Origin of the sequence: Agrobacterium sp. SOY23, assembly GCF_027212525.1 — a bacterium.
GTDB classification, from domain to species: Bacteria; Pseudomonadota; Alphaproteobacteria; order Rhizobiales; family Rhizobiaceae; genus Agrobacterium; species Agrobacterium tumefaciens_I.
The window spans coordinates 114,817-227,233 of sequence record NZ_JAPWDT010000001.1; the positions used below are offsets into that span (position 1 = coordinate 114,817).

Below are 112,417 nucleotides of genomic sequence, written 5' to 3' on the forward strand. Positions count from 1 at the left end.
ACGACATGGAATGTTCCATGGCAAGCACGGCGCCGCCGGCATGTTGAAGGCAGGCGCTGCCGGTCAGGCGCGACGCAGGCGCATGGCGGTGCGGCCGCGGCCGTCGATCAGTTCCAGCGTGCCGCGACGCGGCTCCAGCCGGAAGGAGCGTGCGCCTTCCAGCGCCTCGATGAATTGCCGTTCCTGGCGCATGATATCGGGCGCGCAGGCCATCTGGGTGGAAATCATCCGGCCGAAATCGACCCGGTTGCGGCTGATCTTCACCTCGCCGCCAATGCCGTTGCAGCCGGCATTGCCGGAAACGCGGCCCTCGCGGGAAATTTCGAGCGTTGCCTGCCGGCGACCGCGAACCCGCTCGCCGCGGATATCCTGCACCAGCCAGCGTCCGTCGATGCCGGCTTCCGGCTCCGGCCGGCCGGGACCAGCGCCGACGCGCTCCAGCACGAGGTCGGTATCGTCGCGGCCGCCGGTCAGGACGGAATAACGGCGGGTCGTGGTGAAGAGCAGCTGTTCGCGGTCGCGGATTTCGGCGCTCAGCGCATAGGAGCGGCGGCCGCGAATGTCGCGGTCGTCATAACGCAGCACGAAGGGCACCGGCACCTGGCCGCGCGGGCGAATGGTGGTTTCGGCGATCGTCTGCGATGGCGCATCCGCCAGCGAAACGTCGATCAGCCGCACGGTGACGGTTGCGCCCGGCGGTAGCGCAATGCGTTCACGATAGGAAACGCTGCCACGCAGGCTCGCCGGCGCGGCCGCCGCACCGCCCGCCGCAAACAGCGGGGCAAGCGCGAGGAGACCGGCGAAACTGCGGCGCGAAAGAAGAGGCTGGTTGTCGGTCATGGTGTCTGCTCCGTGCTGGTTCCGGTTGAATTTTCAACGGATGATAGAAAACGGCACTGAACGGGCGATGAACCGATGGAGTGGGGATGGATACCAGACAGGTGGCTTCATTGATGACAGAGCCTTCTACACACTCGGCGTCATCCTCGGCACAGGGCCGAGGATGACGGAGCAGAGGTTTTCTATCAACGCTGGACCACCGCCAGGGGCGGTGGTTTTTCATTCTCGTTGGTTCAGCTGCGGAAACTGTCCCGCAGCGCTTCGAACTTCGCCAGTTGCCCGGCCAGCAGTTCCTTGTTCTCGTTGCGGCGGACGAAGATCTTGAACATGGCGCCGCCGGCGGCATTCATGAACCAGACGGAGCAGGAGCGGCGGCCATGGAAACCGCGGTCGACGAAGGTGATGCCGGCGCAATTGTCCTTCTTGATGTGACCGCCGATGGGGCTGTCGCCATGGATGTTGAACCAGCCGTGGCTTTCCGTGCCTTCCGGCAGGTGGCCGGGGACTTCGAACACGATATCGCCGGTCTGCACGATCATCAGGACTTCGCCCCAGCCGCGCATCTCGTTCCAGATCGCGTCGAAGCGGTCGTCGGAGGCGGAGACCGCTGCACCTTCGGGCAGGATCGCCAGAATTTCGGCCGGCGTCACCTCGGCCTTGGCGGCGATGGCCTCCACGATACCGTCAGGTTTTTCGGCAAGGGCTGCGGCGGCGCGGGCCTGCCTGTCGTCGTCGGTCTTCTGGGCTGCAATGCTCATCGGGTGGGCCTCAGGCGGCAATCGAACGGCGTTCGCCATTCTTGTCTTCATGAATGATGACGTCGAAACCTTCGAAATGCGGGCCGGAGAGATATTCTACCTTGCCACGGTTCTCGCCGGCCTTGGCATGGGCGGCGCGGAACTGTTCGGATTTCGTCCAGGCAAGGAAATCGTCCTTGGTGGCCCAGACGGTGTGCGAGGCATAAAGCGTGTGATCGTCCGCCTTCGGGCCCTTCAGCATGTGGAATTCGATATAGCCCGGCAATTCGCTGAGATGCGATTTGCGCTCGCGCCAGATGGATTCGAAGGTTTCTTCATAACCCGGCACGACGCGAAAGCGGTTCATTGCGATAAACATGAAAGTCTTCCTTTAAGTTTCCAGTTTCAGTCAGGATATCGACCCCGGACGGGGTTGGAAAGGGGTTCACGGCAAAGCGAACAAAAATACTCCACTTATCGATTGCGCGGTTTATAAACATGTGTAAATAACTCAAGATTAGTGGCGCGGGCGAACCTGCGCCGGGTCGTGTTTCAGGATAACGCCATGTTCAACTCCCGCCTTCGTCCCCTCGTTTTCGCCGCCCTCGTGCCCGCCGCAATCGCCTTTGCCGCGCCGGCCGCCATGGCTTCCGACAAGGGTAATCCAGAGGCGAAACGCATCGTTGCGGTGGGCGGAACGGTGACGGAAATCCTTTATGCGCTGGGTGCGCAAGACCGTATCGTGGCGCGTGACAGCACCAGCAGCTACCCGGCTGATGCGCTCGCCAAGCCTGATATCGGTTACATGCGGGCGCTCTCTTCCGAAGGCATCCTGTCGCAGAAGCCCGATCTCATTCTTTCCGAAGACGGCTCCGGCCCGGCGGATGTCATCGCCATTCTGAAGGCGAGCGCGGTGCCTTTCGTCACCGTCGATACGCCGCCGAGCGGTGATGCCATTCCGAAGAAAATCGAGGATGTCGGCACGGCTGTCGGTCTTTCCGACAAGGCCAGGGCGTTGGCTGCGGAAACCAAAGCCGGGCTCGACGCGCTTGCCAAGGATGTCGCCGCGGTGCCGGAAAAGGGCAAAAAGCGGGTGCTCTTCGTGCTCTCCAGTGCCGGTGGTCGCGTGATGGCGGCGGGCAAGGATACCGAGGCGGCGGCGATCATCGAAATGGCCGGCGGCATCAATGCGGCCGAGGAGATCAACGGTTACAAGCCGCTGACGGATGAGGCGGTCATCGCCGCAGCACCCGATGTGGTGCTGACCATGGCGCGCGGCGACCATGCCGCCAAGGCGGCCGAGATTTTTGCGCTGCCGGCCTTCCAGTCCACACCGGCCGCTGCCAGCAAGGCCCTCATCAGCATGGACGGGCTTTATCTCATCGGTTTCGGCCCGCGCACGCCGGCCGCCGGCCGCGAGCTGGCGCACAAGCTGTACCCTGATGTGGTGAAGCCGTGAGCCTTGCCGTCTTGAGTTCCACCGGGGGCGGGGTTGCGGGCGACAGGTCCCGTCAGGGGGCCGTCACCCTTGCCGTGCTCGTCGGCATCCTGCTGTTTGCCTGTGGCGTATCGCTGGTCAGCGGTCCCACGGGCGTCGGCATATCCGAACTCTTTACCTATCTCACCGGTGGTGCGGATCAGCTCGATGCGCGCGACAGGGTCATTCTCGAAGCCGTGCGTCTGCCGCGCACGGCGCTCGGCATGTTGATCGGCGCGGGGCTTGGCGTCTCGGGCGCGATGATGCAGGGCCTGTTCCGCAATCCACTGGCCGATCCGGGCATTGTGGGCGTCACCTCGGGTGCGGCACTGTTTGCGGTGGCGGCCATTTCGCTGGGGGAAGGCGCGCTTGCCACGGTTGCCGTGTTTTTCGGCCCGCATTTCCTGCCGCTGATGGCATTTTTCGGCGGGCTGCTGAACGTCTGGGTGCTTTACCTGATCGCCACCAAGGACGGTGCGACCTCCACCACCACGCTCATTCTGGCGGGCATCGCAGTGGCCGCCATCAGCGGCGCGCTGACCGGGCTGATGATCTTCGTGGCGGATGACCGGGCGCTGCGCGACATCACCTTCTGGTCGCTCGGTTCGCTGGGCGGGGCAACGCCGGCCAAGGTGCTCGCCACCCTGCCATTCATCATCATCGTGCTTGCCATCATTCCCTTTGTCGCCCGTGGGCTCGACGCACTGATCCTGGGGGATGCGGCTGCCTTTCACATGGGCATTCCGGTACAGCGGCTGAAGCGGGTCGTCATTCTGGCGGTCGCCGCCGCCTGCGGGGCAAGCGTGGCCGCGGCCGGTTCCATCGGTTTTGTCGGCATCGTCGTGCCGCATCTTTTGCGCCTCGCCATCGGCCCGTCGCACCGCTTCCTGCTGCCGGCCTCGGCGCTTGGCGGTGCAGCGCTTCTGCTTCTTGCCGACTGTTTCGCCCGAACGGTGGCGGCGCCGGCGGAATTGCCGATCGGCGTCGTCACGGCGCTCATCGGCGCGCCCGTCTTCCTGTTCCTGCTGCTTGGCCGTGGCGGATTTTCCATGCGGAACATGCCATGATCCGGGCTGAAAACCTTACCCTCATCCGCTCCGGCCGCCGCCTGCTCGATGCCGTCAACGTCGATCTGAAGCCGGGCCGGGTCAATGTCATCATCGGCCCGAACGGTGCCGGTAAATCCACGCTGATGAAGGTTCTCTCGGGCGAGATGCGCGCCGAGGAGGGTTCGGTGACCTATAATAATGTCGCCCTGCCGCAATTCACGCCGGTGCAGCTTGCCCGCCTGCGTGCCGTGCTGCCGCAGAATACCCAGCTTGCCTTTCCTTTCACCGCGCTGGAGATCGTACGCATGGGGGCGGTGGCGCAGGGCTCGCGCGCGCCAGAGGAACAGGCCCGCCGGGCGCTTGCCCGGGCCGGGCTGCGGGGCTTCGAGCAGCGGTCCTACAATATGCTGTCCGGCGGCGAGCAGCAGCGGGTGCAGTTTGCCCGGGCGCTGGCGCAGGTGCCGAACCCGGTGGAAAATGGCGAGGCGCGGGCTCTCTTCCTCGATGAACCGACGGCCAGCCTCGATATAGGCCATCAGATCTCCGTGCTGGAAACGGCGCGCGATTTTGCGAGCGGTGGCGGGTTGGTGCTCGCCATCCTGCACGATCTCAACCTGGCAGCGGAATTTGCGGATCAACTTATCGTCATGCATGGCGGCCGGGTGACGGCAAGCGGCCCTTCGCTGGAAACGATCAGCGACGAAACGATCGCCCGGGTTTATGGCATTGGCGGCGTCGTCGGTCGGCTGCCGGCGCGGCATATCCCCTATGTGCTGCCGCAATCGCGGCACCGTTAGCAGAGCCCGTCTTCAGCTTTCCGGCCGTGTGGCGATGAAGAGCGCAGAACCGAGCATGACGGCGGCAACGATTGCCGCCCGCAGCGGCGGCGGCTCGCTCAGAAACCAGAAGGCGGCATAACTCACCGTCATGGCCGAAAGCGCCGCGATTTTGGCATTGCGGGCGATTGCGCCGCGCTCGCGCCAGCGGTGAAGCGAGGGCCCGAATCTCGGATGGGCGAGAAGCCATGCCTCGAGCTTCGGTGAGGAGCGGGAAAAACACCAGAGCGCCAGAAGCAGGAAGGGCGTGGTGGGCAAAACGGGAAGAAACGCGCCGACAATGCCGGTCGCGACCATCAGCCAGCCAAGACAGAGGTATAAAAGGCGCATGCCTAAGCCGGTATCATGAGTTCAGCACTCAGGATAGAGCGGCGGCGCCAAATCGATGTGGTCCTGTTGCCGCAGGTCCGGCCGCACCGGAAAAATCGAGGGTTTTTGCCATCACATTTGCCGTGATCGGGCCGTTACGCTTTGCCGCCGGGTGCCTTTAGGGTTGAAAGCGCGGCGCACTGTCTTTATCCCCTTGGGCCGCGATGCCCGGAGCATAACCGGGCCGTCAACAGGAAGAAGAAGGAAACACCATGGCCAAGCTGATCCACTCGATGGTCCGGGTGCTGGACGAAAAGCGTTCGGTGGAATTTTACAAACAGGCTTTCGGGCTTGAGGTTGCGGAACGCGCCGAGTTCGAGAATTTCACGCTGATCTATCTCAGCAATGCCGAGGGCGATTTCGAGCTGGAACTGACCGTCAACCGCGGTCGCGAAGTACCCTATGCGCTGGGCGACGGTTATGGCCATCTCGCCGTCAGTGTTGCCGATGTGGAAAGCGAACATCAGCGTTTCATCGAGATCGGGCTTTCTCCCGGCAAGATCATCGAAGCCGATTATAAGGGCCAGCCTTTCGCAAAATACTTTTTCATCTGCGATCCGGATGGTTACAAGATCGAAGTGCTGCAGCGCGGCAACCGGTTCAAATAATCTCTGATGGAGGCGGGCATGGCAGAGGCAGGCGTCAAACTCGAAGACAGCTGGAAGCACGTTCTCTCAGGCGAATTCGCCAGCCCCTATATGCTCAAGCTGAAAGAGTTCCTGCTTGCCGAAAAGACCGCCGGCAAGCGCATCTTTCCGAAGGGCGCGGAATATTTCCGCGCTCTCGATCTGACACCTCTCGATGAGGTCAAGGTCGTCATTCTGGGCCAGGATCCCTATCATGGGCTTGGCCAGGCGCATGGGCTCTGCTTTTCGGTGCAGCCCGGCGTGCGCATTCCGCCCTCGCTCGTTAATATCTACAAGGAACTGCAGGCCGATCTCGGGATTCGCCCGGTCAGTCACGGTTTTCTGGAAAGCTGGGCGAAACAGGGCGTGCTGCTGCTCAACAGCGTGCTGACGGTGGAAGAGTCCCGCGCTGCCTCGCATCAGGGGCAGGGCTGGGAAAAATTCACCGACGCCGTCATCCGCGCCGTCAACGACGAGTGCGACCACGTCGTCTTCCTGCTCTGGGGTTCCTATGCCCAGAAGAAGGCGGCCTTCGTGGATCAACGCAAGCACCTCGTGCTGCGCTCGCCGCACCCTTCACCGCTCTCGGCCCATAACGGCTTTTTCGGCAATGGCCATTTCTCCAAGGCCAATGCCTTTCTCGTTTCCCATGGCCGCCAGCCTATCGATTGGCAATTGCCGGAAACGGCGGGAAGCGACAAAAACCTTCTCTAGATACTCATAAATACCTTTGCGCTTTGCAGTTGTCAGGATTAAAGATAACCGGACTGCAAAGTGAAGGATTATGCCCGTGTCTCTCCTGTCTGCCGAAACCTCCGTCTCGCTGCCCGATCCGCTGTCGGTCGTCGATGCTTTTCAGGAGCATTTTTCCGAGCATATGGAGATGGAGCGCGAAGGTGCTACGGTGCGGTTCACGACGGAATATGGCCATGGCAGCTTCAGTGCTGAGGGTGGCCGTTTTGCCGCGCGGGTCAACTGCGTTTCCGAACATATATTGACCTCGGTCAAGGCCATGGTGGCCGAGCATATTGCCGAGTTTTCCGGCGCGACGGGGCTGGATTTCCGCTGGAGCGGCCATGGCGCGGAGCAGCGCGAGCTGCCCAATCTTTTCCGCGGCAAGGTCGCCCGCGCCTATAACCTCACGCCCCATATGCGCCGGCTGGTGGTATCGGTCGAAAGCGGTATCGAAAGGCTGCTGACCGGCGGCATGCATGTGCGTCTGCTCCTGGTGCCGGATCAGGCCCGCGTGCCGGTCTGGCCCTATCTCGCACCCACCGGCGCGATCATCTGGCCGGCGGGTGATGACCTTCTGATGCGGCGCGTTTACACCATCCGTTCCGGCGACATGGGCCGGGGCGAGGTGGATATCGATTTCGTCATGCATGAGGGCGACCATATGCCCGGCGCCACCTTCGGTGCGACGGCGAAGCCGGGTGATGTTCTCGGCATCATCGGCCCCAGCGGCACCTGCCCGGAAGCGGACCGTTATGTCTTCGCCGGCGACGAGACGGCGTTGCCGGTGATGCTGCGCATGGCCGCCGAAATGCCGGCAGGCAAGAAGCTCAGCGTTTATGCCGAAATCGACGACGAGGCCGAGCGGCAGGAGATCGTCTCGGCGGCGGATGTGGAATGGACATGGCTTTATCGCCGCGGCAAGCCCGCCGGCACCTCCGGCCTTATCGAAAAGGCGCTGCGCGATCATTCGTGGAATGTGGATCACGAGGGCCTGCATGTCTTCGTCGCCTGCGAAAAATCCGAGGCGAGGGCGGCGAAATCCTTCCTGACCGACGAGATTGCCTTTCCGAAAGCATCGTTGCGCGCCGTCGGTTACTGGACCATGGGTGCTGCCGACGATTGAGGTGGCCTCGCCGAGCTGATTGAACAGTGATCTTTATCGTTCACGATTCAAGAACAATCCGTTCCTGTTGCCCGGTCTATTCGCAACGTGCCCCTTGCCCCATCTTTACGCCATGAACAGGGCAGGCCCCAATGGGAGGCCCGCCAGGCAAAAGGGGTTTATCATGCTCAACCAGATCAAGGGCCTGCACCACGTCACGTCGATGGCGGCGAGTGCGCGCCAGAACAACAGCTTTTTCACAGACACACTCGGCCTGCGCCGGGTGAAGAAGACGGTGAATTTCGACGCGCCGGATGTCTATCACCTTTATTATGGCGATGAAGTCGGCACACCCGGCTCCGTCATGACCTATTTCCCGTTCCCGCATATCGCCCGCGGCCGCCCCGGCACCGGCGAGGTGGGCACGACGCTGTTTTCCGTTCCGGAAGGATCGCTCGGCTACTGGCAGGATCGTCTTTCCAGGGCCGGTGTCGATGGCCTGAAGTCGGACGAAGCTTTTGGCAACAGGCGCCTGCATTTTGCCGGCCCTGATGGCGACGGTTTCGCGCTGGTCGAGGTCAGGGACGACAACCGTGCGCAATGGACCGGTAATGGCGTCGGTGCGGATCAGGCGATCCATGGTTTCCAGGGTGCTTCGCTGCGGCTTCGCGACGAAGGCGCAACCGCCGAACTCTTGAAATTCATGGGTTACCAGGAAGTGGACCGTCAGGACGGCGTGCTGCGTCTCGGTATGCCTGGCGGTAACGGCGCGGATGTCATCGATATCGAAACCATGCCGAACATCTCCGGCGCGAAACTGGGTGCCGGTTCCGTGCACCACATCGCTTTTGCGGTCGAAAACCGTGAAAAGCAGCTGGAAGTGCGCAAGGCGCTGATGGATACGGGTTACCAGGTGACGCCGGTCATTGACCGCGATTATTTCTGGGCGATCTATTTCCGCACCCCCGGCGGCGTGCTGTTCGAGGTGGCCACCAACGAGCCCGGTTTCGACCGCGACGAGGACACGGCCCATCTCGGCGAGGCCCTGAAGCTGCCGACCCAGCACGCGCATCTGCGCTCCGTGCTGGAGGAGCATCTGGAACCGCTTGAGGATGAGAAAAAGGCTTAATTGTTCGGCCCCCGGCCGCTCGTTTCTTCTCCCCGCCGGGAGAAGGTGGCCCGAAGGGTCGGATGAGGGGGCTCGCTCTCCGAACATCTCGACCCTTGCCCCCTCATCCCGCTGCCGCGACCTTCTCCCCCTCAGGGAGAAGAAACGAGCGGCGCTTACTCCACATGAGATTGCTCCGCCTGGCTGAAAAAGCCGTGCAGAAGCCGCTGAACCTCTTCCCTCCAGAAAGGATACCCCCATGACCAAGGATAGCTATTTCCACAAATCCCGCGCCGGCGCTGCGGGCGCACCGCTTTTTGTTCTGCTGCACGGCACCGGCGGCGATGAGAACCAGTTCTTCGATTTCGGCGCCCGCCTTCTGCCACAGGCCACGATTGTCTCGCCGGTCGGCGATGTCTCCGAACATGGCGCGGCGCGGTTCTTCCGGCGCACGGGTGAGGGCGTTTACGACATGGCCGATCTTGAGCGGGCAACCGTCAAGATGGCCGATTTCATCAAGGCGAACCGGGAGCATTATCAGGCCGGGCCCGTCATCGGCCTCGGCTTTTCCAATGGTGCGAATATTCTCGCCAATGTGCTGATCGAGCAGCCGGAACTTTTTGATGCGGCGGTGCTGATGCATCCGCTCATCCCGTTTACGCCGAAGATTTCCCCGGCGAAACCCACGCGCCGTGTGCTCATCACGGCGGGCGAGCGCGATCCGATCTGCCCGGTACCTTTGACCAATGCGCTGGAAGCAAGCCTGAAGGAGCAGGGCGGCACGGTGGAAACCGTGTGGCATCCGGGCGGGCATGAAATCCGTTCCGGCGAGATCGATGCGGTCAGGGGTTTTCTGGCGGCTTACGGGGAGTAGCTTTCTGCCCGGCCTTATTCCTCGCCGTCATGCCGGACTTGATCCGGCATCCAGCCATGGCGCGTCTGCGCCGTGGCGGAGTCTCTTGCGATCAAGGACATGATCGTGCTGGACCCCGGATCAAGTCCGGGGTGGCGGTGAGGGTAGGTGATCCGCCTTTTCACGTCGCATCCAGACAAAATGATCCTGCTGCCGCCGCCTCAGCGATACCCGCATTGCTGCAACTGGGCCTCGTAACGCAGCGCCATGTTGGCGGAGCGGCGGGCGGCCTTCTGGACGGCGGAATTGTTGCGCCAGCTGCCCTTCGCATAACCGCCATGGCCGGAATAATAAGCGAGGTAGAGATTATAGGGGTCGTTCAGTGCGATGCCGTTTTCGCGCCGGCTCTTGGCATGGTACCAGCCGACGAAATGGATGGCATCGGTGAAATCGGTGCGGCTTGCCGACCAGCGGCCGGTTTCGCGCTTGTAGACCTCCCAGGTGCCATCAAGCGCCTGTGCATAACCATAAGCCGTCGACTGCCGTGTCCATGGAATGAAGCCCAAAAGCTTGGTGCGTGGCGGGCGAGCATAGGGCCGGAAGGCGGATTCGGTGTAGATCGTCGCCATCATGACGGGCACGGGCACGCCGAATTCGCGCTCGGCGGCTTTCGCGTCGCGCCGCCAGTTATTGAAGATGCCGTTCCGCTGCTCGAAGATCGCACAGGCATTGGTCACCTGCGACGGTGCGGTGGCGCAGCCGGCGAGAACGAGCATCAGGAAAACAACGGCAGATACGCCACGCATAACGGAACCCTTTCGTTCCGCTATTCTTAAATTGCTAACCATTAACGTCGGGTTTTAAGACAAGGTTAATTCAAATGCCGCCGATCGGGCGGGTGTTAACCCCATGAAAATTCCTGTGTCCGGGATGGGGCGAAACCGCCTCTCGAGCGCCTTTTTCAAGATGCATTCATCCCCGCGCGTCCACGGTTCCGCTGGCCCGGCTATATTGGCGCCATCCCGGTCATCGAGCGTGCGCGCGGCGCAAAATGGGCGGGGTAGGCGGCCGAAACCGGGGAGTTTCCCGATGTCACGGTTGAGGCGGCCGGCATATGTCCACCCTTCAAACAGGAACCGGTTTGGCGGGTGCGTCATGGGCTGAAATGTTGGAGCCGGGGCCGCATCGTCTGCAAAACCTCGCAATACCATCCGATACCCCCGCAGCGATGCGGCCCCTTTATCCTTTCCAGCGTGGCCCCGGAATCCGTGGCGACGGTACTCGCGCATATTCGAAAAAAAGCATCCGCTGTTCAAAAATGAAAACCGATAAAATTGTAGCAATCGGCTTAAAGCGGCTGAAAACAGTGCTGTGCCATTGTGGGATCACAGACAGGGAGCGGCCTTTGAAAGAGGCGCCCTTGAAACGAAATCGAGACCGGCACAAGCCGGCGGATCACAAACGGGGTATGAAATGCTGAAGAAGATTATTGCTGCCGCCATCTGCGGAATTGCCATTGCTTCCATGTCCACCCATGCTGATGCGGCCGGTGCTGCCGGTTTTGCCCGTGGATTTGCCGCCGTCGAAAAATCCGCCGTCGCCGCGATCGGCATTTCCGCACCTGGCGGTTTTGATGGCTGCGTGCTTGCCGCCGGCCAGTGTGTCTCCACCATTGCCGCGCCGCTGACGGCCGAGCGCCGTGACGAACTGCTGCGCGTCAACCGTGATGTGAACGCCACCATGGGTGCGCTCGATGATTATGTCTCCGGTTTTGCGACCGATCTTCCGGCAACGCCTTCCGTGAGCCTCGGGGATTGTGGCGATTGCGCCGCGATCAAGCGCACGGCCCTTGCCGGTGCCGGCTGGTCTTCCAACGCGCTGCGGCTTGCCTTTGCACTGAAGGATGACGGATCGCTCGAAAAAGTGCTGATCGTCACCACCGACAAGGGCGATATCGTCCTTGGCAATGCCGTCTTTTCTCCGGCCAGCCGCGAAACCGCGCTCTGACCTTTCTGCTTGAACATCGGAAGGACTTTTCTATCCGATGCTCCACTCTTTCATGCCTGCCAGACTGCGCCGGTTTTCCTGACCCTGTGGGTTCAGGAAGCCGGCGATTTTTTTCGTTCCGCCACGGCAATGCCGGCAAGCGCCATGAAGAGTGCTGCGATTTGATAGGTGTGCAGGGTTTCGCTGAGCACGAAGACCGAAAGCAGCGTGCCGAAGACCGGCACGAGGTTGATGAAGAGGCCGGCGCGGTTGGCGCCGATCTGCTCCACGCCCTTGATGTAGAGGATCTGCGCGATGAGGGAGGCAAAGATACCGGCATAGACCACCAGCACCCAGCCTTTCTGATCCGGCCAGACGACGCTGTTGCGCGACATTTCCCAGAAGACCAGCGGTACCGAGGTGAGAAGGGCGAAAAAGGCGGGGATCGCCATCAGCGTGCGCCAGTCGACCGCGGGTTTCCAGCGCAGAATGACGGTGTAGATGGCATAGACCAGCACGGCGAGCAGCATGATGGCATCGCCCACATTCATTTCCAGCTGCAGCAGCGAGACCGGATCGCCATGCGAGGCGAGCAGCGCCACACCGGCGATGGTGAGGCAGAAACCGGCGATCTGGCCGAACAGCACGCGGGTGCGGAACAGGATGAAGTTCAGGACGAAGATGACCATGGGAATGCCGGCCTGGATGACGGCGGCATTGATGGCCGAGGTGTGCTGCAGCGCCGTGTAAAGAAACACGTTGAAGGCCGTATAACCGACACTGCCGAGCACGAGGAAATAGGGCAGGCGCTGTTTCACCACCGGCCAGTCGCGGATAAGCTGCGGAACGGAAATGGCGAAGATGATGGCGACGGCGAAAACCCAGCGCAGGAAGGTGAAGGCCATGGGGCTGATGTGGCCGACGGCGAGCTTGCCGGCAACGGTGTTGCCGCCCCAGCAGAGTGTGGCGATGATGAGGGCGATATAGGCTTTCGAAGGCACGCTGATGTTTCGCTTCTTCACGGGGGCGGGAAAACGGAGAGGGGTGAGCGGCGGCCTTGCGCCCGCGCTTGGCCCCCACGGGGCGAGATAATGCGGGAAATCCGCGCCTTGTCACGGAAAAAGCAAAATTCTCCATAAGAAACAGGGTCGCTTTCCGTAAAACAACACAGTATACATTCGCGGGTTTGGGTTTCCCATCGGGTTATCGGGCGCGTAAGCGCCATGAGCAGGAAAGCAAGAAATGACGAATGTTGTGGTGGTCGGCTCGCAGTGGGGCGACGAAGGCAAAGGCAAGATTGTCGACTGGCTGTCCGAGCGGGCAGATGTCGTCGTGCGGTATCAGGGCGGCCATAATGCCGGCCATACGCTTGTCATCGATGGCATCAGCTACAAGCTTTCGCTTCTGCCGTCTGGCGTCGTGCGTCCCGGCAAGCTCGCCGTCATCGGCAATGGCGTCGTGGTCGATCCGCATGCGCTGATCGCCGAAATCGGCCGTCTGGAAGCGCAGGGCGTGAAGGTTACCCCGGAAAACCTGCGCATCGCCGACAATGCCACCCTCATTCTTTCGCTGCACCGTGAACTGGACGGCATGCGCGAAGACGCCGCCTCCAACAGCGGCACCAAGATCGGCACCACCCGCCGCGGCATCGGCCCGGCTTACGAAGACAAGGTTGGCCGCCGCGCCATCCGCGTCATGGATCTGGCCGACATGGAAGCGCTTTCCGCCAAGGTTGACCGTATCCTCACCCATCATAATGCGCTTCGCCGCGGTTTCGGCGCGGCCGAAGTTGCGCATGAAACGATCATGGAAGAGTTGTCGTCGGTTGCCGAGCGCATCCTGCCCTTCAGCGAAACCGTCTGGCTGCTGCTCGACAAGAAGCGTCGCGCCGGCGCGCGTATCCTGTTTGAAGGCGCTCAGGGCTCGCTGCTCGATATCGACCACGGCACCTACCCTTACGTGACCTCGTCCAACACGGTTGCCGGCCAGGCCGCTGCCGGTTCGGGCATGGGTCCGGGTTCGCTGGGTTACATTCTCGGCATCACCAAGGCTTACACCACCCGCGTTGGCGAAGGCCCGTTCCCGACGGAACTCAATGACGAGATCGGCCAGTTCCTGGGCGAAAAGGGTCATGAATTCGGCACCGTCACCGGCCGCAAGCGCCGCTGCGGCTGGTTCGATGCGGCACTGGTGCGCCAGTCGGTCGCCACCAACGGTATTACGGGCATCGCGCTCACCAAGCTCGACGTGCTGGACGGTCTCGACGAGCTGAAAATCTGCGTCGGCTACAAGCTTGACGGGCAGGAAATCGACCATCTTCCGGCAAGCCAGGGCGCGCAGGCGCGCGTCGAGCCGATCTACATCACGCTGGAAGGCTGGAAGGAATCTACCGTCGGTGCCCGAAAATGGGCGGATTTGCCTGCTCAGGCAATCAAATATGTCCGTCAGGTCGAGGAATTGATCGGGGCGCCTGTTGCGCTTCTGTCGACAAGTCCGGAGCGTGACGACACCATACTTGTGACTGATCCGTTTGAGGATTAATGTCCTCGGCGATCTAGATTCATAAACCATATCGGGCCGGTACGTCGCCGGTCACGACGAGAAAGTGCTTATGGCGGATTTTGTAGCAGTCATTCGCAAGGCCGTGGATGGCTTGGCGAACAATACTCCCGAAAACCGGGCGAAGGTTTACGACAAGGCGCGCAGTGCGGTTGTGCGCCAACTCGAGAATATGAAGCCACGTCCGCCGGAAGAATTGTTGCGCCGGCAGATCGCCAAGCTGGACGCCGCCATCGCCGAGGTGGACAGCGAATATGCCGAGGCGCTTCCCGCGCTTGAGGATGATGATGTTCTCTCGCCGGCGGCCGAAGAGGCGGCGGCATCCCATGACCATGAGGATGCCGTCGATGAAGCGGCGGCCCATCCCGCCGAAGCCGAGCCCGAACAGCTTGCCCATCGTGAAGAGGTTCAGCACGAGCCGGTTTATGAAGAACCCGCATCGGCCGAGACACAGCCGGAGCCGGCTGACGAAGAACCCGCCCATCACGACGAGCCCCGCCATGATGCCCACGCTTCCGAAGAGGATCGGCATTATGGGGAGCGCGAGCCGGAAGAGCTTTATGACACGCCGGAGCCGGTTCATGCCGCACCGGCCCATGTTTCTGCATCCGATGAGGATGCCGGCACCTATTTCACCCGCACGGATGAAGAGCCGGCCCACGAGCCGCAGGAAGATCGCGTAGAGCCTGAAGCGGCGCTCGGCCCTGCCGATGATTCCGTTCCTTCCCATTGGGCGCAGCCGGTGGACGAGGACGATTGGCGCAAGCTCGAGGAAGCGCAGGACGAGGATGTGCGCCCGGCCGACGCCGACTATGAGGATATTCGCAACGAGACCGGCGAACGCCCGGTCGTTGCCGGTTATGCCGCGCATCATTATCAGGAGCCGGACGTCGGTTTCGAGCCGGAAAGGCACGAGACGGACAACCGTTTCGGCCCTGCCGCCGTGGAACACGCGCCGGCCTTTGGCGGCCGGCACGATTTTGACGAGCACCATCAGGTAGAAGAGCCAGCCCCGAAAAAGGCGGCTGTTGTCGAGGATTTCTCGTCCTATTTCCAGGATGCGGATATTGCCATTCCCGCCAAGGATGCGCCGGCGCTGCCGCGTGCGGATAACGATTCCTTCGGCGAGCAGGCGGGTGCCAAGGACAATAAGGAACGCACGCCCTGGGACGATCTGGACGAGCTGATCGGTTATGACGGCGCTTCCTCGTCCAACCGGCCGGTTTCGGATGAAACGCCGGGCATTGGTGCCGCGGCGGCGACGCCCGCCTATATGGTCAAGAAGAAGCCGCGCCGTAACTATGCCTCGGTCGTGCTCGCCCTTGCCGGCGTGGCGTTGCTCGCGGGCGGCGGTTATGCCGTGTGGATGAACCGCGACGCGCTGAACGATATGGTCGGCGGTCTGGTCAGTTCCGCGCAGAATGGCGGCAATGGCCAGACGCCCCCGGTAGATACGGCGCAGACGCAGCCATCGACCCCGCCGGCAACCCAGCAGCCGCCGGCCACTACCGGCCAGCAGCAGCCGGCCACGCCCAACAATCACCAGACCCAGTCGCATGGCGATGACGGTTCCGTCACCGGCACCAAGTTTACCCAGCGGCTTATGGCCGACGGCACCGAGCGTGACGAGGGACCTGCCGCCGGCGCGAACGGCCAGCCCGTGACGGCTGAAGGCCAGTCTGTCTATGAGCAGAATGTCGCGCCGCCGCCTGCGGGTGAAGCTCCGGCCAATAATGCGGGCGCACCGGCTGGAACGCCCCCCGCCGGCACGCCGCCGGCACAGCAGCCTGCCGTCGCCGCCGGCGACCGCATGTTCCTTTACGAGGAAGTGCTGGGCCAGACGGTTCCGACCGCCATTCAGGGCAGCGTGTCCTGGTCGCTGCAGCAGGAAAATGACGCGGAAGGCAAACCTTCGCCCACCGTGCAGGGTCAGATCACCGTTCCCGGCCGTGGCCTCAGCGCGCTCATCACCTTCAAGCGCAACACCGATCCGTCGCTGCCGGCGAGCCATCTGATCGAGATCGTCTTCTCGGTTTCGCCCGGTTTCGAAGGCGGCGCTATCGACAGCGTCCAGCGCATCGCGATGAAGAGCACCGAGCAGGATCGCGGCAACGCGCTGATCGCGGTTCCCGCCAAGATCACCGACGATTTCCACATGATCGCGCTCAACGACTTCCCGGATGCGATGAAGACCAATCTGGAGCTTCTGAAGAGCCGCAACTGGATCGACATTCCGGTGTCCTACCGCAACGGCCGGCGCGCGCTCTTGACCCTGCAAAAGGGCAATGACGGCATCGCCGCCTTCGACAAGGCGCTCAGCGAATGGGCGGCGGCAACGCCGGCGACCGGGCAGTGATGATTTAAGGGCGGCTCAGGGCCGCCCTTTTGTTATAAGGCAACGGGCGACGTGCTTATGGAATGGCTGCGGCGGTGTCTTTGCTTTGTCGGGTGATGGGTTTTGGGGAAGTTGGTGAGTGTGGCTCACCCCCCCCTCTGCCCTGCCGGGCATCTCCCCCACAGGTGGGGAGATCGACTCGCGGCAAGGTTTCGCCTTTCTTGACAGTCGAGATAGCGCAACGCGGGCGCGTCTTGCCAATCTCCCTCCTTGTGGGGGAGATGCCCGGCAGGGCAGAGGGGGGGTAAGCCGCATACTCCGAAGCGCGGATATTCTCCCTACCGCTTTTCCTCCAGCACAATCGCGGGTCTCAGAGGCAGACCATTTCCCATCGCCCGCCTTTTACAAACAAAAAATCCCCGGCCGAAGGCCGAGGATGATTCATGGTCAGCGCATTGGCGTCAAGAGCGCGCTGCCTTACGCATCCACCACGCGCAAGGCGCGCGCAGCTTCGAGCGCTTCCTTCTGCACCGCTTCCTGCACCTTCTCGAAGGCGCGGACTTCGATCTGGCGCACGCGTTCGCGGCTGATGTCGAACTCGGAAGAAAGCTCTTCCAGCGTCACCGGGTCTTCGGCAAGTCGGCGGGCCTCGAAGATTCGGCGCTCGCGGTCGTTCAGCACGCCCATGGCCTTGGCCAGCATGCGGCGGCGGGTTTCCAGCTCGTCCTGCTCGATCAGCACGTCTTCCTGGCTGTCATGGTCGTCCACCAGCCAGTCCTGCCATTGGCCGGACTCGCCTTCGGACGCCTTGATCGGCGCATTCAGCGAGGCGTCGCCGTGCAGGCGGCGGTTCATCGAGATGACTTCTTCTTCCGACACCTGCAGCTTGGTGGCGATTTCCTTGACGTGTTCCGGCTTCAGATCGCCGTCATCGATCGCCTGGATACGGCCTTTCAGCCGGCGCAGGTTGAAGAACAGGCGCTTCTGGTTGGCGGTCGTGCCCATCTTCACCAGCGACCAGGAACGCAGGATATATTCCTGGATCGAGGCCTTGATCCACCACATGGCGTAGGTGGCCAGGCGGAAACCGCGTTCCGGATCGAACTTCTTCACCGCCTGCATCAGGCCGACATTGCCTTCGGACACGACTTCGCCGATCGGCAGGCCGTAACCGCGGTAACCCATGGCGATCTTCGCCACGAGGCGCAGATGGCTGGTGACGAGTTTATGGGCAGCGTCGCGGTCGCCATGCTCGGCATAACGTTTGCCAAGCATGTATTCTTCCTGCGGCTCCAGCATCGGAAATTTGCGGATTTCGTCGAGATATCTATTGAGACCGGCTTCGCCGGCAGTAATCGTAGGCAAACTATTGCGGGCCATAAAGCACCCCCTTAATCTATGGTCTGGAACGGCACCCTTCCGGATCGATGATCGCTCGTCCAAGGCGCGCCGTAAGCTGCGGGTCGTTACCGACCCCGCACGAACCCATGTGACAGATATGTATGCGCCCGCCGCGTTTCAAGCGAACGCTGCGTTCACACATGCGTTATGTTCCAGTGACACCTTCGCTCACCTGTTTAACTTTCGAACGGTAGATTCGTTCCGAAAATCCGGCAAGCCCGGAGCGCACCATCAGCTCATACATCACCCGCCGGCGCATGGGATTATGCAGGCGCACGACAGTGGAACCGAGGAATTGCGTTTCCCCGTGGCCAAGCGCCTGCAAATCGGGATCGGCGGCGATCGCAGCCGCATAGGCGGCGTGAAATTCCCGGCGGCAGACATAGGTCTTGTATTTCGTCATGCCGAAGCAGACGAGGCTGTGGCCATGGGTGCGCAGGAAATCGGCGACGCCGACCGTGACCTCCGGCCAGGCGGGGTTGAAAGTATCATCGAAGACGATGATGCCGTGCGGCGCAATCACTTCCATCGCCAGTTTTGCATCCGCCAGCACATGGTGCAGGTGGTGGCCGCCATCGATGCTGAAGAAGCGCGCCGGGCCGATGCGCGAGGTAATGTCGGTGGGGGCAAGCCGGGTGCTGTCACCCTTGATGATGAGGTCCTCATCCATCGCAAAACCCAGCCGCCGGCCGTTTTCCATCAGCCGCTCATATTGGTCGAGGCTGCCATCCGCCGGCGGGTCGAGGTCAAAAAGGTCGACACCCAGCACCTTCTCGTGCCCCTGCGCGAATTTGCGCAGCAGGAAATAGGAGCGGCCGTAATAAACGCCGATTTCCGCCATGCCGCCTTCGAGGCCGTCTCTGGCCTGCGCCTGCAGCAGCGCCTTGAAGACAAGCGCATCCGGCGGGTCGATATAACCTTCGACGCTGCGCAACTGCTGAAATATGAACCGGCGGTCTTCGATATTCATGCGCGATGGATCCCGTCGTCATGCCAGTGACGATCTTCAATTTCCTGCGCGCCGAGGAGGTGAGACGATTGAAGCGAAATTGGGGCGGTCTATAAAAAGGACCGACTGCGGAATATCGTCATCCGCTAATCTTTTTTTATTATCCGGGGCTTCCGGCACAATGCACGGCGCAGTTTTTTGACCGCGCCATGCGGTTTTTCAGCCACGCAATGCCGTGATAAGTGATTCCATGTCATCCGGCAGGTCGGTTTCGAACTCCATCACCTCGCCGGTGCGCGGATGTTCGAAGGCGAGAAGATAGGCATGCAGCGCCTGGCGCGGAAAACCGCGAACGGTGCTCTTGGCCGGTTCTTCCAGAAGGTTCGCCTTGGTGCGGAAGGCCGCGCCATATTCGGGATCGCCGATCAGCGGATGGCCGATATGGGCCATGTGTACGCGGATCTGGTGGGTGCGGCCGGTTTCCAGCCGGCATTCCACCATGGAGGCGAGGCAGGTCGCATCCGGCCGTTCGTGATAACGCTCCATCACCTCGTAATGGGTGATCGCCTCGCGGGCATCGTCGGAATCCTCATGCTTGACCGCGCGTTTGGTGCGGTCGGCGCTGCGGCCGAGTGCGGCGTCGATGGTGCCGCGCAGGGTGCGCGGGCGGCCCCAGACGACGGCCTTGTAGGCCCGCTCCAGCGGGCCGGTGCGGCCATGATCGGCAAATTGCGCGGCGAGATGGCGGTGGGCATTGTCGTTCTTCGCAACGACCATGACGCCGGAGGTTTCCTTGTCCAGCCGGTGCACGATGCCCGGACGCTTGACGCCGCCAATGCCGGACAGGCTGTCGCCGCAATGATGGATGAGGGCGTTGACCAGAGTTCCCGTCCAGTTGCCGGCGCCCGGATGCACGACGAGACCGGCGGGCTTGACGAGCACGATCAGGTCTTCGTCCTCATACTCCACGTCGAGCGGAATATCCTCGCCCTGTGGAACGGGGTCTTCCGGCTCCGGCATGACGATCTCGATGCGGTCCTTCGGATGCACCTTCTTTTTCGGCTCCGTCACCGGATTGCCGTTGATGGAGACAGCGCCCTGCTCGATCAGCGCCTTCAGGCGGCTGCGGGAAAAGTCGCCGCCCACTTCGCCGGCCAGCCAGGAATCGAGGCGGCCTTCGGCGTGTTCCCCGGCAATCAGGACTTTCCTTGCGTCTCCGCCTTGTTTAAAGGGGTCGTTCATTCTTATTTTTCCGATCCATCAGCATTTCAGGGAACCCGATGACGCAGATCGAGCAAGACGAACAGGAAGACAAGCCGCTTGATCCGGCCATGGAAAAAGTTCGCCGCAAGATGATCCGTTTGCAGATCGTGTCGGGCTCCGTGATGTTTATCAGCCTTATGGCCGTCTTCGGTGCGGTTGTCTACAAGGCGATGGGGCCGTCGAAGGCGGTTCAGACGCAGAACGAAGCGCCGAACCTCGCCGTTCCCACCGGCAACGGGCCGGTTGCCGTCACCGCCAGCCTGCCGCAGGGCTTCGTGATCGACAATGTCAGCTATTCCGGCGGCGACATGCTGTTTTACGGCCGGTTGGCCAACGGCACCCGCAAGGCGCTGGTCTTCAACGTTTCCAACGGCCGATTCCTGGCCGATGTGACGGTCGATGGCCAGTGAGGGCAATGACCCACTGGATGGGCGGGCGCTGATCCCGGTCGAGGATCCCGCCGATCCGCGCATCGCCGCCTTTCGCGACATTCGCGAGCGCGACCTGACCGGCCGGCAGGGCCGCTTCATTGCCGAAGGCACGGTGGTGCTGCGCATGCTGGCCGCGGCCCATAAAGCGGGCGGGGCCTTTGCGGCGGAAAGCATCCTTATCCTGCGTAACCGGCTTTCCGGCGTGGCGGATATCCTTACTGATTTTCCGGCCGATGTTCCCGTTTATGTGGCCGAAGCGCCGGTGCTGGACGGCATTGTCGGTTTTCACCTGCATCGCGGCATTCTGGCACTCGGCCGCCGGGTGCGCGATGATGGGCTGGAGCAGATGACGGGCGCGCTTCCCGCGTCTTCTCTGGTGCTTGTGGGCTGCGGCATTTCCAACCACGATAATCTCGGCGCGATGTTCCGCAATGCGGCGGCCTTTTATGCCGATGCGGTGTTTCTGGACGAGACCTGCTGCGATCCGCTCTATCGCAAGGCGCTGCGAGTTTCCGTCGGCTCGGTGCTGTCGGTTCCCTATCATCGCGGCGGGGGAGCGGTGGACATGCTGGAGCGGCTTTCCGAGGCCGGATTTGCGATCTGGAGCCTTTCGCCGAATGGTGAGACCGAAATCCGCGCTATTCCCCGCTCCGAGCGGATGGCGCTGGTGATCGGGACGGAAGGCGAGGGGTTGCCGCAATCGGTGCTGTCGCGGTTTCATACGGCGCGGATTGCGCAGTCGCCGCAGCTCGATAGCTTGAATGCGGGCACGGCTTCGGGGCTGGCGCTTTATCAGATGGCGGGGGCGATTGGGCGGGTGTGATCGTGCGGCTTCAGGGGATGGGATTTACAGCAAGCGTCGGTGTATGCCGCTTCACCCCCTCTGTCCTGCCGGACATCTCCCCCTCAAGGGGGGAGATCGACTCGTGGTTAGCGCTCGACCATCTCAACCTTCGCGAATGAGGCGGTGATCGCGCCTCTTGCCGATCTCCCCCCTTGAGGGGGAGATGCCCGGCAGGGCAGAGGGGGGTAAGCCCCACCCACTGGAATTAGCGTTTCCGTTTCTCCATCACCACCTTGGCCCGCTTCGCAAGGCTCTCCCGCCCTGACGAACCGGAGGCCTTGGCCAGCAACCCCGGAATGGGCGACGTCTCACCCTCTCTCGCGGCTGTCAGCGCGATCATTTCGGCGGCGATCCTTGCGATTTCGCGGCGGATCGGTTCGTCATTACCGGTGCCGCGCACATTCAGCAGGCGTTCGGTGAGCGCCGTTCCCTGATTGCGGATATCCTCGATTTCCTGCTCCAGCCCTTCCGGTGCCGGCGCCGCTGGCTCCACTAGCGGCGGGGCGGGCGTCTCTTCTGCGGATACCGCCTCTGCCGCTTCTTCCGCAACGACGGGGGCGGTTTCGAGTGCAACTACGGGCGCCGGGGCTGCTGCGGGTTGCGGCGGGCCAACCGCTTTCTCCACTGGCACGGCCGGGTTCGGCAGGCGAATGATCATGTCGTTGCTGCGGCCGCCGGTTGCGGCAAGCTGTTCCTTCAGCCGGGCGACGTCCTGGTTGCGCAGCGTCAACATCGTGTCGAGATCGGCATTTTTCGCCATCAGCGTGGCGAGCTGTTCCTCGAGCCGGGTGACTTTGCGGCTTTCGCGCGCAACCGCCGTCATCGCTTCCTTGTTGCGGGCGGCGACATCCTGCAATTCGCGGGTCGCGGTCTCGCCTTCCTTGCGGAAACGCGTGGCGCTCTGCTTGGCCTGCTCGGCCTCCAGGTCGCGGGTGGCGGCGGTGATTTTCGAATCATCCAGCTCGCGCGTCAGGTTGGTGAGGCGGGCGGTGAGATCGGACATCTGGCTGGCGCGCTCGTTGGCGGCCTGTTCCTGCTGCAGAAGGTTTGCCGAAATCGTGCCGGCGCGTTCTTCGCTGGCATCGAGGGCGGCGCGCAATTCGCCGATCTCCAGCGTCAGCTCCTCGATCTTCAGGGAAAAGCCGCGGTTCTGCTCGCCGAGGCGATAGGCATCGCTGGAGGCGGCTTCGTTGGCGAGGCGCAGCGAGGTGTTTTTTTCCCGCTCCGTATCCAGTTCCTGGCGGACCTTGGCGTTTTCGGCGGCGTAAAGCGCGCGGGCCATGTCCTTCTGGGCGCGCACTTCCTGCGGGCTGATGGGCATCGTCGCGCGCAGGCGGTTTTCCGTATAAGCGACGACGCGGCGGTGGATCGCGGGTGCGATCAACAGGGCCAGCAGGGTTGCGGTGAGAAAACCCAATCCGAAGAGAATGGCATATTCGATCACGCGGGACAGTCTCCGGAACTCAGATACGCGCGCATTCGGAAAGAGGGGCGCGAAAACACGTTACGCTATTATTGCAACCATGGGGAGGGGTCTCCCGGCAATTACGGAGGCGGTGTCGGTGCCCCTGTTTCTTCTCCCCGAGGGGGAGAAGTCCGCTGTAGCGGGATGAGGGGGCGAGTGTCCCGAAATCCGGAGAGGGTGCCCCCTCATCCGACCCTTCGGGCCACCTTCTCCCCGGCGGGGAGAAGAAACAAGCCGCGACCGTCTTGCCTTATCAGAAGGGGTTCCAGGTCGGCTGCTGGGTGAGCTTCAGATAACCGACATTGATGCCGAGGCGCGCGCCGATGCCGGTGCGGATGGGGGCGAGCGTGACGTCGCTGCTTTTCAGATAGGTCATGCCCACACCGGCGACGATGAAGGCGGAGCCGCTGACGCCGCCATAACGGCGATAAAGCGCGTCGACGGAAGGCAGGTTGTAGACCAGCATCATGGCGCGGGTGCCCTGGCCGCCATAATCGAGGCCGAGGGAGGGGCCCTGCCAGAAGACGGGGTGCTGGCCGGCATTCTTGGTATAAAGCGTGCCTTCGCCATAGGTGAGGCCGGCAACAAAGGCGCCGGAGCCTTCCTGGCCGAGAATATAACCGTTCGGAAGACCGTATTGCTGGAAGGCGCGCTCCACCACTTTGGCAAGGCCGCCGGTGGTTTCACCGAAGAATCCGTGGCCTGCATCCACGACTTCCTGGAAAGAATATTGATCGCTGTTCTGGGCCGCGGCCGGTGCGACCCACATCAGGAGGCTCGCAAGGAGCGCGATGATCTTTCCCAGTCCGAGGCGTGCAATGGTGCGGGTTTTCGTAAGGCGCATCGTCATGTCCGTCCGTCTGTTCGTTAGCGCATCAACCCCGAAAATCCGAATCGGTTTTCGCAAGGGCCGCCGCGCAGAGTCAAAGTTCTACAGCATGTTTCGTGCATCCTGACGGATACACGGGGCTCCAGTGTGGCCTGTTAAGGCATTTGGCATTTTGAAACCATCCTATTAACAATCGGTTTACCAAATATGGTGTCATTATGGCTTAACAATTTCCACACCGTCCGCGCCTCCCTTGCGCAGGAGAGAATTTTATGACGAGCAAACTCAATATCACGCTGTCCGGTCCCGATCTGGCGGCTCTTCTGTGCAGCCGTGTGTGCCATGACGTTATTTCTCCTGTCGGCGCCATCAATAACGGCCTCGAACTGCTGGACGAGGGCGGCACGGATGACGATGCGCTCGATCTCATCCGCACGTCCGCCCTTAACGCGTCCGTGCGGCTTAAGTTCGCCCGCCTTGCTTTCGGCGCTTCCGGCTCGGCCGGCGCATCGATCGACACCGGCGAGGCCGAAAAGGCTGCCCAGGATTTCGCCGCCGCCGAAAAGAAGGCGGAAGTGAGCTGGAACGGCCCGCGCGCCATCGTTGCGAAGAATCGTGTCAAACTTCTGCTCAACCTCTTCCTCGTCGCTTATGGCGCCATCCCGCGTGGCGGCAATGTGGATGTGCTCCTGGAAAATCCCGACGGTGACGCCAGGTTCGAAATCACCGTCAAGGGCCGGATGATGCGCGTGCCGGCCAAGTTCGTGGAAATTTACGAAGGCCGGCTGGAAGAGGCGGTCGACGCCCATTCCGTGCAGCCCTATTATACGCTGCTTCTGGCCGAAGAGGCCAATATGGCGGTGGAATACAAGGTGCATGAAGACCGCATCGTCTTTACCGCAAAGACGGTTGCCGAGTGACGGTGCAATTACCGATGTGAATTTGTGAAAGGCCGGGACCGCGTCTGCTGACGCGCCGGCCTTTTTTTCGTTTTTGGGAGCCTGTTCATGACCCGTCTGACCACCGCTCGCCTTGTCCTGCGGCCACACGCCATTGCCGATGAAGCGCTTTATTGCGCATTCTGGAGCGCCGATGTTCCGCGGATCGACGGGGTCAGGTCGATTGCCCCGCTGGATCCGGAACTGGCCTTCGCCCGCATGCTGCGTTTCATCGGTCATTGGTCCGTTTTCGGCTTCGGCCCCTTTGTGGTGGAAGAGCTTGCCACGGGGCGCATCGTCGGCGAGGTGGGCTTTGCCCATATGCGCCGCGGCAACGGGCCCGATTTCGACGGCGTGCCCGAGGCGATGTGGAAAATCGACGGGCAACTGGCGGGCAAGGGCGTCGCGACCGAAGCGGTGGCGGCGGCAACCGGCTGGCTCGACGATAGCGGCATTTCGCGGCGGATCGTTTGCATGATTGATCCGCTGAACACCCCGTCGCTCGCCATCGCCGCCCGATTCGGCTTCCGGCCCTTTCGCGAGGCGATATTTCGGGACAATCCCGTGCGGCTTTTCGAACGGGTGACGGGGGTCTAGGGCGCTTCTGCCTTGTCCATCGAGACCTCAAACAGGTTTCGGCACCTCCTGAAACCTGTTTGAGGTCTCGGTGGGCGGTAGCTTCAGCCAAGGGTTGGTTCTCAACAACTCCTGGAGCTTTTCATGCGCAATCTTCTTCTGGCGGCAATTGTCATTTTTTTCACCGCTCAGGCCGCGATGGCAGGAAGCGCCATTGGCTTTAAACGGATCGAGCTGCCGGATGGGGCCGGTGCGCGGGCGCTTGCCGTATCATTGTGGTATCCGGCCGCGCCCTCGGGCAAAAGCGCGATCGTGGGAGAAAATGCAGCCTTTTACGGTCTCGAGGTTCAACCGGATGCTGCCCTTCTGGCCGGTTCCCGTCCCCTTGTGCTGCTGTCGCACGGTTTTGGCGGAAGCTGGCGCAACCTGAACTGGATGGCCGGCGAACTTGTGCGGGAAGGTTACGTCGTGGCCGCGCCGGATCATGGCGGCGAATCCTTCACCGAAGAGAACGCGACCGAGATCGTTCCCCTATGGGAGCGGCCGCGCGATATCAGCAGGACGCTGACCGCGCTGCTCGATGACGAGCGATTCGCCGGCAGGATCGATGCGGCACGCGTCGCCGTGATCGGCCATTCCCTCGGCGGCTGGACCGCGATGGAACTGGCGGGCGCGCGGTATAGCGCCGAACTTGCCCTGAAGGATTGCAAGGCCGAGACGCTGCCCCCGCAATGCAAGGCGCCGCGGCTGTTGGGCAAGGTCGGCATCGTCGGCGACGGCAGGGCCGATCCGCGCCTTTCGGCGGATTTGCGGGATATTCGCATCCGCGCGGTTGTCTCGCTCGATCTTGGGCCGGCTGCCGGTTTTCTGCCGGAGACGCTGCGGGGTGTGGAAGTGCCGGTTCTGGTGCTGGCCGCCGGCGTGGAGAGGAAAGAGATTGCCGCCATCAAGGCCGATTCCGACTATATCGCCCGGAATTTGCCGAAGGCGACGACTGCTTATCGGGAAATACCGGATGCCAGCCATTTCAGCTTCATGCAGATCTGCAAACCGAACGGCGAAAAAATCGTCGAGGCGCTTTCGCCGGGCGAAGGTTTCGTCTGCCGGGATGGCGGTGGCAGGGATCGCGCGGCCATCCACGCGCAGATCGCCGAGGCAATCCTCGGCTTTCTGAAAGTGGAATTGCATTAAGATGGATAGGTCGGGATGCTTTGGGGGTCGTGGAGGTTCCGAAGCATCCCGATTTTCAAACCGTCTTGACCGGATGGTAACGATAAACGAGGTCTTCGGGGTCGGAGCGTGGCGCCGATCCGTCAAGCGTGCCACCGATTCGCTCGGCGACGGCCACCGATTTGCGGTTCTGCGGGGAGACGTAGCTGACCAGTGTCGGCAGGTTCAGGGTCGCAAAAGCCCAGTCGCGCATTGCCACCGCCGCTTCCGCGGCATAACCGCGCCCTTCATGGCCGTCATAAAGCAGCCAGCCCAGCTCCTTTTCGGGAAAGAGCGGGCCGTGATTGATGCCGATCTGACCGATACATTCGCCCGTCTCGCCAAGCTCGATCATCAATGCGCCATGGCCGAAGAAGTGCCAGTTGGCCAGATCGTGGCAGAACACGCCCCAGGTGGAGGGCAGGTCATAGGGGCCGCCGACGCCGGTGGAGCGCGGCGAGGCCATGAAATCCCGATAGGCCGGAAAGTCCGCCATGGTCAGCGGGCGCAATGTCAGGCGGCGGGTCTTGAGGGTTGGGATGGCGTGGTTCATGTACCGTCGTCCTTTTGCGCTGCGTGGCCAGGCTCTTTTCCTCCCTCATTCCTGTGACAGGCACAGGAATGAGGGAGAAAATCGCAACAAAAAACCCGCCGTTTCCAGCGGGTCTTTTAAAAACTGTCCTGTTCCGGAATGGATCAGGCGGTTTCGAGGAATTCCGTGGCGCCATCCGGCTCGCGCAGAACATAGCCGCGGCCCCAGACGGTTTCGATGTAGTTTGCGCCGCCGGCTGCATTTGCGAGCTTCTTGCGCAGCTTGCAGATGAAGACGTCGATGATCTTCAGTTCCGGCTCGTCCATGCCGCCATAAAGGTGGTTCAGGAACATTTCCTTGGTCAGCGTCGTGCCCTTGCGCAGCGAAAGCAGCTCAAGCATCTGATATTCCTTGCCGGTCAGGTGAACGCGCTGGCCACCCACTTCAACCGTCTTGGCATCGAGATTGACGATCAGCTCGCCGGTGGCGATGACCGATTGCGCATGGCCCTTGGAACGGCGGACGATTGCGTGAATGCGGGCAACAAGCTCGTCCTTGTGGAACGGCTTCGTCATGTAATCGTCGGCACCAAAGCCCAAGCCCCGAACCTTGTCCTCGATGCCGGCCATGCCGGACAGGATGAGGATCGGCGTCTTGACCTTGGAGAGGCGAAGCGTTCTCAGCACCTCGTAACCCGACATGTCGGGCAGGTTGAGGTCGAGAAGAATAATGTCGTAATCATAGAGCTTGCCGAGGTCCACGCCTTCCTCACCGAGGTCGGTCGTGTAGACGTTAAAGCTCTCCGACTTGAGCATCAGTTCAATGCTCTGCGCTGTCGCGCTGTCGTCTTCAATAAGTAGAACCCGCATAATTATCCCCTTTGCCGCCCGCGAACCGGTAAATCATTGCCTCGCGCGATGCGGATCCAGACGTTGCCTGATTTGCAGGCTGCCACCAAATGGTTAACAAATTCTAATTGCCTTTGGCAAGGTGTATCGAATTTATTAAGCAAAGTAGGCATTTCGCTGTTTTTGCACGTGAATCCACCATCGCCAAAATTGAAGCTTAACGTGAGGATTTCCCGCTAAGTGATTCAATCGACTCTTACATCGTCTGGCCCGTTTTTTTGGACCTGGCATTTACCGACCCTTAAATGATCGTCGTTATCATTAACGATGCCCGTAAACGAAAGGTTAACGACGGCGGTTTTTTATTAACGTCGGGTAACTTTTAGGAATCATTCCGGCACAAGGGGTTAACCCGGCCGGTTGAACGGGCGGGTTAAACGGGCCGATCAGGGGGGCATAGTGCCTTTTTGATCCGGGTCTCGCTATCCATGGAGTATTGCGTATGAAGTCGCGTGACAGCCTGGTTCGCCTGAAGGAATTTCAGGTCAACGAAAAACGCCGGCAGCTTAACCAGCTGCAGCAGATGATGTCCGAGTTTGAACGGATGGCAAAGGAACTGGTGCATCAGATATCGCTGGAAGAAAGCAAGTCGGGTATTACCGATCCGACCCATTTCGCCTATCCGACCTTCGCCAAGGCCGCGCGCCAGCGGGCGGATAATCTTCAGGTTTCCATCCGGGAACTGAAGGCCCAGCAGGAAGCGGCGGAAGCGTCGCTGGAAGAGGTGCAGGCCGAATATGAAAAGGCCGCGGCACTGGAAAACCGCGACGGAGCGATCCGCGCCCGCGCCTGACGACCGGCGCAAGACCTGACGAATTTCGTCCTCATTGACGGCTGCCGGTGGATCAGGAGGCGGCTTTCAATGACGGGACGCCTTGCATTTTTTCGAAAGGCCGCTCCGCAAGGGCGGCCTTTCTGCTTTGCTGCACTGCCGGTGTTTCCCGACGGGATCGCCACCCCGATTTCGATTGTCCGGGGGCGGGGAAAGGCGTAATTTACGGGGGTTCCGACCGTGAGCCGGAGGCTTTACGCGCACGCGCCCCGTGCGGGGTGCGGGCGGCAATGCAGGGAGGAAAAAATGGCCCGCCAATATATCGATTGCCGTGAATTCCCCAGTGACAGCAGATGCACCGTCGCCATCTCCGCCGATTCTCCGGAGGAGCTTATGGAAGCGGCCGTGCAGCACGCCGTTGCGGTGCATGGCGCGAAGGATACGCTCGAATTCCGTGAAGAAGTGCGCCGGAGCATGCATGCTGGGACGCCGCCGTTGAAGGTGGCGTGACGGGAGGATCGACGCCCATTTATGAATGACGCGATATTTGGAACGGTCGTGAGGGATCGGGCGTGTGCCGCTTGTTTCTTCTCCCCGCCGGGGAGAAGGTCGCGGCAGCGGGATGAAGGGGCGAGATGTTCGGCCCCTCATCCGACCCTTCGGGCCACCTTCTCCCCGGCGGGGGAGAAGAAACGGGCGGTGATCCCAGCGATTATCTCGCTATCGGGATCACACTGGTTTTCTCACGTTTCGGCCTAAATCTGCTTACCCCTGGATAACATCTGCCCAGTCGGCATGGCGCAGCGTCTGGGCCTTGAAGAAGGGGCAGAGCGGAATGATCTTCCAGCCGCCCTTGCGGGCTTCATCGACGGCATGTGCGGCGAGCGCCTGGCCGACGCCCTTGCCGCGCAACGCATCGGGCACGCCGGTATGGTCGATGATGATGAGGGAAGGGGAGGTGCGCGAATAGGTCATCTCCGCCTTGTGGCCGTCGATGGTTGCCGAATATTCGCCGTGCGATCCGTTTTCGGTTGTCTTGATATCCATGATGCATGCCTCTCTGCGTGTTCGTTTGCGCCACTGTAACGGCTTGCATCCGAATTGAAACAGCGGGATGGCGAACGCAGTGGACACAAACCGGCGACAATCGCCGACTGTATTGGGCATGTTCTGCGGAAGGAAATCCGAAATCAAACCGAAAGCCCCGTCGGTGATACGGCGGGGCGTTCTGGGAATTCGGTTTGGGCGCGTTGCCGCGCCGGCGCACTGGTTTAGTGGCGATATTGCTGGATGCGCGTGGTGCGCAGGCCGGCGAGGCCATGATCGGCGATCGAGGACTGCCAGGACAGGAATTCTTCAACGGTAAGCGTATAACGCTCGCAGGCTTCCTCGAGGCTCAGTAGTCCTCCGCGTACCGCGGCAACCACCTCCGCCTTTCTGCGAATGACCCAGCGACGGGTATTGGCAGGCGGAAGATCCGCAATCGTCAGAGGGCTGCCATCGGGGCCGATGACATATTTAACTCGTGGGCGTATCATTTCGGTCATTGGACACTCTATACAAACTCAAGACCATATGACGGGAACTCTAGCCCGGTACCTTTAAAAATTGCCTAAGCAGGTCGTGACAATTTATTAAGAATTTGAACGGTTTCGCCTGATTTGTTCGAGTCGCCTTATTTTGCCGGGAAAAAATTTTTCCAAAAATCGCAATTTTTCTCGCTCATCGGTTGTTCGGATCAGAGCGCCGCAAGCGAAAGGCATGTTTTTCCGTTGCCCTGTATCAATTCCACGGTTCCCTCATGCGCCAACCGCAGACGGTCGCCGGCATCGAGGGAAAGAAGGGCCGTTGCCGACTGCATGGTGCCGGCGGTGGATGCGTTGCCGGCGATGCTGAAATTTACCGCCGCGCCGTTGACGGCGAGTGCCGCCCGGTGGCCGGAGGAGGAGGCCACGGCCAGCGACAGCATGGCAAGATAAAGGCCCTTGGCCGGAACGACGAGTTCCCGCCCGCCGCCACTCACCACATCGCCAAGCGCAAAGCCGCCCTCGGCGATGGAGAGCACGGAAAAACCCGCCGCCGAGCCGTTGGCGGGTTTCGTCGTGCCCGCCGGCAGGCCGGCGACGGCAACGGGGCGGTTGGGCATCGAGACCCGGCCATCGCCGCTGCATGAAAGCGCCGTATGCCAGGTGGCGCCATCCGTGCTCGTCTTGATCGAAAAACCGTCGCTGCCGGCAAGGCCCATTTCCGCCCGGCCGCTCCAGCCGGACTGGAACAGCAGCGAGGCGGTATCGGTTTTGCCCGCCTTGTTGACCGTCATGCGGTGGCTGCCGTCTTCCGGCCCATGGGTGAAGAGGCTGGCGGGGGAGGCGAGCGCCATGCGGTTGGCGGCGTCTGCCTCCGTGCCGATGCCCAGCCTTTCCAGCCGGCCGCTGGCCGGCAGCGGCAAGTCGCGCCAGTTTCCGTCCTGCAGGACCCGGTATCTGCTTTCGGCCGCGAACCATGCCGTCCAGCCGGGCTGCGGCGTGATCGAAAGCCATGCGCCATCCTGCCGGAAGGCAAGTTTGCCACCCTTGCCAGCCCAGTCGCCGGTGGTGTCGGCGGAGAGAAGGAAGCAGTCTCCTTCCGCTGCATCTTCGGGCGGTGTCGCGACGGTGGCCCTGACGACGAGCTGCACGATCGCGTCCAGCCTTTGCAGGGCTTCGTTGTGGGTGACGTGTTTCTGGGCCTGCGAGGGCAGGATGTAGGGAAGCCGAAGTCTTGCCGTCTGTTCCGTCATGATGTGCCTTCCGCGCGGTTGTGTTCGTTTGCGGGGCATTGTGATGCGGCGGGGTGGGGTGGGGATGAGCGGGGATGGGATTATTTTTGTGGCGGCGGTGGATGGGGGTGTTTTTCGGGCTTCAGAGTATGCTGCGTCACCCCCCTCTGTCCTGCCGGACATCTCCCCCTCAAGGGGGGAGATCGACTTGCGGCTATGCCTCGGTCATCTCAACGCTTGAGAATGAAGCGGGGGAGTGCGACTTCCCGATCTCCCCCCTTGAGGGGGAGATGCCCGGCAGGGCAGAGGGGGGGTGAGCCGCATATGCAAAGCTCATCAACGCAAAAATCCGATGCCACACGCAGCAAGAACCACAGGAGACGGCAAGCGGGTATTACCCCGCGTGTTCCACCGCCATCGCCCCTTCGGCAATGAAATCCGGATTGGCCAGCGCATCCTCGCCCTCGCCCCTCACCGCATAGGCAAGCAGCCGCCCTTCGCTATCGAGCGTCCGGCCGCCTGCGGCACGCAGCACGGCGTCGCCGGCGGCCGTGTCCCACATCATGGTGCGGCTGAAGCGGGGGTAGATGTCGGCGGCGCCCTCCGCCAGCATGCAGAATTTCAGCGAGGAACCGACGGAGATGCAGTCCTTCAGCCCGTGTTCGGCCACGAAGGCTTCCGTTTTCGCCGTGCAGTGCGAACGGCTGATCAGCGCCACCGGGGAGGCGCCGCGCCGGCGGGCGCGGATGGGGTGGCGCGACAGGATCGCGCCGTCGCCTGATATTGCGAGTTTTTCGGCGGCGTTGTCTTCACCCGTCCATGCCTGGCCGCGGCAGGGGGCATAGACCACGCCGGCCACCGGAACGCCGTTGCGGATAAGCGCGATGTTGACGGTGAAATCGTCCTTGCCGGAAATGAACTCCTTGGTGCCGTCAAGCGGATCGACCAGAAAGAACTCCGCCCCGGTTTCCGGCAGGATGCCGTTCGACACGGCTTCTTCGGCAACCACGGGGATTTCCGGGAAGTGGGCGGCCAGCGCCGCAAGGATGATCGTCTCGGCACGCTGATCGGCTTCGGTCACCGGCGAGCAGTCATCCTTATAAGACACATGCGGGCCGGCGCGGTGAACCGCCATGATCGCCTGCCCGGCGTCCAGCGCCGCTTTCGTCAATATGTCGATCATCTCTTTGCCACAGCCATCCGGCGACGGGGCCATCCCGTAAGGGGATTTTGCCATTTCGATCTTCGCTACTCCTTTGCCCGCTGCCCGTCAAATAACGGGCTTGCGTAATGCTAAAATAAGCATCCGGCCGTCATTTTTTCAGCACTTCCTGCCAAAATCATGGCCCTTTTGACCGGGAAAGTGGCAGTCCATGTGGAAATTCCAAATTTTGTGCAGGATCGCCCGTTTTTGACTTCACATTTTTAACGAACACGATATGCATTTTGAGGGTGGGGGTCTGCCTGAAGGTTTCCCCTATAATTAACATAACGAGGTGTGACCCATTCGAGGTCGTGCCCGGGGGAAAGACATGGAGTATTTTATCCAGCAGCTCATCAACGGGCTGACTCTTGGATCGATCTACGGCCTCATCGCTATCGGCTATACGATGGTTTACGGCATCATCGGCATGATCAACTTCGCCCATGGCGATATTTTCATGCTTGGCGGCTTCGCCGCGCTGATCGTTTTCCTGATCGTGACATCCTTTGTTGCCGGCATTCCGGTGGCGCTTCTTCTGCTTTTGATGATGGTCGTCGCCATGTTGATGACCGGGTTATGGAACTGGGTGATCGAGCGTGTCGCCTACCGCCCGCTCAGAGGTTCCTTCCGTCTCGCACCGCTGATCACTGCCATCGGCATGTCGATCGTGCTGTCCAACTTCATCCAGGTCACCCAGGGTCCGCGCAACAAGCCGATCCCGTCCATGGTGACGGAAAGCTACCATTTCGGCACCGTCACCGTTTCGCTGAAGCAGCTGATCATCATGGTCGTCACCTCAGTGCTGCTCTTTGCCTTCTGGTATATCGTCAACAAGACTCCGCTTGGACGTGCCCAGCGCGCCACCGAACAGGACCGCAAGATGGCGGCGCTTCTTGGCGTGGATGTCGACAAGACGATCTCCATCACCTTCATCATGGGTGCTGCGCTCGCCTCCGTCGCAGGTACGATGTATCTGATGTATTACGGCGTCACCACGTTCAATGACGGCTTCATCCCGGGGGTCAAGGCCTTCACCGCAGCCGTTCTGGGCGGCATCGGCTCGCTGCCGGGCGCCGTGCTGGGTGGCTTGCTGATCGGCCTCATCGAGTCCCTCTGGTCCGCCTATTTCTCCATTGCCTATAAGGATGTTGCAGCGTTCGGCATCCTGGCATTCGTGCTGATTTTCAAGCCGACCGGTATTCTCGGTCGTCCGGAAGTCGAGAAGGTGTGACATCATGGCCAATATCGTTTCCGAAAACACTTCTTCCGGCCCGAGCCTGATGGCGACGGCCGTGAAGGAGGGCCTGATTGCAGGCCTCATCTCGTTCGGCATGTTCGTTCTTTATGTCGGCATCGTCACCTATCAGGATATCAACAACCAGTTGATCTGGGGTACCCGCTGGGGTCTGCTGGCGGTTTTCGTCGGCATTGCCGCCGTCGGGCGCTTCCTCGTGGTCGGTTTCATCAAGCCGTCGCTCGATCGTCGCAAGCTTGCCAAGGCCAAGAGCGGCGTGCTGGAGATTTCCGAAGAGAAAGGCTTTTTTCACAAGCACTTTCTGAAGCTGGCACTGGTTCTTCTGCTGCTTTATCCGGTCATCGCCGTGCAGCTTTTCGGTGTCCAGGGTTCGCTGAAAATGGTCGATAACTTTGGCGTCCAGATCCTGATCTATGTGATGCTGGCCTGGGGTCTCAATATCGTCGTTGGCCTGGCCGGCCTGCTCGATCTTGGTTACGTGGCCTTTTATGCGGTGGGCGCCTATTCCTATGCGCTGCTATCAAGCCATTTCGGCCTGTCCTTCTGGGTGCTTCTGCCGGTCGCCGGCATTCTCGCCGGCTTCTGGGGCATCATCCTCGGTTTCCCGGTCCTTCGTCTTCGTGGCGACTATCTGGCGATCGTCACGCTTGCCTTCGGTGAGATCATCCGTCTTGTCATTGTGAACTGGACGGAAGTGACCAAGGGCACTTTCGGCATTTCAAGCATCGCCAAGGCGTCTGTCTTCGGTATCTGGTCCTTCGATGCCAAAGCACCCAATTACTTCATCAAGGTCTTCAGTCTTCCGCCGTCTTCGGCTTATTATAAAATCTTCCTGTTCTACGTGATCCTCTTTCTGTGTTTGCTAACGGCCTATGTTACGATCAGGCTGCGCCGCATGCCGATCGGTAGGGCTTGGGAAGCATTGCGCGAGGACGAGATCGCCTGCCGTTCGCTCGGCATCGACACCGTCATCACCAAGCTCAGTGCCTTTGCGACGGGGGCGATGCTCGGTGGTTTTGCCGGCTCCTTCTTTGCCGCCCGCCAGGGTTTCGTATCGCCGGAAAGCTTTACGTTTGTGGAATCCGCCGTCATTCTCGCCATCGTCGTTCTCGGTGGCATGGGTTCGCTCACGGGTATCGCCATTGCGGCGCTGGTCATGGTCGGTGGCACCGAAGCGCTGCGTGAAATGGAATTCCTGAAGCATGTCTTCGGGCCCGATTTCACGCCGGAACTCTACCGTATGCTGCTCTTCGGTCTCGGTATGGTCATCGTCATGCTGTTCAAGCCGCGCGGCTTCGTCGGCTCGCGTGAACCCACGGCCTTCCTCAAGGAGCGCAAGGCCGTCTCCGGCAGCTTTACCAAGGAAGGTCACGGTTGATGGCTTCCGGAACGACAACAATGACAAATGACACGATCCTCAAGGTCGAACATCTTTCGATGCGCTTCGGCGGCCTGATGGCCATCAACGACTTCTCCTTCGAGGCGAAGCGCGGCGAGATCACGGCGCTCATCGGCCCCAACGGTGCGGGAAAGACCACGGTCTTCAACTGCATCACCGGTTTTTACAAGCCGACCATGGGCATGATCACCATGCGCCAGCAAAATGGCGAGGCGCATCTTCTCGAGCGCCTGCCGGATTTCGAAATCACCAAGAAGGCCAAGGTCGCGCGTACCTTCCAGAACATTCGCCTGTTTTCGGGTCTCACGGTTCTGGAAAACCTGCTGGTGGCCCAGCACAATGTGCTGATGAAGGCCTCCGGTTATACGATCCTCGGCCTTCTCGGCCTGCCCGCTTACCGGCGGGCGGTGGATGCCTCGATCGAAAAGGCCAAATATTGGCTGGAAAAGGCCGATCTGACCGACCGCGCAGACGATCCGGCCGGCGATCTGCCCTATGGCGCGCAGCGCCGTCTGGAAATCGCCCGCGCCATGTGCACGGGGCCGGAGCTTCTGTGCCTCGATGAACCGGCTGCCGGTCTCAATCCGAAGGAATCGCTGGCGCTCAACACGCTGCTGCGCGGCATCCGTGACGAGGGCACGTCGCTGCTTCTCATCGAGCATGACATGTCGGTGGTGATGCAGATTTCCGACCATGTGGTGGTTCTGGAATATGGTCAGAAGATTTCCGACGGTTCGCCGGACCATGTGAAGAACGACCCGAAGGTCATCGCCGCCTATCTGGGTGTCGAGGATGATGAAGTGGAAGACGTGATTGCGGAAGAACTCGACGGAGGAGCGGCCTGATGCCCGGTGAACCGCTTCTGAAAGTCCAGGGTGTCGAAACCTATTATGGTAATATCCGGGCTCTGGCCGGTGTCGATGTCGAAGTCAACAAGGGTGAGATCGTCAGCCTGATCGGTGCCAATGGCGCCGGCAAGTCGACGCTGATGATGACCATCTGCGGCAGCCCGCAGGCGCGTGCCGGCCAGGTGATCTTCGACGGCGAGGACATTACCCACCTGCCGACCCATCTGATCGCCCGCAAGCGCATTGCCCAGTCGCCCGAAGGTCGCCGGATTTTCCCGCGCATGACGGTGCTGGAAAACCTGCAGATGGGCGCCAATCTCGACAATCTCAAACATTTCAAGGAAGACGTCGAGAAGATCTTCGTGATGTTCCCGCGCCTGAAGGAGCGCCAGAGCCAGCGCGGCGGCACGCTTTCCGGCGGCGAGCAGCAGATGCTCTCTATCGGCCGCGCGCTGATGGCACGGCCGAAACTGCTGCTGCTCGACGAGCCGTCGCTTGGTCTTGCGCCGCTGATCGTCAAAGGCATCTTCGAGGCGATCAAGAAACTGAACCAGGAAGAAGGCCTGACCGTCTTCCTCGTGGAGCAGAACGCATTCGCCGCTTTGAAGCTTTCCGACCGCGCTTATGTGATGGTCAACGGCAAGGTGACGATGAGCGGTTCGGGCAGGGAACTGCTCGCCGATCCGCAGGTGCGCGCCGCCTATCTGGAAGGCGGAAGGCACTGAAGATTTTACTTGCGCCGGACGTTTTGCGGCGCAAGATTGCGAACGGCGTCCTGCCGCGGCCCCGGTGCCGGGCGGCGGGACGTAAACAATAAAATGCCCGGCGGGAAAACGGCGGGACGACAGACAAGGCAGGGCCAGGGTGTTCAAGCCCGGCACTGATGGGGAAAGAGATGCAGGGCCTTTTTTTCGAAACCGATAACGGCGTGCGTTATGTTCTGCGCGCGATGGTTGTTCTTCTGGGTTTCTGGACGGCATGGCGCACGGGCAGGTCCGTGGCCGATGGCTGGGGTGGTTATACGCGGGTGGTAATCTACACGCTCGCACTGGGGCTCGTTTTGCGGTTTCTGCATCACGCGCTCTTCAACGGGCCGTTCATCAACGGCTTCTATTACGTGTTTGACGTCGTTCTTCTTCTGGTCTTTTCCAGCATCGGTTTCCGCATGCGCCGGACGAGCCAGATGGTCAATAACTACTATTGGCTTTACGATCGCACGTCGGCATTTTCCTATAAAAAGAAAAATTGACAGCCGGTCTTTTCCGGGGTCACTAATACTCGGCAGAGTGGAACGTTTCCTGTTCGGTTAAGGTGGGTACCGAACAGGTCCTCGCAATCAACCCATCCAAAGGAACTGGGAGTAAAGTAATGAAGAAGTCTCTTCTTTCCGCTGTCGCGCTGACCGCCATGGTCGCGTTTGGCGGTTCGGCCTGGGCCGATGTCGTGATCGCTGTAGGCGCACCGCTGACCGGCCCGAACGCTGCTTTCGGCGCTCAGATCCAGAAGGGTGCCGAACAGGCTGCGAAAGACATCAACGCCGCCGGCGGCATCAATGGCGAGCAGATCAAGATCGTGCTGGGCGACGACGTATCCGACCCCAAGCAGGGCATTTCGGTTGCCAACAAATTCGTTGCTGACGGCGTGAAATTCGTTGTCGGCCACTTCAACTCCGGCGTTTCCATTCCGGCCTCTGAAGTTTACGCCGAAAACGGCATTCTTGAAATCACGCCTGCTGCAACCAACCCGGTCTTCACCGAGCGTGGCCTGTGGAACACCTTCCGCACCTGCGGCCGCGACGACCAGCAGGGTGGCATTGCCGGCAAATATCTGGCCGACCACTTCAAGGACGCCAAGATCGCCATCATTCACGACAAGACCCCCTATGGTCAGGGCCTTGCCGACGAAACCAAGAAGGCCGCCAACGCGGCTGGCGTGACCGAAGCCATGTATGAAGGCGTAAACGTCGGCGACAAGGACTTCTCCGCGCTGATCTCTAAGATGAAGGAAGCCGGCGTTTCCATCATCTACTGGGGTGGCCTGCACACCGAAGCCGGCCTGATCATCCGTCAGGCAGCTGACCAGGGCCTGAAGGCCAAGCTCGTTTCGGGTGACGGCATCGTCTCGAACGAACTCGCCTCCATCGCCGGCGACGCCGTCGAAGGCACGCTCAACACCTTCGGTCCCGATCCGACGCTGCGCCCGGAAAACAAGGAACTCGTAGAGAAGTTCAAGGCCGCCGGCTTCAACCCGGAAGCTTACACGCTCTACTCCTACGCCGCGATGCAGGCGATTGCAGGCGCTGCAAAGGCCGCCGGTTCCGCAGAGCCGGAAAAGGTTGCCGAAGCCCTGAAGAAAGGCACCTTCCCGACCGCGCTCGGCGATATCTCCTTCGACGAGAAGGGTGACCCGAAGCTTCCTGGTTACGTCATGTACGAATGGAAGAAGGGTCCGGACGGCAAGTTCACCTACATCCAGCAGGGCAGCTAAGCTTTTCTGCAATAAACGACCGAAGCCCGGCAGCGATGCCGGGCTTTTTGTTTTGTGATCCCAGCTTGCCACACTGGAGACAACAAGGCGGGAAACAAAAGCCTCTCCGGGAAACTGCAATGAGGGGTGGCAATGACGATAAAGCGGGCCTTGTTTCTGCTCCTTGTTGTTGCCGGGCTGGCGGCGGCAATCCTCGGCCTGCATTTCTTCAGCAAATCCCGGACGGTGCAATCATTCGGAAGCATCATCGCGCGGGTTGAAACAGCCAAGCCGGTGGTGGCGCTGACCTTCGATGACGGGCCTTCGGCGCGCTACACGCAGAGTGTTCTGGCGATCCTCAGGGAGCGCGGGGTAAAAGCGACTTTTTTCCTGACGGGCAAGGAGACCGAAGAAAACCTGCCGCAAGCACGTATGATCGTGGGCGATGGACACCAGGTCGGTAACTACAGCTATACGCATTCCAATATGATGTTCATGGGGTCGGCGCGGATCACGGAGGAGATCGAGCGCACCGATGCGGCTATCCGGACTGCGGGCTATGAGGGCGAAATCATGTTTCGCCCGCCTTATGGCAAGAAGCTGCTCACCTTGCCCTGGTATCTTTCACATCATGACCGGAAGACCATCATGTGGGATGTCGAGCCGGAATCGTTTCCCGATGTCGCTGAGGATACGGCAGCCTTTGCAAAGCACGTCATCGAGCAAACGAAAAACGGCTCAATCATCATCATGCATGTCATGTATCGAAGCCGCGAGGTATCCCGGCAGGCATTGCCCCTGATCATCGACGGCCTGCGTCAACGCGGATTCGAGTTTGTCACCGTTGCGCAATTGCTCGAAAATCCCTGAAGCCGAGCCCGTTGATGTCGTTCAGCCGATCCGAGCCAGGATGAAGTCCGCACGTTCCTCGACGGCTGATTTTGGGAGGACGGCAATATCGTAGCCAAGCTCGTCATAATCCCGGAGCAGGCGCTCATATTCCTCAATGGCCGCATCGAAACCATGTTTGCGCTCGTTATCGCCCCGGTAGATTTCCGGCCAGGGCGGGGTGAGGAAAACCAGCCTGCTATAGCGGTGCGCGCGGCGCAGCCCATCGATGAAGCTGTCGCCGCTGACATGGCGCAGCGCGGAGGCGGCGTCGATCAGGCCGCGATCGAAGAAGACGAGGCCTTCCGGCGGCGCTTTCTGCCGGTCTTCGAGGGCCATGGCGATGGCGCGGCGGGCGAAGGCTTCGATGTTGACCCAGGGCAGGGCGGTGCCGCCATTGCCGGTTTCCTCGATGACGATGCGGCGGCCCGGTTCTTCCACGGTGGTGAAACCGCGCCGGCCAAGTTCCGCAAGGAGAGTGGATTTGCCGCCGCCGGAGCAGCCGGAAAGGATGATGAAACGGTCCATGGGTGTTTATTCCTGTGTTGGGATCAGGGTTACAGGCTCGTGATTTTGGGGAGGGATGTCGCCACTTGTTTCTTCTCCCCGCCGGGGAGAAGGGAGAAGGTGGCCCGAAGGGTCGGATGAGGGGGCAACCTCTCCGAACATCTCGACCCTTGCCCCCTCATCCCGCTGCCGTGGACTTCTCCTCCTTGGGGAGAAGAAACAGGGGGCTGCCGCTCGGCCTAAAAGCCGATGCTGTGCATTCGAGTGGAAAATATATGTTGGATGAACCTTACCACACTCCGTGCAGTCGTCACCCCTGATGCAGAATATGCGCCGCCTTGACCGCAGCCGATGCCCGGTTTTCCACCCCGAGCTTCACATAAATCTGTTCCAGATGTTTGTTCACCGTCCTGGCGGACAGGCCGAGAATATCGCCGATATCACGGTTGGATTTGCCCTTGGCGATCCATAGCAGCACTTCCGATTCCCGCGCGGTGAGGGAAAAATGCTCGCGCAGCAGGTGGTCGCCGGATTTCTCGCTGGCGGCGGTCAGGCGGAAGAGGAATTCATCCGGACCCATGGCGCCGAGGAAAGCGAGCTGCAAAGCGGGCCGCCCGGCCTCGGTGATCGTCAGCGGGGCATCGCGACCGGTTTCCGCTGCCGCCCTTTCGCCGAGCCAGCGGCCAATATGGCTGACGACGATTTCCATGCCGTCATCGCGGCCAGTGGCGGCGTTGACCAGCCGCGTTGCCTGCGGTGTTGACCAGTGGATTGCGCCGCTGGCGCGCACGGCAAGCAGATGCCGGCCGGCGGCATCAAGCGCCACGCGGGCGCTCTGGGCCGAACGGGCATTGGAGAGATGTACGCGGATGCGGGCGCGCAGTTCATCGATATTGATCGGCTTGGTCAGATAATCGACGCCACCCGATTCCAGCGCCCTGACCACATGTTCGGTCTCCGTCAGCCCGGTCATGAAGATGACGGGCACCTGCGCCACTGCCGCATTGGCCTTCAGGCGGCGGCAGGTTTCGAAACCGTCCATGGCCGGCATGACGGCGTCGAGCAGGATGATATCGGGCGTGATGCGTTCGGCAATGTTAAGGGCAGCCTGACCCGAGGTGGCGATGAGGGCGGAAAATCCTGACTGTTCCAGCGCATCGGTGAGGAACCCGAGCGCTTCCGGGCTGTCATCCACCAGCAATACGATGTCTCTCGGGGCTGCCGCCGCCTGACCGCTCATGCCTTGCCGTCTCCCCTGTCACCGTCTGCGAACCGCTTGAGAAAATGGGCATAACCGGCCAGATCGAAGGCCTGCACATAGGTGCCGAGCTCTTGCGTGAAGGGCAGGTTATCCGTGTTGCGGGCAAGATCGGCGAGTTTCGCCTCAATGCCGCGTATGTAGCCTATTTCGCCGAGCCGCTGCAAATCCTGAATATGGATCGCGCCCGGATGGATGATCTCAGCGGGCGGCTGCGGCGTGGGTGCCGGCGGCACGTCCGTCTCGTAAATCCATTTCAGGCCGAGATGCACGGCGAGCCTGTCGCAGAGGTGGCGGATGTCCACCGGCTTGGCAATGGCGTCGTTGTGGTTGTCCTCGCCCGCACCCGCCACGGTGCCGTCACCGATATTGGCGGAAAGCATGATGAGCGGGGCGGTCTGGCCGGCCTCGCGCAGCTTCGTCACAAGCTGCCAGCCGGTCATGCCCGGCATGGAAATATCGATGAGGAAGAGATCGGGTTTCACGCCTTCGATCAGCGTCAGGCATTCCGGCCCGCTCTGGGCGGTCAGCACCACGAAATCGAGCGGCGAAAGAACCTGCCGCATCAGCTCGCGGTGATCCTCATTGTCATCCACCACGACGATGGTGCGGCGCGGGCCGGAATAGGAGCGGATGGTCTTTTCCGGCGCAGGTGCGGTGCTTGGCCGGTGCACGGCCGAGAGCATCAGGCGAACGCGGAAGGTGGAACCCTCATCCTTTTCGCTGCTAACGGCAATCTCGCCGCCGAGCGTGTTGGTCAGAAGCCGGGTGATGGTGAGGCCGAGGCCGAGGCCCGGCATGGGCCGCACGCTGTCTGCCTCGCCGCGCTGGAAGGGCTCGTAGATGCGGGCGAGGTCTTTTTGTGCGATGCCACGGCCGGTATCGGACACGGTGAAACTTGCCACCTGGCTGCGGTAACCGACATCGAAGGTGACCGCGCCCGCGTCGGTGAATTTGATGGCGTTGGAAAGCAGGTTGACGAGGATCTGCCGCAGCCGCTTTTCATCGGTGCGGACATATTGCGGCAGGGCCCGCGACCGGTCATGACGGAACTCCAGCCCCTTGGCCTGCGCCTGCGGGCGGAACATATCGACGATCTGGTCGAGGAAATCCTGAATGTTGATCTCGTTGGAATAGACCTGCAGGCGGCCGGCCTCGATCTTGGAAATATCGAGGAGCCCGTCGATCAGGCCGGACAGATGATCGGCCGAGCGGCGGATGACCTTGATGGCCGATTGCCGGGGTGGCGGAATGGTGTCGTCGCGCTCGAGGATCTGGGCATAACCCAGAACGGCATTGAGTGGCGTGCGCAGTTCATGGCTGAGCCCGACCACATAACGGCTCTTGGCACGGTTGGCGGCCTCAGCGGTTTCCTTGGCGTCCTGAAGGGCGGCGTCGGTCTTCTTGTGGGCGGCGATTTCCTTCAGGAGCAGCGTGTTCTGGCGGGAGGATTCCTCTTCCGCCACCACCCGGCTGTCATGGGCAAGCACGAGGAACCAGCAGACGATGCCGGCAATGACGGCGAAGACGAAAAACACGATGAGGATGGTGCGGTTCACCACATCGGCCGTTTCCGGCGAGGCGGTGCCGACCTGATGGGCGATTAGCGCCAATATGCCGCCGATGGCGGTGACGGCAATCGCCGCCGCCATGCCGTAACGCCCGAGCCGGGTGGCGAGCTTGGCCATCAGCTGCCTTGGCAGGAAGGTTTTTGCGACGGTTGCCACTTGGTAGTTGAGCTTTGCCTTCGGCTTGCACATGTCGTGGCAGCGGCTGTCCAGTGAGCAGCAGAGCGAACAGATCGGTGCGGCATAGGCCGGGCACCAGGCCATATCTTCCGGCTCGAAGGGGTGTTCGCAGATCGAGCAGGTGATGCTGCTTTCTTCGCGCCATTTCTGGCGCGGTTTGCGGGCGAGGTAGAACTTGCCCTTCGTGCCCCAGGCAATCAGCGGCGAGGCGATGAAGGCGACGATCAGCGTCAGATAGGGTGCGAGTGAGGCGGCCAGCGGACCGAAGGTGCCGAAATGCGCCATCAGGGCAATGGTGGCCGAAAGCGCCATCGAGCCAACGCCGACAGGGTTGATATCGTAGAGGTGGGCGCGCTTGAATTCGATGCCGGGGGGCGCAAGGCCGAGCGGCTTGTTGATGAAGAGATCGGCGGAAATGGTGCAGAGCCACGCCATGGCAATGATGGAGAAGATGCCGAGCGTTTCTTCCAGCAGCCGGTAGATGCCGAGTTCCATCAGAAGCAGCGCGATCGCCACATTAAAGACCAGCCAGACGACGCGGCCGGGGTGGCTGTGGGTGAGGCGGGAAAAGAAATTCGACCAGGCGAGCGAGCCCGCATAGGCATTCATGACATTGATCTTCAGCTGCGACACGACCACGAAGGCGACCATCAGCAGCATGGCGGCGGTTTCGTTGGGGATCATGTAACCGAAGGCGGTGAGATACATCTGCGCCGGATCGGCAGCGCGGTCCACCGAGACACCGGAGCTGAAGGTGAGCACCACGAGGAAGGAGCCGGCGAGAAGCTTCGGCACGCCGACGACGACCCAGCCCGAGCCCGCCAGGAAAACGGCGATGCGGTGGCGCAGCCGGCTCTGGCCTTCGGCCGGCAGGAAGCGCAGGAAATCCACCTGTTCGCCGATCTGCGACATCAGCGCCAGAATGACGGCCGAGGCCGCGCCGAATTCCACCAGATTGAAATCCGCTGCCGTGCCGGGTGGGCCGGAGGCGTGGTGAATGCCGGCAAAGGCGCGCCACAGATCGTATTTTTCCCAGTCCATCAGGGCGATGAAGATGAAGGGCAGAATGTTCAGCACGATCCAGAAGGGCTGGGTGATGATCTGGAAACGGCTGATGAGCCGCACGCCATGGGTGACGAGCGGAATGACCATGACGGCGGAGATGATATAGCCGATCCATAGCGGTATGCCGAGCGCCAGCTCCAGCGCGCCGGACATGATTGACGCCTCGATGGCGAAGAGCATGAAGGTGAAGGCGGCATAGATGAGCGAAGTAATGGTGGAGCCGATATAACCGAAGCTCGCGCCGCGGGTCAGCAGATCGATATCGACGCCGTGGCGGATGGCGTAGCGGCTGATCGGCAGGCCAACGGCCAGCATGGCCACGGCGGCGACGAGGATAGCGTAAAAGGCGTTGGTGGTGCCGTAGGAAAGCGTGATGGCGCCGCCGATGGCTTCCAGCGCCAGAAAGGAAATCGCACCGATGGCGGTGTGGGAAATGCGGTTGGAGGAAAATTGCCGGGCGCTCTTGGCGGTGAAGCGCAGCGCATAATCTTCCAGCGTCTGGTTGGCGACCCAGCGGTTATATTCGCGCCTGACGGGGATGATGCGTTGCCGTGCGGCCATGGCTATCGAGCGCCTTTCCGCAACGGGCTTCTCACAGCCGCACCGACATGCCGCCATCCACCGTCAGCACATGGCCGTTGACGAAGGAGGCCGCGTCGCTGGCGAGAAACAGGGCGGCACCGGCGATCTCATCTGGCCGGCCCCAGCGCTCCAGTGGCACGCGCATCTTTGCAAAGGCCACCATGTCAGGATTTTCGGAAAGGGTGGCATTGGTTTCGGTGGCGAACATGCCCGGCGCGATCGCGTTGCTGGTGATGCCGCGTGCGCCATATTCCACGGCGATTGCGCGCATCAGGCCGGTCAGCCCCTGTTTGGCGACGGGATAGATGGCATCGCCCGGCCGAACGATATGGCCGAGAATGGAGGTGATGGTGATGATGCGGCCGTAACCATTGGTATTCATAGCCTCCGCGGCATCACGCGACAGGGAGACGGAGGAGGTGAGGTCGGTGCGGATGAGTTCCAGCACGTCATCGTCACTGAATTCGGCAAGCGGGCGGCGGTCACGCGCGCCGACATTGTTGACGAGAATATCGAGATGGCCGGTCTCGTCCACGATACGGCGGACGAGCGCGCTGCCGGCCGCTGTATCGGCTATATCGAAGGCGGCGTAGTCGGCCTTGCCGCCGGCCTTGCGCAGTGTGTCGACCGCCTGTTCCAGCGTCTCGGCATTGCGGCCGGTCAGCCACACATGGGCGCCCGCCTCGGCAAAGGCGCCGGCGATTTCGAAACCGAGACCACGGCCGCTGCCGGTGATGATGGCCGTGCGGTTTTTCAGAGAGAATTTGTCGAGAATGCCCATCGCTCACCTTCTTGCTTCAGGGCATCGGAGTGGAAACCGCGCAGCTGTTTCCCGAATATGCGATGCCGTTGTTGAAAGCCGCGCACTCCGTTGGCGCGTCGGAAGATTATGCCGCGTGCGGCGGCTGGCGAAAGGTCGCCCCTGCCTCAGGCCGTTCGGTGGACACAAAAATGGCGTCGCCCGGTTTCGGGCGACGCCATGTCTTTAATAATCAGGCAGCGGCCGACTTTGCGAGCGGCACTTCTGCGATCGTCTTCAGAACGACGGAAGCGATCTGGTAGGGGCAGCCCTGCGAGTTCGGACGACGGTCTTCAAGGTAACCGCGGTAGCCGTTGTTGACGAAGGAATGCGGAACGCGGATCGAGGCGCCACGGTCTGCCACGCCATAGGAGAACTTGTTCCACGGAGCGGTTTCGTGCTTACCGGTCAGGCGCAGATGGTTGTCCGGACCGTAAACGTCGATGTGCTCTTTCCAGTTCTTGGCGAAAGCGGCCATGAGGGCTTCGAAATAATCCTTGCCGCCAACTTCGCGCATGAACTTGGTGGAGAAGTTGCAGTGCATGCCCGAACCGTTCCAGTCGGTGTCGCCGAGCGGCTTGCAATGGAATTCAACGTCGATGCCGTACTGTTCGCAAAGACGCAGCAGCAGGTAACGGGCAACCCAGATCTGGTCGGCGGCGCGCTTGGAGCCCTTGCCGAAAATCTGGAATTCCCACTGGCCCTTGGCCACTTCGGCGTTGATGCCTTCGTGGTTGATGCCGGCTTCGAGGCAGAGATCGAGATGTTCTTCAACGATTTCGCGGGCAACCGAACCGACATTCTTGTAGCCGACGCCGGTGTAATACGGGCCCTGCGGAGCCGGGTAACCCTGTTCCGGGAAGCCGAGTGGGCGGCCGTCCTGGTAGAAGAAATATTCCTGCTCGAAACCAAACCATGCATCTTCGTCGTCGAGGATGGTGGCGCGGCTGTTGGACGAATGCGGGGTGACGCCATCCGGCATCATGACTTCGCACATGACGAGTGCACCGTTGGTGCGGGCCGGATCCGGGTAGATCGCGACGGGCTTCAGCACGCAATCCGAGCTGTGGCCTTCGGCCTGCTGCGTGGACGAGCCATCAAAGCCCCAAAGCGGCAGCTGCTCGAGTGTCGGGAATTCGTCGAATTCCTTGACCTGGGTCTTGCCGCGCAGGTTGGGGACCGGCTTGTATCCGTCCAGCCAGATGTACTCGAGTTTGAACTTAGTCATTACGAACCTCTCATAGGTAACAATGCGAAGCCTTGAGGCTTCCGTGGCTTTCGCCACCGGAAGCGCATTCGCGTTCAAGGGCTGACCCCCTAGATGCATGCCGCGTGCCAGATTGAGCATATGTGGCGATTTTTTCGAAAAATCTTTCAGGGGCCCTGGCGGGCAAAGGCCATGATATGACGCGAACCGATTTTTGCTGCACTGCGGCGGGCAAATTCACCCCTCAGGTTTCATCATTGAATCCTGATAGATAGCCGGCGTCTTCCGTGGAAACGGCCTGTTGCGACGCAATGATTTCAATTGCGCGCGAGGGATTGGCATTTGCCCCAAAAACCGGCGCTTTCGGAATGGTTTTTCTTGTAGATGAGACGATTAATGCCTATATTTTTCGCAACGTGATTTTTTTTTAATCAAACGGAGCGAATCCGGTCTTTATGGGTTTGCTTCAGGCATGAAGTGTTTCGATGCAAACAGAGTGAGATGGTTGACATGGCAACTGGCTTTCATCGCGAAACGGCAACGATCTATCAATTCCCGGTCGGCGGGCGCGCGGGCGTTTCCAAGTTCCGCAACAGCGGGCTGAGCGAGCTTGAGCGTGAGGCGCGCGAGCCGCATGTGGATTTCGGCTCCTGGTATCATGATGACGCGATCCGCGACGAAGAGCGGGACGGCAAACCGCATTCCTGATCTGAGCCGGGGCCACCTTCTCCCCGTGGGGGAGAAGGTGGCCCGAAGGGTCGGATGAGGGGGCAACCCCTCCGTATATCTCTGGCGTCGCCCCCTCATCCCGCTGCCGCGGACTTCTCCCCGGCGGGGAGAAGAAACAAGTGGAGACGCCTTGCTCCACATATGCTCTCGCGTATCACCCCACACATCCCCTGCACCTTTCGCCACCCCGCCTACGTCAATTGACGTATACGGTTTCGCGTCCGCGAGATCGATAGTCCCTCCCAGCAGCGGCCGCAGATGCCGCTGAGCCTCCACGAGAGGCCAACAAGGAGAGGGGTTCTTCCGATGATGTTCCGCAAGACGCTTAGTGCCGCGCTGCTTGGCGCGATCCTGTCCACGACCGCCTTCCATGGCGCTTTTGCCGCAGACGACACCATCAAGGTCGGCGTGCTGCATTCGCTGTCCGGCACCATGGCGATTTCAGAAACGACGCTGAAGGACGCCATGCTGATGCTCATCGATGAGCAGAACAAGAAGGGCGGCGTTCTCGGCAAGAAACTCGAAGCCGTGGTGGTTGACCCGGCCTCCGACTGGCCTCTTTTCGCCGAAAAGGCCCGCCAGCTGATTTCGCAGGACAAGGTAGCGGCCGTGTTCGGCTGCTGGACCTCGTCCTCGCGCAAATCCGTGCTGCCGGTCTTCGAGGAGCTGAATTCGATCCTGTTCTACCCGGTTCAGTACGAGGGTGAAGAATCCTCGCGCAACATCTTCTACACGGGTGCCGCCCCCAACCAGCAGGCCATTCCGGCCGTAGACTACCTCGCCAATACCGAAGGCGTCGAGCGCTGGGTTCTGGCCGGCACGGACTATGTCTATCCGCAGACCACTAACAAGATCCTGAAGGCCTACCTGATGTCGAAGGGCGTCAAGGAAGAGGACATCATGATCAACTACACGCCGTTCGGCCATTCCGACTGGCAGACGATCGTCTCGGACATCAAGAAATTCGGCTCGGCCGGCAAGAAGACCGCCGTGGTCTCCACCATCAACGGCGACGCCAACGTGCCTTTCTACAAGGAACTGGCGAACCAGGGCATCAAGGCCGAGGATATTCCGGTCGTCGCCTTCTCGGTGGGTGAAGAGGAACTCGCCGGTCTCGATACCGCACCGCTGGTCGGCCACCTTGCCGCCTGGAACTATTTCCAGTCCGTCGATGCGCCCGTCAATGCCGAATTCATCAAGACCTGGCATGCGTTCACCAAGAACGACAAGCGCGTGACCAACGACCCGATGGAAGCCGCCTATATCGGCTTCAACGCCTGGGTAAAGGCCGTGGAATCCGCCGGCACCACCGATACGGACAAGGTGCTCGACTCGATCATCGGCGTTTCGGTGCCGAACCTTTCGGGCGGTTATTCTACCGTGATGCCGAACCACCACATCACCAAGCCGGTGCTGATCGGTGAAATCCAGGCCGACGGGCAGTTCGAGATCGTGCAGCAGACGCCGCAGGTGGTGGGCGATGAGTGGTCGGATTACCTGCCGGATTCGAAGGATCTGATCTCGGACTGGAGGAAGCCGATGTCTTGCGGCAACTTCAACGTGGCCAGCGGCAAGTGCGGCGGTAAGGGTAGCTGATTAGCGAGGTGGGTGCCGCTCCCCTTGCTGGGGGGGCGGTTTTATCATTGGAAACTGAACCAGCATGCCCCCCTCTGCCCTGCCGGGCATCTCCCCCACAGGTGGGGAGATCGACTCGAGGCAAGGTTTCGCCCTTCTCATTGGTTGAGATAGAGCGACGCAGGCGCGCCTTGCCGATCTCCCTCCTTGTGGGGGAGATGTCCGGCAGGGCAGAGGGGGGTGGCGGCATACTCAAGTGGCATTACCTACAAACGCCTCGCCGTAAAACGCCCAAGGACCCCGACATGACGATCCGATCTTTTCTCGGAGCCATCTTCCTCTGGCTCACCATGGGGATCGCAGCCCACTCCGTCGCGCAAAGCGATCCGAAGGCGCTGATCGACCAGCTCGGCACGGCTGATTTCAAGCAGGCCGAAGTGCTGATCGGCCAGATCGCCGCCACGGGTGATGCGCGCGTCGTGCCGGCGCTCGAGGCTTTCGCGTCGGGCGATCTTTATGTGCGCAAGGCCGACAATCTGGTGTTCATGACGAAGCCGGCAGGTTCCAATTTTACCCTTATCGATCCGCTGAACGGCGAAAGTGCTGGCGAAGCGCCGAAGGCGGCGGTTACCAAGATCAAGGTCAACAATAATCTGCGCCGCGTCATCCGCGCCGCACTCGGCGGACTGACCCTGCTCAGCCCCGAAAAATCCGTGCGGTTTTCCGCCGCCGATGCGGTTCTGAAAGCCCCGAGCGCCGAAAATCTCGAATTGCTGGAAGCGGCCATCGCCAGGGAGAGTGATGCCGAGGTGCGGACCCGGATGGAGGAGGCACGGGCAGTTTCGCTGCTCTCCTCCGACCGTCCGCTGGACCAGAAGAGGCAAGCGATCGCCACCATCAAGAACCTTGGCGGGCGCGATGCTATCGGCATCCTCATGGCGGCGTCCGCTTCCGTGGATCAGAGCCTGAAACCGGATATCGATAATGCCATTGCCAGCATCGAAAGCGCACTCGCCTTCTGGGACTATGCGCAGAATGTCTGGTACGGCCTGTCGCTCGGTTCCGTGCTGCTGCTCGCTGCCATCGGCCTTGCCATCACCTTTGGCGTGATGGGCATCATCAACATGGCGCATGGCGAGATGGTGATGATCGGCGCCTATTCCACCTTCATGGTGCAGGAAGTGATCCGCAGCCATTTTCCCGGCCTGTTCGACTGGTCGCTTGCCATCGCTTTGCCCGCCGCCTTTCTGGTCACGGCCTGCGTCGGGCTTGTCATGGAGCGTGGTGTCATCCGTTTCCTGTATGGGCGGCCCTTGGAAACGCTGCTCGCCACCTGGGGCATCTCGCTCATCCTGCAACAGGGTGTGCGCTCCATCTTCGGCCCGACCAATCGTGAGGTCGGCAGCCCCAGCTGGATGTCCGGCTCCTTCAGCGTCGGTTATCTCAATTTCACCTGGAACCGGGTGTGGATCGTCTGCTTCTCGCTCTCGGTGTTCTTCGCGCTGCTCGTTCTCTTGAAACGTTCCGCCTTCGGCCTGCAGATGCGCGCCGTCACCCAGAACCGCCGCATGGCCTCTTCCATGGGCATCCGCACCCCCTGGGTGGACGCATTCACCTTTGCGCTTGGTTCCGGCGTTGCCGGTCTTGCCGGGGTGGCGCTGTCGCAGATCGACAATGTCTCGCCCAATCTCGGCCAGAGCTACATCATCGACAGTTTCATGGTCGTGGTGTTCGGCGGTGTCGGCAATCTCTGGGGAACTTTGGTCGGGGCGCTGTCGCTCGGCGTGCTCAACAAGTTCCTCGAGCCGACGGTCGGCGCCGTGCTCGGCAAGATCCTCGTGCTCGTCCTCATCATCCTGTTCATCCAGAAGCGGCCGCGTGGTCTCTTCGCACTCAAGGGAAGGGCGATCGAAGCATGATTACCGGCTTCCTCCTGCGCGCGCTCGATCGCCGCATTTCCATCGCCATCGGCATCATTCTGGCCATTGCCGTGCTGGTGCCGGCCTCCAACCTGCTGTTGCCGGCCGACAGCGCGTTCCGCATCCCGACCTACATCATGTCGATGCTCGGCAAATATCTGGCCTATGCGCTGCTGGCGCTGGCGCTCGATCTCGTCTGGGGTTATTGCGGCATTCTTTCGCTCGGCCACGCCGCCTTCTTCGCACTCGGCGGTTATGCGATGGGCATGTATCTGATGCGGCAGATCGGCACGCGCGGGGTTTATGGCCATCCGGTGTTGCCGGACTTCATGGTGTTCCTCAACTGGAAGGAACTGCCGTGGTTCTGGCACGGCTTCGACATGTTCTGGTTTGCGGCGCTGATGGTGCTTGTCGTGCCGGGTCTGCTCGCCTTCGTGTTCGGCTGGTTCGCCTTCCGCTCCCGCGTCAACGGTGTTTATCTCTCCATCATCACCCAGGCCATGACCTATGCCCTGCTGCTTGCCTTCTTCCGCAACGATATGGGTTTCGGTGGCAATAATGGCCTTACCGATTTCAAGGACATCCTCGGCTTTTCCGTGCAGGCGGATGGCACACGCGCCGTGCTGTTTGCGATGACGGCCGTGATGCTGGCGCTGTCGCTGCTCATCGCATCCGGCATCGTCAATTCCAAATTCGGCAAGGTGCTGGTGGGCGTGCGCGATGCCGAAAGTCGGGTGCGTTTCCTCGGTTTCCGGGTGGAAAACATCAAGCTGTTCACCTTCGTTGTCTCGGCCATGATGGCGGGCATTGCCGGCGCACTGTTCGTGCCGCAGGTGGGCATCATCAATCCCGGCGAATTTTCCCCCGCCAACTCCATCGAAGTGGTGGTGTGGACGGCGGTGGGCGGGCGCGGCACGCTGATCGGGCCGATCATCGGCGCGCTGCTGGTGAATGGCGGCAAGAGCTATTTCACCGGTGCATTTCCCGAATTCTGGCTGTTTGCGCTGGGCGGGCTATTCATCGCGGTGACGTTGTTCTTTCCCAAGGGCATCGTCGGCACCGTGCAGCATTATCTGGCGGGGCGGCGTGAAAAGCGTGTGGCGCGGGCGGCCGTTGGCGGAGCGCAGGCCGGTAACGATAGCGGTTCGACAGTGGCACAGCAGGCGGCGGAGTGAGCGGACATGAACACGATTTCTGAAAACAGAACCAAAAGCCTGCTTTATCTCGATGGCGTCTCCGTGTCCTTCGATGGTTTCAAGGCGCTCAATTCCCTTTCCTTCGTGGTGGAGCCGGGTGAACTGCGCGCCATTATCGGCCCGAATGGCGCCGGCAAGACGACGATGATGGACATCATCACCGGCAAGACAAGGCCGGATACGGGTACGGTGCTGTTTGAAGACAGCATCGACCTGACGAAAAAGGACGAGGCGGACATCGCCCAGCTGGGCATCGGCCGGAAGTTCCAGAAACCGACGGTGTTTGAAAGCCATACCGTCTGGGACAATCTGGAACTGGCGCTCAACCGCAAGCGCGGCGTTTTCGCCACGCTGTTTTACCGGCTGAGCGAGGAGGACAAGGCGCGCATCGAGGAAATCCTCGCCACCGTGCGCCTTGGCCATCGCCGCGGCGATCTTGCCGCCAATCTTTCGCACGGCCAGAAACAGTGGCTGGAAATCGGCATGCTGCTCGCACAGGAACCGAAGCTGCTGCTGGTGGATGAGCCGGTGGCGGGCATGACGGACGCGGAAACGGCGGAAACCGCCGTGCTTTTGAAGGAAATCGCGAAGACCCGCTCTGTGGTGGTGGTGGAGCACGACATGGGCTTCATCCGCGAGCTGGGCGTGAAGGTGACGTGCCTTGCTGAAGGCTCGGTGCTGGCCGAGGGGTCGATCGATTTTGTGTCGAACGATCCGAAGGTGATTGAGAATTATCTGGGGCGCTAGAAAGAGCGGAGCCTCTACTTGTGCCTGTAATAATAACCGGATTTAAGTTGAAAAATTTAAAATCTGGAGTTGATCTGATGGCGTTGATTGGAATTCTGGTTATGGCAATCGGTGCTGCGGCTGTCTGGTACTGGCGGCTGAAAATGGTGCGTGAGGCGGGTAGCGAGATCATCGATACCGTCGAGAAAATGCGCGGCGCTTATAAGCGCAGATCGTTTCGTAAGAAGGCTGAAGTTGCTCCGATAGCCTCTATCCGCGATCCTGCAATTGCTGCGGTGGCATTCTTCATGTGCCTTGCGAACGAGAAACCGATGTATCTCGAGATGGCGAAAAATGTTGTCCGAGACAGGATGAAAGGCATCCTCCCGCCAGCGGATATGGAGGAAATTATCGTCTTTGGAGAATGGGCGTCCAGAAATGTCGTTAATCCTGAAGACCCTATCCGCAGGTTTCGTGATTTGTGGGCAAATGCGCTCGATTTCGATGAGAGACGTCAACTGATCGATATCGCCGAAGAAGTAAGCCGGGTGGGGGGTGACAAGACCTCCGGGCAGGACCTCGCCCTGCAGGCCTTGCGACGAACACTACTGAATTAGAACAGGTGGATGAAATGCTGACAGTCGAAAACATCAACCTCCACTACGGCGCGGCTCAAGCGCTCCGCGGTGTCTCGCTCAAGGCGGAGATGGGTAAGATCACCTGCGTGCTTGGCCGCAACGGTGTCGGCAAAAGCTCGCTCTTACGCGCCGTCACCGGCCAGCAGGCCACCAGCGCCGGCACTATCCGTTTCGGCGATGCGGCTCTCGATGGGCTGGCGCCTTACCAGCGGGCCAAGCGCGGTGTCGGCTACGTGCCGCAGGGCCGCGAAATCTTTCCGCTGCTCAGCGTGCAGGAAAATCTGGAGAGCGGCTATGCGCCGCTGCCGCGCAGGGAACGCTTCATCCCGGACGATATTTTCAGCCTGTTTCCCGTGCTGCAATCCATGCTGTCGCGGCGCGGCGGCGATCTTTCCGGGGGCCAGCAGCAGCAGCTTGCCATAGGCCGGGCGCTGGTGACACGGCCGAAGATCCTCGTGCTCGACGAGCCGACCGAGGGCATTCAGCCGTCGATCATCAAGGATATCGGCCGGGCGATCAAATATCTGCGCGATTCCACAGGCATGGCGATCCTGCTGGTCGAGCAATATCTGGATTTCTGCCGCGAGCTTGCCGATTACGTCTACATCATGGACCGGGGCGAAATCGTGCATGAGGGGCTGGCCGAAACGCTGGATACGCCCGAAGCCCGGCGTCATCTGACAGTATAAATCGAGACTAAAACCGCCGCACGCCGATCACGGCGTGCAAACGGCCGATTAATATTTTGAAAGCCTATGCGCCTCGACATGGCTTTCATGCGCAATTTTAGCATTTCGTTGAATAAGAGCCTGTGATATTGGCAGCGGAAATGCTGCATGCGAGACACAGGAAAAGTCTATTCGCACGCCGCGACAGTTGATCCCTTACATTCCATGCACGCCCGACGTATCGTCGGGGAAACTGTGCCAATAAAGGCGTGTCAATGAATCCAGACTTCGCAGTGGGCCGGGTTTCCCGGTTGGTTCGCTCCGCACGCAGCCTGTTCCTCGGGCTGGTCATCAGCGCGAGCGCAGGGGCCGCAGCGTCGGCATCGACCTGCGGTCAGGGCATTGGCCTCGGCATGGAACCGGGCCGGCATGATTTTTCCATTCTCTCCAGTGGCGAAAAACGCGACGGCGTCTATTTTGTTCCTTCCGCCTATGACGGCAAAAAGCCGCTGCCGGTGGTGTTCGATTTCCATGGCTCCAACAGCAATCCGCATGGCCAGCTGAACCGCAGCGGCTGGGACAAGCTGGCCGAACGTGACGGCCTTGTGGTCGTGGCGCTGGCCGGCAGCCTGAATGGTGAATTGCCCGGCACCCACGCCTGGAATGTTCCCGGTGTCACCAAGCGTCCGGGCGGGCTGGATGAAGTCGGTTTCATTCGCGATGCCATCACCATGGTGAAGGGCAGGTTCTGCGTGGATGAGGAGCGCTTTTACGGTTCCGGTTATTCCGGCGGCGGGCGCATGCTGTCGCAATTCATCTGCAATGGCAGCGCGGATTTCGCCGCTGCCGGTTTCGTCGCTTCGCTGCGCGCCGGTTATCCGCTGGAGACCGAAGGCAAGTGGGGACCGGATGCGGCAAGCTGCACGCCTGCACGGCCGATGTCGATCATCGCCTTTGCCGGGCTGAAAGACCCCGCCAATCCCTATCAGGGCGGCGGCAAGTCCTATTGGCAATATGGCGGCGAGACGGCGCTGAAGCGCTGGGCCGAAATGGACGGCTGCAAGGGCGCCGCCAAAAGCAAGGTGGGCGAGAGTTTCACCGTCAATTCCTATGATGTCTGCAAGGCTGGTGCACGTATTCAGTCCTATGTCATCAACGAATGGGATCACGCCTGGCCACGCGCCACCATGAAGGCCGAGGTTCTGGCCGCCGCTGCCGTCGTTACCCGCAAGCCGGGCGGTGAGCAGACGCCGAAGGCCGAACCCGCCGTGGAGCGCAAGATGCCCACAGGCGAAGTGACGCGCACGGTTGATGCGGCCGAAAGAATGTGGGATTTCTTCCGTAACACGGAAGGGCAGCTGGTGGTGGATGCCGTCGTCAAGAAGGATTGCGGCGCCAAGGCCACCACCGCTTCCGCAACCGCTTCGGAGACCGCGTGCAGCAGCAACAGCAAGCCATCGGCCCTTCCGGTTATGAAGACGCTCAACAACCTGTCCGGCAGCAGCGCGCCCGTGGCAGAGGACGCATTGTAACCAAGGCGATTGACGGGCGCAGCCGGCTGGACGAGTTGTTCCAGGAAGGCTGCGCGAAAATCCGCCTGCCGGACACTTTTTCGAACGAAGCCGAGGCCATTCTCATCAATTCCTCCGGCGGGTTGACCGGCGGAGATGAGATCGAATGGCAGGCCACGGCCGGTGCCGGCACTTCGCTTGTCGTGACCACCCAAGCCTGCGAGAAGGTCTACAAGGCATCATCAGGTACGGCCACCGTCACCGCCCGTGTTTCCGCCGGGCCGGGCGCAAAACTGCATTGGCTGCCGCAGGAAACCATCCTCTTCGACCGGGCGTCGCTCACCCGCCGGCTGGAAGCCGATCTTGACCAATCTTCCGAATTCATTGCCGTCGAAGCCGTGCTGCTTGGCCGTCAGGCCATGGGCGAGGCGATGACGCATGGCCTTTTTCGCGACCGCTGGCGCATTCGCCATGGCGGCAGGCTGGTGCATGCGGAAGAGTTGCTGCTTGAGGGCGAGGTGGCGGAGCTGACCGCGAAGGCGGCGGTTCTGGCCGGGCAGGTCGCCTTTGCGACGCTTCTCTATATCGGGCCTCTTTCCGAGGCGCTTCTGCCTAAAATCCGGGCGATTGCCGGGGAAAGCGGCGGTGCCAGCGAATGGCGGGGCAAGCTTGTCGTGCGCGTGGCCGCCGCCGATGGTTTCTCCTTGAGAAAATTGCTTTTTCCGATCATTTCGCTCTTGCGAAACGGCGCGCCAGTGCCGAAAGTCTGGAATCTGTAATCCCTTCGGATCGCCGCGTGACGGGCATCCTTCGGGGTCTGTCAAATGTCGGATCTGATCTCCCGCAAACCTGCTTTGCGGGGCAGGTGCCAAGCTGCGGGACGACGATGAACCTTAGCCCAAGAGAAAAAGACAAGCTTTTGATTTCCATGGCCGCCATGGTGGCGCGTCGTCGGCTGGAGCGCGGCGTGAAGCTGAATTATCCCGAAGCGATTGCGCTGATTACCGATTTCGTGGTCGAGGGCGCCCGTGACGGCCGCGCCGTTTCCGATCTGATGGAAGCCGGCGCCCATGTCATTTCCCGCGATCAGGTGATGGATGGCATTGCCGAGATGATCCATGATGTGCAGGTGGAAGCGACCTTTCCCGATGGCACCAAGCTGGTGACCGTTCACGAACCGATCCGGTGAGGAGGGTGGTATGGCGTTGGAACTGAGGCCCAATTGCGAATGTTGCGACCGCGATCTTGCGCCCGACAGCCGCGACGCGATGATCTGCTCGTTCGAATGCACCTTCTGCGCCGACTGTGTGACGAATGTGCTCAAAGGCGCCTGCCCGAATTGCGGCGGCGAACTGGTGCGAAGACCCGTCCGCTCGGCGGAAAAACTCGTCAACAATCCCGCGTCGACACGGCGCGTCCTGAAGGCCGAAGGCTGCGTGGCCGCAACCGCCGCCTGAGACAGAAACAAGGGGAGCACCATGAAGCCAGGCGAAATCATTGCCGCAGAAGGCACAATCGAACTGAATGCCGGCCAGCCGACGGTGACGATCGAGGTGGCCAATTCGGGCGACCGGCCGGTGCAGGTGGGCAGCCATTATCATTTCTTCGAGACCAATGCGGGTCTCCTCTTCGATCGCGACAAGGCGCGCGGCATGCGTCTCGATATTCCGGCCGGCACGGCGGTGCGTTTCGAACCCGGCCAGAAGCGGGAAGTGACGCTGGTGCCGCTTTCCGGCAAGCGTGAGGTTTATGGTTTCCGTCAACAGGTCATGGGGAGGTTATGAAATGGCGACGGCGCATTATCATGGAAGCTGCCAGTGCGGCAGCGTCAGCTTCGAGGTCGATGCCGATCTCGACCATACCGTCATCTGCAATTGTTCGCGCTGCAAGCGGCTCGGCTCCACGCTCGCCTTTGCGCCGCGGGAGAAATTCACCCTGCTTTCCGGCGAGGACAAGCTGAGCGAGTATCTGTTCAACAAACACAAGATCCACCATTTTTTCTGCTCCAACTGCGGCATTGAAAGCTTTGCCTATGCCGATGGGCCTGACGGTACGCCGATGGTGGCGGTCAATGCCAATTGTCTCGACGGTGTCGATCCAAGGGCGCTGAAGTCGCAGGCTTTTGATGGCGCGGCGGCCTGAGCGATGGTGATGAACCCGCAAAATTTCCGTTTGGCCGTCGCGGCGCTGCTGTTTCTGACGGGCAGCGCGGCAGGCCCGGCGCTTGCCGATGACGCGCCCGATTGCAAGGCGCCGCAGACGCAGGCGGATATGACCATCTGCGCCGGCAAGGACCGTGAAAAGGCCGACAAGGATCTGAACGCCGCCTATCAGAAGCTTCGCAAGCAGCTTGCCGAGCGCGACAAGACCGCTGACGCAAGCAGCAAGGGTGCGACCGACGCTCTGGTGACGGCCCAGCGCGCATGGGTGGCGTTTCGCGACGCCAATTGCGCGCTATCAGGTTTTCAGGCGCGTGGCGGCACGATGGAGCCGATGCTGATCGCTTCCTGCCTCGCCGATATGAGCAGCAAGCGCGCCGATGAATTGCGCCAGTTGTCGGAAGGCTTCTGAACGGCATGGGGCGTCGGATCATGATTGTCGGAAACGGGGAGCTGCCGCCGGGTGTGGCTGGTTTCATCGATCTTTCCGATATCGTCATCCGCTTTAATGATTGCCGGTCGCTCGGCGCCGGCGGCAGCCGCACGGATGTGGTGGCCGTCTGCAACACCGGGCGGCCGGGCCAGGAGATGACGGAAGGCAGCGGCTGGCGCGAAAGCGACGGCGTGCGGCAGGCCTCCGCCCTATGGTCGGTGCGCGATCCCGCGAAGTTTTCAGAGATGGAGCCGGGCATTCGCGCGCGCTGGCCGGAGCTGACCGATTTCTGCGCCGATTATACCCCCGGTTTTGCGGCAATCGCCGCGGAAACCGGCAAGAGCCATATCGTCATTCCACGCGACGTGCATGAGCGGCTCGATGCGGCGCTCGCGGCCTATGCGCCGGCACCCTATGTCTGCCCCAGCACCGGCCTTTTTGCCATTGCCCATGTTCTAGAGAGCGTGAGCGGCGATGGTGACGAGGTGGCGATTGCCGGTTTCGGCCATCAGGGCTGGAGCGGTCATCCCTTTGCCGCCGAACAACAACTGGTCGAAGCCCTCTCAAACGAGGGCCGGCTGACACGAATTTCTCCCACATCGATTTTCTCCGCGTCCCAAGGAGCCTGAGCCCATGCCTTACAAGATTTCCCGCGCCGCCTATGCCGGCATGTTCGGCCCGACCGTTGGCGACAAGGTGCGTCTTGCCGATACCGAACTCTTCATCGAGATCGAGAAGGACCACACGACCTATGGCGAGGAAGTGAAATTCGGCGGCGGCAAGGTCATTCGCGACGGCATGGGGCAGAGCCAGGCGACGCGCGCGGAAGGGGCTGTCGATACCGTCATCACCAATGCCGTCATCGTTGACCATAGCGGTATCTACAAGGCGGATGTGGGGTTGAAGAACGGCCGCATCCACGCCATCGGCAAGGCCGGCAACCCGGATACGCAGCCGGGCGTGACGATCATCGTTGGCCCTTCGACGGAAGCGATTGCCGGCGAAGGCAAGATACTTACCGCCGGCGGCATGGACGCGCATATTCACTTCATCTGCCCGCAGCAGATCGAGGAAGCGCTGATGAGCGGCGTGACCTGCATGCTGGGCGGTGGTTCCGGCCCCGCCCATGGTACGCTTGCCACCACCTGCACCGGCGCATGGCATATCGAGCGGATGATCGAGAGCTTCGATGCTTTCCCGATGAATCTGGCGCTGGCCGGCAAGGGTAATGCCTCGCTGCCGGCACCGCTGGAAGAAATGATCCTTGCCGGCGCCTCCTCGCTGAAGCTGCATGAGGACTGGGGCACAACACCGGCCGCTATCGACAATTGCCTGACGGTGGCCGACGAATATGACGTGCAGGTGATGATCCACACCGATACGCTGAATGAAAGCGGTTTCGTGGAAGACACGGTCGCCGCCATCAGGGGCCGCACCATCCATGCTTTCCACACCGAAGGTGCGGGCGGCGGGCATGCGCCTGATATCATCAAGGTCTGCGGCAACCCGAATGTCATTCCGTCTTCCACCAATCCGACGCGGCCCTATACCGTCAATACGCTGGCCGAACATCTGGACATGCTTATGGTGTGCCACCATTTGTCGCCGTCCATCCCGGAAGACATCGCCTTTGCCGAAAGCCGCATCCGCAAGGAAACCATCGCGGCGGAGGATATCCTCCACGATATCGGCGCGTTTTCGATCATTTCGTCGGACAGCCAGGCCATGGGCCGTGTCGGCGAGGTGGCGATCCGCACCTGGCAGACCGCCGACAAGATGAAACGCCAGCGCGGCCGCCTGAAGGAAGAGACCGGCGAAAACGACAATTTCCGGGTGCGCCGTTACATCGCCAAATATACCATCAACCCGGCCATCGCCCAGGGTGTGAGCCATGAGATCGGCTCCATCGAAGTCGGCAAACGTGCCGATCTGGTGTTGTGGAACCCGGCCTTTTTCGGCGTGAAGCCTGAAATGGTGCTGCTTGGCGGTTCCATTGCCGCAGCCCCAATGGGCGACCCGAATGCCTCCATTCCCACACCGCAGCCAATGCATTATCGGCCGATGTTTGCCGCCTATGGCAAGCTGCGCACCAATTCCTCGGTGACCTTCGTTTCGCAGGCGTCGCTGGATGCCGGCCTTGCCCAGCGCCTCGGCGTTGCCAAGAAGCTGCTGCCGGTGAAGAATGTACGCGGCGGCATTTCCAAGGCGTCGATGATCCACAATTCGCTCACCCCGCATATCGAGGTCGATCCCGAGACTTACGAGGTGCGGGCGGATGGCGAGCTTCTGACCTGCGAACCGGCGACCGTGCTGCCGATGGCGCAGCGTTATTTCCTGTTCTGACGGCGTTTCGTCTTGAGAGGTTTCATAAGGTGGATCGGCGGTGCGGTGCTGCTGATCGTCGTGCTTCTTGTGCTCGGCACCGTCGTGCCGCGCCCTTTTTTCGCCGATGACGAAAACGGCGCGAAAGATCGCGAAATTCTGCTGTTGTCCAACCCGATCCACACCGATATCGCCCTGCCGGTGGATGACGATCTGCGGCGGGTGTTCGCCGAATTGCAGGAGGATGGCATTGCAGTCAATCATCCGGCTGCTGCCTATCTGGTGTTCGGCTGGGGCGGCCGCTCGTTTTACATTCAGACGCCCACCTGGGCCGATCTGAAGCCGATGCCGGTGCTGCGCTCGTTCACGCTGGACAGTTCCGTCATGCATGTGGATGTGACCGGGGATTTTCCCGCCGATCTGGCCGGGGTGACACGTCTTCACATTTCCGAAGCGGGGTATCAGCGCCTTGTCGAGGGCATCAGGGCAAGTTTTGCCAGAAACGGTGATAAAGTTCAGCATGTGCCCGGCGTCGCCTATGGCCTGACGGATGCGTTTTTCGAGGCCGATGGCTGGTTCAATGCGCTGGTCGGCTGCAACACCTGGTCGGCCGCCATGTTGCGGCAGGCCGGTATTCGCACCGGCTGGTGGACGCCGTTGCCGCCGCTGTTGCGCTGGTCGGTCGAGCTGCACAATTAATCCATGCGCAGTGTGGCGTTTCGCTCATTTGACGTCTGGTAGTCGGATTTTTATGCTGCACCGCAATGCATCTTGCGCTATGGAAGCGGCAAAAGAATTCCGCGTGGATCGATCCCAAGTGGTCCGCGTAAAACGCCAGAACAGGAGACAAGACATGCTCGGCAAAAAAGTGCCCGCCGTTACCTTCCGCACGCGCGTTCGCGATGAGGCCGTTGGTGGCCCGAACCCTTTCCGTTGGCAGGACGTGACCTCTGACGATTATTTCAAGGGCAAGAAGGTCGTGCTGTTTTCGCTACCCGGCGCTTTCACGCCCACCTGCTCGACCTACCAGCTTCCCGATTTCGAAAAGCTGGCCGGTGAATTCCGTGCGCTCGGCATCGATGAAATCTATTGCCTGTCGGTCAACGACGCCTTCGTCATGAATGCCTGGGCCAAGGGCCAGAACCTCGAAAACGTCAAGGTCATTCCGGATGGCTCGGGTGAGTTCACCCGCAAGATGGGCATGCTGGTCGCCAAGGACAATCTTGGTTTCGGCATGCGCTCCTGGCGTTACGCCGCCGTCATCAATGATGGCCTGGTGGAGCAGTGGTTCGAGGAAGAGGGTTATTCGGATAATTGCGAATCCGACCCTTACGGCGTTTCCTCGCCGCAGAACATTCTCGAAAACCTGAAGGCACGCGTCGCGGCCTGATTTCGGTTTCATGATTTTGTGAAGGCCCGGCAGCGATGCCGGGCTTTTTCTTTTTCTGAGGTGCTGCTTTCTCGCGCGACGGCCTCTCCAAGCTCCGTCACCCGGACCTGATCCGGGGTCCAGCGCGATCAAGTCTTTGATCACGTGGGAGTCTTTTCATGGCGCAGACGCGCTGTGGCTGGATGCCGGGTCAAGCCCGGCAGGACCGAGGAGAGGTTTCCAGGTAACGTCAACCCTCCGAGCCGACGATGCCATTGCCTTTTCAACCTTATGAAATCGCGCCTTGAAATCACCCCGCCTATCCGTCAAAAATCACCTTCCCAAGACTGTTTCTGAAACGGATCATCCCATGCTGCGCGTCACCTCCTATCACCCCGCCGGAACCCCCGGCGATGAGCCCTCCGGTTATGTCACGCTGGCGCATGACCAGCGGCATCTGCGCCGCAAGCTGCTGCATCTGCAGAATGACGAGATGGTGATGCTGGACCTGAAGGAAGCCGTGCTTTTTGCCCATGGCGACCTGCTGGTGGTGGAAAACGGTGATCTGATCGAGGTTCGTGCGGCGGATGAAAAGCTGTTCGAAATCAAGGCTAAGGATCGGCTTCACCTGATCGAGCTCGCCTGGCATCTGGGCAACCGGCATCTTTCCGCCCAGATCGAGGAAGAGCGCATTCTCATCCTGCGCGATCACGTCATCCGCGCCATGCTGGAAGGCCTCGGCGCCACCGTGCGGGATGTGGAGGAACCTTTCCAGCCGGCACGCGGCGCCTATCACGCCCATGGCGGTCACTCCCATGGCCATGATCACGGGCATGGCCACCACCATCATGACCACGGCTGAGGAATGAGCGAAGATCGCGGCGTTGCCGCGCTGCTGCGGCTCATGGCCTGGATGTCGCCGGCCTTTCCGGTCGGCGGTTTTTCCTATTCCGGCGGGCTGGAAAAAGCCGTGGAGGACGGGCGTGCGCGTGATGCCGCGGCGCTTCACGGCTGGGTGGAAACGCTGCTGTGCCATGGCAGCCTGTGGAACGATGCGGTGTTTCTGGCACATGCCTGGCGAAGCTCAAAGGATGGCGTTGCGTTGAGCGAAGCGGCGGATCTTGGCCGCGCGCTGGCCGGTTCGGCGGAACGTTATCGCGAAACGGTGCTTCTGGGAGATGCCTTCATTGCCGCTGCCGGCGCGTGGCCGCATGCGGTTCTGGAGCTGTTGCCGAAAGAGGCGCCTTATCCTGTCGCCACAGGTGCTGTGGCTGCCGGCCACGGAGTGCCGTTGCGTGAAACAATTGCCGCTTTTCTGCATGCCGGCGTTTCGCAGATTGTTTCGGCCGGTATCCGTCTTGGTGTTGCCGGGCAAAAGGATGGCGTTGCGATTCTTGCCGCAAGCGAGGGGGTGATCGCGGAGGTGGCGGCACGGGCGGTGCAATCCACGCTCGACGATCTCGGCAGTGCGACGATCATCGCGGATACGGCGGCGATGCGTCATGAAACACAGGGCACGCGGCTTTTCCGCTCCTGAGGGGAGCGCCATAGCAATCTATGGAGCGAGCGGGTGCCACGCGTTTCTTCTCCCCGCCGGGGAGAAGTCCGCGGCAGTGGGATGAGGGGGCGAGGGTGCGATCTATGGCTGGCGCTGCCCACTCTCCGACCCTTCGGGCCACCATCTCCCCGGCGGGGAGAAGAAACAGGCGGCATGGTTCTTGCTTGCCCTTGAAGCGTCGGTCCAAGGCATTATGGTTGAAAACACCAAAGCATAGCGAAGGGAACAGAGTGATGAAATCGGGTAATGGTCCGCTGCGCGTCGGCATTGGCGGGCCGGTGGGTTCCGGCAAGACGGCGCTGACGGAAAAGCTCTGCAAGGCGATGAGCGCCGATTATTCCGTCGCCGTCGTCACCAATGATATCTATACCAAGGAAGATGCCGAGGCGCTGGTGCGCATGCAGGCGCTGCCTTCCGAACGGATCGTCGGTGTCGAGACGGGCGGTTGCCCGCATACCGCCATCCGTGAGGATGCGACGATCAATCTGCAGGCGATTGCCGGGCTCAATGCGCGGTTTCCCGATCTCGACGTGGTCTTCATCGAATCCGGCGGCGATAATCTCGCGGCGACCTTTTCGCCTGATCTTGCCGATATCACCATCTATGTGATCTCCGTCTGCCAGGGCGAGGAAATTCCGCGCAAGGGCGGGCCGGGTATTACCCGCTCCGACCTGCTGGTCATCAACAAGAAGGACCTCGCGCCCTATGTCGGCGCCGATCTGACGGTGATGGACAGCGATGCGACCCGCATGCGCAACGCCATGCCCTTCGTCTTCACCGATATGAAGCGCGGCGATGGCGTTGATCGTATCGTCGGTTTCCTGAAAGAGCAGGGTGGTCTCTGAAATATGGCCATGTCCCGCCGTTTCGGCGCTTACGAGGTTTCCCGTTTTGTCGATGGCGTCTACAAGGCGCCGGTTGGCCATCTCCTCCACCGTCAGGGTGCCGAAGCGTTGGCTGCGGCCCTTGCCGGACATCAGGGCGAAACGGTGGATATGGACGTCAACTGTTTCGCGCTCTCTGGGCCTGATGGCGTTTTTCTGATCGATGCCGGTTGCGGCACCGCCTGGGGCGCTGGTTATGGCCACGCCCGGGCGGCCATGATCGATGCCGGAATTCAGCCTGCCGATGTCAGCCGTGTTATCCTCACCCATATTCACGGCGACCACGCGCTGGGGTTGATCGATGGCGACCGGCCCTATTTTCCCAACGCGGACATATGGGTACCCGAGGCCGATCTCGGCTTTTTCTCCAGCGCGGATGCGCGCAAGACCTTGCCGCCGGCCCGGCAGGGCGGCTTCGATCTTGCCGCAAGGCTGCTCGATGTTTGCGGGGCGATGCTGCTGCCTATCCCCATGGGCAAGATTGACGACGACATCGAGGCGATCGCCATGCCCGGCCACACGCCGGGGCATAGCGGCTATCTCATCGGCAGCGGCGATAACCGGCTGTTATTGTGGGGCGATGTGCTGCATGTGAGCGAATTGCAGGCGAAGGATCCGGGCGTCGGTTTCGTCTATGATATCGATGCCGCGCTTGCTTACGAAACACGCCTCAAGGCGCTGGCTGAAGTGGCCGATCACGGCTTACTGGTTTCCGGCGGCCATCTCGGCGGGTTTTTCCGTGTGGAGCGGCAGGGAGACAGCTTCCGCCTTTTGCCGCAGCCGGCGTGATCTCCGCTTTTCCGGAATGCTGAAGGGCGGCATGCCGGCTGGCATCCCGCCCTTCTTCCTCTCCCGGTGTTTTCAAATCTGCTTCAGCGCCGCGACGTCATTGACCTGCACGATGCGGCCGCGCACGGTGACGCCGGCCTTTTTCAGAGCAGAAAAAGCGCGTGACAGCGCTTCCGGCGCAAGGCCGAGCTTGCCGGCAAGCAGGCTTTTCTGGAACGGCAGCCGCAGCGAAAAGGATGTGGCGTCGCGCGGACCCTGATTGATGAGGTAATGGGCGACGCGCTGCGGCGCCGTCTGCAGCCGGTCATTGGCAATGCAGTCCATGGTGGAGAGCAGGCTGTTGGACAGGCAGCGCATGACGGCCTTGGCGATTGCTGGTTCCTGATCGATCAGGCTGCGGATTCGTGTGAGTTCGAAACGCGCCACGGTGCAGCTTTCCGCCGCCTGCGCACTGTAACGATAGGTATCGCTGCCGAAGATCAGGCATTCGTTGAAGGTATCGCCGGGGCCGCTGACGCGCACATCCGCCTCGCGCCCGTGCCGGTCCAGCCGGTAAAGGCGGACATAACCCGACAGCACGCAGTAAAAATGCTGCGCCGGCTCACCTTCTTTGAAGAACACATGGCGGGCGCTCACATTGGTGATGGCCGCCGCCTCCATCAGCTTCAGCGCCGCCGCGTCATCCGCTATCCCGATCAAGGGTGCGCGCAGCAGAATGTTCCTGTCCCTGTTGCTCAGCTTCACGGTCTTGTTCACGTCCATCCGGCTCCCGCTCAAACCTTTTGCCGGGCTGTCCGAAGCGACACGAAACCGGGGAAGTTCCTTCTCCCTCACGCCTATCTGCAAAGAACTCATCGCATTTTTCCTCGACCGGCAATTCCCGATGCGAGGGAGACTAGCAGTTCACCTGAAAAGCGAATTGATTTCGATCAAACGGGGTTTGATGGGGTTTGTGGGAGCGGAAATGTGATCGGACCTGCTCCGGAGCACAGGGGAAAGTATGGAGCGGGTGGGTGCGGCATGTTTCTTCTCCTCGAGGGGGCAGAAGGTCGCGGCAGCGGGATGAGGGGGCGAGGTTCGAGATATACGGAGAGCTAGCCCCTCATCCGACCCTTCGGGCCACCTTCTCCCCGGCGGGGAGAAGAAACAAGCGGCGGCGCTGTGCCACAAGCAAGCCAAAATAAAAACGCCGGGCACAAGGCCCGGCGTTGCAGCTTTCACTCCGCAGCGAGCGGCGGTAGTCGCAATATATTGCTGCCCTTGTCACTGGCCTTGTCGCCGGTGCCCTTTTCCATGCTGGCGACCCGGGCCTCCAGCGAGGAGAGCGCCAGGCTGTTCTCGTGGGCGATCTCCGAGAGTTTCTCGTTGGAGAGAGCCTCCTCCTCCACTTCCTTCTTGCCGACGAAGCGGCCGAAGAGGTGGGCGAGCAGGCGCGACAGGTCGTCCATGATCAGGAAGAAGGCGGGAACCACTATCAGCGACAGAACCGTCGAGACGATGATGCCGCCGATCACCGCGATCGCCATCGGCGCGCGGAAGGAACCGCCTTCGCCGACGCCGAGTGCCGAGGGCAGCATGCCCGCCGACATGGCGATGGAGGTCATGATGATCGGGCGGGCGCGCTTGCGGCCGGCCTCCACCATGGCATGCACCCGTTCCATGCCGTGACGGCGCATTTCGATGGCGAAATCCACCAGCAGGATGGCGTTCTTGGTCACGATGCCCATCAGCATCAGGATGCCGATGAGAACGGGCATGGAGAGCGCGTTCTGCGTGATGATGAGCGCGACCGCCACGCCGCCGATGGCAAGCGGCAGCGAGAACAGGATGGTGAAGGGCTGGATGACATCCTTGAACAACAGGATGAGCACGACCAGCACCAGCATCAGGCCAAGCAGCATGGCGTTCACGAAGCCCTGCTGCATTTCGCCCTGCACCTTGGCGTCGCCACTTTCGGCAAGGCGAACGCTTGCCGGCAGGTCAGTTTCCGACACGATGCGCTTGAACTCGGCCGTCGAGGTATCGAGCGCCGTGCCGAAGGGCACGTCGGAGCCGATGGAGACGACGCGGTTGCGGTCGTTGCGCTTGATCGAGCTTGGACCTTCCGAATAGTCGATATCGGCGACGCTGTAGAGCGGCACCAGCGACCCGGAAGCGGTCTTGATCTTCAGAGCGCGGATGGTGGCGAGATCGCGGCGGGTATCGAGCGAAGCCTGCACGCGGATCGGGATCTGCCTGTCATCCAGCGAGATCTTCGTCAGCTGCGCGTCGATATCGCCGATGGTGGCGACACGCACGGTCTGCGAAATCTGCTGCGGCGTGATGCCGAGGCGGGCGATTTCATCCTTGCGCGGGCGGATCTGCAGTTCGGGACGGGGCAGAGCACCTTCCGAGCTGACGTTGGCGAGGATGGGCGAGGCGCGCAGGCGGCTTTCAAGAATGCCGACGGCGTCGTTCAGATCCTTCTCGTTGGTGGAGAGGAAGTTGAAGGAGAGCTCGCGTTCCGCGCGGTCGTTGAGCTTGATGATGCGGACATCCGGAATGCCGCGCACCTGCGCGAAAATATCCCGTTCCACATCCCATTGCGGACGTGTACGGCCCTTTTCCTCCACCTTCGGCAGATATTGGCCGATGAGCGGAATGGAGCCGAGACCCTTGTTGACCACCAGCTTGAGCAGCGAATGGTCGATATGCTGCAGGATGACGTTGACGGTGGCACGGCGCAGCTCCAGGTCGCCCTTGGGCGAGGCGCCGCCGAGGATGAAGACGCTTTCGACGCCGTTGATGTCACGCAGCGCATGATAGATCTGCGTCGTCGTGCGATCGGTTTCGTCAAGCGTCGCATTGGGCGGCAGTTCCACCGAAAGCGTGACGCGTGAGGCATCATCCGGCGGCAGGAAGCTGCCCGGCACCTGGGCCAGAAGCATGACGGAGGCGACGAGGAAGCCGATGGCGCCGAGCAGCGTCAGATACCGAGCCCACCACTTGCGGGTGGTGGCGGTGACCATGCGCGTATAGGCCTTCATCAGCCGGCTGTCATTGTCGTGGTGGTCGTCCATCGCGTCTTCGGCGCGCATCAGATAGGCCGCCATCAGCGGCGTGATGAGGCGGGCCACTGCCAGCGAGAAGAACACCGAGAAGGCGACGGTGAGACCGAACTGGATGAAGTACTGGCCCGGAATGCCGGGCATGAAGGACACCGGCACGAAGACGGCGATGATGGTGAAGCTGGTGGCGATGACGGCGAGGCCGATTTCGTCCGCTGCTTCCAGTGCCGCGCGATAGGGCGTCTTGCCCATCTTGATGTGGCGGGCAATGTTCTCGATTTCCACGATGGCGTCATCCACGAGAATACCCGTGGCGAGGGTCAACGCGAGGAAGCTGACGAGGTTGAGCGAGAAGCCCATGATATCCATGATCCAGAAGGTCGGGATCGCGGAGAGCGGCAGGGCAACTGCGGCAATCAGGGTTGCGCGCCAGTTGCGCAGGAAGAGCAGGACCACGATGACGGCGAGGATCGCGCCTTCGATCAGCGTGTCGAGCGCCGCCTTGTAGTTGCCATAGGTGAAATAGACCGCGTCATCGACCATCTCTATCGAGACATCAGGATGGGCCTTGCGCACCTGTTCGAGGCTCGCCGCCACGGTTTCGGCGACCGAGACCTCGCTCGCACCCTTGGAGCGGAAGACCGCGAAGGTGACGGCGGGGTTGCCGTTGAACCGCGAGAAGGACTTCTGTTCCTGATAGGTGTCGGTGACCGTGCCGAGTTCGGAAAGCTTGACGAAACGGCCGTTGGAAAGCGCGATCGTGGTGTTGGCAAGCTGGCTCACATCGCGTGTGTCGCCGAGCGTGCGGATCGTCTGCTCGTTGCCGCCCACCTGGCCGCGGCCGGAACCGAGGTCGATATTGGTGCCGCGCAGCTGGCTGTTCACTTCGGTGGCGGTTATGCCATAGGCGTCGAGCTTTTCGGGGCTCAGCGACACGCGCACCTCGCGGTCGGCGCCGCCATAACGGTCGACCTTGCCGATGCCGGACTGGCCCTGCAGCGAACGCTTTATCGTGTCATCCACGAACCAGGACAGTTCTTCCAGCGTCATGTTCGGCGAGGAGACGGCAAAGGTCTGGATCGCCTGTCCCTCGACGTCGATCTTGCTGACGACCGGCACTTCGATATCGGCGGGCAGATCGCTGCGGATCTTGTCGATGGCGTCCTTGGTGTCCTGAACCGCCTCTTCCGTCGGCTTTTCGATGCGGAAGACGACCGTCGTCGTCGACTGGCCGTCGACCACGGTGGACTGGATTTCGTCGACGCCGCTGATGGCGGCGACGGCATCCTCGATCTCCTTCGTCACCTGCATTTCCAGCTCGGAGGGCGAAGCGCCGCTCTGGGTCACGGTGACGGCCACGACGGGAACGTCGATGTTCGGAAAACGGGTGATCGGCAGGGTGTTGAACGCCTGCATGCCGAGGATAATCAAAAGCGCGAAGCCGAGCAGCGGCGCAATCGGGTTACGGATTGACCATGCGGAAAAGTTCATTTCATTCCCTCAGTCAGTTGGACGCAGCCGTCTGGGCTTCCACCGGTCTTATCCGGTCACCATCACGCACGAATGCTCCAGCCTTCTCGACAACCTTGTCTCCAGCGGCAAGACCGCTGACAATCTCGATGAAACCACTGTCTTCTATGCCGGTCTCGATCTTCACCTGCTTGACGACGTCGCCTTCCACCTTGCGGGTGGTCGAGCCTTCACGCCCGGAGGTGACGGCCGACAGCGGCAAAGCGAGTGCATTCGTCTCTTCGACGATGATGGCCGCGCTGGCATACATGCCGGATCGCGCCGGGCTGTTTTCGGGCAGCACCACATGCACGGAACCGAGGCGTGTCGTCGGATCGACGGTGGGCGAAACGAGGCGCACCTTGCCCACTATTTTCTCAGCTCCGCCGGCAACCGTCAAATAGGCTTTCTGGCCGACCTTCACCTTCTGGATGTCGGTCTCGGACAGATCGGCGACGAGTTCGATCGCGCCGTCCTTGATGACGGTGAAAAGCGGGTTGCCGGCGCCGCTGGCAATCGCGCCGACCTTGGCATTCTTGGCCGAAACGATGCCGGCGACAGGGGTTTTCACGCCGGTGCGTGTCAGCTTCAGGTCGACGTCGGCAATCTGCGCATCAACCACCTTGATGTCGGCCTCGCCGGCGGAAACGGCCTGTTTGGCCGCATCGAGGCGGGCCTGCGCAACTTGAGCGGCTGCCTCGGTCTTTTCCGTCTCGGAGACGGAACCTGAACCGCTCTGGCCGAGCTTGGCGGCGCGGTCGCGCTGGCGAAGGGCGTCAGCCAGATTGGCCTGCGCTTCAAGCACCTGCGCCTTTGACTGGGTGACGGAAGCTTCCGCCTTGGCCTTGTTGGCCTCAAGCTGGCTTTTCTGCAGCACGAGGCTGTCGGAGGAAAGCACGGCCAGAACCGCATTCGCTTCCACCCTGTCGCCGATATCGGCATTCAGCGTGTCGATCGACAGGCCGTCAACCAGCGGCTGGACATAGATTTCATCGACCGGGCGGATGGTGCCGGTGGCGATGATGCGGTCCACGAGATCACGTTTTGCGGCATGCGCGACGATGATCGAGGGCAGGTTCTGCTGTTTTACCGGCGCCTCTCCCTCGGCTGCTGCGGAAAGGGGGAGCGCCGTTGCGGAAAGAAGCAGGAAAACGAAGCGGTTAAACGTGACTTTATGCTGCATGTGTCTTGGCTCGCGCAATATCCGCTCACATGTCCTGCGGCTCGGGGCCGTATCTCAAAAGGTCATGCGATGGCGAATGTGAAACAAGGGATCACAATACTTCCTTTTCGATCCTCCCGATTCAAGCGCCCCTCAACGCGAATCTTAAGCACCTTTGCCCCGTGCTTTTTTTACAAGATCAAATTTGGCAGTCTTGTGGGCGGGACTGTAATTCTTGTTGCGGTACAAATCAATCCGCATAGCCGCTATGGTTGATATACATTTTTGTATAGGCGCAGATGTTGTAATTCGCTGGAGGGGTTACCAATACAACCTAACGGCGCTTGAGTCACGGGCGCGAAAAATACCCTCGTCATGCCGGACTTGATCCGGCATCCAGCCACGGCGCGTCTGCGCCGTGAAAGGACTTTCCTGCGATCAAGGACTTGATCGCGCTGGACCCCGGATCAGGTCCGGGGTGACGGCGTGCGGATATTCCCGCGTCTTCGCTTGCCTGCCGCGACCTATTTCAGCGCCGCGTCGGTGATTTCCGTGGTGTAGGCCCCTGCTGGCTCCTTGGTGATGACCGGATCGGAACCGCCGCCGAGCAGCGTTTTCACCGTGCGTTCGTAATCCGCCTTGTCGAGCGCGCCCTTTGAGCCGGCGGTGAGTTTCGCCACTTCGCCCATCATGCGCTTCTGGTGCTTTTCGGTCTGGGCGCCCGAGGCGTCGTTTTCAAGAACGATATCGGCGGCATCGTCAGGGTTTTCTTCCGCCCATTTCCAGCCCTTCATCGAAGCGCGGACGAATTTGACCATGTCTTCCTTGAACTTGGCGTCCTTGAGCTTGTCTTCGAGAACGTAAAGCCCGTCCTCCAGCGTCGCCACGCCCTCATCCTCATATTTGAAGGTGACGAGTTCCTCCGGTTTGAGGCCGGCATCGATAACCTGCCAATATTCATTATAGGTCATGGTGGAAATGCAGGCGGCCTGCTTTTGCAGCAGCGGATCGACGTTGAAGCCCTGTTTCAAAACCGTGACGCCATCCGCACCACCGGTGGTCGGGATTTTTAAGTGCGCCATCCACGACAGGAACGGATATTCATTGCCGAAGAACCAGACGCCCAGCGTCTTGCCCTTGAAATCATCGGGCTTGGTGACACCGGTTTCCTTGAGGCAGGTCAGCATCATGCCGGAGGCCTTGAACGGCTGGGCGATGTTGACGAGCGGCACGCCCTTTTCGCGGGTGGCGAGAGCGGACGGCATCCAGTCGACGATCACATCCGCGCCGCCGCCGGCCAGAACCTGTGCGGGGGCGATGTCCGGGCCACCGGGCTTGATATCGACATCGAGACCTTCGGCTTCGTAAAAGCCCTTGTCCTTGGCGACGTAATAACCGGCGAATTGCGCCTGGGTCACCCATTTCAGCTGCAGGGTGATCTTGTCGGCGGCCTGAGCCCCGAATGCGGTCAGGAGTGACGCGCCGGCAAGAAGCATGGATGCAAGTTTCATTTTCATCGCTGTTCCCTTTTTCGTTATTTACGTTCGTCCCCCACGGACGGACGGATGCCAGAAGGTGACGGCCCGCTCTGCGAGCGCCACGAGACCATAAAAGCCGGAGCCTGCGAGCGCGGCGACCGCGATCTCGGCCCAGACCATGTCGACATTGCTGCGGCCCATTTCCGCCGAGATGCGGAAACCCATGCCGACGATGGGTGTGCCGAAAAACTCCGCGACGATGGCGCCGATCAGCGCCAGCGTGGAATTGATCTTCAGCGCGTTGAAGATGAAAGGCCACGCGGCGGGCAGGCGCAGCTTCACCAATGTCTGCCACCAGCCGGCGGCATAGGTGCGCATCAGGTCGCGTTCCATGTGGCTGGAAGCGGCAAGGCCCTGCACCGTGTTCACCAGCATGGGAAAGAAGGTCATGATGACGACAACGGCGACTTTCGACTGCCAGTCGAAACCGAACCACATGACCATGATGGGGGCGATGCCGACCACCGGCAGAGCGGAGACGAAGTTGCCGATGGGCAGGAGCCCGCGTTGGAGGAAGGGCGAGCGATCGATGAGGATGGCGACGAGGAAACCGAGGCCGCAGCCGAGCACATAACCGGTCAGCACCGATTTGATGAAAGTCTGGCGGAAATCGGCCCAGAGGATCGGCAACGAGCCGAGAAGGCGGGCGAGGATGGCGCTGGGCGCTGGCAAGAGGATGGGCGGCACGGAAAAACCACGCACCACACCCTCCCAGAGCACCAGAATGGCAAGGCCGAAGAGGAGCGGCACGGCGATGCGGCTGATGCGCTTTCCCGAGGAGGAGGTGAAGTTGCGCCGCACCAGCCATTCGTTGAAGGCCCAGGCGGCAAGCCAGAACAGGATCGCGCCGATAAACCAGAAGGGGTTCGTCATGGCCGTGCTCCCATTCTTTTCAGCACCGCGGCGTGGGCGATGCCGATGATCGCGACCAGGAGCGCCGCAACACCGGCAGCCATGAACAGCGCCGCCCATATCTGCACCGTCTGGCCATAATAGGACCCGGAGAGAAGCCGCGCGCCGAGCCCGGCGACGGCCCCCGTCGGCAATTCGCCGACGATGGCGCCGACCAGCGCGATGGCAATGGCGATCTTCAGCGAGGTGAAGAGATAGGGCAGCGCCGAGGGCCAGCGCAGCTTCCAGAAAATCTGGCCCGGTGAGGCATTATAGGTGTGCATCAGGTCGAGCTGGAGGGTTTCTGGGCTCCTGAGGCCCTTCACCATGCCGACGACGATCGGGAAGAAGGAGAGATAGGTGGAGATCAGCGCCTTGGGCAGAAGCCCGGAAATGCCGATGGAGTTCAGGACGACGATAATCATCGGCGCGATGGCGAGGATGGGGATCGTCTGGCTGGCGATGATCCACGGCATGACGGAGCGGTCCATGGCGCGATTATGGATGATGGCAACGGCAAGCAGGATGCCGAGGACCGCGCCGATGGCAAAACCGAGCAGGGTGGCCGAAAGCGTGATGCCGGCGTGGTAGATCAGGCTGCGCTTGGAGGTGATGGCCTTGTTGACCGTCGTGTCCCAGAGTTCGGCGGCGATCTGGTGCGGGGCGGGGAGGACCGGGCGTTCCTGGGCGAAGGTTTGCGGCAGGAGTTCGAAGAAACCCGGCGTCTGGCCGGCGCGGGTGGCCTGGTCGCGGGCGAAGGGTATGTTGAGATAGATGACGGCGAGGTGCCAGAGGATGAGGATGGCAAGGAGGACGGTGAGGATGGGGAGGATGCGGTGGCGGAGGAGGGTCATTGCGGCGTCCTCCTTGGGTGGGGTTTACGCTCACTCCGAGGGTGCGGTTTACCCCCCTCTGTCCTGCCGGACATCTCCCCCTCAAGGGGGGAGATCGGCAAGCGGTGCGACCACCGCTTCATTCGCAAACGGTGAGATGGGCGAGACCCAGCCACGAGTCGATCTCCCCCCTTGAGGGGGAGATGCCCGGCAGGGCAGAGGGGGGTAATGCTGGCGCCGACCTCACCCCTCATAGCCATGCCCCGCCTTCAACCCCTCACGCACCCGATGCGCAATCGCCAGAAACTCCGGCGTCTCGCGAATCTCCAGCGGCCTTTCCCGTGGTAATGTGGACTCGATCACATCCGTCACTCTCCCCGGTCGCGGCGACATGACGACGATTTTCGTCGAGAGATAGACCGCCTCCGGAATGGAATGGGTAACGAAGCAGATGGTCTTGCCGGTCGTGTCCCAGAGTTTCAGCAACTGTTCGTTCAGATGATCGCGAACGATCTCATCCAGCGCGCCGAAGGGCTCGTCCATCAAAAGCAGGTCGGCATCGAAGGCGAGTGCGCGGGCGATGGAGGCGCGTTGCTGCATGCCGCCGGAAAGCTGCCAGGGATATTTCCTACCGAAGCCGGTGAGGTTGACGAGGTCGAGCGTGCGGTCGATGCGTTCGCGCTGTTCGGCCTTGCTGTAACCCATGATTTCGAGCGGCAGGGCGATGTTCTTTTCGATGCTGCGCCAGGGATAAAGGGCGGCGGCCTGAAAGACATAACCGTAGGAGCGGTCCCTGCGGGCGTTTTCAGGCGTCGTGCCGTTGACGGTGATCTCGCCGGATGTGTGTTTTTCAAGATCGGCGATGACCCGCAGGAAGGTGGTCTTGCCGCAGCCGGAAGGGCCGATGAAGGAGACGAAATCGCCCTTGCCGACCTCCAGGTCGACATTCGACAATGCATGGACCGGGCCATCCCCCGTTTCGAAGGTGAGGCCCAGTTTTCTGGCGGAAACGACGGAATAGGAAGGGGCCTGGTTCATCTTGGCTGATTGTCGCTTTCCGAAAGTGCTGCGCGCGCAAGCGGCAGCATCTGGGTTTCCGTCAGTCTGGCGATCGTCACGCCGGGGTGGCTGTCGAGGTCGAGCCAGCGCACTTCCTCGATTTCCGCCTGTGGGGAGACATCGGCATCAAGCCTGGCGATGAAGGCATGGGCGACGACTTCGGCGCCGGTCTCATTGGCGGCTTCCTCGCGAAATATGCCCTCGTAACGCGTGGCATTTTCGGGCAGCGTCAGGCCGATTTCCTCGGCAAGCTCGCGGTGAAGTGCCTGTTCTGGCGTTTCGCCCGGATCGATCTTGCCACCCGGCTGCATGAATTGCGTGGTGCCGCGCTTGCGCACGACAAGCATCTGCCGGCGCTCGTTGAGGAGAATGGCGGCGGCGATGACGATTTCCCGTTTCGGCTTGCTGCTCATGGCTCACACACCCGATGCCGGGATGCCGCTGCGCTCCACCTTGCGCGGCGAAACCAGTTCTTTCCACGTGGAAAGCGCCCGGCTGACGGCGGGGTAAGGATCGCGGGCCACGAACCGGCCGTGGCCTTCCTGCGTTTCGATGGTGGCCTCCTCGATGCTGACGAGGCCACGCGACAGGGTGTAGCGTGGCAGGCCCTTGACCTTTCGCCCTTCGAACACGTTGTAATCGATGGCCGATTGCTGGTTGGCCGCGCTGATGGTCTTTGTAAGCGCCGGATCCCAGACGACGATATCGGCATCGCTGCCGACGAGGATCGCGCCTTTTCTCGGATAGATGTTGAGGATCTTGGCGATGTTGGTGGAAGTGACGGCGACGAATTCGTTCATCGTCAGTCGGCCGGTCGTTACGCCATGGGTCCAGAGCAGCGGCATGCGGTCTTCGAGCCCGCCGGTGCCGTTTGGAATCTTTCGGAAATCGCCAAGGCCGAAGCGTTTCTGCTCGGTGGTGAAGGCACAATGGTCGGTCGCCACGCATTGCAGCGAGCCGGAGGCGAGGCCGGCCCAGAGGCTGTCCTGATGCTGCCGGTTGCGGAAGGGAGGCGACATCACCCGGCGGGCGGCGTGATCCCAGTCGGCATTGGCATATTCGCTTTCATCGAGGATCAGGTGCTGGATCAGCGGCTCGCCATAAACCCGCATGCCGTTCTGGCGGGCGCGGCGGATTGCTTCGTGGGCCTGCTCACAGGAGGTGTGGACGACATAAAGCGGGGCGCCCGCCATATCGGCGATGATGATGGCGCGGTTGGTGGCTTCGCCTTCCACGGAAGGCGGCCGGGAATAGGCATGCGCCTCAGGCCCGACGTTTCCCTCCGCCATCAGCTTTTCCTGCATCTGCGCGACGATATCGCCGTTTTCCGCATGCACGAAGGGAATGGCGCCCAGTTCGGCGCAGCGCGAGAAGGAGGCGAACATCTCATCGTCATTCACCATCAGCGCGCCTTTATAGGCCATGAAGTGTTTGAAGGAGTTGATGCCTTTCTGCTGAACCACCGTCTTCATCTCATCGAAGACCTGTTCGCCCCACCAGGTGACGGCCATGTGGAAAGAATAGTCGCAATTGGCGCGCGTCGCCTTGTTGTCCCACCGGGTGAGAGCCTCAAGCAGCGACTGGCCGGGCTCCGGCAGGCAGAAATCCACCACCATGGTCGTGCCGCCGGCAAGGGCCGCCCGCGTGCCGCTCTCGAAATCATCGGCGGAATAGGTGCCCATGAAGGGCATTTCCAGATGCACATGCGGATCGATGCCGCCCGGCATGACATAACATCCGGTCGCATCGAGCAGCGTGCCGCCTGTCAGGTCAGGCCCGATCTCGGTGATCCTGCCGCCTTCGATCTTCACATCGGCCTTGTAGGTGAGGTCGGCGGTGACGATGGTGCCGTTTTTGATGATGGTGGCGGTCATTCGACGATCTCCGCAGTCTCAAGCACCGCATGCAGCAGCACATCGCAGCCGGCGGCCGCCCATTCCTGCGAAATCTCTTCCGCTTCATTGTGGGAAAGCCCGTCCACGCAGGGGCAGAAGATCATGGTGGAGGGGGCGACCCTTGCCGTCCAGCAGGCATCGTGGCCGGCGCCGGAGATGATGTCCATGTGGCTGTAGCCCAGTCTTTCGGCGGCAGAGCGCACGCGGCCCACCAGCACGGGATCGAAGGTGACGGGGTCGAAATGGCCGATGGCTTCGACGCTGCAACCGACGCCGAGTTCTTCGGCGATACGAGGCACCTCGCGCTCGAAGATGGCGCGCATGCTGTCGAGTTTCGCCTGAGACGGCGTACGGAGATCGATGGTGAAGACCACCTTGCCGGGTAGCACGTTGCGGGAATTGGGTGTGAAGATCATCTGGCCGACGCCGGCGACGGCGCCCGGCTGGTGGGCCATGGCCACTTCCTGCACCTTTTCGAGAATGCGGGCGGCGGCCAGGCCGGCATTGACGCGCATGGCCATCGGTGTCGAGCCGGTATGGGCCTCCTTGCCGGTCAGCGTCACTTCCAGCCACCACAGGCCCTGGCAATGGGTGACGACGCCGATCTGCTTGCCCTGCGCCTCGAGGATCGGCCCCTGTTCGATGTGATATTCGAAATAGGCGTGCATCCTGCGCGCGCCGACCTCTTCTTCGCCCAGCCAGCCGATGCGTTTCAATTCTTCGCCATAGGTCTTGCCGTCGGTATCGGTGCGGCTATAGGCATAATCGAGATCGTGAATGCCGGCGAAGACGCCCGAAGCCAGCATGGCGGGCGCAAATCGCGCGCCTTCCTCGTTCGACCAGTTGGTGATGACGATCGGGTGTTTTGTCCTGATGTTGAGGTCGTTCAGGCTGCGCACCACCTCCAGCCCCGCCAGCACGCCAAGCACGCCATCGAACTTGCCGCCGGTCGGCTGGGTATCGAGATGGCTGCCGATATAGACGGGAAGCGCATCCGGGTCTTCGCCGGGGCGGGTGGCGAACATCGTGCCCATGCGGTCGACGCCCATGGTCAGGCCCGCCGCCTCGCACCAGCGCTGGAACAGGCGACGGCCCTCCGCATCCTCATCCGTCAGCGTACGGCGATTATTGCCGCCGGCAATGCCGGGGCCGATCTTCGCCATGTCCATCAAACTGTCCCACAGACGGTCGCCATTGACCGTCAAGTTCTTACCCGCCGCCATGAAGTGTCGTCCTCACCTGTTTTGTTTTTATCGAAGCAAAGCTTGTGCCGTTCCCTTTTTTGCCGGTTAAGATAACAGCCATTGCCTAAAGATGGCGATGGGGGATAAATTGACCGGCTGGTAAACATTGCAAATTCGCAGTGATGTCAGCAAGGGAATTTCGTGACGAATCGCACTAATTTTGCCTAAACTGTGCGCGACGATTATTTTTTAAGCATACTGTAGCGGCAATTGCACCGAAAAAAAACAGAGAGCAGAGAATGGCCATACCGCGAGCAGCGAAAACACAGAAGCGGACCCGTATCCAGGAAGAAAAGCAGGAAGCTATCCTGGAGGCTGCGCTCAGTGTTTTTTCCATAAACGGCTTTCGCGGTTCCACCATCGACCAGATTGCCGAGGCGGCCGGCATGTCGAAACCGAACGTGCTTTATTATTTCCGCACCAAGGAGGCGATGCATCGCGCGCTGATCGAGCGGGTGCTGGATACCTGGCTCGACCCGCTCAGGGCTTTTGACGCCGAGGGCAATCCCGAAAGCGAGATCCGCTCCTATATTCGCCGCAAACTGGAAATGTCGCGGGATTTTCCGCGGGAAAGCCGCCTCTTCGCCAATGAAATCCTGCAGGGCGCGCCGCATATCGAGGACGAGCTGAAAGGCCCACTGAAGCAACTGGTGGATGAAAAAGTGGAAGTCATCCGCGCCTGGATCAAGGCCGGGCGGATCGCCAAATGCGATCCTTACCATCTTATTTTTTCGATCTGGTCGACCACCCAGCATTATGCGGATTTCGATGTGCAGGTGCGGGCGGTGCTGGGCGAAAAGAACGGCGGCGATGGTCGTTTTGAGGATGCGGCCCGGCATCTGGAGCAGCTTTTCATGGGCGGATTGCGGATAAGCGGCTGAGCGCAAGCGTTCTCACGAATGGGTGATTGATTCTTTCTGCAGAAACATGAGGAAAATTATCACCTTTATACTTTACTCCAAAACTCATCTTTATTATGGTGCCGGCATCCCGCTTATCGGGGCATTGAAAAATCAACCGGCAGGTGAGGGAATGGCACGCAAGGAAAAGAAGAAGGCCGAACGCGGCGGCAAGCAGGGCAAGGGCGCGCCACAAACTGAAAAGGACGTGGCCGAACAGCAGCTTTCCGGGCCGAAAAGCTTTCTTTATGTCGGTGGCCGTGACTGCCAGGTTGCCCATCTTCGCCAGATCGCCAGCAATTTCGGCGCCGAGCTTATCCATCACGATGGTGGCCTGCGTGAGGCCGTCTCCCGCATCGATACCGTTCTTCCCTCCGTCGACTGCGTTTTCTGCCCGATCGACTGTATCAGCCACGATGCGTGTCTGCGGGTGAAGTCGGGTTGCAAGAAATTCGGCAAGGCATTCATTCCGCTGCGCAATGGCAGCAAATCCAGTCTGGAGCGGGCGCTGCAGACGATGAATGAACGGACCTCGAACGATGAGCGACGAGCGCAATAATTTTAAGGGTGAAGAGCCGGCGGCCGAGGCCTGCTGCGTCGAACTACACAAGATGGCCGGGCAGGCGGCCGATCCGGCCCTGACGGAACTCTATGAAATCGTCGGTGAACGCGAAAGGCGCAACCGTGCCGCCAGGATCGGCGGCAATGTCGTGACCTTTCCTTACCTGCGTACCCGCCAGCCGGGCGAAACGCCGCCCTTCGAACTTGGCGAGGCGGCGGAAAGAGGGCGCAACATCCTGCCTTTTGGGTGGATTCGCCGTTAAGGCCGGATCAGCCCTTCGGCTTCAAAAACGCTCCGGCGCAGAGCACCAGCCATCCGCCAATCATGCCGAGACCGCCCGTGGGCGCGGCGAAGGGGAACAGGCTGTGGCCGGAAAAATGCCGCGTGACCAGATCGCCGACAAACACCGCCGTACCGAGGCCGAGGATCAGGCCCGCCGGAATGGCGGTCCTGATGCGGTCCGCGCCGATATGGAGTGCCACCAGCACCGGCGCATGCGCCAGCGCCATGGCCGAGGCATTACCGAGCATATAGGTCTCACCCGTATGCGTGGCGGCGGCGGCCAGCATCACGCCCGCAGCTCCCAGCAGGCCGCCCAGCAGCAGAATGAAGGCGCGCAGTCTCTCGTGGGTCATGGATTATCCGCCTCCTGGTTCTGCATGTGAAAGGCCAGGCGTTCCACCGGTGCCCAGATGATCTCACGCAGCTTCGCATTCTCGATGGTCTCGTCCATGGCGCGGCGGAAGCACAGCAGCCATTCGTCGCGCTCGGCGGGGCCGATGGGGGCAACGAAATGGCGCCGCCGCAGCATCGGATGGCCGTGTTTTTCGACATAGACGGGCGGTCCGCCAAGATATCCCGTCAGATAGTCGTAGAACTTCGCCTCGCTGCCGGAAAGATCGGCCGGGTGGATGGCACGGCAACGCGCCGCTTCCGGCAGCGTGTCCATCAGCTCATAAAAGCGCCGGGTGAGCGCCCTGACGGTCGCGTCGCCGCCGATCGCTTCATAAAGGGTAATGGTCTCGCCGCTCATCGTCCGCCTCCTTGGACCCTGCGGCCCTTATCGCTCTCGGAGGCGGGAAGAGCAACAGGGCAATGGCGGGGTGCGACATTGTGCTTCGAAGTTCTTTGTCGCCTTTCCGATGGTGGTTGAAAGCCAGCTTGCTTTCCGGAGGCACGACGTCATCCTTGGGCGAAATTCCGGATAAGCTCGAGCCCCTTATTGAGCAGCGCTTCGGCCTCATCCTGATTGGCGGCCTCGACGTAGCAGCGCATTTCCGGGGCGTTGCCGGAAGGGCGGAAATGGATGGTGCTGCCGTCGGTCAGTGCCACGCGCAGGCCATCGATGTCGCTCGTCGCCTTGACCGTGCCGACCTGGGCGAGGAAGTCTTCGAGATTGCCGCGGGAGGCGCGAAGATGCGCCATCAGGGCGGCGCTCTTTTCCTGGGCGAAATTCTCCAGACGGTCGGCGGCGGCGACCGGCAGGTTATAGGCAGCGGCGATCTGCGACAGCGGCTTTTTCCGTTCGGCCGAAAGCAGCAGTACGGCGAGAACCGGCAGGAAGCTGTCTCGCGTTGGCAGCGGTAAGAGCGGCCTGCCGTTGAGCGTGAAGGCGGAGGCCGTCAGTAGGCCGCCATTGGCCTCGAAACCCATGACGCCGTTCTTTCCTTCGGCGAGTGCCCCTGCCATGCCGGCAATGACGAAGGGTGAGCCGACCCTGGTGCGAATGACCTCGAATGTGCCATTGGCCTCGATGCCGGAATTGGAGGTGACGGGGGTGACAACCACGCCGGCATCCAGAAAATTGGCCGTGATCAGGCCGATCAGATCGCCGCGCAGCGGCACGCCGTTTTCATCGGCAAGCAATGGGCGGTCGCCGTCGCCATCAGCGGAAACGACGGCGTCGAGGCCGTGTTCCGGCGACCATTTTTTGAGAAGGGCCAGCGTTTCCGGCGAGACGGCCTCGGTATCGACCGGGATGAAGGTCTCGGAGCGGCCGAGCGGCACGACCTCTGCGCCATAATGGGCGAGGACGTCGACGAAGAGATCGCGCGCCACCGTGCTGTGCTGATAGACGCCGATCCTGAGGCCGGAAAGCGCTTGTTCCGGCAGCAGCGCAACGTTGCGTTCGTAAAAGAGTTCGGCGGTGATGGCGGAATGGTCTTCGGCCGTCGCCGTCTCGGCGTCCATGCCTTCCTCCTCGATTTCGGCGGCAAGGGCCGCAATCGCGGTCTCGTCCTGCTTGTCGATTTCGCCATCCGGGCGGTAGAACTTGATGCCGTTGCGGTCGGCCGGGATATGCGAGCCGGTGATCATCAGCGCGCCCGCCTTCAGCGACAGGCCGTAAAGCGCCAGGGCAGGTGTCGGCACGGTGCCGCAGTCGAGCGGGGTGAGGCCGGCTTTTTTCAGAGCGGCGATGCAGGTGGCTGAAACATCCGGGCTCGAATCGCGAAAATCGCGGCCGATGAGAATGGGATCACCCATTTTTGCCTGACCCGATGTGAGAAGGTGCCTTGCAAATGCCGTGGCATAAACGGCGGAGGCTTGTCCCTTCAGATCGACGGAGAGGCCGCGAAGGCCGCTTGTTCCGAATTTCAGGCTCATACCAAACTCCGTTTCCATAAATCTTTTGAGGTGCAAATCGATAATGTGAAAATATAACGGTTGAAAGAACTGTATCGATCCATTCAAGTCAATCTGTCCTTTCAAGGCGGCCGCGAATAGGCGATGATGACGGAAATGATGCGGGTAACCTAAAATTCACCCGTCATATTTAAACTTGTCCGTCGATAGCGGCTCTGGCGACGATGGAAATCCTATGTTGCCGGCCTTTTTGTGGTTCGTTCGAGTTGGATTGGCTGATGTACAGGCTTCAAAAGGCGGGACATAAGCAGGCACGTCCGCTCGATGAAAAAACCGCGCCCGCCGTGAAAACCCATGGCTCGCTGCTGGATGATCTGGCGGATGAGGACGAGGTTTTCGAGCGCACGGTGCTGAAGGAACATCTTGAGCCGAAGCCCGCTGTGGCCGCTGCCGAGCCGGCCCCGGCCGAAAGGCCGCTGAAGGCGGCCCCGGCGGGTGGCGGTCTGGCGTCTGCGCTGCCCGGCCTTCAATATATCGACAGGATCGGTGTGGACGATGTGCTCTCCTGGCTTCGCAGGGGCATCGTCTGGATTGTGCTGGCGATCGTTCTCTGTGTCGCCGCCGCGCTTACCTATGCCTATATGACGCCGCCGCGCTACAAGGCCTATACGGATATCGTCGTTAATCCCTCCAACCTCAATGTCGTCAATGACGGGGTGTTTTCACCCAACCAGCAGCGCGACACGCAGATCCTCGAGGTGGAAAGCAAGCTGCGCACCATCACCTCGCGCAACGTGCTGGCGCGGGTGGTGGACGAGCTGAAGCTCGATCAGGATCCTGAATTCATCAGCCCACCGCCGCTTGCCCGGCTAAAGGCAATGTTTTCCTCGAAGCCGGATGATGGCGACAACCGCGTCGGCGCGCTCCGTTCGCTTGGCGACCGGGTGGCGGCCGAACGTGATCCGCGCTCCTTCGTGGTGACGCTTTCAGTCTGGACCAATGATGCCGAAAAATCGGTGACGGTCTCCAAGGCCATCGTGAAGGCCTTCGAAAGTGAGCTGTTCCAGACAAATTCCGACAGCAGCCAGCGCGTCGTCGACGATCTCAAGAAGCGGCTCGAGGAAATGCGTGAGAATGTGACCGCCGCCGAAAAGCGTGTGGCCGATTTCCGCCGCGAGAACGGTCTGCAGGAAAATAACGGCCAGCTCGTCAGCAACCTCGCCTCCGGCGAGCTGAATGCGCAGGTGCTGGCGGCGCAGCAGCGGGTCATTCAGGAGGAATCGCGCCTGAAGCAGATGGATGCGGCGATTGCCCAGAACCGCACGCAGAGCGACGCCATCTTCGACAGCCAGACGATGAACACCATCCGCGCCCAATACAGCACCTTGCAGCAGCAGATCGGCGCGATGACACTGACTTATGGCGCGCGCCATCCGCGTCTTGCGACAGCAGGCGCGGAGCGGGCAATGCTGGAACGCGGCATGGCGGACGAGGCGCGGCGTATTCTGCAGGCGGCCAAGATCAATGTCGCGGAGGCGCGTTCGTCACTCGATGCGCTGCGGCTGAAGGCCGTGGCGGAGCGCGCCAATGTCTTTACCGACAATGAGGCGCAGGTGCGCCTGCGCGATCTGGAGCGCGACGCCCGCTCGGCGGCGGCGATCTACGAGACCTACCTGACACGCTCGCGCCAGCTTGCCGAACAGCAATCGATCGATTCCACCAATGTGCGGGTGATTTCGCAGCCGGTCGCGCCCAATTCCAGAAGCTGGCCGCCGGGCAAGCTAACCTTCCTGATCGCCGGCGGCATGGGCGGTCTGTTGCTTGGTCTCGGCATCGCCGTGGCGCTCGGTCTCTGGGGATATCTGCGCCGGGACGATCATGCGGAGGCCGCAGCGCGTTACGCCTGAGAGCGGCCGTCCGCCGAGCCTATTCTTCTGAAATCAGGCCGTCATAAACCTCGAGCAGGGCGGCGGCGATGGCGGCGCCCAGCGCATTGCCGGCATCGCGAATGCCGGCTTCGTCGCCGTCGCGGACCGAAATGGCGAGATCGGAGGCTTCGTTGGCGACGATTTCCTTTGCCCGTTCTATCGCCCAGAGGCCGAAATCGCCGCGATTGTCGATCGAGATTGTTTCCATGGCCGGGACCTTTTCCGTGATTTGCTGTCGCCCCTTAGCCCATCGGCTGGCAAACCGGAATAGGCGGGGAAGGGAATGGGGAGACGCGCAACCTTCAGGCGCGCGAATTACCTGCCTCAAGCTGCGGATTTATAAAAATATTAATAATAGTTCTTCGTAGTGTTTGAAGCCTTGTACCCTAATCCTATGCGTGACCATAACAATGAAACGATGCCTATCTTGGACGCCGGACAGATCATGACAGGGAGAGAGATGCCGGATGCGGAGGGGCCGGGTCAGGCTTGGCCGATCGTTCCGCTTGCGGCTTTACCCATCGCCGACGTGACCATCGATGAGACGGCGCAGGATTTCATCCGGCGTGCGACGAAGGCGCGTGCGGCCGGTGCAAGGCCGTTTTATTCGACATCGGCGAACGGTCAGGTCATCGCGCTCTGCCATCACGACAAGGAATTCGACGCCATGCTGCGGCAGGCGGACCAGATTCACGCCGACGGCATGTCCATGGTGATTTTTTCGCGCAAATTCTGCAAGAGGGCGCTGAGGGAGCGGGTCGCGACGACCGATCTCGTTCACGCGGTGGCGAAAAGGGCCGAAGAAACGGGCAGCCGGTTTTATTTTCTCGGCGGTTCCGAAGAGGTGAATCGCGCGGCGGTCGAGGAAATGCAGAGGCTCTATCCGCGTCTCGTATTTTCGGGCCGGCATAACGGTTATTTCAGCCAGGGCCGCGGGGAGGAGATCCTTGCCGATATCGTCGCATCCAAAACGGACATTCTCTGGGTCGGCTTCGGTATTCCGCTGGAGCAGCGTTTCGTCTCGCGCAGTCTGGACGGGCTTTCCGGCATCGCGGTCATCAAGACCTGCGGCGGCCTTTTCGATTTCCTTGCCGGTAAGAACAGCCGGGCGCCGCAATGGATGCAGGATATGGGGCTGGAATGGCTCTATCGCGCGATGCTCGAGCCGAGGCGTCTTGGAAAACGCTACCTGCTGACCAATCCTATCGCCATATATTCACTGCTGAAGCACCGTTTCGGGGCTTCGGGACAGGGCCGGTAAGACCGCCGCGCGCCCCGCATGCGGCATATGTCCGCGCATCGCTGCTACTTGAGTTTCCCCTAACTTATTGAATGAATGCGCTTTGCCGCTGAAATTCGTTGCAACTGCGAACAACGGCGCTACACTGCGCAAATATTATAAATTTATTCGAATCCTATTTATTGGGGATACCAATGGTGATTACGTCCATTTCTCTTTTCATATATGGAATTGGCACCGTAACCTCTCTCGCCATGACCTATATCGAAGGTGCCCGCCGCGACAAGAATTGGGATTTTTACCGGGTGGCCGGCATTGTCCTTTGTTTCTTCTGGCCGGTGCTTGTGCCGCTTCTCATTCTGGCGGCGGCTTTTTCGTCGTTCGGTTTCCAGAAACGACATATGAACACGATGTCGCTCGGCCGGGAAAAGACCCTGGGCTGAAGGGATCGGCCGGGCCGGCTTGCGTTCAGGCCTTTTTCACGGGCGCCTTGTAGGGCGTGAGCGTGATGCCTAGGCTCGCCATTACGCGGCCGATGGACATGAGCGGCGGATGTGTGGCGGGCAGCAGCGCGCCGGTCCTGATGAAGGCGGAAACGGCGCGGACGAGCGAAAGGCCGAGGCTGATCGCGTTTTTGGCGGTGAGCAGCAGCCCGCCCTTCAGGCCGGGGCGGCGGGCGCGGTCGATGCTGTAATTGATAATGCCGGTGCGGAGCGAGCGCTCCATGATCCAGCGCGGCGCCATGCGGCTTTCCGGCACATATTCGATGATGAGGGCGCGCGCATTCCAGGCGAATTTGAAGCCGGCCTTGCGGCAGCGGGTGAAGAAATCCATGTCGCCGCCGCCGAGGAAGTTGAAGCGTACGTCGAATTCCGGTTTCGGCAGGGTTTGAAACACCCGCCGCGAGATCAGGCAATTGCCTGATCCATGGATCTGCTCGACAAGGCCGGTTGGCGCTTCGATGGAGCCGAATAGCGGGTGCGACAGGACCGCCTTCGGCGCCGGTGCGTCGAATTCCCGGTCGACCGGTCCGCCGACGATATCGACGCCGAAGGATTTTGCCGCCGAAACCATTTCGGCAAGCCAGACGGGGGAGGCGGCCTCATCGTCATCGATCATCAGGAACCACTCAGCCGAAGGATAGTTCTGCCGGGCGGTGCGGAAGGCCGTGTTGATGGCGTAACAATTGCCCTGCGTCGGCTCCACCAGCGCCTGACCGGGCATACCGCTTTCGGCAAAAAATGCGCGCGCGATGGCAAGGCCCTGCTGGCCTGCGCCATCATTGTCGACCACGACGACGGCGAAGGCAAAATCGACCTTCTGGGCGGCTAGCGATGCAAGCGTCTTTTGCAGGCCTTCCGGCCGGCGGAAACTTGGAATGCACACCACCGCTTCCGGCATGATCTCGGACATGGAAACTCCTAAATTCCGGCAAGCGCGGCGGCGGAAAAAACGACGGCCCTGAGGCTCTGGCGCGGGCGGTTGAGGAAGGTATCGGCAAGCGCCGAAAAGGCCTCGCGGTAGCGGCGGGCGCGGAAGGCCTGCGCCACGGTATAGGCATTCATGTGGTTCTCGGACCGGCGGCGAAGCCGCCTCAGTTCCTGCGGGGAAATGGCGGCGACGATGGCGGGATCGGAAAACACGGCTTCGATGGCCGGTTCGCAATCGCGGAAGGTCAAAAGCCTGTTCATCATCACGCTCGACCTGTGCACCCGGTAATCGAGCACATGGCAGCCGGGCAGATAGGCAAAACGGCCGGCTGCGGCGAGCCGGCACCAGCCATACCAGTCTTCCGCATAACGTAACGTCTCGTCGAAACCGCCGAAATCCTGAAAGATGCGGGTTCTGACGAGCATGATGCCGCCATTGACAATGAAGTTCCCGCCGAGCAGCGGCTGGAGAATGAAACCATCCGGCTTTTCCCGGCGGCGGATGAGGTTGCGCCGGCCGATCTTGATGCCGTTTTCATCGATGCGCTCATAATCGCCATAGACGGCGACGACATCCGGGCCGGAAATGCCGGCACAAAGCGCTGCGATGGCGCCGGGTCTCAAGCGGTCGTCGGCATCGAGAAACATCGTCCACTCGCCGCGCGCCTGTGACAGGCCGAAATTGCGCACGGCGGAAACGCCCTGCCGCCCCTGCGGCCGGGCCAGCAATTTGACACGGGGGTCGGAAAAACCTTCCACCTTCTGCGCAGTGGTATCGGTGGAGCCGTCGTCGACCACCAGCACTTCGCGGATGGTCTCGCCCTGCAGCAACACGCTTTCGATCGCTTCCACGATGTAACGCTCGCCATTGCGAACGGGAATGACAATCGAAACGGAGACCAAGCTTTTCAACTCCATGAGGGGCGGGCCAAGCATTCTCACAGTGAAGTTACTACCGCATTAAGCGAGCCTCACCAATTATGACGTGGTATAGCGTCGGTTAACCTTGCAAATCTTTAATATCCTTTTGGCATGATTGGAATGTTATGTTTTGAGAATAAGAGCGCGGTGTATCCCTTCGGATGCCGATGCGCTGGGGTTGCGGAGGCGGGTTGATGCGGATCGGGCGGCGGAATTTTCTGGGTGGTGCGGCAAGCGCTGGCCTGTTGCATGCCGTGGCCGGCCCGGCCTTTGCCGCGCAGAAGAAAGCCACGATCAAAACCGCCCCATATGGCGCGGCGGTCTACCTGCCGGACCTCAACGCCGACAGCCGTATCGGCGAGGCGGTGGTGAAATATTGTTCGCGCATCACCCCGGTCACCGAGATGAAATGGGAGGTCATGCGGCCTTCGGCGGAGGTGTTCGATTTCGCCGCTGCCGATGCGCTTGCCAACTTCGCGCGCCAGCACAAGCTTTCCATGCATGGCCATCCGCTGATCTGGTACGCCTCCAACGCGCCATGGCTTGCCAGCATCAGCGGCGCGAAGGCTGAGAAGCTGATGGAAAACCACATCGTCAAGGTGATGGAGCGTTATAAGGACGTGATCCATAGTTGGGACGTGGTCAACGAACCGATCCCCGACGTGCCTGCCAATGTGCGTGCGCGGCGCGATGCCTGGTATTATGGCGCCGGGCCCGATGCCATCAAGAGGGCTTTCGACATCGCCCATGCGGTCGATCCCAAGGCGCAGCTCGTGCTCAACGAATATGATGTGGAATTTGCCGCTGAAAAATCGCCGGCCAAACGCGCGGCCTTCCGCAACCTCATCCTCGAACTGCTCGAAAAGGGCGCGCCGATCAACGCCATCGGCCTGCAGGGGCATTTGCGTGGCGGCTGGCCGATCGCCAAGGACGAGCTTGCCGCCTTCACCACGGAAATGCGCAGTTACGGTCTTGCCATTCTGGTGACGGAGCTGGATGTGATGGACCAGACGCTGCCCACACCGGAGGCCGAGCGTGACATGCTGATCACCGGCCAGGTCCGCGAGTTTCTTGAAGCGGCTTCCGCAGGTGGTCCGCTTTCCTCCATCACCACATGGGGTATTTCGGACCAATATAGCTGGATCCGCTGGGCCTATCCGCGCCGGGACGGAACGGCCAACCGGCCGCTGCCACTCGACTGGAGTTTCAACGAAAAACCCATGATGGCCGTCATCAATGAATTCCGGAACCGTGGTGCATGACTATGAATGCTGAAATGCCGCTTCCTCCCGTGCAAAAGGCGCTGCAAATCAACCTCCATCCCTTCGATGCCCCGCATGCGGCCCTGACCCTGCCGCATCAGCTCAGGGTCTGGGGCGGGCAGGTGGACCGCATTCTCCTGACGGTCGATACCGGCCAGGTCGGGGCCGGCCGTTACAAGGGCAATGGTTTCGATTCTGCCCGTCAGCGCCTCTTCGACATGCTGGACGAAATGCAGACCAACTATCCGCATCTGCATGTGGATATCGTTGATTACAGTGATGCGGCGCGGGCTGCGGTGACGCAGGCCTTCTTTTCGCGCTCGCCGATCCCCTATCCCGCCAAGGCTTTCGACGGCGGGCCATTCCACGTCTATTTTTATGGGCTGAAACGCGCCAATGCCCGTTATGTGCTGCACATGGACAGCGACATGATGTTCGGCGGCGGCAGCCAGAACTGGTTCAGCGAGGCGATTGCGCTGCAGAAGGCCAATCCGGATGCGCTGTGCATCACGCCCTTTTCCGGGCCGCCGACGGTGCGCGGCGATCTCGATATTTCCCGTCATGTCGGCATGCCGGGCGTGAAGAATATCCCCGCGCCGCGCAAGCTGCCGTCGCGTATTCCCACCTGGCGTTTCGCCACCGTTTCCACCCGGCTTTTCATGATCGACATGGAACGTTTCGCCAAGCGGATCGGCTCGCTGGAACTGCTCAGGCCGGATGTCAAACGGCGCATCCGCTCCTATGCCTATAACCAGCAGCCGGTCTCCATGCCCGCCGAGGAAGTGCTGAGCACCAACATGATGCGCACCGGCGTTTACCGGCTCGATTTTCTCGGCACGGGCAAGGGCATGTATTCGCTGCACCCGCCCTATCGTTCGCCGGAATTTTACGCCGCGCTGGCCTCCATCGTCGAGCGCATCGAGAAGGGCGATATTCCTGAAGGCCAGCTCGGCGATTTCGATATCAACGGATCGATGGTGGACTGGACAAGCGCGCTGGCGGCCAAGACGCGCTCCAAACGCTACGCGAAGGCGCTGCGCCATCTGATTTCGGCCAATGTCGGGCGTTTCAACAAGGTTTGAGGGCGCTTCGCCTGTCCCGATGCCGGGGTGCGCCTCAATAGTCGGTGATGAGCTTGCTCCAGCTTTCCGAGCACAGCCCGCCAATATAGATATCGCCGGCCAGCGCCTTTTCCCTCAGGGCTTCATCGCGGGTGGCCATGCAGAAATATCCGTCATGGCGGAAGCTCATGTGGTTCTGGCGGTATAGCGCGTTTATCAGAAACGGCTGCGACATGCCGGTAATGTGGGCATAGTTCTCGTCATCGAAATGGCAGAACAGGGTGTTGAGGACATCGTTTTCGCGCCCGGCATCGCAGACGAGATTGAGCACATAGGCGGTTCGTCCCGGCTGGCCGAAAAACAGCGTAGCCCCCATGATGTGGCCTTCGGCATTCTCGATTGCGAGGCTCTTCAGTTCACCAAGGCTGTCATTGGTTCTGCTCATCTCGATCAGCCAGTGAAACTCCTCGTAAGACCATTCCGGGCGAATGGAAAAACGCTCGATCATCGTGAGCGCCTGGCGGCGGAAGGTTTCGAAATCCACCGTTCTTACCCTGGCGCCGGCGACTTCCTGCGGTCTCAGGCCCTTTTTCCACCGTCGCAGGATTCCATCTACAAATCCGAGCGCGGCGAGCGCGAGCGTGGTTTTGGCCAGTTTGGAACGGCGCGGCATGCGCAGTGCGATGGTGCAGAAGGGCTTGAGCGCCTTGTGCCATTGCAGGCTTTCGATCGGCAACATGTTGCCGCCGGTCGCCACCCAGTGATCGGCGCTGACGGGTGAAGCCGTGTCCGAGAACAACATGTCGTGTTTTGAGGCCCGCATGCCGCGGGACAGGCGCGCCGCGCCGAGCGCGCCGCGTTTGCCGTCCGATGCGAAGGCGCAGAGCAGCCTTGCGGTCAGCGTTTTTTCATTCGCAACGAAGCGCATGGGCACGGCGAGGATGACGCTGGTGACGTCGTTTTCCCCCGCATCATAGACAACGCTGCCGTTTTCCGGACTGAAGGCGGGACTGCCGAAAAACAGTTTTTCGATATAGGAGCGGAAATCGAAGTTCCGTTCGTGCCCGGTCTTCTTGAAAGCGCTGTTGAGCACGGCTTCGACAGCCGGGACGTCGTCCCTGCGCATGGGACGGACACCGGACACACCGATTTGAACCGGGCGTTGTGTCAAGTGACCGCTGCCGCCATCGTTCATATGGGTGTGTATCGGAACGTCCACCGTCGGCCCCCACCTTTTTGCGCATTGACAAAATCAACCATAGGCAGCGTATATTTCAATGTCTTAATATAGATATAAAACCCGCAATCCGGTTGGGTATGAAATATCCGATAAAAGATAAATATGCTTTATATCAGTGTGTTAATTGAAGGTCGCGGCATTATTTGAGGTTAACAAAATATATTTAAGTAAGCAACCGATGGATGAAATATGGGGCATTTTTTGTAGGCGTTTTTTGGGGTTTTGAAGCTTGACCTCTAAAAGCGACCGCGTTGTCCTTTGTCTCCGGGTTCCGATTTCCCGAGGAAAATCGCACAATCGCCGCGCTATTTTCCCGTGCATCATGGATAACCAAAAAAATAGGATTTGCGCGGGGTATTCGTATTGTCGAACATACGCGGCACGCGTTTCAATGCGGGTGGCTTTTCTCCCTATATCTCGCTCTCCTCACGTGCTGCTCTTCGGTTTTCTGGAAACGATATTCTTCCTCAGCACCGGTTTTGTCTGGTTCTTCTCGGGCGCTTGCAGTTTTTTTGCCCGGCACCATTGACCTCAACTATAGTTGAGGAATTATCAGGGAATGGAACACTGTTGAAGGACGTTCCATGAGCGATAAAACACTTTCCATCCGCATCATATTTGGCAGCGCCCGCAATCCGCGTTTCTGCGATGTCATCGGCAAATGGCTGCTTGGGCGGCTCGAGGCCCTGCCGGGGCTGGAGCTTGCGGTCATCGACCCGCGCGAACTCGATCTGCCGCAGGGCCACACACCTGAACGCGCTTCGGTGCGCCAGCTTCGTAAAAGTCTTGATGGCGCCGATGCATTCATCGTCGTCACCCCGGAATATAACCGCAGTTATCCCGGTGCGCTGAAGGTGCTGATCGATTCCGCCTATGACGAATGGGGCGCAAAACCGGTGGCTTTCGTGTCCTATGGCGGGATTTCGGGAGGCCTGCGGGCCACCGAGCAGCTTCGTCCGGTCTTTGCCGAACTGCATGCGGTGACGATCCGCGATGTCGTCAGCTTCGCCAATCCCTGGGACCGTCTCGATACAGCGGGGCAGTTCGATGCCGGAGCGGCGGCGGCGGGGGCGCTGGAAACGATGATGAACAAGCTCGGCTGGTGGGCGCATGCGCTCAAGCAGGCGCGGTCCGCAACGCCTTACAGGGAGGCGTGAGCATGACCGACAAATCCCCGGCGTTGAAAATCACGCTGCTGTTCGTTGCCACGCTCACCATCATGGCCGGCACCACGGTCGCGCCGTCGCTGCCGGCCATCGAGCAGACGTTCCTGTCCACACCGCATGTGGAGATCATGAGCCGCATGGTGCTGACGCTGCCTTCGGTTTTCGTGGCCCTGTGTGCGCCTCTTGCCGGCATTCTGGCGGATCGTTTTGGCCGCAAGCGACTGCTGCTCGGCGCGATCCTGCTTTACAGCCTTTCCGGCATGTCCGGTCTTTTTGCCGACACTCTGGCGGGTCTGCTCGTCGGCCGAGCCTTTCTGGGTCTGGCGATCGGCGCGATCATGACGATCGGCACGGCGCTGGTGGGCGATTATTTCGAGGGGCCGGCGCGGGAGCGCTATCTCGGCCTGCAACAGGCTTTCACCCAGATCGGCGGCGTCGTTTTTGTCGTGGCGGGTGGTTTGCTGGCGGATCTGCACTGGCGCGCGCCCTTCGCGGTCTATGCCGCCGCCCTGCTCATTCTGCCGGCCGCCCTGCTGTTCTTGACGGAGCCGGCAAGGAACGACAGCCGGAGCAAAGCCGGCGGCGAACAGGCCTTTGCGGTCAACTGGCTTCTGGTGGCTGTGCTGGCGCTGGCGGTATTTCTCGTCAACGCCCTGTTTTACACCATTCCCTCGCAATTGCCGTTTTTCCTGCGCGAGCGTGGACTGTTTTCCGGCAGCATCGCCGGATATGCCATCGGCATTTTCAACCTGGCGGGGGCGCTGGCGGCACTCAACTTCGGGCGATTGCGGGCGAGGGCCAGTGTGACGGCCATCATCGCCGCCGGGCTGGTGCTCATGGCGACGGGTTTTGCGCTGCTTGCCATGGCTGGCGGGCTTTGGTCCATGCTGTCGGCACTTGCGGTGGTAGGCCTTGGTCTCGGCTTGGTGATGCCGGGTATCATGTCCACGACCATCATGCTGGCGCCGCTGCGGTTGCGCGGACGTATCGCCGGCATCGTCACCGCTTCGATGTTTCTCGGGCATTTCATCTCGCCGCTGGCAAGCCAGCCCTGGATTGCCCGGTTCGGTTTCTCTACCGCCTATCGCGATATCGCCGTGATATTCGCCGTCATGGCGGGCGTTGCGATGATTTCCGCAGTCACGCAGCGATGGCTCGTCGTGCGAAAACGGCGGCGTTTCGCCCCGGGGGAATGACATGAACAAAACGCCATCCGCTTGCCGGCGGCCAGATGGCGAGGAAAATGCAAATGATTCTACAGTCATTTGCATTTTCAATTTTTGCGCGTGCCAGCGTGTGAGGAAATGTTAAGGTTTTTAACTATAATCATTTTATGGAACAGCAAATTGGAGCCATGAACCGGCTCAATATGCGGCCTGGCGCCTCGGCTTGCTGATGGGGTCGCCACGCCACGAAGGGAACGGCCTGTCCTTGTTTGAAGGGCAGGTGTCTTTCTTCGGCGCTTGCATGACGCAATGTGGCAGGGCCGATGAAGCGGCCGGCGAAGCCTTGATGATCGGGGTGTTCGACGTGCGATGATCAGTCTTGCCGAACACCTCCGGCACGGGGAAGGAGCGGTATTTTCATTGACCTGAGGTTTTTCCGTGTCCTTTCTTCAAAATGCCAGCATCCGCACCAAAATCCTGTCGCTTATCCTGCCGCTCTGCATCGTCGGCCTTGGCGCCACCGCTTTCATGTCCATCCATTACAAGCAGGCGGATACGGACTATTCGTTTTTTATCGCCAGCGATAATGCCGCTATCGTGGAACTGTCCCGGGCAAACCGCAACCTGCAGGCCATGGCCTACGGTGCCTATCAGGTCATGGCTTATGACACCAAGATTCCCGACTTCAAGATCGTCAAGCACGAATATGAAACAGACAAGGAAGCGCTGATATCGCGCCTGAACCAGGTCAAGATCGTTTTTCCGGAGGAAGCTGTGGCGCTGGACAGCTTGTTGAGCCAGGCCAAGGGCATTATCGCTTTGACCGACAGGGCGGTGGAACTCGGTTCGTACGACCGCAATCCGGAATCCGCTGCGGAACTGCTGAAGGCCGATACGGTGATCCGTTCGACCGGGAATGAAATCGCTGCCCTGCTCGACAAGCTTGCCAAGCGTGTGATCGAGGGAAGCGACGATCTGACGGACCAGACCAATTCGACCATTCTGACCTCCCTGGTGGTCGTCGGAGGCGCTTTCGCAATCGGCATCATCCTGGCGCTTTTTGTGGCGTCCCGCGGCATCACCACGCCGATCGCCCGCCTGCGCGAACGCATGGTGTCGCTCGCCGGCGGCGAGACGGCGGCGGAAATCGACGGCACGGGGCGCCGTGACGAAGTGGGCCAGATGGCGAAAGCCGTTCAGGTCTTCCGCGAAAATGCCATCGAGCGCATTCGCCTCGAACAGGAAACCGAGGCCAATCGCAGCCTCTCGGAAAAAGACCGCATCGAGCGCGAGCAGCAGAAGACAAGGGAAGCGGCCGATGTCAAATTCGCCGTCGACAATCTCGCAGCCGGTCTCTCGAAGCTTTCGGAAGGCGACGTTTCCTATCGCATCGGCCAGCCGTTCACGGCGACGCTCGATGCCGTCCGCAACGATTTCAACATGTCCGCCGAAAAGCTGCAGGCGGCATTGACGAGGGTTGCCCAGAATGCCGGCAGCATCGGCGCGGGCGCGGATGAGATCAAGTCTGCCGCCGACGATCTGGCCAAGCGCACCGAGCAGCAGGCCGCCGCGGTGGAGGAGACCGCCGCCGCTCTGGAGGAAATCACCACGACCGTGCGCGATTCCACCAAGCGCGCGCAGGAGGCGGGCCTGATCGTCAGCCGTGCCAAGGCCGGTGCCGAGCAATCCGGCGCCGTGGTGCGCCGTGCCGTGGTCGCCATGGAGCAGATCTCCAAATCTGCCAATGAAATCAGCAACATCATCGGCGTGATCGACGAGATCGCCTTCCAGACCAATCTTCTGGCGCTGAATGCCGGTGTGGAAGCGGCACGTGCGGGTGAGGCCGGCAAGGGTTTTGCCGTGGTGGCGCAGGAGGTGCGTGAACTGGCGCAACGCTCCGCCAATGCCGCCAAGGAGATCAAGGCACTGATCACCACCTCGAACGATCAGGTGCAGCAGGGCGTGCAGCTGGTGGGCGATACCGGCAAGGCGCTGGAGACCATCGTCTCGGAAGTGCAGGAGATCAACCGGCACGTCGTTTCCATCGTGGAGGCCGCACAGGAACAATCCTCCGGCCTGCAGCAGATCAACACGGCCGTCAACCAGATGGACCAGGACACGCAGAAAAACGCGGCCATGGTGGAAGAGACCAATGCCGCAAGCCACAGCCTCGCCAAGGAAGTGGCGTCGCTCAACCAGCTGCTCTCCCAGTTCAGGCTCGCCGATGGTGCCCAGCAGCCGAAAAGCCAGCCCGCTCCGGTCCGCAGCGCCGGCGGCAGCGACAAATATGTGGCCTCTCCCGTCCGCGCTCTCGGCCGCAAGATAGCCTCGGCCTTTTCGGGCAACGCCGCCGTCGATACATCGAAGGGCGACTGGCAGGAGTTTTAAACGACGGGCTCGCGCTCAAACACTGTCCCTGGGGGGATGAGCGCAGACGAAACCGGCGGGCATCCGCCGCCGGTTACCTGAAAGATGCCGCGCAGGGAGGTCTTGCGCGGCATGAGCGATGCCGGGGATGGCCGGACAGGCCGCGCCCTGTATGATCTGGCGTTTACCGGCCCTGGATGGCGCGGATAAAGGCCGGGCTCTTATTGGCGAAATCGGCATAGGTGATTTTTTTGCTTGCGATGGCGTTGAACAGCCGCGAGCAGAAGGTCATGGCGACATTGCTGTTCGGGCTGACATTCATGGTTTTCGCCAGGACAATTCTTGCATCGGCAGGATTGTTTCTGGTTTCTTTATAGCAGCTATTGATGACATCGCGCTTTGCGGCGGGGCTGCCGCTGATGACTTCCTGTCCGCGATTGAAGTCGGCCTCCGTCATGCAGCCTGAAAGAATGAAGACGGAAACGAACATGGCCATTTGGGCTTTGAATGTCATGAAATGAATTTTCCTGTTTATGCTGCGAAGCAGTGCGGGTGAAAAGGATATCTTGAAAATTTGACTGCGGGTTCCGTTACGCCGGGATCCGGTTGTTACAACAATATCGCCGGTCGTCAATGCGATGAAGACGCCATGGCCGAACGGGCCACCGCGCCGGGGTGGGCGGAAGGTTCATCGGCGCGTGCCTTGCGGAATTCACCGGTACCATCGTGGAATTCGAACCCGGATGCCGGATCCCTTCGGGATCAATCGGTTCTTGCGGACGGCGACTGGCGCACTTCGTCCGCTATCCACTTCCTGACGCATTTCACCTTGGGATCGTCATCGCTTCCGATGCGGTAGGCGAGGTCATAGCCCATTTCCACCTCAAGCCGGTCATCCGGGAACAGCGCGACCAGCCGCCCGGCGGTAAGGTCTTCCGAAACGAGAACGCTGCGTCCCAGGGCAACCCCTTCGCCCCGGATTGCCGCCTCGATGGACATGCTCCCGTGGCTGTAGCCGGCTCCGCGCCTGGAGGGCATCGCCAGGCCCATCATCTCGAACCACCTGTGCCAGTCCGCCGTCATTCCAACCTCATGGATAAGGCGGCAGGACATCAGGTCGCCGGGCGTCGTTATGCCGCCGGCTTCGGCAAGATATCTGGGCGCGCAGACCGGCGAAACGGTCTCGTTCATGACCCGCTCTGACGCCATGCCGGAATATCGCCCGTTTCCGTATCGCAAGACGACATCGGCCTGTGATTTCGAAAGGTCGATCTCCACGTCCGTCACCTCGAGGTGGACGTCATATTCGGGATGGCGGGCCATCAGCCGATGAAGGCGCGGGGTCAGCCACTTGCTGGCGAACGAAACGCCGGAACTGATGACCAGCCGCCCTGTCTCGCTCCTGCGGCGGATGATATTGACTTCGCGCCCCAGATCCGAAAGCAGCCGGGTCACTGCCGCGAAGAAGGCCGATCCCTCCTCGGTAAATTCGAGCCTCCTGGTAAGCCGCCGGAAAAGGGGAGTGCCGAGATGGTCTTCCAGGGCGCGGATCTGCCGGCTGATCGCCCCATGGGTGACGTGAAGCTCCTCGGCCGCGCGTGTCATGCTCAGGCGCCTGCCCACGGCTTCGAAGGCTCGCAAGTTCTGTAGTGGTGGCAATCTGTCAGTCATTTGGTCGATCATGTGTGACTTTGGATCACGCATCATGTGACGATAAATGGTTTGTCTGCAAGGGCTCATCTCGCCTACATGTGAGGAAGACGATGTATATCTCACCGAGATGCCCAGATGACAGACACACCCCAGGCTCCTGCGCTTTCCGCCCGGCAACCCGTCGATACCCGGAACCTCTCTGCAATGCTGCTGCTGGCGCTGATGTGGGGGCTTTCGATCCCGGTGACCAAGCTGGGTCTGGTGACGATGCCGCCCTTGACGCTGACTGCCTTCCGGTTTGCAGTTGCCGTTCCGATCTTGCTTGCCCTCGCGGTCGGGAAGGCCGGCCTGCCGTGGAAAGCCGTTCCGGCCGTTGCCATGCTCGGTATCATCGGCATCGGTGTAGGGCAGGTGGCGCAGACATATGGGGTAACGGGAACATCCGCTTCGGTTGGAACAATTCTCTCCGCAACGATCCCTTTATTTATCGTGCTGTTTGCAGCGATACGGCTTCGTCAGAGCGTCTCCCCGCGGCAACTCGCAGGCGTGGGCGCGGCATTCGCCGGCATCATCGTCGTGGCGAATGCCGGAGGTTCCGCCGGATCGACGACCACCTTCTACGGTCCCGCTTTCATGCTGCTTTCGGCGCTGGCCGTCGCCTTCTATTATGTCTGGAGCGTGGAGTTGACGGCCAGATACGGAACCGTCGTGGTTGTCGTATGGAGTACCACTTTCGGTTTCCTGGCATTGCTGCCTTTCGCGGGCTTCGAGGCCTACAACACGCCGTTCGAGATCACCGCGACGGCCCTTGGCGCCGCAATCTACCTCGGTGTCGTCGTTACGGTGGCCGGCCTCTTTCTGTGGCTGGACATATTGAAGCGTGTTCCGGCGCCCGTGGCGGCGAGCGTGCAATATCTGCAGCCGGTTTTCGGCATCATCGCATCATCGCTCATCTTCGGCGACAGCATGGGCACCCTCTTTGCGGTCGGCGTCGTCCTTATCCTCGGAGGGCTGGCCCTGGCCATCCGCCAACCCCGGCCGGTTTGAAATTGCGTGGCACGGTGGGATGAACGCTTCTTTGAGACGCGGGATTTCGGGCGAAAACCGCACACATTTTTCGCCATTCCACTCTGGAAACCTCAAATCCGATCAGTCATCGCATGGAAGCCGAGAGCGTAGTCACGGCCCTTCACCTCAATGCAGCCGAGCGGAAAACGTAAAGAAGCGTCGAGGAAATAACGCAGGAGAGAACTCGAGGCTGGGCTGACGACAGAGAAGTCTTGGAAAATATGGCGCACCCGACAGGATTCGAACCTGTGACCTTTGGAATCGGAATCCAACACTCTATCCAGCTGAGCTACGGGTGCAGCGGTCACGCTTGAATCGCGTGCAGCGGTTGGTTCATACCCCAGCTTTCTTTCCGCATCAATGTCTAAAAATCAAAGATTTGCGAAACCTTGCCTGTTTTCGGGCGGGTAAGGGTTGTGGCCTGTTGCAGGCGGTGGCCGCGGGCTTTTTATCGTGTCGGGGGCGATACGGTGTTTGACGTATTGCTTTTTGCCGAAATAGGCTTTCCCTTATAAGTAGTATGTTATTGCCGGTTCCGGCCGCTGTTTCGCTCCCTTTGCAAAGAGGCGGCCGCATTGTCGCAAAACCCTTTGCAACAAGGTGCAGGAAGCGGCTCTATCGCGTTAAAATTGGTGGGTAAATAGTCATACTTTTTTCGCTGATCAGGCACTGATCTGAACAGTGTGTTTGGTCTTCCGGCGATTAACTGTCAAATTATTATACAATATTAGTATCATCTACATTTATTTGGGATACAGTTTCGTGACGTTGTCGGTTATGATTTCGGCAAGGTAAGGAACGAATCAGGCGGGGGATCGGATGGCTTTGCGACTGGCACATAGCAACGGGCCGCGAACGGAAAAGGCCGAAAACGGCGGCGCCGAAGCGGCGCCTGTTGTGGCGATCGACTATGGGTTGCTGACGACGGCGATCAGCTATCACCTGCGGCACTCGCAACTTGCCGTGGCAAACGGTTTTGCCGATGTGCTGGCGGAGCGGGGATTGCGGCCGGCGGATTTTTCCGTTCTCGTCATTGTCGGCGGCAATTCAGGCCTTAAACAGAGCGATGTGGCCGAAGCGCTCGGCATACAGCGCGCCAATTTTGTCGCGATTGTCGACAGCATGGAAGAGAAGGGGCTGCTTGTCCGCCGCAGATCGGAAGAGGACCGGCGCGTCCATTTCCTCGACATGACGGATGAGGGCAGCCGGCTTCTCGAGCGTCTTTCCGATGCATGGCGTGACCGCGAGGAAAAGCTGATCGACAGGATCGGCGGCAAAAAAGCCCGCGACCAGTTGCTGGCGCTGCTTGGACGTCTGCGCGACTGATATCCCGATATCCCGCTGCGGATGCGTGATCTGCGGCCGGGCTCTCCTGAAACTCGCAGGGCGTGGCGAGGCGGCTTGGCCTTCGGCCGCAGCGGCCTTCAGTGCCTTCCCGGCGGACCTCCATGACAGCATGATGCCTTGCGGGCCGATTTGCGTTGCAATTTGCCTGCGAAACCGTCAAGACGCATAGTCTGTTCGCAGCTTGCGGCCTATGCGCTGCACCAATGCGACGGACCGGAAAGGCCAAAGTCGGGAACGCCATGCTGAATATCGATACGAGTCATCCGCTTTATCGCCCCCTGTGGGTCCGGTTGCTCATTGTCGGCCTCTGCACCGCATGGGCTGTCATCGAATTCGTCAATCGTGAGTTTTTCTGGGGCACCCTCGTCGGCGGCATCGCCGCCTATGCGGCCTATGAATTGCTGCTGAAGTTCAAGCCGGCCAGCAATGACGCTGCAGGCAAGGATGGCGTAGATGAACCTGCCGCCGAAAACCCGCCCGCTGATAAGAACGATGCGGGCTGAAGCGCCCCTTATCTTTTGTTTTATGTTCGTCCCGGCCCAGGCTGATTGCGCATATTCAGCGGAAGTGCTCCCGGGTCCGAAGCATGCGGAGCGCCTGGTCGATCAGGAGATTGGCCGCCGTCATGCGCAGCGTCGCATTGTGCCGGAATGGCGGCTGCACCCGGTCGGGATGATTGCGGCGGGCGAAGGCGCGGCGCTTTTCCGCAAGCGTTGCGGCGGTATCGCTTTCCTGGATCGCAAGCTCGGCTGAAACATCGGCAAGCGAGGTTTTTTCGAGATGGGCCGGCATCGGCTCCGGCTCGGGCTCCGCTTGAGGTTCTGGCAGTGGCGCGGGATCGGGTAAAAAGGCGAGATAGGCATCGAGATTGCCGTTCGCCGGGGGCGGGGTCTCGATATGCGTATCGAGGACGAAACCAGAGCTGAAACCGGCAATGCGGTGACCGGCGGGCGGCGGCGGTTCCGCGCCTTCCTCTTCTTTTTCCTGTTTCAGTCTTTCGACGACCGACTGGAAGACGGATTGTCCGAAGAGCATGCGGCTGTTCCCTGCGCCGGCCTTAATGATCCGGCTTTTATAGAGGCTGAAGGTGGTGTCGGGCTTGCCGGCGTTACGTGTTGGTCAACTTGCGGCTTTCATCCAGCACCAGATCGTAAAGCAGGCGGGCGCTGGGCGGCAGAACCCGGCCCTTGGTGGTGATGATGCTGTAAGGCTTGACCACGAGTTCGAAATCCGTCGGCAAAATGCGTGTCCGGCCGATATCCGCCTGCTGGCCGGCGACGAATTCGGCCATATCCTGCGCAATTGGCGCAATCGCATTCGTGTTGCAGACGAGGGCAAGGGTCAGCACCACGGACGGCGTATTGATGACGTTGCGCGGCATGGCGACGCCATGGGTAAGGAACACATCCTCCATGGTTCTGCGCAAAAGCGCGCCGGGCGGCTGGAAAACCCAGTCGTAACCGGAGAGATCCTGCAATGTCACGGGCTCGCCGCGCAGCAGCGGGTGGCCTTCACGCACCACCAGACAGGCGCGCTCTATGCCGATTTCGTGGATGGAGAAGAGGCCGGGATCAAAATCATCGGGAATGCGGCCGATGATGAAATCGTGCCGCGCCGCCAGCAGTTCGCGCGCCAGCACGTTGCTGCTTTCCACCTGCACGTTGATTTCGATGCCGGGATAGGTGTCCATGGCGCGCCTGATGGCGGGAACGACGAGGCTGATCGCAGGCGCGGTAACGGCGCCGATATAGACCGAGCCGCCGCTGCCGGATTTCATCTGGTTCAGTTCGCGGCTCGCCTCGCGCAGTTCCAGCAATATGGTGCGGGCCCGACGCGCCAGCGCCTCGCCGAATTTCGTCAGCACCACGCCGCGCGAAGCCCTTTGACAGAGCGGGCTTTTGACAATTGCTTCCATTTCCGCGAGCATGCGCGAGGCCGCCGGCTGCGTCATGTTCATTGCGGCCGCTGCCGCGCTGACCTGCCCGTGCTCCTCGATCATGACCAGCATGCGCAGGTGGCTCATCTTCAATCCGGCCCGCAGCAAAGGGTTGTCCTCAAAGACGAAAAGAGCCTCTGTTGTTTGCGCCTGCTCATACACTTTTTGGTTGTTCATGCGTTGTCTCATACCCCTCATCGGTTATTGTATCGATTTAATATATCATAATTGATATATGGAAACCGATATATTCTATTTGACAGTTATATGGATTCAGAACAATTTGCGGAATGCCGGGGAGGAGCGGCAGCTGTTCCATTTCGCAATTGCGAAATCGGAGTAAGCGCAATGCGGCTTCTTCCTCTGACGGCATGAATTTCATGGTGCACCGCAGCATGCGGGCTCCAGAGAAGGACTCAAGGGAGAGAGTTAATGAAGTCCATTATTTCGCTGATGGCAGCTTGTGCCATCGGTGCTGCTTCTTTCGCAGTGCCGGCTTTCGCACAGGACAAGGGTTCCGTCGGTATCGCGATGCCGACCAAGTCGTCCGCACGCTGGATCGACGACGGCAACAACATCGTGAAGCAGCTGCAGGAAGCCGGTTACAAGACCGACCTGCAATATGCTGACGACGATATTCCGAACCAGCTTTCCCAGATCGAAAACATGGTCACCAAGGGCGTCAAGGTCCTCGTGATCGCGTCGATCGACGGCACCACGCTGTCTGACGTTCTGAAGCAGGCCGGCGAGCAGGGCATCAAGGTCATCGCTTATGACCGCCTGATCCGCAACAGCGGCGACGTCAGCTACTACGCGACCTTCGACAACTTCCAGGTTGGCGTTCTGCAGGCAACTTCGATCGTCGACAAGCTTGGCCTGAAAGACGGCAAGGGTCCGTTCAACATCGAGCTGTTCGGCGGCTCTCCGGACGACAACAACGCCTTCTTCTTCTATGACGGCGCGATGTCTGTCCTGAAGCCTTACATCGACAGCGGCAAGCTGGTCGTGAAGTCCGGCCAGATGGGCATGGACAAGGTCGGTACGCTGCGTTGGGATCCGGCGACGGCCCAGGCCCGCATGGACAACCTGCTCTCGGCTTACTACACCGACGCCAAGGTTGACGCCGTTCTGTCGCCTTACGACGGTCTTTCCATCGGCATCATCTCCTCGCTGAAGGGCGTTGGTTATGGCACGAAGGACCAGCCGCTGCCGGTCGTTTCCGGTCAGGACGCTGAAGTTCCTTCCGTCAAGTCGATCATCGCTGGCGAGCAGTACTCCACCATCTTCAAGGACACCCGCGAACTCGCCAAGGTGACCGTGAACATGGTCAACGCTGTCATGGAAGGCAAGGAGCCGGAAGTGAACGACACCAAGACCTATGAAAATGGCGTCAAGGTTGTTCCGTCCTACCTGCTGAAGCCGGTTGCCGTCACCAAGGAGAACTACAAGCAGGTTCTCGTCGACGGTGGTTACTACAAGGAAGACCAGCTGAAATAAGCTGCAAGACACATGCGGGGATGGCTTGGCGTCATCCCCGTTTTTCCATAAAAATAAAAACGCCGGAATTAATCGGGCGCTGGATTACGATATGGCCAATACCATTCTCGAAATGCGGAACATCACCAAGACGTTTCCGGGCGTGAAAGCGCTTGAGAACGTCAACCTCAAAGTGAAGGAAGGTGAGATCCACGCACTCGTCGGTGAGAACGGCGCGGGAAAGTCGACCTTGATGAAGGTCCTTTCCGGTGTTTACCCCGCCGGCACCTATGAGGGCGAAATCCACTATGAAGGCGCAGTGCGGAATTTTCGCGCCATCAACGACAGTGAAGATATTGGTATCATTATCATTCACCAGGAGCTGGCGCTGGTGCCGCTTCTGTCGATTGCGGAAAACATCTTCCTTGGTAACGAGGTTGCTTCGAACGGCGTCATCAGCTGGCAGCAGACCTTCAACCGTACCCGCGAACTTCTAAAGAAGGTGGGTCTGAAGGAATCGCCCGAGACGCTGATCACCGATATCGGCGTGGGCAAGCAGCAGCTGGTCGAAATCGCCAAGGCGCTGTCGAAGAGCGTGAAGCTGCTCATCCTCGATGAGCCGACGGCTTCGCTCAACGAAAGCGATTCCGAGGCGCTGCTCAACCTGTTGATGGAATTCCGCAATCAGGGCATGACGTCGATCATCATCACCCACAAGCTGAACGAAGTGCGCAAGGTGGCCGACCAGATCACCGTGCTGCGCGACGGCATGACGGTGAAGACGCTCGACTGTCACCAGGAAGAAATCAGCGAGGATGTCATCATCCGCAACATGGTGGGACGCGATCTCGAAGATCGTTATCCGCCGCGCGATGTGCCGATCGGCGAGACCATTCTCGAAGTCAAGAACTGGAACGCCTATCACCAGCAGCATCGCGACCGCCAGGTCCTGCACGATATCAACGTCACCGTGCGCAAGGGCGAAGTCGTCGGCATTGCCGGTCTGATGGGGGCAGGGCGCACCGAATTCGCCATGAGCGTGTTCGGCAAGTCCTACGGCCACAGGATCAGCGGCGAAGTGCTGATCGACGGCAAGCCCGTTGACGTCAGCACCGTGCGCAAGGCGATCGATGCCGGTCTTGCCTATGTCACGGAAGATCGCAAGCATCTCGGTCTCGTGCTCAACGACAACATCCTGCACAATACCACGCTCGCCAATCTGGCCGGCGTATCGAATGCCAGCATCATCGACGACATCAAGGAAATGAAGGTGGCGAGCGATTTCCGCACGCGTCTTCGCATCCGGTCGTCGGGCATCTTCCAGGAAACGGTCAATCTTTCGGGCGGCAACCAGCAGAAGGTTGTGCTCTCCAAGTGGCTGTTCTCCAATCCCGACGTGCTGATCCTCGACGAACCGACCCGCGGTATCGATGTCGGCGCGAAATATGAAATCTACACCATCATCAACCAGCTCGCTGCCGATGGTAAAGGCGTTCTGATGATCTCATCGGAAATGCCCGAACTGCTCGGCAATTGCGACCGCATCTACGTCATGAACGAAGGCCGCATCGTCGCTGAATTGCCGAAGGGAGAGGCGAGCCAGGAAAGCATCATGCGCGCTATCATGCGCTCAGGGGAGAAGAACTCATGAGTTCGGCAAACACAACAAACGAAGAAAGTAACGTCGTCTCGATCTCGTCCTATATTCGCGCCAATATCCGCGAATACGGCATGCTGATCGCGCTCGTCGCCATCATGGTTTTCTTCCAGTTCTACACCGGCGGCATCCTGTTCCGCCCTGTGAACCTGACCAACCTCATCCTGCAGAACTCGTTCATCGTCATCATGGCGCTGGGCATGCTGCTCGTCATCGTGGCGGGGCATATCGACCTTTCGGTCGGTTCCATCGTCGCCTTCGTCGGCGCCATCGCGGCCATTTTGACCGTGCAATGGGGCATGAACCCGTTTCTCGCGGCGCTGATTTGTCTCGTCATCGGCGGCATCATCGGTGCTGCCCAGGGTTACTGGATCGCCTATCACCGCATTCCGTCGTTCATCGTGACACTGGCGGGCATGCTGGTGTTCCGCGGCCTGACGCTGTTCGTGCTCGGCGGCAAGAACATTGGTCCTTTCCCGACCGATTTCCAGGTCATCAGCACCGGCTTCCTGCCTGATATCGGCGGCATTGAAGGCCTGAACACGACGTCGATGATCCTGACGTTGCTGATTACGGTTGTGCTGTTCTATCTCGCATGGCGCCGTCGCGTCGTGAACGTGAAGCACGGCATCGACGTGGAGCCGTTCGGTTTCTTCATTGTGCAGAATCTGCTGATCTCCGGCGCTATCCTGTTCCTCGGTTACCAGCTGTCCACCTATCGCGGCCTGCCGAACGTGCTGATCGTGATGCTGGTGCTGATCGCGCTTTACAGCTTCGTGACGCGCCGCACGACCATCGGTCGCCGTGTCTACGCCATGGGCGGCAATGAGAAGGCGACCAAGCTTTCGGGTATCAACACCGAACGCCTGAGCTTCCTCACCTTCGTCAACATGGGCGTGCTGGCCGGTCTTGCCGGCATGATCATCGCGACCCGCCTGAACTCGGCGACGCCGAAGGCCGGCGTGGGCTTCGAACTCGACGTTATCGCGGCCTGCTTCATCGGCGGTGCTTCGGCATCCGGCGGCGTTGGCAAGATCACCGGTGCGGTCATCGGCGCCTTCATCATGGGTGTCATGAACAACGGCATGTCGATCGTCGGCCTCGGCATCGATTTCCAGCAGATGGTCAAGGGCCTCGTGCTGCTCGCCGCCGTGTTCTTCGACGTTTACAACAAGAACAAGGGCTGATCGGCCCATCCCTATCGCAGTCAAAAAAGTGGCCGGTTTCCGGCCACTTTCATAAGATGCAGGCGTTATGCGCCGAAGAGAAGAGATAAGGCGCGTTGCGCCGGAGGAAGGAAATCCCGTGCTCATTTCACAGATCAAAGATGCCAGTGGCAACATCACCGTAGCGGTTCGCGAAGAAGGCGGGCAGGCGCGCGCCGTCAAGGGTGCGGCCTCGGTTTATGCACTCGCCATGGAAGCCGCCAATGGCGGTAAGAGCCTTGCCGATGTCATTTCCGCCCATGGTCTGGGCGATGCCGTCGATCTCGAAAAGGCCTATGCCGAAGGCCGCTTCCTGCCGCCGATCACCCATCCCGATCCGGCGCATCTGCATCTGACCGGCACGGGCCTCACCCATCTCGGTTCGGCCGCGACGCGTGACAGCATGCACAAGAAGACCACGGAAGCGGCAGAAGAAAGCTTGACGGATTCCATGAAGATGTTCCGCATGGGTCTCGAAAACGGCAAGCCGAAGGCTGGCGAAAAGGGCGTGCAGCCCGAGTGGTTCTACAAGGGCAACGGCCATGTGGCGGCAGCCCCGGGTGCGGCACTCACCTCGCCCTCCTTCGCGCTCGATGGCGGCGAAGAACCGGAAATGGCCGGTATCTACGTGATCTCCGACAAGGGTGAAGCGGTTCGCATCGGCTTTGCCGTCTCGAACGAGTTTTCCGATCACGTCACCGAGCGGATCAACTATCTCTATCTCGCCCATTCCAAGCTCCGTCCGGCCAGCTTCGGCCCGGAAATCCGCGTCGGCGCCCCGCCGTCGGACATTCGCGGCACATCGCGCATTCGCCGCGGCGACAAGGTCATCTTCGAAAAGCCCTTCGTTTCGGGTGAGGACAACATGTCCCACACCTTCGCGAACCTCGAATATCACCACTTCAAATACGGCCTGTTCCGTGCGCCCGGCGACGTGCACGTGCACATGTTCGGCACGGCGACGCTCTCCTTCGCAGAAGGCATCAAGCCGGAAGCGGGCGACGTGTTCGAGATCGAGGCCGCCGGTTTCGGCCTGCCGCTGAAGAACCCGCTTGCCGTGGATGCGGAAGAAGAGATCACCGTTCGACAGATCTGATCTGCGGACTGCGCGTGAAAAATGGTCGGGGGAGGGGCCCTCCCTCGACGTCATCCTCGGGTTTGTCCCGAGGATTTGCAGTCGATTGATTTTACGCTACGTAGTTGGATCCCCGGGACAAGCCCGAGGATGACGCGAGATGATAGCTCTTTCATCCCATTATCCCTTTGTGCGTCGAGCAACTTTCAACCACTTGCCTTACTCAGACCCCGAAGCTTGTCTTCAGGTGGGAAACATCCGCCAAAGCGATAACGGAGCGACTTTGCCAGTAATCATCCTGTCTTAGGTGGGTAATGCTTCCGGACCCTGCCGGAAAGCTGACATAGCCGGCGGTTTCTATTGGCATCTTGATCCATGCTGCGATGACGAAAGTAAGAGCGAAGCCGTGGGTAACGATGACCTGCGTGGGGCATGGCCGCGAAATAATGGTGTTTACAGAGCGATACACTCTTTCCGCCACCTCACGTCTCGTTTCGCCATCGGCGATTCCGCCGCGGTGATCCATCCTGTTATGATCAGGAGCGGGGATTTGACGGGCGTCGAGCCATTCCTGTGGCATACCGCCAGCCGAGCCGTAGCTGATTTCCCGCAGGTCACTTGTAGTTTCAAATGGGCGCTTGAGATGTTCAGCAAGGATTGCCGCAGTCTGGGAGGCCCGGAGAAGATCGGAACTGAAGATTTCGACTGATGCGCTGCCGATCAAGGTCATAAGCTTGGCAGCTGTCGCTTCCGCATCGACCCTGCCTTTGGGTGTCAGCTCGGTGTCATACCAGCCCCCGACCTTGTTCTCGACATGGTGGATGGACTGAGTGTGCGTGACGACAAAAATGTTCTTCATAGCGCTTCTTCCGCGTGTTGGACTTACTCCAACCCCCACAGCTTGCCTTCCCCGACCTCCACCGAATTACCCGCGGGATCGCGGATATAGACGGAATAGCTGTCATTCGGCCAGCGGTGATAATGTTCGACGGGAATTCCGAGTTCTTCGAAGCGGGCCTTCCAGCCGTCCACCTCTGACCTGTCCTTTGCATAAAAGCAGAAATGACCTTGCCCGACTGCGCCGTGGCGGGGGATCGGATTGACGGGGTCGGCCCTGCGGGATTGCTGCGGATCGAAGATCAGCAGCATCTGCTGCCCGCATCTGAGGAAGATGAATTGCCCCGGCAGCCTGCGCACCACGTCCAGCCCGAAGACATCCCGGTAAAAGGCTTCGGCGGCATCGAGATCATCCACGTAGATTGCGGTTTCCATAATGGCGGCTGGCGGTCGCATGGTTCCTCCCGGCGGTTCAGAAATTCCGGCGGCGGAACGCCTCGGAAACCTATGTCTTTGTTGTGTAGGTCAGCACCGTCAGATCATGTTTGCCGACGCCGCGCTCGAGAATGGTCCAGCCGCAGTTGGTATAACACGTTTCCAGATCGCGCTGGCAACAGAGATAGCTGGTCTCATGTCCAAGCTCGGCGGCCCTTTGTGTCGCCGCCTGCATCAGGGCGCGCGCAACGCCCGCGCGCCGGCGGTCTTCCTCCACCCACAATGCCGCGACCCAGGGCAGATATTGCGGGCGTTCTTCGAGATCGCAATGGATGAGGAAGGCGGAGCCGACATAAGTGTCGCCATCATGGGCAACAAAACCCGTGGGCAGCCTGTGGGGATTGGTCATGTCCTTCAGGTGTTCGGCGACATCACCGACCTGAAGGCCGCTATCCTGCCACCATGCCGTCCAGACACGCTCCGCGATGAGAGGACCATGGGTCTGGCAGTCGCGATAGTCGGAAATGCTGTACAAAACCCTCTCCCGACCGGCCTGCCAAGAGAGGATCGAGGCCGGAGCATGCATTCAAATCGATGCCGCGATTTAAACGGTCGAGGCGTGCTTTCGCAACCGCTAACTTATCGCACCGGTTCAGGGTTTCGTGGCCGTCACATGCAGCCAGTCGGTGGGAAGATTGTCGTAACCGCTGCCCTGCCGGGCCTCGATCTCCACGCCGGACCAGTCGAATTGCCCGTAGGCATGTTCAAGCCAGGCTCTGGAAGGATAGTTGTAATAACGGCCGAACATGTCGCGCCCTTCCGCTTCTCCCGCCTTGAAGCTCGCATAAAAAACGCCACCCGGTTTCAGCGCGGCATGGATGCGGCCGATGATGCCCGGGAGAGCAGGGCGCGGCACGTGCAGCAGGCAGGCATTGGCCCAGACGCCGTCATAAAGCGCGGTCTCTTCGATATCCTCGAACAGCAATGTGCGGACGGGAATGCCAAGTCGTGCTTCAGCCGCCTTTGCGATCTCCGGTGTTCCGTCGGTGGGATGAACATCGAAACCGGCGGCCAGCATATATTCGCTGTCCTGCCCGCCGCCGCATCCCAGTTCGAGAATGCTCGCGCCTTCTTGCAGCCGCGTCAGGAATGTTTCCAGATGCGGGCGGTCGGGATCCTGCCCCCGTGACGTATAGGCCATGGCATTACCGGTATAAAAGCCGATCGTCTCGTTGTCCTTACCGGTCATGGTTCAACTCTGCGACTGGCTCTGGCTTTGTGATTGCTGCACGGTGACCGAGACATTCAGCGTCTCGCCGGCCGGGCCGATGCGCATGCCGGAGATCGGCGCGCAGTCGCGGTAGCAGAGGCCGGATGCGATGCGAACATAACGGTCGTCGGGGCAGATATTGTTGGCGGCGTCGAAGCCCACCCAGCCCAGCCCCTGAAGATGCACCTCGGCCCAGGCATGGGTGGCCGCCTGTTCCTCCACCTCTTCCATCATCAGGTAACCGGAGACATAACGCGCCGGCAGGCCCATCAGCCGGGCGGCGGAAATCAGGATATGGGCATGGTCCTGGCAGACACCCTTGCCGGCTTCCAGCGCCGTTTCCGCCGTGGTCTCGATGTCTGTCGCGCCGGGCACATACTCCACCTTGCGGTGAATATTTTCCATGAGGTCGTGCAGGCGGGCCAGCTCGCTGTCGCCGGCGCTCACCTTCACCAGTTCGCGCACAAGCTTTCCCGGTTTGGTGCGCGGCGTCTCGCGCAGGAAAAGCCAGAGCGGCGCATTGCCGATATGGTGGCCGAACACGCCGGCCTTGTCCTCGGTGCTGACGAAGCCGCTCGCCACCACCTTCACCCGCTGCTGCGGGCCTTCGGTTTCCACCAGTGCGACGCGGTTGCCGAAATGGTCGTCATAGGTCACTTCCACGGTGGCGCCGTCCACCGAGACATCCCAGTTCTCCACCGTCTGGCACGGGCCGGTCTGCGGCGTCAGGCGCAGCCGCTGCAACGCATAGGGCATCGGCTCGTCATAGACATATTCCGTCGTATGGGTGATTTTCAGACGCATAAGCTGTCCCCGTCCACGCGCTTATTGATAGAAGCGGTAGCCTTCCGTGATTTCCTGCCCCAATTGAGCATTGCGGTTGACGAACCTCTCCAGAAATTCGTGCAGGCCCTCGTCCATCACCCGGCCGATGGTGGTCGCACGCAGGCTGTCGCGAATGCTTTCCGCCGTGTCATGCGCCTTGTGCCTTTCACCGTAATCCTCGGCAATGTAATTGAGGTTGCCGGCGATCTTTTCGTAGCAATAGGCGAGCGAACGCGGCATGCGGCCGTTGAGAATGAGGAAGTCGGCAATATTCGACGGCTTGTATTCCGCATCATAGACCCAGCCATAGGATCGATGCGCCGAAACCGAGCGCAGGATGGATTCCCACTGCGCATTGTCGAGCGACGACCCCACATGCGCCACCGCCGGCAGCAGCACGTAATATTTGACGTCGAGAATGCGCGCCGTGTTGTCGGCGCGTTCGATGAAGGTGCCGATACGGGAGAAATTGTAGAGATCGTTGCGCAGCATCGAGCCGTGGAAGGCGCCGCGCACCAGACCGGCGCGATGTTTGATGACATCGATGGTCTGCGGCAGCTCGGCGTGGCTGAGCTTGCGGCCGAGGATGTTCTTCAGCTCGATCCAGAATTCGTTGGTGGCTTCCCATGTTTCCCGCGTCAGCGCCGTGCGCACCATGCGGGCATTGTTGCGGCCCGCCTCGATGCAGGACATGACGCTGGATGGGTTTGCCTTGTCCCTTAGGAGATAATCGATCGCATTTGCCGCCGTCACCTTCTCGCGTGTTTCGAGAAAGGCCTCATGCACGCCTGCGCTCTGCAACACGCCGTCCCAGTCCTCGTCGCCGCTGCCGCTGCGCGTCAGTGAAACGCGCAGGCCCGCATCGATGAGCCGGGCGATGTTTTCAGCGCGCTCGATATACCGGAACATCCAGTAGAGCCCGTTTGCCGTTCTGCCCAGCATGGCTTAGTCCTCCAGTACCCAGGTATCCTTGGTGCCGCCGCCCTGGCTGGAATTGACCACCAGCGAACCCTGTTTGAGGGCAACGCGGGTCAGTCCGCCGGGAATGATCTGCACCTTGTCCGAGACCAGAACATAGGGGCGCAGATCGACATGGCGCGGCGCGATGCCGTTCTTGACCATGATCGGCACGGTGGAGAGCGATAGCGTCGGCTGCGCAATGTAGTTGGAGGGACGTGCTTTCAGCTTTTCGGCAAAAAGCGCCCGTTCCTTCTTTGTCGCGGTGGGGCCGACCAGCATGCCGTAACCGCCCGAACCGTGGACTTCCTTGACGACGAGGTCGGCGAGGTTGTCGAGCACGTATTTCAGGCTGCCCGGCTCGGAACAGCGCCAGGTCGGCACGTTTTCCAGCAGCGGCTTGCGGCCGGTGTAGAATTCCACGATCTCGGGCATGTAGGAATAGATTGCCTTGTCGTCGGAAATGCCGGTGCCGGGCGCATTG

General features: G+C 60.7%; 114 protein-coding genes, 1 tRNA gene and 1 pseudogene (1 of these 116 cut by a window edge). 65 read left to right on the forward strand and 51 right to left on the reverse strand.

From position 1 onward, the window contains the following. Positions 1–63 precede the first annotated feature (63 nt). The 3 genes from O3S81_RS00540 to O3S81_RS00550 form a co-directional block, all read right to left on the reverse strand. Positions 64–840, reverse strand: coding sequence for a YbaY family lipoprotein (locus tag O3S81_RS00540; RefSeq protein WP_269340240.1), 777 nt, complete (start codon positions 838–840; stop codon positions 64–66). Between the two features lie 233 nt (positions 841–1,073). Next, positions 1,074–1,598, reverse strand: coding sequence for a heme utilization cystosolic carrier protein HutX (gene hutX / locus O3S81_RS00545; protein ID WP_269341370.1), 525 nt, complete (start codon positions 1,596–1,598; stop codon positions 1,074–1,076). A gap of 10 nt (positions 1,599–1,608) precedes the next feature. Next, entirely contained in the window at positions 1,609–1,956 is a 348-nt protein-coding gene (locus O3S81_RS00550) for an antibiotic biosynthesis monooxygenase family protein (RefSeq protein WP_003522597.1), read from the reverse strand. Between the two features lie 186 nt (positions 1,957–2,142). Between O3S81_RS00550 and O3S81_RS00555 the strand changes: the two genes are divergently transcribed. The 3 genes from O3S81_RS00555 to O3S81_RS00565 are packed head-to-tail and all read left to right on the forward strand — an operon-like array spanning position 2,143 to position 4,900. After that, positions 2,143–3,036, forward strand: a complete 894-nt coding sequence (locus tag O3S81_RS00555) for a heme/hemin ABC transporter substrate-binding protein (RefSeq protein WP_269340243.1) — start codon at positions 2,143–2,145, stop codon at positions 3,034–3,036. Next, on the forward strand, positions 3,033–4,121 hold the full coding sequence (locus O3S81_RS00560; protein WP_269340245.1) for a FecCD family ABC transporter permease: 1,089 nt from the start codon (positions 3,033–3,035) through the stop codon (positions 4,119–4,121). The genes O3S81_RS00555 and O3S81_RS00560 overlap by 4 nt, the downstream gene beginning before the upstream one ends. Then, entirely contained in the window at positions 4,118–4,900 is a 783-nt protein-coding gene (locus O3S81_RS00565) for a heme ABC transporter ATP-binding protein (RefSeq protein WP_269340246.1), read from the forward strand. The genes O3S81_RS00560 and O3S81_RS00565 overlap by 4 nt, the downstream gene beginning before the upstream one ends. A gap of 12 nt (positions 4,901–4,912) precedes the next feature. Here O3S81_RS00565 and O3S81_RS00570 read toward each other — a convergent pair whose 3' ends face one another. Then, on the reverse strand, positions 4,913–5,269 hold the full coding sequence (locus tag O3S81_RS00570) for a YbaN family protein (RefSeq protein ID WP_269340247.1): 357 nt from the start codon (positions 5,267–5,269) through the stop codon (positions 4,913–4,915). A 251-nt stretch (positions 5,270–5,520) separates the two neighbouring features. Here O3S81_RS00570 and O3S81_RS00575 point away from each other — a divergent pair, with 251 nt between their 5' ends. The 5 genes from O3S81_RS00575 (at position 5,521) to O3S81_RS00595 (ending at position 9,753) form a co-directional block, all read left to right on the forward strand. After that, positions 5,521–5,916 carry a VOC family protein gene (locus tag O3S81_RS00575; RefSeq protein WP_173987558.1) on the forward strand — a complete coding sequence of 132 codons (396 nt, stop codon included), beginning with the start codon at positions 5,521–5,523 and terminating at the stop codon, positions 5,914–5,916. An 18-nt stretch (positions 5,917–5,934) separates the two neighbouring features. Continuing rightward, complete coding sequence (gene ung, locus O3S81_RS00580) at positions 5,935–6,648, forward strand: uracil-DNA glycosylase (protein WP_269340251.1); 714 nt, start codon at positions 5,935–5,937, stop codon at positions 6,646–6,648. Positions 6,649–6,718: 70 nt separating this feature from the next. Then, complete coding sequence (locus tag O3S81_RS00585) at positions 6,719–7,792, forward strand: siderophore-interacting protein (RefSeq protein ID WP_269340252.1); 1,074 nt, start codon at positions 6,719–6,721, stop codon at positions 7,790–7,792. A 163-nt stretch (positions 7,793–7,955) separates the two neighbouring features. After that, positions 7,956–8,900 carry a VOC family protein gene (locus tag O3S81_RS00590; protein ID WP_269340253.1) on the forward strand — a complete coding sequence of 315 codons (945 nt, stop codon included), beginning with the start codon at positions 7,956–7,958 and terminating at the stop codon, positions 8,898–8,900. Positions 8,901–9,138: 238 nt separating this feature from the next. Continuing rightward, positions 9,139–9,753, forward strand: coding sequence for an alpha/beta hydrolase (locus O3S81_RS00595; protein WP_269340254.1), 615 nt, complete (start codon positions 9,139–9,141; stop codon positions 9,751–9,753). Between the two features lie 200 nt (positions 9,754–9,953). On the opposite strand, the gene O3S81_RS00600 is transcribed toward O3S81_RS00595, so the two are convergent. Continuing rightward, a complete protein-coding gene (locus O3S81_RS00600; protein ID WP_269340255.1) occupies positions 9,954–10,538 on the reverse strand; it encodes a transglycosylase SLT domain-containing protein in 585 nt (194 codons plus the stop codon). A 667-nt stretch (positions 10,539–11,205) separates the two neighbouring features. On the opposite strand from O3S81_RS00600, the gene O3S81_RS00605 reads away from it, so the two are divergent. After that, positions 11,206–11,739 (forward strand): transglutaminase-like cysteine peptidase, encoded by a 534-nt coding sequence (locus O3S81_RS00605; RefSeq protein WP_269340256.1) that lies wholly within the window; start codon positions 11,206–11,208, stop codon positions 11,737–11,739. 92 nt (positions 11,740–11,831) lie between these two features. Here O3S81_RS00605 and O3S81_RS00610 read toward each other — a convergent pair whose 3' ends face one another. Continuing rightward, complete coding sequence (locus O3S81_RS00610; protein ID WP_269340257.1) at positions 11,832–12,719, reverse strand: DMT family transporter; 888 nt, start codon at positions 12,717–12,719, stop codon at positions 11,832–11,834. Positions 12,720–12,960: 241 nt separating this feature from the next. Between O3S81_RS00610 and O3S81_RS00615 the strand changes: the two genes are divergently transcribed. Next, on the forward strand, positions 12,961–14,259 hold the full coding sequence (locus O3S81_RS00615) for an adenylosuccinate synthase (protein WP_269340258.1): 1,299 nt from the start codon (positions 12,961–12,963) through the stop codon (positions 14,257–14,259). Positions 14,260–14,329: 70 nt separating this feature from the next. Further along, on the forward strand, positions 14,330–16,633 hold the full coding sequence (locus O3S81_RS00620; RefSeq protein ID WP_269340259.1) for a hypothetical protein: 2,304 nt from the start codon (positions 14,330–14,332) through the stop codon (positions 16,631–16,633). Positions 16,634–17,089: 456 nt separating this feature from the next. Here O3S81_RS00620 and rpoH read toward each other — a convergent pair whose 3' ends face one another. The 3 genes from rpoH to O3S81_RS00635 all read right to left on the reverse strand — a co-directional run bounded on the left by rpoH (position 17,090) and on the right by O3S81_RS00635 (position 20,204). Then, complete coding sequence (gene rpoH, locus O3S81_RS00625; RefSeq protein WP_003522581.1) at positions 17,090–17,992, reverse strand: RNA polymerase sigma factor RpoH; 903 nt, start codon at positions 17,990–17,992, stop codon at positions 17,090–17,092. A 166-nt stretch (positions 17,993–18,158) separates the two neighbouring features. After that, positions 18,159–18,983: a class I SAM-dependent methyltransferase gene (locus tag O3S81_RS00630; RefSeq protein WP_269340262.1), complete on the reverse strand. Its 825-nt coding sequence runs from the start codon at positions 18,981–18,983 to the stop codon at positions 18,159–18,161. 198 nt (positions 18,984–19,181) lie between these two features. Continuing rightward, positions 19,182–20,204 carry an RluA family pseudouridine synthase gene (locus tag O3S81_RS00635; RefSeq protein ID WP_269340264.1) on the reverse strand — a complete coding sequence of 341 codons (1,023 nt, stop codon included), beginning with the start codon at positions 20,202–20,204 and terminating at the stop codon, positions 19,182–19,184. A 38-nt stretch (positions 20,205–20,242) separates the two neighbouring features. Between O3S81_RS00635 and O3S81_RS00640 the strand changes: the two genes are divergently transcribed. Then, positions 20,243–20,635 (forward strand): hypothetical protein, encoded by a 393-nt coding sequence (locus O3S81_RS00640; RefSeq protein WP_269340265.1) that lies wholly within the window; start codon positions 20,243–20,245, stop codon positions 20,633–20,635. Continuing rightward, positions 20,625–21,479, forward strand: coding sequence for a TrmH family RNA methyltransferase (locus O3S81_RS00645; RefSeq protein WP_269340267.1), 855 nt, complete (start codon positions 20,625–20,627; stop codon positions 21,477–21,479). The genes O3S81_RS00640 and O3S81_RS00645 overlap by 11 nt, the downstream gene beginning before the upstream one ends. 226 nt (positions 21,480–21,705) lie before the next feature. Here the strand turns inward: O3S81_RS00645 and O3S81_RS00650 are convergent, their stop codons facing one another. After that, positions 21,706–22,944 carry a hypothetical protein gene (locus tag O3S81_RS00650; RefSeq protein WP_269340268.1) on the reverse strand — a complete coding sequence of 413 codons (1,239 nt, stop codon included), beginning with the start codon at positions 22,942–22,944 and terminating at the stop codon, positions 21,706–21,708. Positions 22,945–23,218: 274 nt separating this feature from the next. After that, positions 23,219–23,815 (reverse strand): DUF1134 domain-containing protein, encoded by a 597-nt coding sequence (locus tag O3S81_RS00655; protein WP_269340270.1) that lies wholly within the window; start codon positions 23,813–23,815, stop codon positions 23,219–23,221. Between the two features lie 251 nt (positions 23,816–24,066). Between O3S81_RS00655 and chpT the strand changes: the two genes are divergently transcribed. The 3 genes from chpT (at position 24,067) to O3S81_RS00670 (ending at position 26,499) form a co-directional block, all read left to right on the forward strand. Next, complete coding sequence (gene chpT, locus O3S81_RS00660) at positions 24,067–24,714, forward strand: histidine phosphotransferase ChpT (protein WP_269340271.1); 648 nt, start codon at positions 24,067–24,069, stop codon at positions 24,712–24,714. 87 nt (positions 24,715–24,801) lie between these two features. Continuing rightward, entirely contained in the window at positions 24,802–25,329 is a 528-nt protein-coding gene (locus tag O3S81_RS00665; protein WP_269340272.1) for a GNAT family N-acetyltransferase, read from the forward strand. Between the two features lie 123 nt (positions 25,330–25,452). Next, positions 25,453–26,499, forward strand: a complete 1,047-nt coding sequence (locus tag O3S81_RS00670) for an alpha/beta hydrolase family protein (RefSeq protein ID WP_269340273.1) — start codon at positions 25,453–25,455, stop codon at positions 26,497–26,499. 55 nt (positions 26,500–26,554) lie between these two features. On the opposite strand, the gene O3S81_RS00675 is transcribed toward O3S81_RS00670, so the two are convergent. Both O3S81_RS00675 and ctrA read right to left on the reverse strand, forming a co-directional pair. Beyond that, positions 26,555–27,070: a GNAT family N-acetyltransferase gene (locus O3S81_RS00675; protein WP_269340274.1), complete on the reverse strand. Its 516-nt coding sequence runs from the start codon at positions 27,068–27,070 to the stop codon at positions 26,555–26,557. 143 nt (positions 27,071–27,213) lie between these two features. Next, positions 27,214–27,918 (reverse strand): response regulator transcription factor CtrA, encoded by a 705-nt coding sequence (gene ctrA, locus O3S81_RS00680; protein ID WP_003522926.1) that lies wholly within the window; start codon positions 27,916–27,918, stop codon positions 27,214–27,216. A 481-nt stretch (positions 27,919–28,399) separates the two neighbouring features. Here ctrA and O3S81_RS00685 point away from each other — a divergent pair, with 481 nt between their 5' ends. Both O3S81_RS00685 and O3S81_RS00690 read left to right on the forward strand, forming a co-directional pair. Further along, the gene (locus O3S81_RS00685) at positions 28,400–28,750 is read left to right on the forward strand and encodes a flagellar export protein FliJ (RefSeq protein ID WP_003491821.1); all 351 of its coding nucleotides are present in this window, start codon (positions 28,400–28,402) and stop codon (positions 28,748–28,750) included. Positions 28,751–29,035: 285 nt separating this feature from the next. Beyond that, positions 29,036–29,239, forward strand: coding sequence for a DUF1059 domain-containing protein (locus O3S81_RS00690; protein WP_003522925.1), 204 nt, complete (start codon positions 29,036–29,038; stop codon positions 29,237–29,239). Between the two features lie 255 nt (positions 29,240–29,494). Here O3S81_RS00690 and O3S81_RS00695 read toward each other — a convergent pair whose 3' ends face one another. The 4 genes from O3S81_RS00695 to cysQ form a co-directional block, all read right to left on the reverse strand. Continuing rightward, positions 29,495–29,776: a GNAT family N-acetyltransferase gene (locus tag O3S81_RS00695; RefSeq protein ID WP_269340279.1), complete on the reverse strand. Its 282-nt coding sequence runs from the start codon at positions 29,774–29,776 to the stop codon at positions 29,495–29,497. Positions 29,777–30,000: 224 nt separating this feature from the next. Continuing rightward, positions 30,001–30,276, reverse strand: coding sequence for a CtrA inhibitor SciP (gene sciP / locus O3S81_RS00700; RefSeq protein ID WP_003491799.1), 276 nt, complete (start codon positions 30,274–30,276; stop codon positions 30,001–30,003). Between the two features lie 191 nt (positions 30,277–30,467). Next, the gene (locus O3S81_RS00705; RefSeq protein ID WP_269340281.1) at positions 30,468–31,508 is read right to left on the reverse strand and encodes a DUF2793 domain-containing protein; all 1,041 of its coding nucleotides are present in this window, start codon (positions 31,506–31,508) and stop codon (positions 30,468–30,470) included. A gap of 373 nt (positions 31,509–31,881) precedes the next feature. Continuing rightward, positions 31,882–32,670 (reverse strand): 3'(2'),5'-bisphosphate nucleotidase CysQ, encoded by a 789-nt coding sequence (gene cysQ, locus O3S81_RS00710; protein WP_269341371.1) that lies wholly within the window; start codon positions 32,668–32,670, stop codon positions 31,882–31,884. 349 nt (positions 32,671–33,019) lie between these two features. Here cysQ and O3S81_RS00715 point away from each other — a divergent pair, with 349 nt between their 5' ends. The 7 genes from O3S81_RS00715 (at position 33,020) to O3S81_RS00745 (ending at position 39,529) form a co-directional block, all read left to right on the forward strand. After that, on the forward strand, positions 33,020–33,922 hold the full coding sequence (locus tag O3S81_RS00715) for a branched-chain amino acid ABC transporter permease (protein ID WP_269340282.1): 903 nt from the start codon (positions 33,020–33,022) through the stop codon (positions 33,920–33,922). A 49-nt stretch (positions 33,923–33,971) separates the two neighbouring features. Then, a complete protein-coding gene (gene livM, locus O3S81_RS00720; RefSeq protein ID WP_442864872.1) occupies positions 33,972–35,324 on the forward strand; it encodes a high-affinity branched-chain amino acid ABC transporter permease LivM in 1,353 nt (450 codons plus the stop codon). Continuing rightward, on the forward strand, positions 35,324–36,190 hold the full coding sequence (locus O3S81_RS00725; protein ID WP_269340285.1) for an ABC transporter ATP-binding protein: 867 nt from the start codon (positions 35,324–35,326) through the stop codon (positions 36,188–36,190). Before livM ends, O3S81_RS00725 begins: the two co-directional genes overlap by 1 nt. Next, positions 36,190–36,918, forward strand: a complete 729-nt coding sequence (locus tag O3S81_RS00730) for an ABC transporter ATP-binding protein (RefSeq protein WP_269340286.1) — start codon at positions 36,190–36,192, stop codon at positions 36,916–36,918. The genes O3S81_RS00725 and O3S81_RS00730 overlap by 1 nt, the downstream gene beginning before the upstream one ends. A 170-nt stretch (positions 36,919–37,088) precedes the next feature. Next, entirely contained in the window at positions 37,089–37,442 is a 354-nt protein-coding gene (locus tag O3S81_RS00735) for a DUF6867 family protein (protein WP_269340288.1), read from the forward strand. A 119-nt stretch (positions 37,443–37,561) separates the two neighbouring features. Further along, positions 37,562–38,680: a branched-chain amino acid ABC transporter substrate-binding protein gene (locus O3S81_RS00740; RefSeq protein ID WP_269340289.1), complete on the forward strand. Its 1,119-nt coding sequence runs from the start codon at positions 37,562–37,564 to the stop codon at positions 38,678–38,680. Positions 38,681–38,812: 132 nt separating this feature from the next. Beyond that, positions 38,813–39,529: a polysaccharide deacetylase family protein gene (locus O3S81_RS00745; protein WP_269340290.1), complete on the forward strand. Its 717-nt coding sequence runs from the start codon at positions 38,813–38,815 to the stop codon at positions 39,527–39,529. Positions 39,530–39,550: 21 nt separating this feature from the next. On the opposite strand, the gene O3S81_RS00750 is transcribed toward O3S81_RS00745, so the two are convergent. From O3S81_RS00750 to O3S81_RS00770, 5 genes are all read right to left on the reverse strand, one after another. Continuing rightward, positions 39,551–40,075 (reverse strand): AAA family ATPase, encoded by a 525-nt coding sequence (locus tag O3S81_RS00750; protein WP_269340292.1) that lies wholly within the window; start codon positions 40,073–40,075, stop codon positions 39,551–39,553. A gap of 289 nt (positions 40,076–40,364) precedes the next feature. Then, positions 40,365–41,294, reverse strand: coding sequence for a response regulator (locus tag O3S81_RS00755; protein ID WP_269340294.1), 930 nt, complete (start codon positions 41,292–41,294; stop codon positions 40,365–40,367). Further along, the gene (locus tag O3S81_RS00760) at positions 41,291–44,686 is read right to left on the reverse strand and encodes a hybrid sensor histidine kinase/response regulator (protein ID WP_269340295.1); all 3,396 of its coding nucleotides are present in this window, start codon (positions 44,684–44,686) and stop codon (positions 41,291–41,293) included. Before O3S81_RS00760 ends, O3S81_RS00755 begins: the two co-directional genes overlap by 4 nt. Before the next feature lie 31 nt (positions 44,687–44,717). Beyond that, positions 44,718–45,488 carry an SDR family oxidoreductase gene (locus tag O3S81_RS00765; RefSeq protein ID WP_269340296.1) on the reverse strand — a complete coding sequence of 257 codons (771 nt, stop codon included), beginning with the start codon at positions 45,486–45,488 and terminating at the stop codon, positions 44,718–44,720. A 211-nt stretch (positions 45,489–45,699) separates the two neighbouring features. After that, a complete protein-coding gene (locus O3S81_RS00770; protein ID WP_269340298.1) occupies positions 45,700–46,734 on the reverse strand; it encodes a glutamine synthetase beta-grasp domain-containing protein in 1,035 nt (344 codons plus the stop codon). 480 nt (positions 46,735–47,214) lie between these two features. Between O3S81_RS00770 and O3S81_RS00775 the strand changes: the two genes are divergently transcribed. The 22 genes from O3S81_RS00775 (at position 47,215) to aidB (ending at position 65,189) form a co-directional block, all read left to right on the forward strand. Then, positions 47,215–47,421 (forward strand): DUF2735 domain-containing protein, encoded by a 207-nt coding sequence (locus tag O3S81_RS00775; protein ID WP_269340299.1) that lies wholly within the window; start codon positions 47,215–47,217, stop codon positions 47,419–47,421. Positions 47,422–47,748: 327 nt separating this feature from the next. Next, positions 47,749–49,038, forward strand: a complete 1,290-nt coding sequence (gene urtA / locus O3S81_RS00780; RefSeq protein ID WP_269340300.1) for an urea ABC transporter substrate-binding protein — start codon at positions 47,749–47,751, stop codon at positions 49,036–49,038. A gap of 284 nt (positions 49,039–49,322) precedes the next feature. Next, positions 49,323–50,936 (forward strand): urea ABC transporter permease subunit UrtB, encoded by a 1,614-nt coding sequence (gene urtB, locus O3S81_RS00785; RefSeq protein ID WP_269340302.1) that lies wholly within the window; start codon positions 49,323–49,325, stop codon positions 50,934–50,936. Beyond that, positions 50,933–52,111, forward strand: a complete 1,179-nt coding sequence (gene urtC, locus O3S81_RS00790) for an urea ABC transporter permease subunit UrtC (RefSeq protein ID WP_269340304.1) — start codon at positions 50,933–50,935, stop codon at positions 52,109–52,111. Before urtB ends, urtC begins: the two co-directional genes overlap by 4 nt. 6 nt (positions 52,112–52,117) lie before the next feature. Beyond that, on the forward strand, positions 52,118–52,879 hold the full coding sequence (urtD, locus tag O3S81_RS00795) for an urea ABC transporter ATP-binding protein UrtD (protein WP_269340306.1): 762 nt from the start codon (positions 52,118–52,120) through the stop codon (positions 52,877–52,879). Between the two features lie 77 nt (positions 52,880–52,956). Continuing rightward, positions 52,957–53,475: a hypothetical protein gene (locus tag O3S81_RS00800; protein WP_269340307.1), complete on the forward strand. Its 519-nt coding sequence runs from the start codon at positions 52,957–52,959 to the stop codon at positions 53,473–53,475. Between the two features lie 14 nt (positions 53,476–53,489). Next, on the forward strand, positions 53,490–54,185 hold the full coding sequence (urtE, locus tag O3S81_RS00805) for an urea ABC transporter ATP-binding subunit UrtE (protein WP_269340309.1): 696 nt from the start codon (positions 53,490–53,492) through the stop codon (positions 54,183–54,185). A 254-nt stretch (positions 54,186–54,439) separates the two neighbouring features. Next, entirely contained in the window at positions 54,440–55,696 is a 1,257-nt protein-coding gene (locus O3S81_RS00810; protein WP_269340310.1) for an alpha/beta hydrolase family esterase, read from the forward strand. Then, on the forward strand, positions 55,600–56,454 hold the full coding sequence (locus O3S81_RS00815; protein WP_269340312.1) for an urease accessory protein UreD: 855 nt from the start codon (positions 55,600–55,602) through the stop codon (positions 56,452–56,454). Before O3S81_RS00810 ends, O3S81_RS00815 begins: the two co-directional genes overlap by 97 nt. Positions 56,455–56,561: 107 nt before the next feature. Further along, the gene (locus tag O3S81_RS00820; RefSeq protein WP_063948239.1) at positions 56,562–56,864 is read left to right on the forward strand and encodes an urease subunit gamma; all 303 of its coding nucleotides are present in this window, start codon (positions 56,562–56,564) and stop codon (positions 56,862–56,864) included. Between the two features lie 10 nt (positions 56,865–56,874). Then, on the forward strand, positions 56,875–57,132 hold the full coding sequence (locus O3S81_RS00825; protein WP_269340315.1) for a DUF1272 domain-containing protein: 258 nt from the start codon (positions 56,875–56,877) through the stop codon (positions 57,130–57,132). A 21-nt stretch (positions 57,133–57,153) separates the two neighbouring features. Continuing rightward, positions 57,154–57,459, forward strand: coding sequence for an urease subunit beta (locus tag O3S81_RS00830; protein WP_063948241.1), 306 nt, complete (start codon positions 57,154–57,156; stop codon positions 57,457–57,459). Position 57,460: 1 nt separating this feature from the next. Continuing rightward, the gene (locus O3S81_RS00835; protein ID WP_269340317.1) at positions 57,461–57,817 is read left to right on the forward strand and encodes a GFA family protein; all 357 of its coding nucleotides are present in this window, start codon (positions 57,461–57,463) and stop codon (positions 57,815–57,817) included. Between the two features lie 9 nt (positions 57,818–57,826). Beyond that, positions 57,827–58,246, forward strand: a complete 420-nt coding sequence (locus O3S81_RS00840) for a lysozyme inhibitor LprI family protein (protein WP_269340319.1) — start codon at positions 57,827–57,829, stop codon at positions 58,244–58,246. A 5-nt stretch (positions 58,247–58,251) separates the two neighbouring features. Then, complete coding sequence (locus O3S81_RS00845) at positions 58,252–58,896, forward strand: Urease operon accessory protein (protein WP_269340320.1); 645 nt, start codon at positions 58,252–58,254, stop codon at positions 58,894–58,896. A gap of 4 nt (positions 58,897–58,900) precedes the next feature. Then, positions 58,901–60,610, forward strand: coding sequence for an urease subunit alpha (gene ureC / locus O3S81_RS00850; protein ID WP_269340321.1), 1,710 nt, complete (start codon positions 58,901–58,903; stop codon positions 60,608–60,610). Between the two features lie 12 nt (positions 60,611–60,622). Next, on the forward strand, positions 60,623–61,288 hold the full coding sequence (locus O3S81_RS00855) for a TIGR02117 family protein (protein ID WP_269340322.1): 666 nt from the start codon (positions 60,623–60,625) through the stop codon (positions 61,286–61,288). Positions 61,289–61,442: 154 nt separating this feature from the next. Continuing rightward, positions 61,443–61,979 (forward strand): peroxiredoxin, encoded by a 537-nt coding sequence (locus O3S81_RS00860; RefSeq protein WP_269340323.1) that lies wholly within the window; start codon positions 61,443–61,445, stop codon positions 61,977–61,979. Between the two features lie 349 nt (positions 61,980–62,328). Further along, entirely contained in the window at positions 62,329–62,820 is a 492-nt protein-coding gene (gene ureE, locus O3S81_RS00865) for an urease accessory protein UreE (protein WP_173987519.1), read from the forward strand. Between the two features lie 3 nt (positions 62,821–62,823). Then, a complete protein-coding gene (locus O3S81_RS00870) occupies positions 62,824–63,495 on the forward strand; it encodes an urease accessory protein UreF (protein ID WP_269340324.1) in 672 nt (223 codons plus the stop codon). Between the two features lie 254 nt (positions 63,496–63,749). Next, a complete protein-coding gene (ureG, locus tag O3S81_RS00875) occupies positions 63,750–64,361 on the forward strand; it encodes an urease accessory protein UreG (RefSeq protein WP_003520595.1) in 612 nt (203 codons plus the stop codon). 3 nt (positions 64,362–64,364) lie between these two features. Next, entirely contained in the window at positions 64,365–65,189 is an 825-nt protein-coding gene (gene aidB / locus O3S81_RS00880) for an AidB family quorum-quenching N-acyl homoserine lactonase (protein WP_269340326.1), read from the forward strand. Between the two features lie 72 nt (positions 65,190–65,261). Here the strand turns inward: aidB and O3S81_RS00885 are convergent, their stop codons facing one another. The 10 genes from O3S81_RS00885 to O3S81_RS00930 form a co-directional block, all read right to left on the reverse strand. After that, positions 65,262–65,951, reverse strand: a complete 690-nt coding sequence (locus O3S81_RS00885) for a Crp/Fnr family transcriptional regulator (RefSeq protein WP_269341372.1) — start codon at positions 65,949–65,951, stop codon at positions 65,262–65,264. A 455-nt stretch (positions 65,952–66,406) separates the two neighbouring features. Beyond that, positions 66,407–69,727, reverse strand: coding sequence for an efflux RND transporter permease subunit (locus O3S81_RS00890; protein ID WP_269340327.1), 3,321 nt, complete (start codon positions 69,725–69,727; stop codon positions 66,407–66,409). 13 nt (positions 69,728–69,740) lie between these two features. Then, positions 69,741–70,928 carry an efflux RND transporter periplasmic adaptor subunit gene (locus O3S81_RS00895; RefSeq protein WP_269340328.1) on the reverse strand — a complete coding sequence of 396 codons (1,188 nt, stop codon included), beginning with the start codon at positions 70,926–70,928 and terminating at the stop codon, positions 69,741–69,743. Between the two features lie 503 nt (positions 70,929–71,431). After that, positions 71,432–72,424 (reverse strand): ABC transporter substrate-binding protein, encoded by a 993-nt coding sequence (locus O3S81_RS00900; protein ID WP_269340329.1) that lies wholly within the window; start codon positions 72,422–72,424, stop codon positions 71,432–71,434. A gap of 21 nt (positions 72,425–72,445) precedes the next feature. Then, positions 72,446–73,318, reverse strand: a complete 873-nt coding sequence (locus O3S81_RS00905; RefSeq protein ID WP_269340330.1) for an ABC transporter permease — start codon at positions 73,316–73,318, stop codon at positions 72,446–72,448. Then, positions 73,315–74,190 carry an ABC transporter permease gene (locus tag O3S81_RS00910; protein ID WP_269340331.1) on the reverse strand — a complete coding sequence of 292 codons (876 nt, stop codon included), beginning with the start codon at positions 74,188–74,190 and terminating at the stop codon, positions 73,315–73,317. The genes O3S81_RS00905 and O3S81_RS00910 overlap by 4 nt, the downstream gene beginning before the upstream one ends. A gap of 222 nt (positions 74,191–74,412) precedes the next feature. Further along, the gene (locus O3S81_RS00915) at positions 74,413–75,207 is read right to left on the reverse strand and encodes an ABC transporter ATP-binding protein (RefSeq protein WP_269340332.1); all 795 of its coding nucleotides are present in this window, start codon (positions 75,205–75,207) and stop codon (positions 74,413–74,415) included. Further along, on the reverse strand, positions 75,204–75,641 hold the full coding sequence (locus O3S81_RS00920; RefSeq protein ID WP_269340333.1) for an NUDIX hydrolase: 438 nt from the start codon (positions 75,639–75,641) through the stop codon (positions 75,204–75,206). Before O3S81_RS00920 ends, O3S81_RS00915 begins: the two co-directional genes overlap by 4 nt. Positions 75,642–75,644: 3 nt before the next feature. Beyond that, positions 75,645–77,102 carry a dihydropyrimidinase gene (gene hydA, locus O3S81_RS00925; RefSeq protein WP_269340335.1) on the reverse strand — a complete coding sequence of 486 codons (1,458 nt, stop codon included), beginning with the start codon at positions 77,100–77,102 and terminating at the stop codon, positions 75,645–75,647. Beyond that, positions 77,099–78,346 carry a Zn-dependent hydrolase gene (locus tag O3S81_RS00930; protein ID WP_269340336.1) on the reverse strand — a complete coding sequence of 416 codons (1,248 nt, stop codon included), beginning with the start codon at positions 78,344–78,346 and terminating at the stop codon, positions 77,099–77,101. Before O3S81_RS00930 ends, hydA begins: the two co-directional genes overlap by 4 nt. A 260-nt stretch (positions 78,347–78,606) precedes the next feature. On the opposite strand from O3S81_RS00930, the gene O3S81_RS00935 reads away from it, so the two are divergent. From O3S81_RS00935 to O3S81_RS00945, 3 genes and pseudogenes are all read left to right on the forward strand, one after another. Further along, a complete protein-coding gene (locus O3S81_RS00935) occupies positions 78,607–79,248 on the forward strand; it encodes a TetR family transcriptional regulator C-terminal domain-containing protein (protein WP_269340337.1) in 642 nt (213 codons plus the stop codon). A gap of 253 nt (positions 79,249–79,501) precedes the next feature. Further along, a pseudogene (locus tag O3S81_RS00940) lies at positions 79,502–79,825 on the forward strand (DUF2325 domain-containing protein); the annotation flags it as partial. Further along, complete coding sequence (locus tag O3S81_RS00945) at positions 79,806–80,090, forward strand: hypothetical protein (protein WP_269340341.1); 285 nt, start codon at positions 79,806–79,808, stop codon at positions 80,088–80,090. The pseudogene O3S81_RS00940 and the gene O3S81_RS00945, both read left to right, overlap by 20 nt. Before the next feature lie 7 nt (positions 80,091–80,097). On the opposite strand, the gene O3S81_RS00950 is transcribed toward O3S81_RS00945, so the two are convergent. From O3S81_RS00950 to uppO, 3 genes are all read right to left on the reverse strand, one after another. Beyond that, the gene (locus O3S81_RS00950; protein WP_269340342.1) at positions 80,098–80,463 is read right to left on the reverse strand and encodes a DUF423 domain-containing protein; all 366 of its coding nucleotides are present in this window, start codon (positions 80,461–80,463) and stop codon (positions 80,098–80,100) included. Further along, positions 80,460–80,861, reverse strand: coding sequence for a globin domain-containing protein (locus O3S81_RS00955; protein ID WP_269340343.1), 402 nt, complete (start codon positions 80,859–80,861; stop codon positions 80,460–80,462). Before O3S81_RS00955 ends, O3S81_RS00950 begins: the two co-directional genes overlap by 4 nt. A gap of 149 nt (positions 80,862–81,010) precedes the next feature. Next, positions 81,011–82,432 carry a polysaccharide biosynthesis phosphomannomutase UppO gene (gene uppO, locus O3S81_RS00960; RefSeq protein ID WP_269340344.1) on the reverse strand — a complete coding sequence of 474 codons (1,422 nt, stop codon included), beginning with the start codon at positions 82,430–82,432 and terminating at the stop codon, positions 81,011–81,013. Between the two features lie 257 nt (positions 82,433–82,689). On the opposite strand from uppO, the gene uppM reads away from it, so the two are divergent. Beyond that, positions 82,690–84,318, forward strand: coding sequence for a polysaccharide biosynthesis protein UppM (uppM, locus tag O3S81_RS00965; protein WP_269340345.1), 1,629 nt, complete (start codon positions 82,690–82,692; stop codon positions 84,316–84,318). Between the two features lie 19 nt (positions 84,319–84,337). Here uppM and O3S81_RS00970 read toward each other — a convergent pair whose 3' ends face one another. Beyond that, a complete protein-coding gene (locus tag O3S81_RS00970) occupies positions 84,338–84,547 on the reverse strand; it encodes a hypothetical protein (RefSeq protein ID WP_003509414.1) in 210 nt (69 codons plus the stop codon). Positions 84,548–84,799: 252 nt separating this feature from the next. Here O3S81_RS00970 and uppL point away from each other — a divergent pair, with 252 nt between their 5' ends. Next, positions 84,800–85,600, forward strand: a complete 801-nt coding sequence (gene uppL / locus O3S81_RS00975; RefSeq protein WP_269341373.1) for a polysaccharide biosynthesis UDP-hexose transferase UppL — start codon at positions 84,800–84,802, stop codon at positions 85,598–85,600. 173 nt (positions 85,601–85,773) lie between these two features. Then, on the forward strand, positions 85,774–86,022 hold the full coding sequence (locus O3S81_RS00980; protein WP_269340347.1) for a hypothetical protein: 249 nt from the start codon (positions 85,774–85,776) through the stop codon (positions 86,020–86,022). A gap of 25 nt (positions 86,023–86,047) precedes the next feature. Here O3S81_RS00980 and uppJ read toward each other — a convergent pair whose 3' ends face one another. Both uppJ and uppH read right to left on the reverse strand, forming a co-directional pair. Continuing rightward, positions 86,048–86,992, reverse strand: coding sequence for a polysaccharide biosynthesis UDP-hexose transferase UppJ (gene uppJ, locus O3S81_RS00985; RefSeq protein WP_269340348.1), 945 nt, complete (start codon positions 86,990–86,992; stop codon positions 86,048–86,050). 8 nt (positions 86,993–87,000) lie between these two features. Then, positions 87,001–87,912: a polysaccharide biosynthesis endo-1,4-beta-xylanase UppH gene (uppH, locus tag O3S81_RS00990; protein WP_269340350.1), complete on the reverse strand. Its 912-nt coding sequence runs from the start codon at positions 87,910–87,912 to the stop codon at positions 87,001–87,003. Positions 87,913–88,124: 212 nt separating this feature from the next. On the opposite strand from uppH, the gene uppI reads away from it, so the two are divergent. Further along, a complete protein-coding gene (gene uppI / locus O3S81_RS00995) occupies positions 88,125–89,192 on the forward strand; it encodes a polysaccharide biosynthesis UDP-hexose transferase UppI (RefSeq protein ID WP_269340352.1) in 1,068 nt (355 codons plus the stop codon). Positions 89,193–89,194: 2 nt separating this feature from the next. Further along, positions 89,195–90,274 carry a polysaccharide biosynthesis glycosyltransferase UppG gene (gene uppG / locus O3S81_RS01000; protein WP_269341374.1) on the forward strand — a complete coding sequence of 360 codons (1,080 nt, stop codon included), beginning with the start codon at positions 89,195–89,197 and terminating at the stop codon, positions 90,272–90,274. Between the two features lie 34 nt (positions 90,275–90,308). On the opposite strand, the gene O3S81_RS01005 is transcribed toward uppG, so the two are convergent. Beyond that, positions 90,309–91,379 (reverse strand): GNAT family N-acetyltransferase, encoded by a 1,071-nt coding sequence (locus O3S81_RS01005; protein WP_269340354.1) that lies wholly within the window; start codon positions 91,377–91,379, stop codon positions 90,309–90,311. Positions 91,380–92,077: 698 nt separating this feature from the next. On the opposite strand from O3S81_RS01005, the gene O3S81_RS01010 reads away from it, so the two are divergent. The 3 genes from O3S81_RS01010 (at position 92,078) to O3S81_RS01020 (ending at position 96,213) form a co-directional block, all read left to right on the forward strand. Beyond that, a complete protein-coding gene (locus O3S81_RS01010) occupies positions 92,078–92,650 on the forward strand; it encodes an NADPH-dependent FMN reductase (RefSeq protein WP_269340356.1) in 573 nt (190 codons plus the stop codon). Positions 92,651–92,652: 2 nt separating this feature from the next. Further along, a complete protein-coding gene (locus O3S81_RS01015) occupies positions 92,653–93,855 on the forward strand; it encodes an MFS transporter (protein ID WP_269340358.1) in 1,203 nt (400 codons plus the stop codon). A 408-nt stretch (positions 93,856–94,263) separates the two neighbouring features. Then, positions 94,264–96,213: a methyl-accepting chemotaxis protein gene (locus O3S81_RS01020; RefSeq protein ID WP_269340359.1), complete on the forward strand. Its 1,950-nt coding sequence runs from the start codon at positions 94,264–94,266 to the stop codon at positions 96,211–96,213. A 163-nt stretch (positions 96,214–96,376) separates the two neighbouring features. On the opposite strand, the gene O3S81_RS01025 is transcribed toward O3S81_RS01020, so the two are convergent. Continuing rightward, positions 96,377–96,706 carry a hypothetical protein gene (locus O3S81_RS01025; protein WP_269340361.1) on the reverse strand — a complete coding sequence of 110 codons (330 nt, stop codon included), beginning with the start codon at positions 96,704–96,706 and terminating at the stop codon, positions 96,377–96,379. 248 nt (positions 96,707–96,954) lie between these two features. Continuing rightward, positions 96,955–97,899, reverse strand: a complete 945-nt coding sequence (gene gcvA / locus O3S81_RS01030) for a transcriptional regulator GcvA (protein ID WP_331284156.1) — start codon at positions 97,897–97,899, stop codon at positions 96,955–96,957. Between the two features lie 81 nt (positions 97,900–97,980). Here gcvA and O3S81_RS01035 point away from each other — a divergent pair, with 81 nt between their 5' ends. Further along, positions 97,981–98,892 carry a DMT family transporter gene (locus O3S81_RS01035; protein WP_331284157.1) on the forward strand — a complete coding sequence of 304 codons (912 nt, stop codon included), beginning with the start codon at positions 97,981–97,983 and terminating at the stop codon, positions 98,890–98,892. Between the two features lie 243 nt (positions 98,893–99,135). Here the strand turns inward: O3S81_RS01035 and O3S81_RS01040 are convergent. Continuing rightward, positions 99,136–99,212, reverse strand: a tRNA-Arg gene (locus O3S81_RS01040). Between the two features lie 520 nt (positions 99,213–99,732). Here O3S81_RS01040 and O3S81_RS01045 point away from each other — a divergent pair. Both O3S81_RS01045 and O3S81_RS01050 read left to right on the forward strand, forming a co-directional pair. Next, positions 99,733–100,239 (forward strand): MarR family winged helix-turn-helix transcriptional regulator, encoded by a 507-nt coding sequence (locus O3S81_RS01045; RefSeq protein ID WP_269340363.1) that lies wholly within the window; start codon positions 99,733–99,735, stop codon positions 100,237–100,239. A 260-nt stretch (positions 100,240–100,499) separates the two neighbouring features. Beyond that, positions 100,500–100,763, forward strand: a complete 264-nt coding sequence (locus O3S81_RS01050; RefSeq protein WP_269340365.1) for a hypothetical protein — start codon at positions 100,500–100,502, stop codon at positions 100,761–100,763. Positions 100,764–100,818: 55 nt separating this feature from the next. Here O3S81_RS01050 and O3S81_RS01055 read toward each other — a convergent pair whose 3' ends face one another. Continuing rightward, on the reverse strand, positions 100,819–101,295 hold the full coding sequence (locus O3S81_RS01055) for a hypothetical protein (RefSeq protein WP_269340367.1): 477 nt from the start codon (positions 101,293–101,295) through the stop codon (positions 100,819–100,821). 73 nt (positions 101,296–101,368) lie between these two features. Then, positions 101,369–102,373 carry a LysR family transcriptional regulator gene (locus O3S81_RS01060; protein WP_269340369.1) on the reverse strand — a complete coding sequence of 335 codons (1,005 nt, stop codon included), beginning with the start codon at positions 102,371–102,373 and terminating at the stop codon, positions 101,369–101,371. Between the two features lie 255 nt (positions 102,374–102,628). On the opposite strand from O3S81_RS01060, the gene chvE reads away from it, so the two are divergent. The 4 genes from chvE to araD1 all read left to right on the forward strand — a co-directional run bounded on the left by chvE (position 102,629) and on the right by araD1 (position 107,630). After that, positions 102,629–103,693, forward strand: coding sequence for a sugar ABC transporter substrate-binding protein ChvE (chvE, locus tag O3S81_RS01065; protein WP_269340370.1), 1,065 nt, complete (start codon positions 102,629–102,631; stop codon positions 103,691–103,693). 91 nt (positions 103,694–103,784) lie between these two features. Further along, the gene (gene gguA, locus O3S81_RS01070; protein ID WP_269340372.1) at positions 103,785–105,323 is read left to right on the forward strand and encodes a sugar ABC transporter ATP-binding protein GguA; all 1,539 of its coding nucleotides are present in this window, start codon (positions 103,785–103,787) and stop codon (positions 105,321–105,323) included. After that, positions 105,320–106,516, forward strand: coding sequence for a sugar ABC transporter permease GguB (gene gguB, locus O3S81_RS01075; protein ID WP_269340374.1), 1,197 nt, complete (start codon positions 105,320–105,322; stop codon positions 106,514–106,516). Before gguA ends, gguB begins: the two co-directional genes overlap by 4 nt. Before the next feature lie 118 nt (positions 106,517–106,634). Next, the gene (araD1, locus tag O3S81_RS01080; protein ID WP_269340375.1) at positions 106,635–107,630 is read left to right on the forward strand and encodes a 2-keto-3-deoxy-L-arabinonate dehydratase AraD1; all 996 of its coding nucleotides are present in this window, start codon (positions 106,635–106,637) and stop codon (positions 107,628–107,630) included. 202 nt (positions 107,631–107,832) lie between these two features. Here the strand turns inward: araD1 and O3S81_RS01085 are convergent, their stop codons facing one another. The 7 genes from O3S81_RS01085 to O3S81_RS01115 form a co-directional block, all read right to left on the reverse strand. Then, the gene (locus O3S81_RS01085; RefSeq protein ID WP_269340377.1) at positions 107,833–108,468 is read right to left on the reverse strand and encodes a histidine phosphatase family protein; all 636 of its coding nucleotides are present in this window, start codon (positions 108,466–108,468) and stop codon (positions 107,833–107,835) included. Between the two features lie 23 nt (positions 108,469–108,491). Beyond that, positions 108,492–108,902, reverse strand: coding sequence for a VOC family protein (locus O3S81_RS01090; protein ID WP_269340378.1), 411 nt, complete (start codon positions 108,900–108,902; stop codon positions 108,492–108,494). Positions 108,903–108,951: 49 nt separating this feature from the next. Beyond that, positions 108,952–109,416, reverse strand: a complete 465-nt coding sequence (locus tag O3S81_RS01095) for a GNAT family N-acetyltransferase (protein ID WP_269340379.1) — start codon at positions 109,414–109,416, stop codon at positions 108,952–108,954. Between the two features lie 117 nt (positions 109,417–109,533). Continuing rightward, positions 109,534–110,130 (reverse strand): class I SAM-dependent methyltransferase, encoded by a 597-nt coding sequence (locus O3S81_RS01100; protein WP_269340380.1) that lies wholly within the window; start codon positions 110,128–110,130, stop codon positions 109,534–109,536. A gap of 3 nt (positions 110,131–110,133) precedes the next feature. After that, positions 110,134–110,955, reverse strand: coding sequence for a transglutaminase family protein (locus O3S81_RS01105; protein ID WP_269340381.1), 822 nt, complete (start codon positions 110,953–110,955; stop codon positions 110,134–110,136). A gap of 21 nt (positions 110,956–110,976) precedes the next feature. Continuing rightward, positions 110,977–111,918: an alpha-E domain-containing protein gene (locus tag O3S81_RS01110; protein WP_269340382.1), complete on the reverse strand. Its 942-nt coding sequence runs from the start codon at positions 111,916–111,918 to the stop codon at positions 110,977–110,979. A 3-nt stretch (positions 111,919–111,921) separates the two neighbouring features. Further along, positions 111,922–112,417, reverse strand: the 3' portion of a protein-coding gene (locus O3S81_RS01115) for a circularly permuted type 2 ATP-grasp protein (RefSeq protein ID WP_269340384.1). 914 nt of this gene lie beyond the right edge of the window; the window shows 496 of its 1,410 coding nt (coding positions 915–1,410); the start codon falls outside the window, past its right edge; the stop codon is at positions 111,922–111,924.

Coding starts and splice junctions, on each gene's coding strand:
- O3S81_RS00595 (WP_269340254.1), top strand. CDS start 9,139: ATGACCAAGGATAGCTATTTCCACAAATCCCGCGCCGGCGCTGCGGGC.
- O3S81_RS00585 (WP_269340252.1), top strand. CDS start 6,719: ATGCCCGTGTCTCTCCTGTCTGCCGAAACCTCCGTCTCGCTGCCCGAT.
- gcvA (WP_331284156.1), bottom strand. CDS start 97,899: ATGATGCGTGATCCAAAGTCACACATGATCGACCAAATGACTGACAGA.
- O3S81_RS00905 (WP_269340330.1), bottom strand. CDS start 73,318: ATGACGAACCCCTTCTGGTTTATCGGCGCGATCCTGTTCTGGCTTGCC.
- O3S81_RS00950 (WP_269340342.1), bottom strand. CDS start 80,463: ATGACCCACGAGAGACTGCGCGCCTTCATTCTGCTGCTGGGCGGCCTG.
- O3S81_RS00655 (WP_269340270.1), bottom strand. CDS start 23,815: ATGACGATGCGCCTTACGAAAACCCGCACCATTGCACGCCTCGGACTG.
- ung (WP_269340251.1), top strand. CDS start 5,935: ATGGCAGAGGCAGGCGTCAAACTCGAAGACAGCTGGAAGCACGTTCTC.
- O3S81_RS00605 (WP_269340256.1), top strand. CDS start 11,206: ATGCTGAAGAAGATTATTGCTGCCGCCATCTGCGGAATTGCCATTGCT.
- O3S81_RS01110 (WP_269340382.1), bottom strand. CDS start 111,918: ATGCTGGGCAGAACGGCAAACGGGCTCTACTGGATGTTCCGGTATATC.
- O3S81_RS00800 (WP_269340307.1), top strand. CDS start 52,957: ATGGCGTTGATTGGAATTCTGGTTATGGCAATCGGTGCTGCGGCTGTC.
- O3S81_RS00730 (WP_269340286.1), top strand. CDS start 36,190: ATGCCCGGTGAACCGCTTCTGAAAGTCCAGGGTGTCGAAACCTATTAT.
- hutX (WP_269341370.1), bottom strand. CDS start 1,598: ATGAGCATTGCAGCCCAGAAGACCGACGACGACAGGCAGGCCCGCGCC.
- O3S81_RS01100 (WP_269340380.1), bottom strand. CDS start 110,130: ATGACCGGTAAGGACAACGAGACGATCGGCTTTTATACCGGTAATGCC.
- urtB (WP_269340302.1), top strand. CDS start 49,323: ATGACGATCCGATCTTTTCTCGGAGCCATCTTCCTCTGGCTCACCATG.
- O3S81_RS00715 (WP_269340282.1), top strand. CDS start 33,020: ATGGAGTATTTTATCCAGCAGCTCATCAACGGGCTGACTCTTGGATCG.
- uppL (WP_269341373.1), top strand. CDS start 84,800: ATGCCGGATGCGGAGGGGCCGGGTCAGGCTTGGCCGATCGTTCCGCTT.
- uppO (WP_269340344.1), bottom strand. CDS start 82,432: ATGAGCCTGAAATTCGGAACAAGCGGCCTTCGCGGCCTCTCCGTCGAT.
- O3S81_RS00740 (WP_269340289.1), top strand. CDS start 37,562: ATGAAGAAGTCTCTTCTTTCCGCTGTCGCGCTGACCGCCATGGTCGCG.
- ureC (WP_269340321.1), top strand. CDS start 58,901: ATGCCTTACAAGATTTCCCGCGCCGCCTATGCCGGCATGTTCGGCCCG.
- O3S81_RS00675 (WP_269340274.1), bottom strand. CDS start 27,070: ATGAACCACGCCATCCCAACCCTCAAGACCCGCCGCCTGACATTGCGC.
- O3S81_RS01045 (WP_269340363.1), top strand. CDS start 99,733: ATGGCTTTGCGACTGGCACATAGCAACGGGCCGCGAACGGAAAAGGCC.
- O3S81_RS00600 (WP_269340255.1), bottom strand. CDS start 10,538: ATGCGTGGCGTATCTGCCGTTGTTTTCCTGATGCTCGTTCTCGCCGGC.
- O3S81_RS00620 (WP_269340259.1), top strand. CDS start 14,330: ATGGCGGATTTTGTAGCAGTCATTCGCAAGGCCGTGGATGGCTTGGCG.
- O3S81_RS00770 (WP_269340298.1), bottom strand. CDS start 46,734: ATGACTAAGTTCAAACTCGAGTACATCTGGCTGGACGGATACAAGCCG.
- gguB (WP_269340374.1), top strand. CDS start 105,320: ATGAGTTCGGCAAACACAACAAACGAAGAAAGTAACGTCGTCTCGATC.
- O3S81_RS01050 (WP_269340365.1), top strand. CDS start 100,500: ATGCTGAATATCGATACGAGTCATCCGCTTTATCGCCCCCTGTGGGTC.
- hydA (WP_269340335.1), bottom strand. CDS start 77,102: ATGACCGCCACCATCATCAAAAACGGCACCATCGTCACCGCCGACCTC.
- ureG (WP_003520595.1), top strand. CDS start 63,750: ATGAAATCGGGTAATGGTCCGCTGCGCGTCGGCATTGGCGGGCCGGTG.
- O3S81_RS00775 (WP_269340299.1), top strand. CDS start 47,215: ATGGTTGACATGGCAACTGGCTTTCATCGCGAAACGGCAACGATCTAT.
- O3S81_RS00885 (WP_269341372.1), bottom strand. CDS start 65,951: ATGGACGTGAACAAGACCGTGAAGCTGAGCAACAGGGACAGGAACATT.
- aidB (WP_269340326.1), top strand. CDS start 64,365: ATGGCCATGTCCCGCCGTTTCGGCGCTTACGAGGTTTCCCGTTTTGTC.
- O3S81_RS01105 (WP_269340381.1), bottom strand. CDS start 110,955: ATGCGTCTGAAAATCACCCATACGACGGAATATGTCTATGACGAGCCG.
- O3S81_RS00835 (WP_269340317.1), top strand. CDS start 57,461: ATGGCGACGGCGCATTATCATGGAAGCTGCCAGTGCGGCAGCGTCAGC.
- O3S81_RS00640 (WP_269340265.1), top strand. CDS start 20,243: ATGACGCAGATCGAGCAAGACGAACAGGAAGACAAGCCGCTTGATCCG.
- O3S81_RS00590 (WP_269340253.1), top strand. CDS start 7,956: ATGCTCAACCAGATCAAGGGCCTGCACCACGTCACGTCGATGGCGGCG.
- O3S81_RS00915 (WP_269340332.1), bottom strand. CDS start 75,207: ATGAACCAGGCCCCTTCCTATTCCGTCGTTTCCGCCAGAAAACTGGGC.
- O3S81_RS00570 (WP_269340247.1), bottom strand. CDS start 5,269: ATGCGCCTTTTATACCTCTGTCTTGGCTGGCTGATGGTCGCGACCGGC.
- O3S81_RS01085 (WP_269340377.1), bottom strand. CDS start 108,468: ATGAAGAACATTTTTGTCGTCACGCACACTCAGTCCATCCACCATGTC.
- rpoH (WP_003522581.1), bottom strand. CDS start 17,992: ATGGCCCGCAATAGTTTGCCTACGATTACTGCCGGCGAAGCCGGTCTC.
- O3S81_RS00860 (WP_269340323.1), top strand. CDS start 61,443: ATGCTCGGCAAAAAAGTGCCCGCCGTTACCTTCCGCACGCGCGTTCGC.
- O3S81_RS00645 (WP_269340267.1), top strand. CDS start 20,625: ATGGCCAGTGAGGGCAATGACCCACTGGATGGGCGGGCGCTGATCCCG.
- O3S81_RS00755 (WP_269340294.1), bottom strand. CDS start 41,294: ATGAGCGGTCAGGCGGCGGCAGCCCCGAGAGACATCGTATTGCTGGTG.
- O3S81_RS00840 (WP_269340319.1), top strand. CDS start 57,827: ATGAACCCGCAAAATTTCCGTTTGGCCGTCGCGGCGCTGCTGTTTCTG.
- O3S81_RS01090 (WP_269340378.1), bottom strand. CDS start 108,902: ATGCGACCGCCAGCCGCCATTATGGAAACCGCAATCTACGTGGATGAT.
- O3S81_RS00895 (WP_269340328.1), bottom strand. CDS start 70,928: ATGCAGCATAAAGTCACGTTTAACCGCTTCGTTTTCCTGCTTCTTTCC.
- O3S81_RS01035 (WP_331284157.1), top strand. CDS start 97,981: ATGACAGACACACCCCAGGCTCCTGCGCTTTCCGCCCGGCAACCCGTC.
- urtE (WP_269340309.1), top strand. CDS start 53,490: ATGCTGACAGTCGAAAACATCAACCTCCACTACGGCGCGGCTCAAGCG.
- O3S81_RS00830 (WP_063948241.1), top strand. CDS start 57,154: ATGAAGCCAGGCGAAATCATTGCCGCAGAAGGCACAATCGAACTGAAT.
- O3S81_RS00890 (WP_269340327.1), bottom strand. CDS start 69,727: ATGAACTTTTCCGCATGGTCAATCCGTAACCCGATTGCGCCGCTGCTC.
- livM (WP_442864872.1), top strand. CDS start 33,972: ATGGCGACGGCCGTGAAGGAGGGCCTGATTGCAGGCCTCATCTCGTTC.
- O3S81_RS00980 (WP_269340347.1), top strand. CDS start 85,774: ATGGTGATTACGTCCATTTCTCTTTTCATATATGGAATTGGCACCGTA.
- O3S81_RS01055 (WP_269340367.1), bottom strand. CDS start 101,295: ATGCTCTTCGGACAATCCGTCTTCCAGTCGGTCGTCGAAAGACTGAAA.
- O3S81_RS00820 (WP_063948239.1), top strand. CDS start 56,562: ATGAACCTTAGCCCAAGAGAAAAAGACAAGCTTTTGATTTCCATGGCC.
- O3S81_RS00725 (WP_269340285.1), top strand. CDS start 35,324: ATGGCTTCCGGAACGACAACAATGACAAATGACACGATCCTCAAGGTC.
- O3S81_RS00760 (WP_269340295.1), bottom strand. CDS start 44,686: ATGGCCGCACGGCAACGCATCATCCCCGTCAGGCGCGAATATAACCGC.
- O3S81_RS00615 (WP_269340258.1), top strand. CDS start 12,961: ATGACGAATGTTGTGGTGGTCGGCTCGCAGTGGGGCGACGAAGGCAAA.
- O3S81_RS01015 (WP_269340358.1), top strand. CDS start 92,653: ATGACCGACAAATCCCCGGCGTTGAAAATCACGCTGCTGTTCGTTGCC.
- O3S81_RS00550 (WP_003522597.1), bottom strand. CDS start 1,956: ATGTTTATCGCAATGAACCGCTTTCGCGTCGTGCCGGGTTATGAAGAA.
- O3S81_RS00765 (WP_269340296.1), bottom strand. CDS start 45,488: ATGGGCATTCTCGACAAATTCTCTCTGAAAAACCGCACGGCCATCATC.
- O3S81_RS00845 (WP_269340320.1), top strand. CDS start 58,252: ATGGGGCGTCGGATCATGATTGTCGGAAACGGGGAGCTGCCGCCGGGT.
- urtA (WP_269340300.1), top strand. CDS start 47,749: ATGATGTTCCGCAAGACGCTTAGTGCCGCGCTGCTTGGCGCGATCCTG.
- uppM (WP_269340345.1), top strand. CDS start 82,690: ATGTACAGGCTTCAAAAGGCGGGACATAAGCAGGCACGTCCGCTCGAT.
- O3S81_RS00900 (WP_269340329.1), bottom strand. CDS start 72,424: ATGAAAATGAAACTTGCATCCATGCTTCTTGCCGGCGCGTCACTCCTG.
- O3S81_RS00955 (WP_269340343.1), bottom strand. CDS start 80,861: ATGAGCGGCGAGACCATTACCCTTTATGAAGCGATCGGCGGCGACGCG.
- urtD (WP_269340306.1), top strand. CDS start 52,118: ATGAACACGATTTCTGAAAACAGAACCAAAAGCCTGCTTTATCTCGAT.
- O3S81_RS00635 (WP_269340264.1), bottom strand. CDS start 20,204: ATGAACGACCCCTTTAAACAAGGCGGAGACGCAAGGAAAGTCCTGATT.
- uppJ (WP_269340348.1), bottom strand. CDS start 86,992: ATGTCCGAGATCATGCCGGAAGCGGTGGTGTGCATTCCAAGTTTCCGC.
- O3S81_RS00665 (WP_269340272.1), top strand. CDS start 24,802: ATGACCCGTCTGACCACCGCTCGCCTTGTCCTGCGGCCACACGCCATT.
- chpT (WP_269340271.1), top strand. CDS start 24,067: ATGACGAGCAAACTCAATATCACGCTGTCCGGTCCCGATCTGGCGGCT.
- O3S81_RS00565 (WP_269340246.1), top strand. CDS start 4,118: ATGATCCGGGCTGAAAACCTTACCCTCATCCGCTCCGGCCGCCGCCTG.
- O3S81_RS00810 (WP_269340310.1), top strand. CDS start 54,440: ATGAATCCAGACTTCGCAGTGGGCCGGGTTTCCCGGTTGGTTCGCTCC.
- O3S81_RS00910 (WP_269340331.1), bottom strand. CDS start 74,190: ATGACCCTCCTCCGCCACCGCATCCTCCCCATCCTCACCGTCCTCCTT.
- O3S81_RS00970 (WP_003509414.1), bottom strand. CDS start 84,547: ATGGAAACAATCTCGATCGACAATCGCGGCGATTTCGGCCTCTGGGCG.
- O3S81_RS00705 (WP_269340281.1), bottom strand. CDS start 31,508: ATGACGGAACAGACGGCAAGACTTCGGCTTCCCTACATCCTGCCCTCG.
- sciP (WP_003491799.1), bottom strand. CDS start 30,276: ATGACCGAAATGATACGCCCACGAGTTAAATATGTCATCGGCCCCGAT.
- O3S81_RS00945 (WP_269340341.1), top strand. CDS start 79,806: ATGAGCGACGAGCGCAATAATTTTAAGGGTGAAGAGCCGGCGGCCGAG.
- O3S81_RS00750 (WP_269340292.1), bottom strand. CDS start 40,075: ATGGACCGTTTCATCATCCTTTCCGGCTGCTCCGGCGGCGGCAAATCC.
- O3S81_RS00685 (WP_003491821.1), top strand. CDS start 28,400: ATGAAGTCGCGTGACAGCCTGGTTCGCCTGAAGGAATTTCAGGTCAAC.
- ureE (WP_173987519.1), top strand. CDS start 62,329: ATGCTGCGCGTCACCTCCTATCACCCCGCCGGAACCCCCGGCGATGAG.
- O3S81_RS01010 (WP_269340356.1), top strand. CDS start 92,078: ATGAGCGATAAAACACTTTCCATCCGCATCATATTTGGCAGCGCCCGC.
- O3S81_RS00825 (WP_269340315.1), top strand. CDS start 56,875: ATGGCGTTGGAACTGAGGCCCAATTGCGAATGTTGCGACCGCGATCTT.
- O3S81_RS00735 (WP_269340288.1), top strand. CDS start 37,089: ATGCAGGGCCTTTTTTTCGAAACCGATAACGGCGTGCGTTATGTTCTG.
- O3S81_RS01060 (WP_269340369.1), bottom strand. CDS start 102,373: ATGAACAACCAAAAAGTGTATGAGCAGGCGCAAACAACAGAGGCTCTT.
- O3S81_RS00690 (WP_003522925.1), top strand. CDS start 29,036: ATGGCCCGCCAATATATCGATTGCCGTGAATTCCCCAGTGACAGCAGA.
- cysQ (WP_269341371.1), bottom strand. CDS start 32,670: ATGATCGACATATTGACGAAAGCGGCGCTGGACGCCGGGCAGGCGATC.
- O3S81_RS01025 (WP_269340361.1), bottom strand. CDS start 96,706: ATGACATTCAAAGCCCAAATGGCCATGTTCGTTTCCGTCTTCATTCTT.
- O3S81_RS00870 (WP_269340324.1), top strand. CDS start 62,824: ATGAGCGAAGATCGCGGCGTTGCCGCGCTGCTGCGGCTCATGGCCTGG.
- O3S81_RS00745 (WP_269340290.1), top strand. CDS start 38,813: ATGACGATAAAGCGGGCCTTGTTTCTGCTCCTTGTTGTTGCCGGGCTG.
- O3S81_RS00555 (WP_269340243.1), top strand. CDS start 2,143: ATGTTCAACTCCCGCCTTCGTCCCCTCGTTTTCGCCGCCCTCGTGCCC.
- O3S81_RS00630 (WP_269340262.1), bottom strand. CDS start 18,983: ATGAATATCGAAGACCGCCGGTTCATATTTCAGCAGTTGCGCAGCGTC.
- urtC (WP_269340304.1), top strand. CDS start 50,933: ATGATTACCGGCTTCCTCCTGCGCGCGCTCGATCGCCGCATTTCCATC.
- O3S81_RS00575 (WP_173987558.1), top strand. CDS start 5,521: ATGGCCAAGCTGATCCACTCGATGGTCCGGGTGCTGGACGAAAAGCGT.
- O3S81_RS00540 (WP_269340240.1), bottom strand. CDS start 840: ATGACCGACAACCAGCCTCTTCTTTCGCGCCGCAGTTTCGCCGGTCTC.
- uppG (WP_269341374.1), top strand. CDS start 89,195: ATGAATGCTGAAATGCCGCTTCCTCCCGTGCAAAAGGCGCTGCAAATC.
- O3S81_RS01005 (WP_269340354.1), bottom strand. CDS start 91,379: ATGCGCAGGGACGACGTCCCGGCTGTCGAAGCCGTGCTCAACAGCGCT.
- O3S81_RS00920 (WP_269340333.1), bottom strand. CDS start 75,641: ATGAGCAGCAAGCCGAAACGGGAAATCGTCATCGCCGCCGCCATTCTC.
- O3S81_RS00930 (WP_269340336.1), bottom strand. CDS start 78,346: ATGGCGGCGGGTAAGAACTTGACGGTCAATGGCGACCGTCTGTGGGAC.
- chvE (WP_269340370.1), top strand. CDS start 102,629: ATGAAGTCCATTATTTCGCTGATGGCAGCTTGTGCCATCGGTGCTGCT.
- O3S81_RS00695 (WP_269340279.1), bottom strand. CDS start 29,776: ATGGATATCAAGACAACCGAAAACGGATCGCACGGCGAATATTCGGCA.
- uppI (WP_269340352.1), top strand. CDS start 88,125: ATGCGGATCGGGCGGCGGAATTTTCTGGGTGGTGCGGCAAGCGCTGGC.
- ctrA (WP_003522926.1), bottom strand. CDS start 27,918: ATGCGGGTTCTACTTATTGAAGACGACAGCGCGACAGCGCAGAGCATT.
- O3S81_RS00935 (WP_269340337.1), top strand. CDS start 78,607: ATGGCCATACCGCGAGCAGCGAAAACACAGAAGCGGACCCGTATCCAG.
- O3S81_RS00670 (WP_269340273.1), top strand. CDS start 25,453: ATGCGCAATCTTCTTCTGGCGGCAATTGTCATTTTTTTCACCGCTCAG.
- gguA (WP_269340372.1), top strand. CDS start 103,785: ATGGCCAATACCATTCTCGAAATGCGGAACATCACCAAGACGTTTCCG.